Raw genomic sequence first — 108,559 nt, forward strand, 5'->3', positions numbered from 1 at the left:
AGCCACGCGCAGACAGTTCGGCCTTGATCGGCGCTGCTTCGGGCACATCTATCAAAGCGACTGCGCCTGATTTCTTCTCTTGCAGCAAATAGGCATAGTTGTCTGACAAGCACGCAATCGTCACTAGAATATGGCTGTCGGTCTCAATTGTTTCAGAAGGCATGGGCAAGTTTCCTGTGCTGCGTTAGAGTGATCAAGAATGGCGCTTTAGGAGGCCCTGTCAATGCATCTTGATGTGCAGGATTTGCGTAACTTCTATTATCGCAGTGCGCTTGGGCGTGCCGCGCAGAAATCCCTGCGGGGGCGGATGCTGGAGATGTGGCCAGAGGCCAAGGGGCAGACTGTGGTCGGCTTTGGCTTTGCCGCGCCCTTACTGCGGCCTTATCTGGCGGATGCGCGGCGGGTGATTAACCTGATGCCGGGGCCACAGGGCGTGATGCCTTGGCCTGCGGGTATGGCCAATACGTCTGTCTTAACCGAAGAAACACTGTGGCCAATTGAGACAGGTCATGTGGATAAACTGGTTTTGATGCACGGGCTGGAAACATCTGACCGCCCGTCAGATTTGCTTGAGGAATGTTGGCGGGTGTTGGGGCCGGGGGGCAAGGCGCTGTTTATTGTGCCGAACCGTGCAGGGCTCTGGGTGCGGCGCGATCGCACGCCTTTTGGCTATGGCCGCCCTTACTCATCCGGGCAATTGGATGCGCAATTGCGCAAGCACCAGTTTTTGCCTGAACGCCATGCAGGGGCGCTCTATCAGTTTCCTTCGGGCCAGCGGATGTGGATGAAAGCAGGCGGATTGTTTGAAAAAGTTGGCCGCAACCTACCGAGCATCGTGGCGGGTGGTGCGTTTATGGTGGAGGCGACCAAGCTGGTCTATCCTCCCAAAGGCCGCGTGGAACGTAAACGGTCTCGCAGCCCCATCGGCGTGATGGAGCCGCACGCCGAGCCGGTTTAAATCCCTGCGGGGATGACGCTGCGGCTGAACAACGGAATAGCCTTTTCAAGCTGGCCAAAGGCGATATCATCTTCCGTAATATCGGTGACACCCTCTCCGGTGATGAAGGAATCCAAACCGCTGCAGGAGCCAAGCAAGTTGACATCGCTGCGCAGCACGTCGTCTCCCTAATTGCCGCGGATTGTATCGGGTGGGTCAAATCTTCCCGTCGAAGATAGTGTGTCATTGCCCTCCGAACCTTCGGTGGTAACGCTGTCTGCATCGAATTTGAGGTCGTCCAGCGTGAGACCCGTTGTGCCCATCAGACGTACGGTGCCTGTCAGGGGGCTGGCGTCCTGATCGGGGGAGGTGGTGAAGATAACATCCGTAAAGCTCCCGTCTGGCGCCTCGGAGAGCGATACGTTGCCCAGCGTTATGGGGGGGCTGTCTGTGCCAAGATCAGACTGATTTACGATAGACAGCACATCAACGCCTGGGGTGAAGTCAGTGATGGTTGTTACGATACCTGCATCCGTGGACCCGTCTGTCAGGCTGGACCCCACGAAAGACAATTCGAAACTATCATCACCTGCTCCACCAGTAAGCGTGTCGTAGGTTGTGCCACTGTTAAGGATTGTTTCAGAGGCAATCGTGTCGTCACCTGCGCCACCGTCCACGGCAGAGCCAATCTGGATGCCGGGGGAATTAGTGAGGGTGATCAGATCATCGCCCGCACCGCCGTCCAAAGGTGTGCCGCCGCCATAATCTGCACTGTCGCTGTTGATGGTATCGTTACCCTCGCCACCTTCAACGCCATTCAGGGTGCCCTGAACGTTGATCACGTCATCACCCAGCCCGCCCGAAACGCTACCGCCTATGCCAAAGGTGTCTATGGTATCGTCACCCGCTCCACCCGTGACGCTTCCTGTATCTGCGGCGTCTGTCGGCTCATAGGTGATTTGGTCATCTCCAAGCCCGCCATCAGCCACAATGTTTGGTGCGCCGAAAATCTCCATCGTGTCGTCGCCCGCAAAACCGTACATGTTTGTGGTTTTGTCCGTTGCAGCAAGGACGTCGTCTCCGGCCGTACCGTTCAGCGTAGGACCTTCTAGAGTTGGAGGAGTTACGGGAGGGGCAGGGGTGACCGGACTTACAGGATCCATAAGATCCACTGGGTCTACAGTGGTGACATTGTCGTCGTCATCCTCATCATCGTTCAGGAACAGTGGCAATACCAATGCAAAGCCGAGGATTGAAAGTAACGCGAGACCAGACATGAGAGGCACTCCGAGAAATTGTTAAACTTCCGTCAGTAATTTCGAAAATGATGAAGGTGTCAAAGAAATAAGTCCCCAAAGCGTTGTGGAAGGGGTATGCTGCAGACAGTGGAAACAATGACGCCAAAAACTGGGTATTGTTTTGAAAATGCTTGGCGGGCATGGTTTGTTTAGAATGAGCTAAGAATCGCCTGTATTCGCAAAAATGGGGCATTTGCCTGAAATTTGTGCAGGGTCAAAAAGCCGCAGTTTGGCCAAACCCTTGAAAATTAGGGGGGTGAACAATAAGCGGCAGGACGATAGTATGTTGCGGCAGTAGGGGCGGTCTGCTACATCGCCCATGATTTAACCGCTTGGGGACCTATCCCCGTCAGCGCAACTGACCGGTGCCGGGCAATTACGCCCCATCGGCATGACGTATGAGAGGATGGACGTGTCCGAACCAGCTTCGATCTCCACTGGCATCGCGCAACGCTATGCGACTGCTGTATTTGAATTGGCCAAAGAGGCCAAAAAGGTTAAAGCCGTTGAGGCGGATTTGACCGTGTTGCAGGATGCGCTCAGCTCCAGTGACGATTTTCGTGCTTTGATCCACTCACCGATCTATAGCCGTGAACAGCAAGCAACTGCGATCACCGCACTTGCCGAAAAAATGAAGCTGTCGCCCATGATGGCGAACACGCTGACATTGATGGCGCAAAAGCGCCGTCTGTTCGTATTGCCGCAGCTGGTGCAAACCCTGCGTGACATTATTGCGGAAGACAAAGGCGAAGTGACCGCCGATGTGACATCCGCCAAAGCATTGACCAAGACACAAGCCGAGCAATTGGCCGCGTCTCTCAATAAAACAACCGGCAAGACCGTGACACTGCACCAGACCGTTGATGAAAGCCTCATTGGCGGTTTGATTGTTAAAGTAGGCTCGAAGATGATCGATACGTCGATCCGCTCCAAGCTAAATTCCCTCCAGAATGTAATGAAAGAGGTCGGATAAATGGGTATCCAAGCGGCAGAAATTTCTGCAATCCTGAAAGACCAGATCAAGAATTTTGGTCAAGAAGCTGAAGTGGCCGAAGTTGGCCGTGTTCTCAGCGTTGGCGATGGTATCGCCCGCGTATACGGTTTGGACAATGTCCAAGCCGGTGAGATGGTCGAATTCCCCGGCGGCATTCAGGGTATGGCCCTGAACCTGGAGTCGGACAACGTTGGTGTTGTTATCTTCGGTTCCGACCGTGACATCAAAGAAGGCGACACCGTCAAGCGCACAAACTCCATCGTGGACGTGCCAATCGGTGACGAGCTGCTGGGCCGTGTTGTTGACGGTTTGGGTAACCCAATCGACGGCAAAGGTCCTCTTGGTACAACCAAGCGCGGTCTGGCCGAAGTCAAAGCGCCGGGCATCATCCCGCGTAAGTCCGTACACGAACCAATGGCAACTGGCCTGAAGTCCGTAGACGCGATGATCCCTGTTGGCCGTGGCCAGCGCGAATTGATCATTGGTGACCGTCAGACTGGTAAAACAGCCGTCGCACTTGACGCGATGTTGAACCAAGCACAGGTCAACAAAGCTGCTGGCGATGACGAGAGCAAGAAAATGTACTGCGTGTACGTTGCGATCGGTCAAAAGCGTTCCACTGTTGCCCAGCTGGTTAAAAAGCTGGAAGAAACAGGCGCGATTGATTATTCCATTGTTGTTGCTGCCACCGCGTCCGAGCCTGCACCTATGCAGTTCCTCGCGCCTTACTCTGCAACAGCTATGGCTGAGCATTTCCGCGACAACGGCCGTCACGCCCTGATCGTGTATGATGATCTGTCCAAACAGGCTGTATCTTACCGCCAGATGTCGCTTTTGCTGCGTCGTCCACCCGGCCGTGAAGCTTACCCAGGTGACGTTTTCTATCTGCACTCTCGTTTGCTTGAGCGTTCTGCGAAGCTGGGCGATGCGGCTGGCAACGGCTCTTTGACAGCTCTGCCGATCATTGAAACCCAAGGTGGCGACGTTTCCGCGTTTATTCCGACAAACGTGATTTCGATCACCGACGGTCAGATCTTCCTTGAGACCGAATTGTTCTACCAAGGCATCCGCCCCGCTGTGAACACGGGTCTGTCGGTTTCACGTGTTGGTTCCTCTGCTCAAACAAAAGCAATGTCTTCTGTTGCTGGTCCTGTGAAACTGTCACTGGCTCAGTACCGCGAAATGGCAGCCTTTGCTCAGTTCGGTTCCGATCTGGATGCCTCCACCCAGCAGTTGCTGGCCCGTGGTGCGCGCCTGACAGAGCTGATGAAGCAAGCCCAGTACAACCCACTGACCAACGCCGAAATCGTCTGCGTAATCTACGCAGGCACAAACGGCTATTTGGACAAAGTAGATGTGAAACAGGTTGGCCGCTTTGAAGCTGCTCTTCTGAAGCACCTGCGCGGCAAAAATGCCGATCTTCTGGAAGACATCACCAACAATGACCGCAAGGTTAAAGGTGAACTGGAAGACAAAATCAAAGCGGCTCTCGACGCGTTCGCTGCTGACTTCGCTTAAGGAGAGATAGGCAATGCCCAATCTCAAGGACCTTAAAAACCGGATCGCGAGTGTGAAGAACACCCGTAAGATCACTAAGGCCATGCAAATGGTTGCCGCGGCGAAACTTCGCCGCGCGCAGGAAGCTGCCGAAGCGTCCCGTCCTTATACGGAGCGTTTCAACGCGGTCATGTCGTCTTTGGCGGCCTCTGTCGGTGGCTCTGATACTGCGCCCAAACTGCTCAGCGGTACGGGTAAAGATGACGTGCATCTGTTGCTCGTCCTGACAGCTGAAAAAGGTCTTTGCGGTGGCTTCAACGCCAACATCGCCAAGAAGGCCCGCGCACATGCGCAAAAGCTGATTGCCGAAGGTAAGGAAGTTAAAATCCTGACCGTTGGCAAAAAAGGTCGTGACCAGCTCAAGCGTGATTTGGGCAAGCACATGGTTGGCCACGTTGACCTCACCGAGGTTAAACGTATCGGCTATGTGAATGCACAGGACATCGCTGTGGATGTGCTGAACCGTTTTGACGAAGGCGAATTCGATGTCGCCACGATGTTCTATTCAGAATTCGTCAATGTGGTCACGCAGATCCCAACGGCATTGCAGATCATTCCGGCGAAATTCGAACAGTCGGAAGGCACTGCGCCTGACGTGCTGTTTGATTATGAGCCTTCTGAGGAAGCGATCCTCGCTGATCTTCTGCCGCGTGGTGTGGCAACATCTATCTTCTCGGCACTGTTGGAAAACGGTGCGTCTGAGCAGGGTGCACGCATGTCCGCAATGGACAACGCAACGCGCAATGCGGGTGAGATGATCGATGATCTGACAATCGAATATAACCGTTCACGTCAGGCCGTCATCACCAACGAGCTGATCGAAATCATTTCCGGCGCTGAAGCGCTGTAAGATATTGGAGTAATACGACATGGCACAAGCAGTCGGCAAAATCACCCAAGTCATCGGCGCTGTCGTTGACGTACAGTTTGAGGATAACCTGCCAGCTATTCTCAACGCTTTGACAACAGAGAACCAAGGCAAGAAGCTGATCCTCGAAGTGGCTCAGCACCTTGGCGAAAATACGGTTCGCACCATTGCTATGGATGCGACTGAAGGTCTGGTTCGTGGTCAAAAAGTAACAGACAACGGCGAACCGATCACCGTTCCTGTTGGCAACGCTACACTGGGCCGCATCATGAACGTTGTGGGCGAGCCCATCGACGAACAGGGTCCTGTCAACTCAGACGAGCGCCGCTCGATCCACGCAGACGCACCTGAGTTTGCCGCACAGGCGACCACATCCGAAGTTCTGGAAACAGGCATCAAAGTGATCGACCTTTTGGCGCCTTACGCCAAAGGTGGTAAAATTGGTCTGTTCGGTGGTGCTGGTGTTGGCAAAACCGTTTTGATCATGGAATTGATCAACAACATCGCCAAAGTGCACTCTGGCTTCTCCGTTTTTGCGGGTGTGGGCGAGCGTACACGTGAAGGTAATGACCTTTACCACGAGATGATCGAATCCAACGTTATCGTTCCTGACGACCTGACACAGTCCAAAGTGGCACTGGTTTACGGTCAGATGAACGAACCTCCAGGTGCGCGTATGCGTGTTGCCCTGACAGGTCTGACATTGGCCGAACAGTTCCGCGACCAATCCGGTACAGACGTTCTGTTCTTCGTGGACAACATCTTCCGCTTCACACAGGCTGGTTCCGAAGTGTCGGCTCTGCTGGGTCGTATTCCTTCTGCGGTTGGCTACCAGCCAACACTCGCAACCGACATGGGTGCGATGCAGGAACGTATTACCTCCACAAAGTCCGGCTCGATTACATCGGTTCAGGCCGTATACGTACCTGCGGATGACCTTACAGACCCTGCACCGGCCACATCCTTTGCGCACCTCGACGCGACAACAGTTCTGGATCGCTCGATCTCGGAAAAAGGTATCTACCCTGCGGTTGATCCACTGGGTTCCACCTCGCGTTTGCTCGATCCACTTGTGATCGGCGAAGAGCACTACAAGGTTGCAACTGACGTTCAGCAAATCTTGCAGCGTTACAAATCCTTGCAGGATATCATTGCCATTCTCGGCATGGATGAACTGTCCGAGGATGACAAACTGGCAGTGGCACGTGCGCGTAAAATCGAGCGCTTCTTGTCCCAGCCGTTTGACGTTGCGAAGGTCTTTACTGGCGCGGACGGCAAACAGGTTCCTTTGGCCGAGACTGTTCAGTCTTTCAAAGAAGTTGTTGCCGGTGAGTACGACCACCTGCCAGAGGGTGCATTCTACATGGTAGGCGGCATCGAAGAAGTGAAGGCGAAAGCCGAGAAAATGGCAGCGGACGCTGCTGCTTAAGGAGGCGCTGTAATGGCAGACACGATGCAATTCGATCTGGTGTCGCCTGAGCGGCGCCTGGCCTCGGCCCAAGTGGTCTCGGTGCAGATTCCGGGGACGGATGGCGAGTTGACGGCAATGCCCGGACACTCGGCAACCATCACCACTCTGCGCCCGGGTATCCTGACAGTGGACGGTCCTGACGGGCAGTCCCAGTATGTGGTGACCGGCGGTTTCGCCGAGATCACAACAACAGGTGTCTCGGTTTTGGCTGAACGTGCTTTGGCGCGTGAAGACATGACACAAGAGATCATGGACGAGATCATGGAAGAGGCAAAGAACACCTATTCCAAGCAGAAAGAGGCATTTGATAATCAGCCTGGTCCCGTGGATGACGCAGCGAAATTGCTGTCTGATATGGTCGCCATGGGTGAAAACATGGGTCTTTCCGCTAAGAAGTAATCCGCTTTAAGTAAAGTTTTAGAGGCCTCGCAGTAATGCGGGGCCTTTTTTCCTTCTTTGCGTCCTGATTTTGCCTTAAATGTGGCGTAAGCAAGTCTATGAAAATGCTACAGGAAATACGGAATGAAGAAGTTGCGCAGCTCGACCATTGGCCTAGACCAAGGAGATGAAGTCTTGTTTCAAGACTTTGAGGACGGTGGAGAGATGTGGACAGGGCGGGGCCAGCGTGAACGCCGCCGCCGGATAAAATTCTCTGATAGATTTCTAGAAGCACCTACTGTGCAACTGTCCATTTCACTTTGGGACATCGATGCAGGGTCGGTTGTGCGTGCCGATGTCACATCAGAATCGGTCACAACTTCGGGGTTTGATATGGTATTTCGCACCTGGGGGGATACCAAAGTCGCCCGCGTGCGTATCGCTTGGACAGCAATTGGCGCGCTGAGTGACGATGATTCTTGGGATGTGGTCTGACGCTTAGGCGCGACCTCCCCCTGTGTTGGGGAAGGTCAGATAAGGTTTATTGCAGCATTAAAGCCGCTGGAAGGTCTCTGACCTTATTCCGCAGTATACATGCCATCATAGATCGGGCCGAGCGTGTCTTGCTCAAACAACGACGATACAGAGGTGCCGTTCCAGATGTTCAGGATCGCCTGTGCAAAGATAGGGGCAGTGGGGACAATCCGTATATTTGGAGCGCTCTTCACAGCCTCTGTTGGCTGGATCGTATCTGTGATCACCAATGATTTCATAACCGAATTTGTCACACGCTCTACCGCTGGGCCAGACATGACACCGTGGCTGATATAAGCGTGTACTTCTTTTGCGCCGTTTTCCAGCAGGACCTCTGCGGCTTTGCATAGGGTGCCAGCCGTGTCGCACATGTCATCTACGATGATACAGGTTTTGCCACTGACATCCCCGATCACGATCATCTCGGACACTTCGCCTGCCTTTTCGCGGCGTTTGTCTACGATGGCCAAAGGCGCGTTCAGGCGTTTGGCCAGTTCACGGGCACGCGCAACCCCGCCCACGTCAGGGGAGATGATCAGCAAGTCATCCATTTGGTCTTTGAACGCGTCTTTGATGTCCAAAGCGAATACGGGGGATGCATAGAGGTTATCAACAGGAATGTCGAAAAAGCCCTGAATTTGGGCTGCGTGCAGATCCATTGTCAGGATGCGTTCAATGCCTGACCCGACAAGCATATTCGCCACCAGTTTGGCGCTGATGGGCGTGCGGGCCTTGGTGCGGCGATCTTGGCGGGCATAGCCAAAATAGGGCAGTACAGCTGTGATGCGGCGCGCGGATGACCGGCGCAGCGCATCAGCCATTATCAGCAATTCCATAAGATTGTCGTTGGCAGGGTTTGAGGTGGGCTGGATGATAAACATATCCTCTCCGCGCACGTTCTCATAGACTTCGACAAAAATCTCACCGTCGTTGAAGCGTTCGACACGTGCTTCAACCAGCCCTACGTTTGCTCCCCGATGTAGTGACATCCGCCGCGCGATGCCTTTCGCGAGTGGCATATTTGCATTACCGGAAATCAGCTTGGGTTCAGGGGTGCTTCGCATGTGGGGGGCTCCGTGGCAGCGGTTGACAGAATCGTCACTGGCCCAGCGATTAGCATGTGCCTACTGTGAGGCAAAGTGCGCTTACCCTGAAGGAGTATTAAATGGCCCATATCGACTATTATTTTGCCACGCTGTCACCCTATTGTTACCTTGCAGGCACGCGGTTGGAGAGAATCGCGGCCAAACACGGGGTGAACATTCAGTACAAACCCTTTGACGTCATGCAAGCGTTCGGGCGGACAGGCGGTGTCCCAGCCAAAGACCGCCACATCAGCCGTATAGAATACCGCGCTCAAGAGTTGCCACGACAGGCCAAAAAGCTGGGCATGGAGTTCAACTTGAACCCCGCACATTGGCCGACAAACGGAACGCCGTCAGCATACGCCTTTCTGGCAGCGCAGAAGACTGGTGGGGGCGATTTAGGGGGGCTGGCCCATGGATTGATGCGGGCGTGTTGGGCTGAGGAAAAGGACATCGCGCGGGAGGATGTCATCCGTGTTTGTTTATCAGCCGCTGGTTTTGATCCGTCGCTGGCAAGCGCTGATCCAACGGACTTGGCGGAAACCTATGCGCGCAATCTTGAAGATGCGATCGAGGCTGGCGTATTTGGTGCACCGTTCTATGTTATGAATACGCAACGGTTCTGGGGACAGGACCGTCTCGATGACCTGGAACAGTATTTGTAAGGAAAACCGTGACACTTCATACGCATACACATCTATTTGAGGGGGCAGAGCGGCGTGCATTGGCGATCCACTGCACCTTGGGGCAATCCAGCGCATGGCGCGGGCTGGCAACGGCATTACACGATGATTTGAGCATGCTTGCCTTTGATTTACCAAGCCACGGGAAATCTGGGGAATGGGACCGCACAGGCAATATCCATGATATATCGACGGATATCGCACGCGGGTTGATGGACGGCCCGATGGACCTGATTGGCCATTCGTTCGGCGCAACTGTTGCGATGCGGATCGCGGTGGAAACGCCTGAATTGGTACGCAGTTTGACGATGATCGAACCTGTCTATTTTGCGGCGGCGATCGCGGATGAGCCAGAGTTGTTGGTGAACTATAAGCGGAACAGCGCAGCTTTGGATGCGGCCTTTGCCTCAGGGGATGAGCGTGAAGCAGCACGGGTTTTTAACCGCGATTGGGGCGATGGCACGCCTTGGGATACACTGCCGACCCGTATGCAGGACCATATGGCGCGTCTGATCCATTATGTCCCGGCGAGTTCGGCGTTCTTGCACTATGACAGTGCGAAGTTACTGGACCGCATGGGCCAAGCATCTATGCCTACGCTGCTCATCGAGGGCGACCAATCCCCTCCCATGAGCGGCAATGTCGCCGATTCACTTGAGCGGCGTCTGCCGGATGTGCAGCGAGTGGTGATCAAAGGCGCAGGGCACATGCTAGCCATTACCCACCCTGATGATGTCGCACCCCATGTGCGTGCCTTGTTGGCGCGCAGCTAGGGTTAAAAGTGGCTTAGGAATTGATCGACCAATTCATCGGTCATCGACCAGTCACAGACCAGCCGCGCGGCGAGCAGTTCATCTGCGTCGCCCGTGGCAACATCACCGTCTAGCACATAATATTTGGCGCCAGCGGCTTGCAGTTTTTGGTGCACAGCACGCGGGAAGCGGGCAAAGATCATATTGGCATCAGGGTTGTGCAACATCTGCGCTCCATTGGCACGCAGTCCTGCTGCCAGACGAGCTGAGGCGGCGTTGGCGCTTTGCGCCATTTCAAGCCATAGATCATCCGTAAGATATGCCGCCATTTGAGCCGACAAATAGCGATGTTTAGAAAACAGATGCGCACCACGTTTGCGGCGCAGCTCGAATTCCCATGCTTTGGTCGGGTCAAAGAAAATAACAGCTTCCACGCCCATACAGCCATTTTTAGTGCCGCCAAAGCTGACGACGTCGACGCCTGATTTCCACGTCATCTCTGCGGGTGTGCAGCCGAGGGCAGCAATGGCATTGGCAAAACGGGCCCCGTCCAGATGCACAGGCAAGTCGGATGCTTTGGCTACGGCGGTTAATGCGCGCAGTTCCTCAAGCGTATGTACCCCGCCAAATTCGGTGATCTGAGTGATTGAGACCGGACCGGGCTGCGCCACATGTACGCTGCCGCCCGTGCGGTGTGCAATCGCTGCGCTTAGGCCCTCAGGGGACATTTTATCGCCTGTGGGGATCAGGGTTAGCTTGGCCCCGCCTGCGTAGAACTCTGGCGCGTTACATTCGTCTTCTTCGATGTGGCTATGCTGGGCGCAGAAAATCGTTTGCCAAGGTTGTGTATAACACGCAAGGGCCAGCGAATTGGCAGCTGTTCCAGTGGCGACCAGATAAACGGCGGCCTCGGGCGCTTCGAACAAGGCGCGGATGTTGGTGCGAACGTCTTCCATGATGTCATCATTGCCGTAAGGCATGGCATAGCCGCTGTTGGCCTCTATCACGCGTTGCATGATTTTAGGATGGACGGGGCCGGAGTTGTCAGATGCAAAAAACATTACAGGGGTTCCTCTATGATGTGATCTTCCCAGTCTTCAAATGCGGTTTCCCATTCGCTGACCGTTCGGCCCCGCATGGAAACGCCTGCCTTGTGAACGCTTTCTTGTGTGCCTGTGATCAGCGGATGCCATTCGGGCAAAGGTTCACCCTTCCATAGCAGACGGTAAGCGCAGGTTTGCGGCATCCAATAGGCGTGATCGTCAATGTTTTCAGGCGTCATGACGATGCAATCGGGCACAAATTGGTGGCGGATTTCATATTGCGAGCAATGGCAGGTACCATCGTCCAACAGGCGGCAGGCAACATCGGTCAGGACAACTTCGCCTGTCTCTTCGTCTTCGAGCTTGTTCAGGCAGCATTTCCCGCAACCATCACACAGCGCTTCCCATTCCTTTTTGTTCATGGATTTGAGCGATTTCCGCTCCCAGAACAGTTTGCTTAACCCGTTGCGGTTGATGGTGTCTTCGTCGGTCGGGGCGCTGGAATTATCGCTCATAGGGCTGCCAGAATGTTACGTGCCTCAAGGCTGTCTGCATCCATCTGGGTGATCAAAGCCTCAAGGCCGTCAAACTTCTCTTCTCCGCGCAGATGCTCAACCAAAGCGACGGACAGCGGGGTGCCGTAAAGGTCGCCTTTGAAATCAAAAATGAAGGTTTCAAGGTTTGGTTTGTTTTCACCGAACATCGGACGCACCCCCATAGAGGCGACACCGTGATAACTGCCCACATGCGCGCCTTCCAGCACGTCGACCAGCACGGCATAGACGCCAAAGGCAGGCGGGTGCAGCCCGTCGATAGACATATTTGCTGTGGGATAACCCAACTCACGGCCACGCTGTTCGCCATGGATGACAGGACCTTCTATGCGGTGCCAGTGACCCAACATCGCGGCGGCATCGCGCGGGCGTGCATCACTCAGCGCGCGGCGAATGGCGGTGGAGGAGACAGTTTCATCAGAGGTCGCCATCAAAGGCGCGATTGTGACACCAAAGCCAAGCTGTGCGCCAAATTCTTCAAGATCGGCAGCAGTGCCAGCACGGCCTTTACCAAAGCAAAAATCCGCCCCGACAACCACATGCCGCAGGCCAAGGCCACGGTGCAGCACTTTATCCGCGAATTCAAAGGGGCTGAGTGATGCAAGCGGTGTGTTAAAAGGCAGTTGATACAGTTTTTCCACGCCAACCTTGGCAAGTTGCGATGCGCGTGATGCACTGCCCATCAATCTGAAAGGCGGGGCATCGGGCGCGAAATAGGCGCGGGGATGCGGTTCAAAGGTCACAACGCCCAAAGGGGCATCGGGGGCGGCACTGCGCGCCATTTCGATAACCGAACGATGGCCAAGGTGAACACCATCAAAGTTGCCAATCGCGGCAGTGGCGCCGCGATCCGTGTCTTCGACAAATTGATAATCTGATATAATCCGCATGGTCTTTGACTAGCCGCGTGTGCGGATCAGTGCAAGGTCAGTCGAACTTGCGAGAGGGCGCCAGTACCGTTGCTTCGCCAATGAGTACTTTTTTGCCCTCTACAGAGCAGTGACAATCCATTTTGACGATCCGTTTGGCAGGATCAATTTCGGTCACCTTAACCTCGGCGTAAACGGTATCCCCCGGGCGCACAGGCCGCAGGAATTTCATCGTTTGGCCCAAGTAGACGGTCCCATGGCCGGGCAGTTGCTCTCCGATGACAGCGGAAATCAGGCCAGCTGTTAGCATGCCATGGGCAATGCGCCCCTGAAAAATGGTATCTTGGGCATAATCATCATCGAGGTGGACAGGGTTGCGGTCAGTCGAGACGGTCGCAAACATTTCAATGTCTTCATCTGTCACCTGTTTGCGCAGATAGCGGAACATGCCGATTTCAAGGTCTTCGATGACGATGGTGCCGCGCGGAAGATTGTCCAACATTTTCCCCTCTCAGTAATAATCGTACATATGGTAGCCGCTTGTTGGAACTTAATTACTTTGCAGCTGCAGCAATTGCAAGGGAAATCTAGGTCAGCGCAGGTGCCCTATGGTGAAGGTCGGATCACATTTTTCTTTTTCCAGATAGTTGGCCAGTGCCTGTTCATCGGGCTGTGTGACGGTTTTCGTCTCTGCTGCTGCCAGACCGCCTGTGATAAACAGGGAATCAATCTGTTCGTCCACGGCACCTTTTACATCTGTCAAAATACCGTCGCCGATGGCCAAAATGCTGCTGTCGGGAATGTCATTGCCCAAACTGTGCAGCCTGCGGCGTGCCAGATCATAGATTGGCGCGTGGGGCTTGCCGAAATACAGGCTCTCGCCGCCCATTTCAGTATAGAGTTTCGCCACAGCGCCAGCGCACCATTCGCGTACATCGCCGCGGTCCACTACGATGTCGGGGTTCGCGCAAAGTAATTTCAACCCCCGCGCCAGCGCGATTTCCAGATCGGGGCGCCATGTGTCGGGGTCAGCTTGTGCATCAAACGGGCCGGTGCAAACGATGCCAGTTGCCTCTGCCAGTGGCACGCGGTTGATCTCCACTGGGTTTTCCAAAATATCCAATGGGTCGAAAAAGCGGCTGTCGGTCACAGGGCCATAGTGCCAGACCTGCGTCCCCACCACGCTGCGATACATCGCCGAGCGCGCAGAATCCCCTGACGTGGCAATCGCGTCATATGCATCTTCTGGCACGCCGAAATGCACCAATTGTTTGGTTACCCCTGCGCGGGGACGGGGCGAGTTGGTGACAAGGATCACCGTGCCACCGGCTTTGCGGTAGACTTGCAACGCTGCGACCGCGCTGGGAATGGCTGTCACCCCGTTGTGCACACAGCCCCAGAGATCGACAAACAACGCGTCATAGTTTTGAGATACGTCGGAAAGGGCATTGATGATACGGGTCATGGACGGTTCCTGCGGTGCTGCTGCAATCGGGATGGGGCGCAGCTCTCGGCGCTGATGCGCCAAGAGCTGCAAAGGTATGCCGTCTGATCAGACCTTAAGGTTCGGAATGATCTGTTTCTTGCGGCTCATGATGCCCGGAAGGACAACAGTGTCCCCCGTCACCGTGACGCCAAATGATTTCTCGGCCACTGTTTTTGTCATGTCGTTGGGGATCAACAGTGTTGCTTCCTCATTGAGGATATCGACAACAAACAGCAGCACTTCATCTGCGCCGTCTTCTTTTGCAACAGCAGGCATCGCCGCCATGAGCGCGTCTTTGCGGTCCAGCACGGATGCGGGCGAGGTTGTTTCAAGAACCGAAACGCGGAATTGCTTGCCGTCGATTTCAAACTCCTTGCTGTCCATCCGCAACAATTCTGCTTCGGAGAAGGAAGACACATCAGATTTAGCCGCAAACATTTGCGCGGCATAGGTTGGAATGTCTATGCCAAGGCTTTCGGCAAGGGACCATGCAACGGCTTTGTCTTCTTGCGTTGTGGTCGGCGAGCGGAATTCAAGCGTGTCAGAGAGGATACATGTCAACATCGCGCCTTTAATATCATCAGGCATTTGCGCCATATCTTTGCCGATGATCTTCCACATGATAGTTGCTGTACAGGCCAGTGGCTCCATCACGATGTGAATGGGGCCTTTTGTCTCTAGGCCGCCGACCAGTTTGTGATGGTCGATGATGGCGCGAATATCGGCATTGTTGATGTTTGCGGGCAGTTCGGCAGGGTTGTTGGTATCTACAATAACAACAGGCTGGTCGTCTGCGACGTCTGAAATGATCTCGGGTTTGTCCAGTTTCCAGTGATCCAGCATGAACAGCGCTTCGGTGTTTGGTTCACCCAGCAAAGCGGGCTTGGCTTCAACGTTCAAAACTGTGTTCAGATACCACGCCCAGACGATTGGGCTGCCAGTGCTGTCTGTGTCGGGGGATTTGTGGCCAAAAACAAGGGTTGTCATATAACAGGACTCCAGAAAAGGATGGATCAATTCGCGCGCCTTATACCATGCCTACATATGGTGTCACTGCCTGATGCGCAGCACTGTGCTGCCGCATCTGCGGTTGTCCTGAAGGTCGCGGTTTTAAGCAAACCCCAGTTGTACGCGCAGCTTTTTGCTCAGCCCTGCTGCAACCATGTCATAAGACGCACGAATATGATCGCGCAGGCTGTCATCTGACAGGCCGGGTTCCTCAAATTGCTGAATCCACTTGAGCCCCCTTGACGCCATGTAAGGCGCGGGGCGCAATCCGGGGCTGTCGGATAAGACTTCAAAGGCGAGATGTGAGGTTTTGAACGTCACGGTATTATCTGTCTCGCCCATGCCGACGATGGCGAAAACTTTGCCTCCGATTTTATAGACATCTGCATTGCCCCATTGCACCACATGACTGGCGTGAGGTTGGGCTGCACAAAAGCGGGTCATCTCGTCTCGGGTCATGATCTTAGGATAGGGGGTCGCACGTGGTTTGGGAATAGTGATACCGTACAGCGCATGAGTTTGCGTGAAACCGATCTTTATGGCCCCGTCAAAACCTTCTTGGAGGATCAGGGATATGTGGTGAAAGCCGAAGTGGGCGCGGCGGATGTTGTCGCTATGCGTGGCAGTGAGCCCCCTGTGGTGGTGGAGTTGAAGCTGGGGTTCTCACTGGCGTTGTTTCATCAATGCGTTGAGCGGCTGAAGGTGAGCGATGATGTCTATCTTGCTGTGGCCCATAAAGCGGGCAAGCCCTTCTACAAAGCGGTGAAGGCCAATACGACGCTGGCGCGGAGGTTGGGCTTGGGGCTGATGACTGTGCGGGTCGCGGATGGGCTGGTGACGGTGCATTGTGATCCCGGCCCTTATGTGCCGCGCAAAAACACCAAACGACAAGCGACGCTTTTACGCGAATTCGCGCGCCGCCAAGGTGATCCCAATGATGGCGGGCAAACACGGGCAGGGCTGGTGACGGCATATCGACAAGATGCGATTAAAATTGCGATCTATTTGTTCGAGGCAGGTGCATCCAAAGGGGCGGATGTGGCCCGCGAAACCGGTGTTTCCAAGGCCACTGCGATGATGCGTTCCAACCACTATGGCTGGTTCGAGAAGATCGAAAAAGGCGTCTATGGGATTACCCCTGCGGGCGCAGATGCTGTTGCGGTTTCGGCGCGTGTCTTGGGCGCGGGTTGAGCTAATTCACGCCCACGTAAGACCCGCAAATATTTTTTATCAGCTTCTTGTTGACTCAGCACGTCAGCGTCCATACCTATCTCTCGTTATCACTCGACTAGGGTGAGTGATAACGGCGGGTCGCTTCATGAGAAGGGCCGGTCATCAGATATAACTTTGAGCATCAAGGAGCTACAAAGATGGCATTGACACCGCTTCACGACCGCGTGCTGGTTAAGCGCACAGAGGGCGAAGAGAAAACTGCTGGCGGGTTGTATATCCCCGAGAGCGCGAAAGAAAAGCCCTCTGAGGGTGAAGTCGTTTCCGTGGGCGAAGGCGCACGTAAAGATAACGGCGAACTGATCGCACCCGCAGTAAAAGCAGGCGACAAAATTCTGTTCGGCAAATGGTCCGGCACAGAAGTAACTGTCGACGGCGAAGAAATGCTGATGATGAAAGAAAGCGACATCATGGGGATCCTGTCCTGAACATAGGGCAGGTGGGTTTTACCCATCCTACGACAAGCTTCACATCAAACCAATTTTAGGAGACTTTGAATATGTCTGCAAAAGACGTCAAATTCGGTACCGACGCGCGTAACAAGATGCTCAAGGGTGTGAACATCCTGGCGGACGCGGTTAAGGTAACACTGGGCCCCAAAGGCCGTAACGTGGTTCTGGATAAATCATTCGGCGCCCCACGCATCACCAAAGACGGTGTATCCGTGGCCAAAGAAATCGAACTGGAAGACAAGTTCGAAAACATGGGCGCACAAATGGTTAAGGAAGTTGCTTCCCGTACCAATGACGAAGCAGGCGACGGTACAACAACCGCAACTGTTCTGGCCCAAGCCATCGTCAAAGAAGGCATGAAATCAGTTGCAGCGGGCATGAACCCGATGGATCTGAAACGCGGTATCGACTTGGCAACAGCCAAAGTTGTTGAAGCGATCAAAGCAGCAGCACGCCCTGTCAACGACAGCGACGAAGTTGCACAAGTTGGTACAATCTCCGCCAACGGCGAAGCAGAAATCGGTCGTCAGATCGCAGACGCGATGCAAAAAGTCGGTAACGAAGGCGTTATCACTGTTGAAGAGAACAAAGGTCTGGAAACAGAAACCGATGTTGTTGAAGGCATGCAGTTCGACCGCGGTTACCTGTCCCCTTACTTCGTGACAAACTCCGACAAAATGACAGTTGAGCTGGAAGACGCGATCATCCTGCTTCACGAGAAAAAACTGTCCTCACTTCAGCCAATGGTTCCACTGCTCGAGCAGGTGATCCAGTCGCAGAAACCGCTTCTGATCATCTCGGAAGATGTTGAAGGCGAAGCGCTTGCAACTCTGGTTGTGAACAAACTGCGTGGCGGCCTGAAAATTGCTGCGGTCAAAGCACCTGGTTTCGGCGATCGCCGCAAAGCCATGCTGCAAGACCTTGCAGTTCTGACAGGCGGTCAAGTGATCTCCGAAGATCTGGGCATGAAGCTTGAGTCCGTTACAATGGACATGCTGGGTTCCGCCAAGAAAGTGTCGATCACGAAAGACACCACAACAATCGTTGATGGCGCGGGCGAGAAGGCCGAGATCGAAGCACGTGTTGCTCAGATCCGTAACCAGATCGAAGAAACAACATCCGACTACGACAAAGAGAAACTGCAAGAGCGCGTAGCCAAACTGGCTGGTGGTGTTGCTGTTATCCGCGTTGGCGGCATGTCCGAAGTGGAAGTCAAAGAGCGTAAAGACCGCGTTGACGATGCACTGAACGCGACACGCGCTGCTGTTCAAGAAGGTGTTGTTGTTGGCGGTGGTGTTGCACTGATCCAAGGTGGCAAAGCGCTTGACGGTCTTAAGGGTGCAAACTCTGACCAAGACGTTGGTATCGCAATCATCCGTCGTGCGCTCGAAGCGCCACTGCGTCAGATTGCTGAAAACTCCGGCGTTGACGGTTCCGTTGTTGCGGGCAAAATCCGCGAAAGCACCGACGTTACTTTTGGCTTTAACGCACAAACAGAAGAATATGGCGACATGTTCAAGTTTGGTGTCATCGACCCTGCTAAAGTAGTCCGCACAGCCCTGCAAGACGCAGCATCCGTTGCTGGCCTGCTGATCACAACCGAAGCAATGGTTGCTGATCGTCCATCCAAAGATGGCGGCGCCGGTGGCGGCATGCCTGACATGGGCGGCATGGGCGGCATGGGCGGCATGATGTAAGTAGGTTTTGCAATCGCAAAATCTGCCGATCAGCTGATCAGGCTATAGCGCAAAGGGCTCCTTAGGGGGCCCTTTGTCACGTTTACAGGCGTGAGTTGCGTGTTGGTTAACGAAAAATTTACTCCATCTGCTGGCCAAGTCATTGTTTGTACTTGGAGGCTGTCGCACGACGCGTTAGGCGGGATTATGCGTTTGATTTTCCTAACTGCCCTGACCATGTGCGCCTTTGCCGCCAACTCTCTATTGACCCGTGCGGCAGTAGAGGGCGGACACCTGAGCCCTGCCGCCTTTGCGATAGTGCGCGTGGCGTCTGGGGCATTGATACTTGCGATTTTGGTTGCGGTTCGCGGTGGCACGCTGCCGCTTTTGCATAAATCACGTTTGACGGGGGCCGTGAGCCTGACTGCCTATGTAGCAGGGTTTTCGCTGGCCTATCTCACACTTGATGCAGGGCTGGGCGCGTTGATTTTGTTCGGTGTTACGCAGATAACGATGTTTGCCCATTCGGCCCTGACGGGCCAAACGCCAACCTCGCGCCAGTTGAGCGGAGCGGTAGCCGCTTTTGGCGGTTTGGTCTTGGTGCTCTGGCCAAGTGGTGGCAACGTGACCGACCCTGTCGGGGCGGCATTGATGGTATTGGCAGGCATCGGTTGGGCTGCATATTCGATAGCGGGGCGTACCGCGACGGACCCATTGGCGGCAACGGGCGCAAACTTTCTCCTGTGTTTACCGCTGTTGATTGCTGTTCTATTGCTGGGAGGGATCGGGTTAGACGGGGATACGTGGGGCATTACTTTCGCCGTTATTTCAGGCGGGCTGATGTCTGGGTTGGGATATGCGTTGTGGTATAATGTGCTGCGGCAAATGCAGGGTACGACAGCGGCGGTGGTTCAGCTAAGTGTGCCAATCATCGCCATAGCCGCAGGGGCGCTTATGCTGGGCGAAACGGTGCAGCCTGTTGTGATTGTCGCTGCTGCATTGGTTGTGGGCGGTATCGGATGGGCCGTGACCGCTAAACGATAATCGGCTCCAGTGGATCATAGGTGATGCCATTGGTATCGCCCCACGCCACTGCGACCAAGCTGTCAGGTTTGACACGCAACTGCGCCATCTGTGCACGCGTCACCCAACGCCGCTGGGTTATAATTTCATCCACATCTTCCCAGTTTTCGTCTAGCGTCGCAGCGCTGACCAAGGTGCAGCGAAAGTAGATATCGACCTGATGGAAACTGCCGTTTGGGTCGTGGAACTCGTTTACCAGACACGGTGCACCGACGGTGATATCCAAACCCGTTTCTTCATAGACCTCACGGATCAGGTTGTCGGGCAATGCACTGCCACGTTCCACCCCGCCGCCAGGCGCGCACATGAGATCGCTTTTATCTTCTGGCCATGCGTTGACCAGTAACAGATGGTTATCGTGCAAAATGAGGGCACGTGCGGCAAGGCGCGGCGATGATATGGGCGTCATTTTGCGATCCGATCTGTGTGATGCTGCGTAGGGGGCTTACAACTGTGCGGATTGGGACTACATAGCGTGCCATGAGATTGATTTTGATTATATGTGCCCTCGGGCTGACGGCAAGCGGAGCACAAGCCCGCTGTGTTGTTTTGTTGCATGGGTTGGCCCGCACGGAGACCTCCTTTGCCCTGATGGAAGCAGCACTGGAGGCGGAGGGCTGGCGCGTTGTGCGGCCCGGGTATCCGTCGACAGAGGCGCCGATTGAAGAGCTGACGGAGCGCACATTACCTGATGCGCTGGCAGCTTGCGGGACGCCCAAAGTCGATTTTGTCACCCACTCAATGGGTGGGATTTTGCTGCGTCAATGGGTCGCCGAAGTTGGCCCCGACCGGATCGGGCGTGTGGTGATGTTGGGGCCGCCCAATAAAGGCAGTGAAGTTGTAGATCAACTGCGCGATGTCGTCGCCTTTGACTGGATCAATGGCCCTGCGGGAATGCAGATGGGGACGGGCCCGGACTCTCTTCCGCTGCGCTTGCCCCCTGCGAATTTTGAACTGGGTGTGATAGCTGGCACACAATCGCTGAACCCCTACTTCTCGTCGCTGCTAGAGGGGCCAGACGATGGTAAAGTCTCGGTGGCGTCCACGCGCCTTCAAGGCATGCGAGCGCATCTGACCTTGCCTGTGACCCATACTTTTATGATGAATAACCCTCGTGTGATTGCGCAGACGGTGAATTTTCTGCGAGATGGAAAATTTGAAAAAAACATGACGCTGTTGGGGGCTGTGCTGGAACAGTTGGGGTGCCCAGAAGGCGGTTGCTTGCCGGGAATTGAGGAACCAGATGCTCAACCTTGATGTGACAGGTGCCGAAATTCTTGGCCCTCAAGGCATACACCGTGATGGTTTGTCTTTTGCGGATGGCGTGATTGTAGACGGGCCTGCGGGGCGGTCTGTTGATCTGAGCGGCTATCTGGTGTTGCCCGGCATTGTTGACGTGCATGGGGACGGATTTGAGCGTCATCTGGCACCGCGCCGTGGTGCAATGAAGCAAATGTCGGAGGGGCTGGTTGCTGTTGAGGCAGAGCTGGCGGCGAACGGGATCACCACAGCGACACTCGCACAATTTGTGAGTTGGGAAGGCGGCGTGCGTAGTCTGGAATTTGCCGAACAAGTGTTTTCGCATTTGCGCGATGTGGCCCCCTCAATGGTCACTGATCTGCGTGGGCAATTACGGTTTGAGACCTATCAACTAGACCTTTTTGAAGATTTGCCAGATCGAATGGCGGAGTGGGGCCTGCGGTATATCGTGTTTAACGATCACCTCCCGCACGAACGTCTGCAAAAAGGTGTGCAGCCACGGCGTCTGGTGTCGCAAGCCCTAAAGGCACGGCGCAGTCCTGAAAAGCATTTGGCGATGATGCACGCCATGGAGGCGCGCAGTGAAGAGGTGCCAGCAGCCTTGGACCATCTGTGCAAGCAACTGGCCGCGCAGGGTATTTCCATGGGCAGTCATGACGATACTACAGCCGAAGGCCGCGCCATTTGGGCCGCACGCGGTGTGACTGTGGCAGAGTTCCCCGAGACGCTGGAAGCCGCTGAGGCGGCGGCCTCACAGGGTGGGATTGTTGTGATGGGATCGCCGAATGTGGTGCGGGGCGGATCACATAATCTTAATGTTTCGGCGGTTGATTTGATTGCGATGGGCTATTGTGATGCGCTGGCATCCGATTACCACTATCCCAGTGCACGCCGCGCAGCCTTGATGCTGTGGCAAAACGGTATGCGTGATTTGGCTGGTGCTTGGGGGTTGGTCTCGGCGGGGCCGGCAGCGGTGTTGGGCCTGACAGATCGTGGTGTGCTTGAGGCAGGAAAACGCGCCGATATGGTTATACTAGAGCGCGACAGCCTGCGCGTGGCAGCCACATTGGTGCAGGGTCGTGTAAGCTATATGTGCGGTGATATTGCCGCGCGCTTTTTAGCCTGAAGGCGCACGGCAAAGCGGATTTTTAGGTTTTGATACGGTTGACGTGACCCATCTTGCGGCCCGCTTTGGTTTCAACTTTGCCATAGAGGTGGATCGCACAATTTTGCTCACGCGCAAGCGTTGGCACCTTGTCCATATCATCCCCGATCAGGTTTTCCATCACCACATCCGAGTGGCGGCTGCCATCGCCCAGCGGCCAACCGGCAATGGCGCGGATGTGTTGCTCAAACTGGTCAACGGCACAGCCATTCTGTGTCCAATGTCCAGAGTTATGCACACGCGGAGCGATTTCGTTCACGATCAGACCTTTAGGGGTCACAAACAGCTCAACCCCCATCACGCCCACGTAATCGAGCATGTTAAGGATTTTACCCGCCAGCAGCACCGCATCCATCCGCAGGCTGGCGGGAATGTTAGCAGGCACCGTTGTGGTGTGCAAAATGCCATCGCGGTGGATGTTTTCACCGGGGTCATAGCAGGCCACTTCGCCTTGCGGGTTGCGCGCTGCGATGATGGAAATCTCTGACGTGAAAGTCACAAAACCCTCCAACACAGCAGGCGCACCTGCCATATCGGCAAGGGCGGTGGCGGCGTCTTGGGGGGACTTCAGGCGCGCTTGACCTTTGCCATCATAGCCAAAGCGACGGGTTTTCAGGATTGCGGGTGTGCCGATGGTGGTAAGGGCGGCATCAAGGCTGGCGGCGTCCGTGATATCGGCAAAAGGTGCGACGGTCAGGCCGATGTCTTGCAGGAATGCCTTTTCCACAAGCCTGTCTTGGGAGGTGCCAAGGGCACGGCGGTTGGGATGGATCGGGGTAATGGCCTCGATGATGTCCAACGCTTCGGTTGGGATGTTCTCGAACTCATAGGTAACAAGATCAACGGACCTCGCAAATGCGGTGAGGGCGGCCACATCGTCGTAAGGCGCTGTTGTGACGGCATGGGCCACGTCAGCCGCAGGCGGGTTGCTTGCGGGTTCATAAACATGGGTGTGCAACCCAAGCCGTGCAGCGGCGACCGACAGCATGCGGCCTAATTGACCGCCGCCAAGGATGCCAATGGTTGCGCCAGTGGGGAGGGGATTAGTCATCAGTGGGGGCTTCCGGAATTGAGGCAGAAAGGGCGGTGCGCCATGCGTCAAGGCGGGCGGCGAGCGCTGGTTCTTGCAGCGCGAGGATGCCAGCAGCCATCAGCGCGGCATTTGCGGCACCGGGGGCACCGATGGCCATTGTGGCTACGGGGTAGCCACGCGGCATTTGCAGGATGGAGTAGAGGCTGTCGACGCCAGAAAGTGCTTTGGTCAATATTGGCACGCCGATCACCGGCACGCGGGTCTTGGATGCCATCATGCCGGGCAGATGCGCCGCACCTCCAGCGCCAGCGATGATCACTTGCAATCCACGTTCGGCAGCAGTTTTGCCGTAGTCCCACAGGCGGTCAGGGGTCCGGTGGGCGGACACAATCCGCGTCTCATAGGCGATGCCCAATTCGTCCAATAGCGTTGCGGCTTCGCGCATGGTGGGCCAGTCGGACTGCGAGCCCATGATGATGCCAACGGGGGGGGTGCTCATTGCGGTGCGGCCTTCTTCGTCAGGAAAAGTAAGCGGTCACTATAGCCATTCAAGGTGGCGGGGCAATGTGGTGTTCATTCAAAAATACGCAGGTAGCCAGATATGTTTGCTTGAGAATATCTCTCTGGGCAGGGCCTAGGCAAGAATATCGGGCGTCAGGCGGTCTTCGATCCGCGCAATGCGGTCTTTCAGCTGCAATTTGCGCCGTTTTAGCCGTTGGAGGGTCAGTTGATCAGAGGTGCCGCGTTCTGTGAGTGCCGTGATGGCTTCGTCAAGATCGCGATGCTCACTGCGGAATACTTCCAGTTCGACGCGCAGAACTTCATCGTTTTCCATGGATAAGTCTCTGGGCGGGTTCATAGGGTCTCTGATTCTGGCTAATATTTGGTGTTTTGACCATATGCCGTATCTGCCGTGTCGCCTAGCCCTTGCACGGCGCGTAAATGCTTCCCATATTAAACAGGTGACGCAGCCAATTGCGGGGCGTCGCAGACTGTCGCTTGAGAATATAAGGACGTGTCGCAGATGACGAAACTTACGCTTGCATCATATCCCCATATGTTGGGATTTGAACAGCTGGAGCGGGTGCTGGAACGCAGCGCTAAATCCGGCAACGAAGGCTATCCGCCTTTTAACATTGAACAAACTTCGGAGCGGAGCTACCGCATCACGCTGGCTGTGGCTGGTTTTTCCGAAAATGATCTGTCTATCACCGTCGAAGACCGCCAGCTGGTCATTCGCGGCAGACATCAAGACGACAGCGATGGGCGTGTGTTTTTGCACCGCGGCATTGCAGGGCGCCAGTTCCAACGCAGCTTTGTGTTGGCGGACGGTGTCGAAGTGGGCGAGGCCCTGATGGAAAACGGTCTGCTGCATGTGGACCTGACCCAAGCCAAACCTGAAATGGTCGTGCAGACGATCAATATCCGAAAGGGGTAAAAGATGGGAAATACTGAAACAACGGGACCAATGGACCGGACTGTTTACGTCAAGACAATTGCCGTAACCGATCTCCCCCGCGAAGTGCGTGATCAGGCCGAAGGGCTGGAGCAGTTGTACGCGGTGCATGACGCCGAGGGCCAACAACTGGCGCTGGTCGGCGACCGCAAACTGGCGTTTGATTTGGCGCGTGAGCACAACTACGCGCCTGTATTGGTACATTAAATCCATTGACCTCATGGGTCAGTGAGAGATGGTAAAGGGGTCGCATTTTCTGCGACCCCTTTTGTATGTGGAGACGGTGATGGCGTTTGAATTTGACTGGGTGGATGCGTTCACGGATGAGGTGTTCGGCGGCAACGGCTGTGCGGTGGTGCATGGCGGCGCGGTGCTGTCTGATGAAACCTGCATTGCCTATGTGCGTGAAACGTCACTTGTTGAATGTACGTTCACAGGGCCATCTGACATCGCCGACATCCGTGTGCGTTACTTTCTGGCCAGTCGTGAAATTCCGTTTGCGGGCCACCCGACTGTGGCCACTGTTGTGGCGATGCGCAAAAGGGGCATGATCACAGACGGGCCTTTGGTTCTGGAAACAGCGGCTGGGCCGGTACCTGTTGAGGTGCGAGGCGACCGCGTGACCATGACTCAGATTGCGCCTCAGTTCGGACCGCGTGTTGATGCAGGTTTGGTTGCTGCCGTGGGTGGGATTGATGCCGCTGACATTATCCAGCCGCCGCAGATTGTTTCAACGGGTTTGCCGTTTTGCATCACTGTCTTGCGGGACCGCGCAACGTTGGATCGTGTTACGCTTAATCTGGATGCGCTTGACGCCTATGCGGCTGCGCTGGGTCTTGATGGGAACAACATGATGGAGCCGTTTTGGGTGATATTAGAAGGCGCGAGCGAAAGCGGCGATACTTTCAGCCGCCTTCTTATGGCACCGCCCAGCCCAACCGAAGACCCTTTCACTGGTTCAGCCACAGGGTGCATGGCAGCGTATCTTTGGGCGCAAGGGTTGATTGAGGCGCCGCATTTTGTAGCAGAGCAGGGTCACAGCATGGGCCGCGCAGGGCAAGCGCAGGTAAGCGTGCTGGGCCCACGGGATGGGATTGCGGGCGTACAGGTCAGTGGGCGGGGGGCACTGGTGATGTCAGGAAAGGTTCACTTAGAGTGACAAACGTGAGAGTGCTACACCTCTGAACCTGAGCCACTGTTTCTCACGGTCAGGTTGGTTGTTCACGACGTAGCTTGTAGATTAAAGGCCAACCTCGAGAGGCTGGCCTTTAATTTAATTCATGCCCTAAAGCGATCAGCCTTTGATCAGGCCCATGCTCTCCAGCTTGAGCAGGACTTGATGCGCGCAGTTGTCTACATCAACGTTCTCAGTCTCAACCGACAGTTCAGGGCTTGCAGGTACATCGTAGGGGTCTGAAATTCCTGTGAATTCCTTGATTTTGCCTTCACGCGCCAGCTTGTATAGGCCTTTGCGGTCGCGGCGTTCGCATTCTTCTATTGATGTCGCTACGTGCACTTCAACAAAGGCACCAAAGTTCTCTACATCTTCACGCACAGCGCGGCGGGTGGTTGCATAGGGCGCGATCGGCGCACAGATGGCGATACCGCCGTTTTTGGTGATCTCACTTGCGACATAACCGATGCGGCGGATGTTCAGGTCGCGATGCTCTTTGCTAAAGCCCAGTTCGGAAGACAGGTTTTTGCGAACAATGTCACCGTCCAGCAATGTCACAGGGCGGCCGCCTTGCTCCATCAACTTAACCATCAAAGCGTTGGCGATGGTGGATTTACCCGAGCCGGAGAAGCCTGTGAAGAAAACAGTAAAGCCTTGATTGGCGCGTGGCGGTTTTGTGCGGCGCAGTTCTTTTACAACTTCAGGGAAGGAGAACCATTCGGGGATTTCCAAGCCTTCTTGTAGGCGGCGACGCAGTTCTGTGCCCGAAATGTTCAGGATGGTCACATCGTCTTTGTCTTTGATTTCATCCATGGCCTCATATTGAGCGCGCTCTTGCACCCAAACCATGTGTTTGAAATCGACCATTTCGATGCCCATTTCTTCTTGATGCGCGCGGAACAGATCTTGCGCGTCATAGGGGCCATAGAAATCGTCACCGGCAGAGTTTTTGCCAGGGCCTGCGTGATCTCGGCCGACGATGAAGTGTGTGCAGCCGTGGTTTTTACGGATCAGGCCATGCCAAACAGCCTCGCGCGGTCCTGCCATACGCATGGCGAGGTTCAGCAAGGACATGGATGTTGTCGATTGTGGGTATTGATCCAGAACCGCCTCATAGCAGCGCACGCGGGTAAAGTGATCTACATCGCCAGGCTTGGTCAGGCCGACAACGGGGTGGATCAGCAAGTTGGCTTGGGCTTCGCGTGCGGCGCGGAACGTCAGCTCTTGGTGGGCACGGTGCAGTGGGTTACGTGTTTGGAAGGCAACCACTTTGCGCCAGCCCATTTTGCGGAAATAGGCACGCAATTCGTTTGGTGTGTCGCGGCGGGCTTTGAAATCATAATGAACAGGCTGTTGAAGGCCTGTGATCGGGCCGCCAAGATATACTTTGCCAGCTTGGTTGTGCAGGTAGTTCACAGCAGGGTGGGCGCTATCGTCGGCACCGAATACTTTTTCAGCTTCCAGCGATTTGTTCGGCACCCAATTGTCGGTGATTGTCATGGTGGCAAGGATCACGCCTTCTTGGTCCCGCAAGGCGATGTCTTGGCCAACTTCCAATTTGCCTGCGAACTCTTCGGACACGTCCAAAGTGATCGGCATAGGCCACAGGCTGCCGTCTGCCAAACGCATTTTTTCAACAACGCCGTCATAGTCTTCTTGGGACAAGAAGCCTTTGAGCGGGTTGAACCCGCCATTCAACAGGAGCTCTAGGTCGCATATCTGGCGGGGTGTCAGATCATGGCTAACCAGGTCCGAAGCTTCAAATTTCAGCTTTTCGGCACTGTCATAAGAGACATAGAGTTCCGGGATTGGGGCGAGATTGTTTTGCATGAGTTTGGTCCTTACTTTTAAGGGAGACAGGCCTGAATTTGTGCCGGTTAATTCCGCATGAAGTGCGTCGTATTCTGCAAATTTTCGGGCTAAAAATTGATCCGTGAGGCGGTTTTTCTCGGCCGCGCCACGGGTTGTGATTGTATAGGTGAATCGGGCCCGTTTGTCTGGGCCATGGTGATCATTGATATTCACAAGGCCGGCATCAGCGGCGTGGCGTAGTAGCGCATTAAAGCGCCCCAATGAAACGCCAATCGCAGTCGCTGTCGCCCTTTGGGACGCCGACGGTGCGATATCCAGCTGCCTGAGCAGGCGGAACATTTGATCCTCCTGTTCGGAGGAGGCTTTTTCGGGCGACATTGCCATTTTTAAGTCTCGATCACTTTGTACTAAGGGGGGCATAGATGAAAAGTATGTTCATGCAAGAACATACTTGTGTCGAGATTAAGATGTGGCACTGAAAGCACGCTCCAATTACGCAAAAAGCCATGTGCACCTCCGTGCGCATGGCTTTCAAGTTTCTCAAAAAGGTTGTGGTGGTGTTTAGGTTGGATCAGTTTCAGCAAGGAACCGTTCGGCTTCCAGTGCCGCCATGCAGCCCATGCCCGCGCTTGTGACGGCTTGGCGGTATTTGTGGTCCGTCAGATCGCCTGCTGCGAAAACACCGGGGATAGAGGTTTCTGTGCTATCGGGTTTCGTGACAACATAGCCGCCCATATGCGTTTCCAGCGTGTCTTTTACCAACTCATTTGCAGGTGCGTGGCCGATGGCGACAAAGACGCCTTTGCAAGGAATGTCGGTGATCTCGCCTGTTTTGACGTTCTTAACTTTAATGCCTTCTACGCCCAGCGGGCTGTCGGTGCCGTATACTTCTTCAAGCTGGTTAAACCAAAGGGGTGCAATTTTAGGGTTCTTTTCCAAACGGTCAATCAGAATTTTTTCGGCGCGCAATTCATCGCGGCGGTGAACCAGTGTAACCTTGGAGGCGAAATTGGTGAGGAAGAGTGCTTCTTCTACAGCGGTGTTGCCGCCGCCGATAACCACAATTTCCTGACCACGGTAAAAGAAGCCGTCACAGGTGGCGCAAGCGGATACGCCAAAGCCTTTGAATTTCTCCTCGGTGTCGAGGCCCAGCCATTTGGCACGTGCGCCCGTCGCAAGAATCACAGCATCCGCCACATATTTTGTGCCGCTGTCGCCCGTGGCGGTGAAGGGGCGTTTGCTCAGGTCGAGGTCGGTGATGATGTCGCCGATGATCTCTGTTCCCATCGCCTTGGCGTGCGCTTCCATGCGCAGCATCAGATCGGGGCCTTGTACCTCGGAATCACCAGGCCAGTTTTCAACCTCGGTGGTGGTGGTCAATTGGCCGCCCGGTTCGATGCCCTGCACAAGGATTGGATCCAGCATGGCGCGGCTTGCGTATACGCCAGCGGTATAGCCAGCGGGGCCGGAGCCGATGATCAAAAGCTTGGTTTTGCGTGTCTCGGCCATGGGGTGTCCTTTATGAGCGGGATTGGGGCTGTGAGGGAATCTGTGTCCGGAGGATATATACACGTGACGCCGATTTTAAACCCCTTGTAGGCTTGCACCAGCTGCTTGATTGCGCCAAAGCAGTGTCTCCGAGCGCAAACTCCATAGTTAAATCGACTGGATCATGCGTATTGGTGAAAGATTATTGCGCATACTGTGGCGCTCTGTATAACAAATGCAAATCCAGAGGGGGATGTATGGCAGGTACACGGCTTGATCCGATTGACCGGAAAATTTTGGCTGAATTGCAGGCTGACGGGCGCATGACCAATGTGGAATTGGCCAAGCGTGTTGGCATTTCCGCGCCTCCCTGCCTGCGCCGCGTGCGCACTTTGGAAGAGCAGGGGTATATCTGCGGCTATCATGCGGACGTTGATGCGCGCGAATTGGGTTTCGAGGTGCAGGTGTTTGCAATGGTGGGGCTGAATTCACAGGCTGAATCTGACCTCTCGGCATTTGAGGGTCGCTGTCGCGAGTGGCCGCTTGTGCGCGAATGTCACATGCTGAATGGCGAGGTGGATTTCATGCTGAAATGTGTGGCGCCTGACTTGTCGAGCTTTCAAAGCTTCTTGACAGGGCAGCTTTTGACGGCCGCCAATGTTGCAAGCGTCAAAACATCATTGGTCATACGGAACGCCAAGGATGACCCCGGTGTTCCGTTTGATGTCTTGGAAGATCGCTTGCGCGTGCAGGCCTGACCCAAAAAGGCCAACACGGCTTACGCAATTTAGTGAGTGTCGATCTCGGGAGTACGAGGGTGTGCCAGCGGGCCGAAGTCAGACATATGGCTGATCCGTGGAAACATCGAGATAAAGCGATCACGCAATGTATGGCTTACATCGCGCATTGCATGGGCGCCCGGGTGGAAAGTTTCCATTTGGATGCCGTCGACATTGATTACGGCATGGCGTGACAGGCAGATATGAAACAGACGCACGGGTGTTGGTGGGTTGATTTCAATGACATTGATACCGTCTACCAGCTTGGATGCTTGGGTTAGTAATTGGCGGCCATCTGCCACTCCGCGCAGAGCGGTAGGCGTGTGCAAAATGCGTGCGCCTGCGCCAACAGTAAGCGAACGTTCGGGGCGTGATTGGCCGAATGCATCTGGCATAATCCGAACGAGTTGGGTGCGCTGACCTGTTTCCGCTGGCGAGAAGGTCGTTGTGCCAACCCATGTCAACTCTGCTGCTTCACCTGTGGCGGTGTTCACCATGTCGCCGGGTTGCAGGTCTTCTACAGCTACATAGCCATTTGGTGTCTGGATCAGGCTGCCGTGGGTGAGTGCCGAAAAGGCATTTTCAAACAGGGCTGTTGCAGGTGCAGTGCTTTGGCCGATGAACAAAGAACCATCTTCGCGCAGCGCCGCGACTTCGTAGTTGCGCTTTGCCGTCTCTTGGACGGGGGTTGCCATGGATGATGTCATCATTCCGAAACCTGATTTACGTGCAGCTGTGCGAGCAGCGATTGAAGTAGCAGTCATAGTCATGTGCTTAACCTATCTTTGGTTGGTCACATCCTTCGTCGGCCCCCACCGACAACGACGGAAATAACGTTTGGGTCATTTCGTGTCTTTCGTTGGACCCAATTCGCCATATTTGGGCCTCATTGTCAAAGTTTGAACAACATTTGCGTAAAATTGAGAGGTAATCTTGGGCTTTTGGGAGGTTTGTTTCAAAGTTCTTGAAAAATGCTGCCACATTTAGGTTTCGAATCAAAAACTCTCCCAGAGAATCAACGCTGGAAGAGTTTGAAGTTTTGAGTGTTAGGTCACTTGAGGGGCTATCACGCTGCCTAGCCCCATGTGGTCAATTGATTAGGCGCTTTTGCGCAGGGGCGCCTTCTGAGTGGCGCGTTTGAGGATAAACGCCGTACGGCGGGCGCCGCGGGCCCAAGGCATGACGGTGTCATTCTCGGCGGCTGCTTTTGTGATCGACTTGATAAAGCGTGTATTGGTTTTCATCATTCTTGTCCTCAGTCTCGTCTCTGGATGGGGCTGTAACCCTTGTTTGAGACTGAGTATGTCGCCCCAATTGGGCCGCATTAGGGCGCAGGACATAATATTCTGGGAAAGATTATAGGCGAATGGGTTTGAAATGTGGCTGCGGACGACATCCTGACAATGGTAGGAAAAACGCCTAATTACTGTTAATTGTGCCGAAATCGGAAACAGTGTTTGAGGTTTTTGCGGTCGCAGGCCTCGGGTAATATGGCCGGCCTATGACGTCACCTGCCTTATTTCTGACTTGATCAAAGCGTGATGGCAGCAATCAGGCGGCCATAGTCTGCTTCTTTCGCGTGGGTCGTGCGGCGATAGGAGTAGAATCGATCAGGGTCGGAGAAAGTACAGTGCCGCGTCCACTCGGCATGACCCACCCCCGCATCGCGCAGGCGGTTCAGGCCAAAGCCCGGCAGGTCGAATAACATCCTGTCACCTTTGCCGTGGATGAAGTGCCGCCCATATGCTGGGTCTTCCGCCAAAAAGCTGTCCATAAATTCTGGCCCAACTTCGTAGGCGCGCTGGCTGATGGCGGGGCCGATAACGGCGGTGATGTTCTCGCGGCGCGCACCTAGGTTTTCCATCGCGTCGATGGTGGCGTGCAAAATGCCATCCAGTGCGCCACGCCATCCCGCATGTGCGGCACCGATCACACCTGCAGTGCTATCGGCAAATAACACGGGCTGGCAATCGGCTGTCAGCACAGACAGTGCGACACCAGAGGTGCATGTGACAAGCGCATCGGCGCGAGGTTTGTCGGCCATAGGGCCGTCTACAGTAACCGCCACGCTTGAGTGGACTTGATGCACACCCAATAGGTGGTCGCGTTCAACGCCCATGGCGTTTGCAACACGGGCACGGTTGATCGCAACGATCTCGGATTGGTCACTTGATCCTTGGCCGCAGTTAAGCCCCGCGAACACACCAGATGACGCCCCCCCCTTACGGGTGAAGAAGCCGTGCTTGACGGACAAAGCGTCTGATCTGAGAATTTCTAACGTCATATTTCCAATCCGGGCAACATTGTCGCGCCCTTGGGGACGATTCCAAAAGTTTTGAACAGGTTTCCCATTTCCTGCGGGTGGGTCAAGCGGCGATGTGCTGCGATATGCGATTCCAGCGCTGCACCGCTTAGAGTTTTTGCAAGAGCCTGTGCGCGTTGCGTAATCCCAAGGCGTTCCAGAAACAGGCCTTGGGGTGTGATGCGGCTGGCAGTGCAAACCGTTACAGCACCAAGCAGGGCTTCGAAATCAACATGCGCGGTTAGGTCGGCATGGCCGGGTGCGTCAAGCGGATCAGCGGGGGCGTGATCTTGTAAGGCTTGTAGCGTATCGCCGAGCGTGCGCCAGTCGCCATAATCAAAGATCAGCGACGCGCCACCGTGGGCTGCGATCCGGTCACATATGGTTGCGAGGGCAGGTGCCGCCGCCGCGCAATCCTCGATCAGGTCACCGTCTTTTGTGTCTTCCAATCGATGCGCTAGGGCGGGTTGGGGCTGTGCAGGGCCAAGGCCAAAGACAAGCGCATCCTCTGCCACACCCACCTGACGTTCGCGCCAGCGGCTGCCATCGCGGACAAACTGTCGGATGGGCAGGGCATCAAAGAACTCATTGGCAATGAGGTACGTCGGCTGTTCGGGCAGCGCGGTGATTGTGTCGATCCAGTGCGGTTCATGGTTTGCTAATGTGTCTGCCTGAACAGCACGTAGCGCAGGCGAGGCCTCTAGTAATGTGATTTCTGCGGCCTCCACAAATCCATCCACACGCTTTGCTGCACGTAAAACATCGGCCATCAATGTGCCGCGCCCAGGTCCGAGTTCGGCCAAAGTGAATGGTTTCGGCGCACCTTGCTCCAGCCAAGTTTGGGCCAAAGCAAGCCCAATGAGTTCGCCGAACATTTGGCTTATCTCCGGCGCTGTGATGAAATCACCCGCCGCGCCAAAGGGCGTGCGGGTGGTGTAGTAGCCATGCTCAGGGTGCAGCAGGCAGGTGGACATGTAGTCATCCAGCCGCATCGGCCCTTGTGCGCGGATCTGGGATATCAGGATATCACGCAGACTCATGCGTTACGCCGCGCCCGTATGACAAAGAATAGGCCGATGGCGATCATGGGCAGGCACAAGATTTGCCCCATGGTGAGGCCATAGTCCCCCATCCGCCATGCGAGGCCCAGCGGATTTCCCTCGGTGATAAATTGCGCATCGGGCTGACGGAAGAATTCCACCACAAACCGCGCCACGCCGTATCCTGCAAGGAAAGTCCCCATTACCATACCCGGCATCTTGAGCGCGCCACGCCGCCACGCCAGCCAGATCAGCAAAGCGCCCAGCACAAGTCCCTCAAGGGCCGCTTCGTAGAGCTGTGAAGGGTGGCGTGCGCAAATGCCTGCTACGTCCGGGCAATATTGCGCGGCCTGTGTCGGAAAGGCGACGCCCCATGGTAGATCAGTCTGTCGGCCCCAAAGTTCACCGTTGATGAAATTGGCAATACGGCCCAGCAGCAGGCCGGGCGCGATGCCGAGGGCAATCAGGTCACCGGCGCTGATTCTCGCGATTTTGTGACGTCCCGTGTAGAGAAATGCCGCGATAATGACGCCAAGTGCACCCCCATGGAAGGACATCCCGCCCTCCCAAACCTTCAAAATCTGTGCAGGATTCGAGAGGTAAAAGCCGGGTTGATAGAACAACACATAGCCCATTCTACCGCCAAGGATCACACCGAGGATCACCCAAGTTAGCAGGTCTTCGATCTGCTCTGCGGTCATCACAGGCGTATCGTTACGCCACAAACGCGGGGTTTTTGCCGCGCGCAGGACCAAACGCCAGCCCAGCAGGATGCCGACAATATAGGCCATCGCATACCAACGTAGGGCAAATGTCATACCGAAAAGAGAGATCGTAAAGATCTCGGGTGAAATGTCGGGGAAGGGGATAAGTGCTTGCATGCGGTGATTGAGCGCGCTCAGGCGGGGAAGTCAACCTTGCATGGCGACGTTTCGCACCCCATATAAGCTGTGTAGCCAGTGGAGAAACCCGATGCAGACCAACAACAAGATTTTTGACGACCTCAGCAAGATCATGACCAATGCGATGGGCGTGGCGCAGGGTGCCAAGGACGAAGCGGAAAATGCAGTAAAAGGCGTTGTTGACCGTTGGTTGGCAGACCGCGATTTTGTCACCCGTGAGGAATTCGATGCGGTGCGCGCCATGGCGCAAAAAGCCCGCGAAGAGAATGAAGCGCTGAAGGCGCGTTTGGACGCGCTTGAGGCCAAGTGACCCCGTAAATTCGACCTAGATATTGTGTCTTAGTCTCGCGCCTCCAGCATCTGCTGGGGGCGTTTTGCGTTAATGTGCATTAACAGGAACTTAATATTGCGCTGTCGCGCAGCAGATATCCCCCAAAAAACGAACTTATCCACCGCTGATTCGGGTTATCCCCAGAAAAATGCTTGCCAGACCCTATCTGTGCCGCCACCATATATTGTAGGACGCACAGGCAAACCCGCGTTCTATAGCGTAAGCACCCAAGGTTAGCGGGCGGCAATAGCCCCCAGCGCTTTGGCCCAAAATGAGGTGGCGAAATGGCCCTGTCCGAGCATTATCTGGAAGACGACATTCACCCGATCGACATTGTCGAAACATTGGCGGCCCATCACGATTGGGAGTTCGACCGTATTTCGGACGAACAGATCGCGATGGAGGTCGAGGGGCAGTGGCGGACCTATTCGGTCACGTTGGCGTGGTCGGCTTTTGACGAAACCCTGCGCCTGATCTGTACTTTTGAGATGGAACCGCCAGCAGATAAACTGCCTGTGCTCTATGGCCTTCTGAACGAAGTGAATGACCAAATCTGGGCGGGCGCATTCACCTATTGGGCGGAACATCAGATGATGGTGTACCGCTATGGTCTGGTGCTGGCTGGCGGGCAGGATGCAACACCTGAACAGATCGACACGATGATCGGCGCGGCCGTGACCAGCGCCGAGCGGTATTATCCTGCGGTGCAAATGGTGGTTTGGGGGGATAAATCTCCCAAAGATGCGATGCAAGTCGCCATTGCAGAGGCTTACGGGCGGGCGTAACTCTGTCTCCGTCAACAATTGGGGGACGGCATGGAGAATTCACGAATAGCGCAGGACGGTCTGGTTCTGCTGGGCTGCGGCAAAATGGGGTCAGCGATGCTGGCGGGCTGGCTGGCGCGCGGTTTACCAAAGACGTCGGTCTGGGTGCTGGATCCACACCCGTCCGATTGGCTGCGCAGCACAGGCGTTCATATCAATGCTGATTTGCCTGCGGCGCCTGCAATTGTACTGGTTGCAGTTAAACCACAAATGATGGCCGAAGCCCTGCCGACCCTGCGCGCAATGGGCAATGGCAAAACGCTGTTTGTCAGTATGGCTGCGGGCACGCCCATTGGATTCTTTGAACAGACGTTGGGGGCTGATACGCCGATTGTGCGTGCGATGCCCAATACACCTGCTGCGATCTCGCAAGGGATCACCGCGATTGTCGCAAATGACCGTGCGGGTGCCCAAGGGCTGGACGAGGCCGAGTTGCTGCTGACTGCTGTGGGCGAGGTTGTACGGCTGACGGAAGAAAGCCAGATCGACGCTGTCACGGGGGTGAGCGGCTCTGGCCCTGCCTATGTTTTTCACATGATCGAAACGCTGGCCGCTGCGGGTGTTGATCAAGGTTTACCTGCCGAAATGGCGATGCAACTGGCCCGCGCAACTGTTGCGGGGGCAGGGGCGCTGTCGATGGCTGCTGCTGAAGACCCGACGCAACTGCGCATCAATGTGACCAGCCCTAATGGAACCACCCAAGCCGCTCTAGAAGTGTTGATGGACCCACAGGACGGTTTCCCTGCCTTGATGCGCCGTGCGGTTGCAGCGGCGGCTGACCGATCAAGGGAGTTGGCGCGTGGATAACATCTCATTTGACGACTTCATGAAGGTCGATATTCGTACAGGCCGCGTGGTCAAAGCTGAGCCATTTCCCGAAGCCCGCAATCCGGCAATCAAAATGTGGGTCGATTTTGGTGACGAAATTGGTGTGCGCAAGACGTCTGCGCAAGTGACGGTGCATTACACACCCGAAGACTTGATCGGGCGGCAGGTGATGGCGGTGGTGAATTTTCCACCCCGTCAGATTGGCAAATTTATGTCCGAAGTTTTAGTGCTGGGTGTTCCGGATGACGCGGGCGCGATTGTGCTGGTGCGCCCTGATAAAGACACCCCAAGCGGAGGGCGGATGCATTGAAAAAAGTACTAATCGCACGCGTATTGCCAGAGGGTGTTTATCCTGCGCTAGACGGGCTGGAGGTTGTTCGGCGTGACCGCACAACGCCGCTGGATGACGATGAGATGCGCGCCGCCCTGCGCGATTTTGACGGGGTGCTGTGTACCTTGGGGGATCAATTCTCGGCTGAGGTGTTTGCCGATGTCCCACAGCCACGGTGCAAGGTTCTGGCGAATTTCGGTGTGGGTTTTAACCACATTGACGTCAGGGCGGCGCAGGCGGTGGGGGTCATGGTGACAAACACGCCGGGGGCCGTGACAGACGCCACAGCGGATACTGCGATGACCCTGATGTTGATGAGTGCGCGACGCGCCGGCGAGGCAGAGCGCTTGGTCCGCTCGGGCGCGTGGGAAGGGTGGCATCCGACACAAATGCTGGGCATGCACCTGACAGGCAAGACCGTCGGGATCGCAGGGATGGGACGCATCGGCCAAGCCATCGCAAGGCGTTGTCATTTCGGATTTGAGATGCCAGTTCGCTATTTTGGCCGTGCGCCAAAAGAGCTGGATTTCGAGGCGGTATATCACAGCGACCTGCAAGAGATGGCTGCATGTGTGGATGTTCTGGTCACTGCTGTGCCCAGCAATCCGCAGACCCATCACTTGATCAATGCAGATGTGCTTGCAGCCATGCAGCCGCACGCACGTCTGATCAATATCGCACGCGGTGATGTGGTGGAGGAAGCGGCGCTGATAGACGCGCTTCAACGGGGTGTGATCGGGGGGGCAGGCTTGGACGTCTATGAGTTTGAACCGCTGGTGCCGCAAGCGCTGCGCGATCTGGATAACGTTGTGCTATTGCCGCATTTAGGTACGTCCACGATGGAAGTCCGTGTGGATATGGGGCTGATGGCGGTTGCTAATCTGCAAGCGTTTTTGCGGGGGGATACGCCGCCAAATCCGGTTTAGCTTTCGCCCATCGCAGCGCGCCAATGGCGGCGGCATAGTGAAACGTAGCTTTCATTGCCGCCGATTTGCACTTGTGCGCCTTCGCGGGCGACTGTGCCGCTTGCGTCTTGGCGCACTACCATTGTTGCTTTTTTGCCGCAGTGACAAATTGTCCTGATCTCTCGCATCTCGTCTGATAGCGCAAGCAGAGCAGCCGACCCAGGGAATAGCTGCCCACGGAAATCAACGCGTAAACCATAGCACATGACGGGCACGCCAAGGTCATCAACCGCCTGTGCCAGATCCCAGACCTGCGCATCGCTGAGAAAATGGGCCTCGTCGATAAAAATACAGGCGCATGGACCGCTTTCAAGGCGTTTCGTTATCTTTTCATAGAGGTTTTCGTCACTATGGTAGGTGTCAGCGTCTTGTCCGATGCCAATTCTCGACGCAATCCGGCCTTCGCCAGCGCGATTGTCCAGTTGCGCTGTCATCAGATAGGGCACCATGCCGCGTTCGCGGTAATTATGCGCTGCTTGGAGAAGCACCGTGGATTTACCGGCGTTCATTGTGGAGTAATTGAAGTAAAGCTTGGCCATATCGGTCTTTACCTGTCTCTCATGCCTTTGCGCAAGACGGTCCGCCTTTAATTGACAAAGTCGAGGGGAGATTGCACTAGGTCGTAAAGGGAAATCGCGTTAGTTTGCCCCGAATAATTTACGAATAAAGGTGATCAAAAAATGGATGCAGCTGGCAGCTATTTGAAGAAACACACAGAAGCCTTGGTGAAAGCCGTTGGCGTGGAAGCGGCCTGTGAAGTCACAGGTAAGTCCAAGGCGACGCTGGGTCGGTATTATTCAGATCATGACGAACATGCGGACCGGTTTATGCCAATTGACGCAGTTGCGGCGCTTGAGGCGGCGGCGGGTTATCCGCATGTAACCCAAGCATTGGCAGAACTATCTGGCGCGCACATCGATTATGACGAGCGGCGCCCGAATGATCTTTCCAAAGGGGGGGTCAATTCTGACGTCATCGCTTTGAGCCAGCGTTTCGCGATGTTGATGGGCGAATACCAGCAATCCATCGCAGATGGTGTGATCACGGTGAACGAAGCCAAGCGGCTTCTTAAAGAGACATCCATGTTGCAGCAGGTGTTAGTAGACATGAAATTACATCTCGAGGATGAAAGTGTCTGATACACTTCCTGCGTTGATCGCCGAGGCACTGCCGCAGATCGACACGGATCTGTTGAAATCTCCGTCCGATGCGGGCCACAAGCCACGTATCCTCCTGCTATATGGGTCGCTTCGCGAGCAGAGCTACTCCCGCCGTGCCGCCGAAGAATCTGCCCGTATTTTGCGTTATCTTGGCTGCGAGACAAAACTGTTTGATCCGCGTGGCTTGCCCCAACCCGATGATGCCGAGGCCGATCACCCCAAGGTTGCAGAACTGCGTGAACTGGCCGTCTGGGCCGAAGGCATGGTATGGTCCAGCCCCGAGCGGCACGGTGCCATGACGGGCATTATGAAATCACAAATTGACTGGCTTCCGTTGTCTTTACAGGGCGGTATCCGCCCGACGCAGGGAAAGACGCTTGCGATCATGCAGGTGTCTGGCGGGTCGCAGTCGTTTAACGCGGTGAACCAGATGCGGATATTGGGGCGTTGGATGCGGATGATCACCATCCCGAACCAATCCAGTATTCCAAAGGCGTGGCTGGAATTTGATGATGAGGGTCGCCTGCCAGCCGGATCGTTCTATGCGCGTGTCGTTGATGTTATGGAAGAACTGGTAAAGTTCACATGGCTGACACGGGGCCGTTCGGATTACCTTGTTGATCGGTATTCCGAACGGGTGGAAAGCGCTGAGGAAGTCCACAAACGCGTATCCCTTAAAGACATTTAACCGTGTTTTTCTACAATCACCGAGCCAACTGAATAGCCCGCCCCAAACGAACAGATCAGGCCAGTTTCCCCATCTTTGAAGTCGTCAGAGTATTGCGAGAAGGCGATGATTGATCCGGCAGAAGACGTATTGGCGTAGTCTTGCAGGATGTTTGGCTGCTCGCCTTGCTCCGGTGTGCGGCCTAGGACTTTCTTGCCAATGAAATCATTCATGGATTTATTCGCCTGATGTAGCCAGATGCGCTTGAGATCAGAGGCTTGGGTGCCCTGCGCGGCCATGTGGTTGGCGATGTGCTCGGACACCATTGGCAGGACTTCTTTGAACACTTTGCGGCCGTTTTGCATGAACTGCATGTCGCGGCGGTCGGCCACGCCGTCTGGGCGCGAGCGGCGCAGAAAGCCGTTGTTGTTGCGGATATTGTTTGAAAAATCGGTCGCGCAACGTGTTGATTTAATTTCGAAATAGGGTCCAGCAGCATCTTCGCTGCGTTCGATCAGGGTGGCGGTTGCGACATCGCCAAAGATAAAGTGGCAATCGCGATCACGCCATTCTAAATGCGCAGAACATATTTCAGGGTTCACAACCAAAGCACTGCGGATGGAGCCAGAGCGGATCATATCAGCGGCAGCTTGAATCCCGAAGGTAGCGGAGGAGCAGGCGACGTTCATATCGAAGGCGAAGCCGTTGATTTCTAACAGGTTCTGTATCTCAATCGCAACGGCAGGGTAGGCGCGTTCGAGGTTGGAGGCGGCGCAGATCACGGCGTCTACGTCAGCGGCGGTTTTGCCTGCTTGTGCCAAGGCCTTATTGGCCGCATCGAGGGCCATTTCGGCCATGATGGACGGTTCTTCATCGCTGCGCTGGCGCAGTAACGGGTGCATCACTTGCGGGTCAAGAATGCCTTCTTTGTCCATGACATAGCGTTGGTTTATGCCTGACGCCTTGAAGATGAATTCTTCGGAGGAATAGTCTTTGGCGGGCAAGTCGCCAGCGGCGATCTGGGCTGCGTTTTCTGCATTATAGATGTCAACGTAAGCGTTGAACGACGCGACAAGTTCGGCATTGGTGATGACCTGAGAGGGCGTGAAAACGCCTGTGCCTGTTATCGCGGGTGTGTACATCTGGTTTTCCTCTTTAATCGCAGTCATTTAGCGGCTTTTATGCCTGTGGGTAACGCGGTGTCAGGGAAAATGTCACATTCTGTGCACCGCGCGTACACCAGCGGTGCATACGCATTGTTCGGATATTGTTAAAGAAATTTGTCGACGCTGCCCATGGTAAATCTGAAAGGACACCCATGAGACCCGCAGGCAAGATACAGCGTGAACACCAAAACTATTTTGTTGATCTGATGAAACAGATCGAATGGGACCTACATCAAGAGATGTTGAACGAGGGCCGCGTGCCAGACGCGTGGCACGAGATTGCCCGCAGCAAGATGCGGCAGGGCAAGACGCGGATCACCCTGCGGCTGGAAGACGATGTGGTGAAGTTCTTCCGTAAGATGGGGCCAAGGTATCAGCAGCGGATGAACGATGTGTTGTCGGCGTGGATGCACGGGCGGCTGGCGGGGCTGATCAAGGGGCCAGATGCCAGCGATGTTGATCTGGAGCTGATGCGCGTGGAATGGCGCACACGGTTGGGCGATGGGGAACTGAGCGCGCGAAATTTGGTGCGCGGCAAGGCTGGGCGCATATTTGATGTGGAGGGGATGCGGTATTTGGAGGAGGGGGAGGGGTGATGGGGGCGTCTGCTATGCGGGACGAAGCCGACCTTCACTGCAGAAGCCCGAATGTCGGCTTTCAGGAGACCGCTCCATAAAGGGTGGTTTTTGGAGACCCGCGCCGGTGCTGATAACGGTAGCCCAAAGCTGTCTTAGCGTTCGGTTGACATTGGCGATTTGACGTATTAGTTATCATGATAACTAAAGGAGACCGCCTGATGTCAAACGCACTAATCATTTTTGCCGAAATCACACCGAAGCCAGAACATTTCAAGGATGCCCAACAAGCGATCATCGGGATTCTGGCCCAAACCCGCGCTGAAAGCGGCTGCTATTCGTTCAAGCTGTTCGAGGCACCGGATCAGGATAAGCTGTATCTTTTCGAGGAGTGGCAGGATCAGGATGCGCTCGATCAGCATCTTGCCCAGCCCTACACAGTTGCGGTTTTTAAATCTTATGAGGGTTGGCTGGCCGAACCACCCCGTATCCTGCCTTTGCGTGGTCTAACCTAACAGCATGTTCTTTCTTCGGGAATTACCGACGCGGATGATGATCGACGGCTACGTTTCGGCGACTGGTGTAGGTGATGTGGATGCCGTTGCACAAGCACTCTCGATGATGCGGGAGGCGAGCCAGCTGGAGCGCCTATTAGATGCTTACTTTAACAGCCATAGCCTTTCACAGTTGAAATTCCATATCCTCATCGTGATAGACCGCGAGCCGGACACGGACAGTCTTCGTCAAAGCGAAATCAATCAACGCTTGGATATTTCGAAGCCGGTCCTGCACCGGACCGTGGCCTCGCTGTTGAAAGACGGATTGCTCGTGCGCCGTGACGATCCCGAAGATTCTCGCGCTCACCGTCTAGCCCTAACCGACGCAAGCAAGACAGTGCTTGCGTCGATCCTGCCCGGCTATTTTGAAACCATTTCTGATTTTATGGAAAAACAGCCATGAAGCGACTTCTGACGGCCTTCTTCGTGTGGATTGCCGTCTATGTCGCTGTCACTGCCACCTTAGTGGGATTCCAGCGGGCAGGCTTGGATATGCCGCTACCAGTGCAGACATTCCTGCTCACAGCCGTTCTGGTGCCGACGATGATATTTATCCTTGGGCCACTCGCAGCAACACTTGCACAAACTGTAATACGAAAGCTTGGTTAGGCAGTTCGTCAAACCCCTCGCGGATATTCCCAAAACCCTCGTTTTTGGAGGAGGAAGCCGCCAAGCCTTATTTCCAATCTTCGCCCGCAGGAACGTCAGTGGAAAAATGCTCTCCATCAAACTCATCAATGCTTGAAATGGCTTGATATATTTTGTCCTCATTAATGTTGTCGCGGTGAAGCATTTGCGTGAAGTAGCGCTGCATTAGATCTTGCCGACCAGAGTCATCCGTTTCACGCCAGCTCAGGTCGCACGCGCCAACAGACATCGGGTGTGCTTTCAGTTCATCGGCTTCGGGGATCGTTGTAATTGATACAGTGCCGGCAAAGGGCATTTCTTGGAACGGCTCTCGGTTGGGTGTCCACAAAATCAACGCATCCAATGCACGCATAACTATTCTCCTAAAGGCTTTTTAACTGTTCATATCTGAGAGAGCCATGCTAAGCTAGATTCCAAAAACGCTCCTTTTTGGCAGATGCAAAAATCATCCGAAATGACGCTGCCAAAAACCCTGTTCAAAACCTAAGTGGTTGTTGGAGGTTTTTGGAAGGCCTCACAACAACGGACATTCGTGCAGCGTGCAGCATCGGTCAAGTTGGGCCCGAAGCGGAGTTTCGCCGCAGAGGTTTCTTACCCCTGCAGCGGTTTCACCCCGATGTCATCCTCTGCCTGTGCTTTGATCGCCAATGCTGCGGCGTATGTGCCTGCGGCGGTCGTGTAGTAGGGGATTTTGTCATAGAGGGCGATGGAGCGGATGGATTTGCTGTCTTCTACCGCTTGTGCGCCCTCGGTGGTGTTCATCACCAGATGAATTTGTTCGTCTTTCATCATGTCGGTGATGTCAGGACGGCCTTCGTAGACTTTGTTCACGGTTTGGCAAGGAATGTCATGCGATGTTAGCCATGTCGCGGTGCCGCGGGTTGCGACAATGGTAAAGGACTGGGCCACAAGAATACGGGCTGCTTCCAGCACGTCGTTGGTTTTGTCCATGTCTTTAATAGAAAGGAACGCATTACCTGTGCGGGGCAGCATTGTGCCAGCACCCATTTGCGCCTTGAGGAAGGCACGCGGGAAGTCACGGTCCCAGCCCATGACTTCGCCGGTTGAGCGCATTTCAGGCCCGAGGATGGTATCAACACCGGGGAAACGGGCAAAGGGAAGCACGGCTTCTTTGACCGAGAACCACGGCATGTTTGGATCAGCCAGCGTCATTGGGTCACCCAATGGCAGGATGTCTTCATAAGCGGCATCTGCATCATAGGCGGGGCGCAGCGGGAAGTTTGACAGCGGTTCGCCCGCCATGATCCGCGCAGCGATAGAGGCAATTGCGCTATCGGTGGCTTTGGCAACGAAAGGCACGGTGCGCGAGGCGCGTGGGTTAACTTCGATAAGGAAGATTTCCTCAACACCTTCCGCGTTTGGTTTGACCGCGAATTGGATGTTCATCAGGCCAACCACGTTCAACGCCTTTGCCAGCGCTTTGGTTTGGACCTCTACCTGTTCAATGATGTCGCGGCTGAGGGAGTAAGGCGGCAAGGAACAGGCGCTATCGCCCGAGTGTACGCCCGCCTCTTCGATGTGCTGCATGATGCCTGCAACATGCACATCTTTCCCATCGCTCAGTGCGTCGACGTCCAGTTCAACCGCGCCTGACAGGTAGCTGTCGAGCAGAACGGGGCTGTCGCCTGAAACGACAACCGCTTCCGAGATGTAGCGCTCGAGTTGGGATTGGTCGCGCACGATTTCCATGGCGCGGCCGCCCAAGACGTAGGAGGGACGGATCACCAGCGGGAAGCCGATGTCTTTGGCGATTTCAAACGCTTCTTCGTCGGAATGGGCGATACCGTTGTTCGGTTGCTTCAAGCCAAGGTTTTGCACAAGGTCTGCAAAGCGTTCGCGGTCTTCGGCAAGGTCGATCATGTCGGGCGTGGTGCCGAGGATCGGGATGCCTTCGTCCTGCAAGGCTTGGGCGATTTTCAGCGGGGTTTGGCCGCCGAATTGAACGATAACGCCGTGCAGCGTGCCGTTTTCCTGCTCAACGCGCAGGATTTCCATGACGTGTTCAAATGTCAGCGGTTCAAAATACAAACGGTCGGATGTGTCGTAATCGGTGGAAACGGTTTCGGGGTTACAGTTAACCATGATGGTTTCATAACCCGCGTCTGTCAGCGCATAGCAGGCGTGGCAGCAGCAATAGTCGAACTCGATCCCTTGGCCGATACGGTTTGGACCGCCGCCCAAGATGACAACCTTTTTGTGGTCAGACGGGCGTGCTTCGCATTCGACTTCACCCATCATCGGGGATTCGTAGGTGGAATACATGTAGGGGGTTTGCGCCTCGAACTCAGCGGCGCAGGTGTCGATGCGTTTGAACACGGCTTTTACGCCAAGGTTCAGACGGGCACGGCGCACGTTGTCCTCATCACGGCCTGTCAGTTTGCCAAGGCGGGCATCGGTGAAGCCCATCATTTTGATCGCACGAAGGGCGTCTTCGGTCACGGGTAGGCCGTTTTTGCGGATGTCTTCTTCGGCGTCGATGATTTCGCGGATACGCGCAAGGAACCATGGATCAAACATGGTGGTGGCGTGAATGTCTTCGTTGGACATGCCGTGGCGCATGGCCTGCGCGATGGTGCGCATACGGTCAGGTGTGGTTTTTGAGATCGCTTTGGTGATCGCCGCTTTGTCGGGCGCGCCCGGAATTTCGATTTCGTCAAACCCTGTAAGGCCGGATTCCATGGATGCCAGTGCTTTTTGCAGGCTTTCGTGGATTGTGCGGCCGATGGACATCGCTTCGCCCACTGATTTCATCGCAGTTGTCAGGTAGGGCTCGGAGCCGGGGAATTTCTCAAACGCGAATTTCGGGATTTTGGTTACAATGTAATCAATTGTCGGCTCGAATGACGCAGGTGTGACGCCTGTGATGTCATTGTCCAGTTCGTCCAGCGTGAAACCAACAGCCAGTTTCGCAGCGATTTTGGCAATCGGGAAACCTGTGGCCTTGGAGGCCAGCGCCGAGGAGCGCGACACGCGGGGGTTCATTTCAATCACAACCATGCGGCCATCGGCAGGGTTGATGGCCCATTGCACGTTTGAGCCGCCTGTTTCCACGCCAATTTCGCGCAATACCGCGATCGAGTGGTTGCGCATGATTTGGTATTCTTTGTCGGTCAACGTGAGGGCAGGGGCGACGGTGATGGAATCACCCGTATGTACGCCCATCGGATCGACGTTTTCGATGGAACAGACGATGATCGCGTTGTCGGCCGTGTCGCGCACGACTTCCATTTCGAATTCTTTCCAGCCCAGCAGCGATTCGTCGATCAGGATTTGACCCATCGGCGAGGCATCCATGCCCGAGCGGCAGTAGAATTCGTAATCTTCGCGGTTATACGCAATGCCGCCGCCTGTGCCGCCCATGGTGAAGGCGGGGCGGATGATGGCGGGCAGGCCGATTTCTTCGAGCGATTCGAGCGCCAGCGCCACACCTGCGGCGAGGTCTTTTTTGCCGTTCGCGTCTTTGGGGGCGGTGCAGATGGTGGCCTTGGGGTTTTCGATGCCCAGACGGTCCATTGCTTCGCGGAAGAGTTGACGATCTTCGGCCATTTCGATGGCTTCACGTTTCGCGCCGATCATTTCTACGTTGTATTTCGCCAAAATGCCCATTTCCTCAAGCGCAAGCGAGGTGTTCAGGCCGGTTTGGCCGCCCATTGTCGGCAGCAGCGCGTCGGGGCGTTCTTTTTCGATGATTTTTGCAACGATCTCGGGTGTGATCGGCTCGATGTATGTGGCGTCGGCGAGACCCGGATCGGTCATGATCGTCGCGGGGTTGGAGTTGACGAGGATGACACGGTAGCCTTCCTCTTTTAGTGCTTTACAGGCTTGTGCGCCGGAGTAGTCAAACTCGCAGGCTTGTCCGATGACAATAGGCCCTGCACCAATGATCATGATCGACTTGATGTCGGTTCTCTTTGGCATGGCTATAGCCCCCTATAATTTGGCAAATTTGTGCGGTTATAGGCTTTGGGTGGTGGGGCGCAAGGTGGAATCGCGGCGAATTTTATGTCGCTTGATTTTAAGAATGCTGAAGCGCCTCTGGTTGTATGAGAGGCGGCCTGTTGTTGGCTATATTTAGGGTCAGGCGTCCAGATAGGCGCGCACTGCGGCTTCAAACTCGCGTGGTTTGTCGGCGTGCAGCCAGTGGCCCGCGTTTGGTAGTTTCGCAAAGCGCGCTGCCGGAAACAGGGATTTGATCAGGGGGCGGTCTTCGGGGCTGACGTATTTGCTGTCAGCACCGGTGAGGAACAGCGTGGGGTTTTCAAAAACGCCTGTGACCTCTGGAAAACCGATGATTTTATCCATCTCGGCATCCAGAACATCAAGGTTCAGCCGCCACCGTTTTTCAGTCACGTCTAGCGATTGGGTGAAAAAGCTCTGCAAAGCGGGTTCTACCCCTTGTGCGCCCAGTTGCTCAGCCGCTTCTGAGCGACGTGTGACTGTGCTCAGGTCCACAGCGCGCATGGCAGCGATCTGGTGGGACTGTGAATGGTCATACATGACAGGGGCGATGTCTGCGACGATCAAGCGGCGTAGCAATTCGGGGTGTTTCAGCGCCATCACCATGGCGGCTTTGCCTCCCATAGAGTGGCCGCATAAATCAACGGGGCCGCCGATGTGACGGATCAATTCAGCCAGATCATCGGCCATGTCGTCATAGCTTTGAGTCGCTGCACGTGGGCTATTGCCGTGGTTGCGCATGTCGGGCGTAATCACGCGGCGGGTATTTGACAGGCGTTTGGCAATCACACCCCAATTGCGGCCCGAACCATAAAGGCCGTGTGCGATGACAAGCGGGGGCGTGGCGGGGGAAGTATCCCCATATTCGAGAAAGTTAAGCATGTGTTAGGCCTAGCGCCATTGCAGGCACATGGCCAGCACCTTAAAGAGTTTCTATGATCACGGATAAAGATATGGCGGCCAAGTCGCGCAAGCTGCGCGGATTGATGCAGCAAAAGCTGGATGTAAAAGGCCGCGACCTGCGCCAGTCGTTGCGCCGTGCGGGGCGGCGTTTGCCCAAATCCGTGCGCAAACACGGGGCTGAGCTGATGCAGGCCGAAATATTGGCCCATAACCCCAAGACCGCGCGGCAAGTAGACAGTGCAGCGGTTGAAAAATCATATGAGATTGTGCGCAGTCATCTGGCAGGGCTGGACGAGGTCGAGATTCGCAAATCGCGTATTCTGGGCATGACGGGTGCAGTGGTCGCGAACCTGTTGTTGGTTGCGATCATGTTCATCGTCTGGCTGTGGTGGCGCGGTTTCGTCTAACCTGCGTATTGCGCGTCGGAGACGTGTTCCATCCACGTGACGGCACTGCCATCCAGCTCTTCTTGTAGGGCAATATGTGTCATCGCCACGTCAGCGGCGGCGCCGTGCCAGTGTTTTTCATTGGGTTCAAAATAAACGGTGTCCCCTGCGCGGATGGTTTCAATCGCGCCGCCTTCACGTTGTACCAGCCCAATACCCGCCGTCACGATCAAGGTCTGGCCCAGAGGATGCGTATGCCATGCGGTGCGCGCCGATGGTTCAAACGTGACAGTCACGCCGCGCAGGCGGGCAGGGGCAGGTGTGCTGATCAGCGGGTCCATGCGCACGCTGCCGGTGAAATACTCGGCGGGGCCTTTTCCTGAGGGGCGGGAGCCTGCGGGGTGGATGATCATGATGTTCGCCTTTGGATGATGTACGTTGTCGCATGTCAGTTTCGATACAGTGTAGTAGTCTTGGCAGGCTTGGAAGGGGTTTTCGGTTAGAACTGCCGAAAGTCATCTTGGGGCCCAGAGTGACCGATGCTGCGTTATGCATGGATGACCGCTATCTAAGGGCAGCCAAAAACCTTCAACAGCCACTTGGGTTTTGAAGGGGGGTTTTGGAACTGCGTTACTTTGGCCTTGCAGCGGTCATGGGCACGTCAGTGCGGGCCATAGACAATAGCTTGATGTGGATGACTTCTACATCAATCCGAAGCTACAGAAAGTACGGTGTCAAATCTCTTCAATTTAAGGCGGCTGAATTTCCCAAACAATTCATCTGAAATGCAAATTTGTGTTGATAAATACTTGTCCACCCAAATGGCCCTGTTCTCGATTGCGTCTCGACGCCATGTGATATGCGGATGGCCGGGGACTGAATAGTAAGCAAGACGTCCGTCATACACAATCGGTGTGGTGTCAGACTTGTCTGCTATGATCCCATCAATCATGTCTCCCGCCACAAACAAGAAAAATTCGCCGTCTACCTGCCTGCCGTCTTTGAGCGTCAGGTTTAGAGGGATAAAGTGATGGGTGACCGGGTCAAGATCTTCAATCAGCGCCTTTACCCTTGCGCTAATGATCGTATCATTTGCCCAGCGGCCCGCTGTTATATCGGGCAAGACACCGCCACTGAGCAGCCTCCCCTTATACATTCGGTAGGGAATCGGACCACTTAGCGCGGGAACCTGCCCATGCGAAGATCCAAGCTCCACATATTCCGGAGGTCTCTCATCCCTGCGCCAAACATCGTCCCATTGAATCTCGCTATTTGTGAACGTGTTAGAAAGCAACAGATATGGCATCAGCTTCACCTATTAAAAAAACTTGCAGGGATTTGCGAACAGCTGCAGCCGGATCGCAAATATCTCTTTCGATATTCTCCTCCAAAAACTACTGTTTATGGAACGCTCTCGAAGGTTGCCAATGGCATAACCGCAAGGGAAGCTCACTAAGTCTGCATGTCAGGTCTTGGCTTCCCAAGTGACTGGCCCAGACATTACTGTCAGGGCCAGTTGAATTTTTTAAAGTTGCCGATTGCCTTACAGGTTCGGGTAGATCGGGAAGCGGGCGCACATGGCTTCGACTTCTGCTTTTACCTTGGCTTCGACCTCTGCGTTGCCTTCTTCGCCATTGGCAGCCAACCCGTCTACGACCTGAATGATCCAATCCGCGATCTGGCGGAATTCGGCCTCGCCAAAGCCGCGTGTTGTGCCCGCAGGGGAGCCGAGGCGGATGCCGGATGTGACGGTTGGTTTTTCAGGGTCAAACGGAACCCCGTTTTTGTTGCAGGTGATGTGGGCGCGGCCCAGTGCCTTGTCCACGATGTTACCTGTGACGCCTTTGGGGCGCAGATCAACCAGCACGACATGGGTGTCGGTGCCGTGGGTGACTGTATCCAAGCCGCCTTTGATCAACTGATCAGACAGGGCTTGGGCATTGATGATCACCTGTTTGATGTAGGTTTTGAACGAGGGCTGAAGCGCTTCGCCGAAAGCTACGGCTTTGGCCGCGATCACATGCATCAACGGGCCGCCTTGGATACCTGGGAAGATGGCCGAGTTGAATTTTTTCGCCAAGGCTTCGTCGTTGGTGAGGATCATGCCGCCGCGTGGGCCGCGCAGGGTTTTATGTGTGGTGGTGGTGGCAACATGCGCGTGGGGGAAGGGGGAGGGGTGTTCACCCGCCGCAACCAGACCTGCGAAATGCGCCATGTCCACGTGCAGATAAGCGCCAACGCTATCGGCGATTTCGCGCATACGTGCAAAATCAATCTGGCGCGGGATGGCGGAACCGCCTGCGATGATCATCTTTGGTTTATGTTCGGTCGCCAGTTCTTGCACCTGATCATAGTCCAGCAGGTTGTCTTGTTTGCGCACACCGTATTGGATGGCGTTGAACCATTTGCCAGATTGGTTTGGTTTGGCACCGTGGGTCAGGTGGCCGCCTGCATCAAGTGACATGCCAAGGATGGTATCGCCGGGCTGTAGCAGGGCTTGGAACACGCCTTGGTTCGCTTGCGAGCCAGAGTTCGGTTGCACGTTGGCAAAGCCACAGCCGAACAATTCGCGCGCACGCTCAATGGCGAGGTCTTCGGCGATGTCCACAAATTGGCAGCCGCCGTAATAGCGACGGCCAGAGTAACCTTCCGCGTATTTGTTTGTCATCACGCTGCCCTGCGCTTCCATGACGGCGGCAGAGACGATGTTCTCGGAGGCGATCAATTCGATCTCGTTGCGCTGGCGTCCCAGCTCTAGCTTGGTGGCTTCGGCGATGGCGGGATCTGTTTCAGCCAGTGAACGGGTAAAGAAATCAGTTGTGGATGATGACATTGGGTTGGCTCCTTGAGCGTGGTGTTCCGTATAACTGTTTCGTATCGGAAACGCAGGCGGTGGTGAAGGTATGAAAACGACTACCTGCCTCATAGAGCCGCCACTACGCCTGTGCATCCCTATTTTTACCAATAAGCAGCAATTGCTTGTGGTGTGCTGGTGTGTCGAGGAATATTGTGTTTCTCTGGGTAGAAAGCGGCGCGGATCGGAAACAAAATGCCTCAAAAGATTGCCTTCTTGGCCAGCCGAGCACCTTTGGCGCAAACTGCACGTGCGGCGTTGATCGGGCGTTATGGCGAAGTGTCTGCTGAAGATGCCGATGTGATCGTTGCGCTGGGCGGGGATGGTTTCATGTTGCAAACGCTGCATGAAACCCAGCAATTGCCTGCCCCAGTCTATGGGATGAACCGTGGCACCATCGGCTTTTTGATGAATTCTTATGCCGAAAGCGACCTGCGGGCGCGGTTGGATGCAGCGGAGGAAGCGGTGATTAATCCGCTGTCGATGCGGGCGATCCACACGGATGGGCGCGAGTCCCGATCATTGGCGCTGAACGAAGTGGCGTTGCTGCGGCAGGGGCCACAGGCGGCCAAGCTGCAAATTACGGTGGATGGTCGGTTACGGATGCAAGAGTTGATTTGTGACGGGGCACTGGTGGCCACACCTGCGGGATCAACGGCCTATAATTATTCGGCCCACGGCCCGATTTTGCCGATTGACGCAGATGTCTTGGCACTGACGGCGGTGGCTGCGTTTCGGCCACGGCGTTGGCGCGGTGCCTTGCTGCCCAAAAACGCTACTGTGCGCTTTGACGTATCAGAGCCGGATAAACGCCCCGTGATGGCCGATGCGGATGGCACCAGTTACCGCGATGTGGCCAGCGTCGAAATACGCTCGGAACCGAGCATATCGCATAAAATTTTGTTCGATCCCGGCCACGGGTTGGAAGAGCGGCTGATTTCCGAACAATTCACCTGAATAAATAATTTGCGATTTATCGGGAACGATTTGCCGCCTTGGCCCGTTGTATTGTCAAGCAGATGCGAGGGAGCAACCCTTTAAATGGATGTATCTGCAACGACATGAACAAAGGAGATCAGCGATGAACTGGGATACAGTAAAAGGCAACTGGAAGCAGATGACCGGCAAAGTGAAAGAGGAATGGGGTGACCTGACCGATAACGAGATCACGGAAGCCGAAGGGGACCGCGATCAACTGGTTGGTAAAATTCAAGCGAAATACGGGATTGCCAAAGAAGAGGCCGAAAAGCAGGTCGACAACTTTGCAGCCAAAGTCGGCTAATTCCTGAACAGGGTTAGAGTGTTCCTGAAAATGGAATGACACAGATTATATTCGAAAAACGGCTCCCTTTCGGGGGCCGTCTTGCGTTTTTGGGCCATGTTAACCCGTGGCGACGCCGACAGTTTGCATGGCTGCTTTTATCTCGTCCAGAATGGCGGGGTCATCGATGGTTGCCGGCATTTTGAAAGGTTCATTGTCGGCAATCTTGACCATTGTTGCGCGCAGGATTTTGCCCGAACGGGTTTTGGGCAAGCGGTCGACGACCGTGGCGAGCTTGAATGCGGCCACGGGGCCGATTTGATCGCGCACCAGCTTCACGCATTCAGACGCAATTTCGCTGTGGGGGCGATCTACGCCTTTGGTCAGGCAGAGAAACCCCATGGGCGCTTGGCCTTTGAGAGGGTCGGAAATGCCGATTACGGCACATTCGGCAACATCGGGGTGGTTTGCCAGTACTTCTTCCATTGCACCTGTGGACAGGCGGTGGCCCGCGACGTTGATCACATCATCCGTGCGCGCCATGATGTACAGATACCCATCCTCGTCGATCATACCGGCATCACCGGTTTCATAATAACCGGGGAAATGGGTCAGATAGCTTGTGATAAAGCGCTCTTGGGCGTTCCACAGGGTGGGTAATGTACCGGGGGGCAGGGGCAACTTAATGGCAATTGACCCCAATTCACCTGTTGGCATCGGGTGGCCTGCTTCGTCCAGAATTTCTATGTTATATCCGGGCATTGGCACGGTCGGAGACCCGATTTTGACTGGCAGTGTCTCAAGCCCCGCGGGGTTGCCCGCGATGGTTGATCCGGTTTCCGTCTGCCACCAATGGTCGTAAACGGGTTTGCCCATCACATCTTGCGCCCACACGATCGTATCAGGATCGGCACGTTCGCCTGCCAGATAGAGGGCGCTTAGGCATGAGATATCGTATTTCTTTAGTTCCAGCGCTTTGGGGTCTTCGCGTTTGATGGCGCGTATGGCGGTGGGCGCGGTGAAGAAGCTGCGCACATTATGTTCCGAGATCACACGCCAGAACGTTCCCGCATCGGGGGTGCCAACCGGTTTGCCCTCAAACACAACGGTGGTGTTGCCATGGATCAGCGGGCCATAGGCGATATAGCTATGCCCCACGACCCAGCCGACATCGGAGGCGGCCCAGAACACATCACCCGGATCGACGTTATAGATGTTTTTCATGGTCCAGTTCAGCGCAACAAGGTGGCCTGCGGTGTGACGCACCACGCCTTTGGGAGCACCCGTGGTGCCTGACGTATACAGAATATAGGCAGGGTGGTTCCCCGCGACGGGCACGCAAGCGGCAGGGGTGCCAAGGGCAATTGCGGCGTTCCATTCCAGATCACGGCCTTCAACCAGCGTGCAAATCTCTTGCTCGCGTTGCAGGATGATACAGCACCCGGGCTTGTGGTTTGATTGCGCGATGGCCTCATCCAGCAGGGGTTTATAATGCACAACGCGGTTCGGCTCTAACCCGCAGGAGGCGGCGATGATCGCTTTGGGGGTGCAATCATCGATCCGCACGGCCAGTTCGTGGGCTGCGAAGCCACCAAACACCACTGAATGTACCGCGCCGATTCGGGCGCAGGCCAGCATCGCCTCAATGGCTTGGGGAACCATGGGCATATAGATAATAACGCGGTCGCCTTTGGTCACGCCTTGGGCCACAAGGGCCCCTGCGAGGGCGGCAACGCGGGTTTGCAACTGGGCAAAGGTGATTGTTTCTTTGGTGTCGGTGACGGGGCTGTCATAGATGATGGCGGCCTGATCGGCGCGGCCGTTTTCCACATGGCGGTCAACAGCGTTGTAGCAGCCGTTTACCGATGCGTCGGCGTACCATTCATACAGGTTGTTGCCTTTGTCAAAGAGCGCTTGCTGCGGCGCGGTAACCCAATCAATGGCCTGCGCTTGATCCAGCCAATAGGCCTCTGGATCGTCCTTGGCGGATTTGTAAACCTCTGCGTATCCCATGTATGCTCCTCCCGAGTATTGAAGAAAGCCTAAGCTTTGCAACGGGGTGGGGGCAAGTAGAATGCAGGGGGGCTCGGTGATTGGTGTAAAGGCGTTTACACAGAGATTTCTGGGAGCGGGCTGAAATCAGGTTGAAGCCAAGGGTTAATGCTGTCAGATTTCACGGGTTGGGCCAGAAATGGCCATTTATTTAATTAGTTCCTTTGGGGGGAATGTTATGAAGAAAACACTTGGATTTTTAGTTGCTGCTGGATTGTTGGTGTCGGCTTGTACGCAGGCGGTTTATCCTGAAGATGTATTGGCGGGTGATGCGTTGAAAAAGCGTTTGACCAATACACAATTGGTGCTGCGCCCTGTCAGCGACACCAAGCCGCGCAAAGGCGCGCCTACGAAATTCATCGTCAATATGTTGTTGGCTGGTGAATCCACTTGGGAAGTAAATGGCAGCTATCCTCGCAAGTCGCTGAGTGAGTGGACAGTCCGCGGAAACCAAGTTTGTCTGGATGACCCGAATCGCCGATTCTATGAAGAACGCCGCCGCAAGGCCGGTCAGAAAGTTACCAAGCGCGCGAAAAATGCCAATTGCGGTGTGATTGCGATCAAGGGTGATCGGGTTACCCTGTATCCGCCCCAGCGTGCCTACGGGTCCAAGATTGTTTACACTGGAACGATCAGCAAGCTGTAAGTCTGATTGCGCATGATTAAAGGGCCGCACCCGTTTGGGGATGCGGCCCTTTTTACGTTTAGCCGTATTCGGCCACAGGTGTCCCTGCGATGGCTGCCATGTTCAACAGGCCGCGTGCGGTGATCGAGGGCGATACCACATGTGCGCGGTTGCCCATACCCATCAGGATCGGGCCAACCTCTAGACCGCCGCCTTTCATTTTCAAGATGTTACGCACGCCAGATGCCGCATCAGCATGGGCAAATACCAACACGTTTGCAGGGCCAGTCATCCGATTGTCAGGGAACAAGCGCGCCCGCAGCGCAGGGTCTAGGGCGGTGTCGATGTTCATTTCGCCTTCATAGCAGAAATCATGATCACCCGCGTCCAGAATTTGGATCGCTTTGCGCAGACGGCTGCCTGATCCTTCGCCTTGGTTGCCGAACTGGCTCTGTGAGCACATTGCGACATTGGGGGTCAGGCCAAAACGGCGCACGTGGCGGGCAGCGCCAATGGCGATTTCAGCCAGTTGTTCGGGTGTGGGGTGTTGATGCACTTGGGTATCAGCGATGAACAAGGGGCCATCTTCTAGGATCATAAGCGAAAGTGACCCATGCGCACGGGCGCCATCACGGCCTAACACTTGCTCGATATAGTTCAGGTGCCAGCGGGTTTCACCGAAGGTGCCACAAATCAGGCTGTCTGCCTCGTTGCGGTGGACCATGACGGCGCCAATTGCCGTGGTGTTGGTGCGCATGATGGCGCGGGCAATCGCGGGGGAAACGCCGCGCCGCGCCAGCAGGTGGTGATAGGTTTCCCAGTAATCGCGGTAACGCGGATCGTTTTCAGGGTTCACGATGTCCACATCCCTACCCAGCTTGAGCGACAGGCCTGCTTTCTCCATTCGCCGTTCAATTACTTCGGGACGACCGATTAGAATGGGGCGTTCTGTGGTTTCTTCCAGCATGGCTTGTGCGCAGCGCAACACGCGTTCATCTTCACCCTCGGCAAAGACGATGCGGCGCGGTGATGTCCGCGCTGCTTGGAACACAGGGCGCATCAACAGCGCTGATTTGAACACTGATCCGTCAAGGGCCGCTTTGTAAGCTTCCATATCCTCAATCGGGCGGGTGGCGACGCCTGTTTCCATCGCAGCACGGGCCACAGCAGAAGAAACGATGCCAACAAGGCGGGGATCAAAGGGTTTGGGGATAAGGTAATCGGCGCCAAACGTCATTTGCTCGCCTTGATAGGCGGCGGCAGCTTCGGCTGAAGTTGTCTCGCGTGCCAGTGCGGCGATGCCTTCAATACAGGCGATCTTCATCTCGTCGTTGATGGTGGTCGCACCCACATCCAACGCGCCACGGAAGATAAACGGGAAACACAGCACGTTATTCACTTGGTTCGGAAAGTCGGAGCGTCCTGTCGCGATGATTGCATCGGGGGCCACCGCACGCGCCGCGTCTGGCATGATTTCGGGCGTTGGGTTGGCCAGCGCAAAAATAATCGGGCGTGACGCCATTTTGGCGACCATTTCAGGGGTCAACACATTCGGGCCGGACAGACCCAGAAACAGGTCAGCGTCGGGGATCACATCATCCAGCGTGCGCAGATCGGTTTTTTGGGCATATTCGGATTTGATCGGGTTCATATCCTCAACACGGCCTTCATAGACCACACCATGAATGTCACACAGCCAGACGTTTTCGCGTTTCACACCCAGCTTGAGCAGCATGTTCAGGCAGGCAATCCCCGCCGCGCCGCCGCCGGTTGAGACGATTTTGATATCTTCGAATTTCTTCCCCGCAACCAGCAGCGCATTTGTAGCGGCAGCACCAACAACAATCGCTGTGCCGTGTTGATCATCGTGAAAAACGGGGATGTTCATCCGCTCGTTGCAGATGCGCTCAACCGTAAAGCAATCTGGCGCTTTGATGTCTTCGAGGTTGATCGCGCCAAATGACGGTTCCAATGCGCAAACGATTTCCGCGAGCTTTTCTGGATCGGTCTGGTCTACTTCGATGTCAAAGCAGTCAATGTTCGCGAATTTTTTGAACAGAACGGCCTTACCCTCCATTACGGGTTTGGAGGCCAGTGCGCCGATGTTCCCCAAGCCTAAAACCGCCGTGCCGTTGGTGACAACCGCCACCAGATTGGCGCGTGATGTGTAGAGGGCCGCGGTGGAAGGGTCTTTTTTGATCTCTAAACAAGCCTCGGCCACGCCGGGGCTATAAGCAAGAGACAGATCGCGGCCGTTTGCCAAAGGCTTGGTGGCTCGAACCTCAAGTTTGCCGGGCTTTGGGTAGGCGTGATAATCAAGTGCGGCTTGACGGGAATTAGGGTGTTCAGTCATCGCAAACCTCGTGTTTTGGAATTTAGTTTAGCATTAAACTATTGTGCGTAGAGTGCCAGTAAAGATTTTGGCCAAGTGAAAAGCCGCCAGTTATATTGTTGTTTAGGGGCTGTATTGTAAGAATAAGATTAATGTTCATACGGGGAAGCCTACAGCGTGAAAACCCGTCGCATCTTGGGATTTGCGGGGCTAGGGTGATGGGTAGGACCAGTAGGAGAATAAGATGACGGATTTGCGACAAGCGGCGATAGACGTGCGTGAAAATGCCTATGCGCCCTATTCGGGTTTCAAAGTTGGGGCTGCAATACGGGGCGAATCCGGGGTGGTGTATCGTGGCTGTAACGTTGAAAATGTGGCCTACCCTGAGGGCACCTGTGCAGAGGCAGGCGCGATTGCGGCAATGATTGCTGCGGGCGAGACATCATTTACCGAAGCCTATGTTGTGGCAGGGTCACCTTTGCCCGTTACGCCCTGTGGCGGGTGCCGTCAAAAACTGGCTGAATTTGGCAAAGGCGATGTGGCCGTGACCATGGCAACCGTAGCCGGTGCCGAGCAGGTCATGAGCATCGCTGATTTGTTGCCCGGTGCGTTCGACCCTTCGTTTCTGGGGGGCTAAATGGAAGCGCGGAGTATTCTTGCCAAGCTGCGCCATGATGAACGGCTCAGCGCAGATGAGCTGACTTGGGTTGCTGGCGCATTGGCTGACCAAACCTTGAGCGCGGCACAAGCGGGTGCTTTTGCCATGGGGGTGTGCCGCAACGGGCTGGATGAAGCTGGCCGCGTGGCGCTGACGCGTGCCATGTGTGCATCAGGCCATGTGCTGACGTGGAATTTGGACAAGCCTGTGTTGGATAAACATTCCACAGGCGGTGTTGGCGATTGTGTGAGCCTTGTTCTGGCCCCTGCGCTGGCGGCGTGCGGTGCCTATGTGCCGATGATTTCGGGGCGTGGTTTGGGCCACACAGGCGGCACATTGGACAAGCTAGAGGCGATTCCCGGTGTTGGCGTGATGCTGGACGAAGCGCGCTTGCGGCAGGTTGTAGGCCAAGTGGGCTGTGCAATTGTTGGCGCGACAGGTGATATCGCCCCTGCGGATCGTCGTCTTTATGCGGTGCGCGATGTGACAGCGACGGTGGACAGTCTGGACTTGATCACCGCGTCGATCCTGTCCAAGAAGCTGGCGGCGGGGCTGGAAGGCTTGGTGCTGGACGTTAAGGTCGGCTCTGGTGCGTTTATGAAAGACATCGGCGCGGCGCGTGATTTGGCGCAGGCCTTGGTGAGTACTGCCAACGCTGCGGGATGCCCGACGCGGGCAATCATCAGCGATATGAGCCAACCTTTGGTTCCCAGCTTGGGCAATGCGTTGGAAGTGACCGAAGTCATGCGGGTGCTGGGCGGCGAACAAACCGGCGCAATGGTAGAGCTTTGCGGTGCGCTGGGCGGTGTCTTGCTGGCGGGGGCAGGGCTTGCCAAAAACGCAGATGCAGGCGCGGCGTTGATCAAAACCGCCATAGCGGATGGTCGCGCTGCCGAAAAATTCGGCGCGATGATTGCGGCGCTGGGCGGCCCTGTGCATTTTGTTGAGCAATGGCGGCGGTTCTTGCCAGAGGCGACTGTGGTGCGTGAGGTGATCGCGCATGAGGCAGGTATTGTGCAGGCTATTGATGGCGAGGCATTGGGCCTTGCTGTGGTGGCATTGGGCGGGGGACGCATGGTTGAAACCGATCCTGTTGATCCGGCTGTTGGCTTGTCCGACGTGGTGCGCTTGGGGATGCGTGTGGAAAAAGGTCAGCCGCTGGCGGTTGTGCACGCCTCTCGTCTTACGCAAGCGGACAAGGCTGTGGCCGCTGTGCGTGCGGCGATAACGCTGGGCGGCGGTGCACTCACACCCCCTGACCTGATTGTGGAGACTGTAGGCTGATGGCACGTGCGTTTCTGGTGGTGATGGATTCTGTAGGCATCGGCGGTGCGCCTGATGCTGATACGTTCTTTAACGGCGATGTGCCTGATACGGGCGCAAACACGCTGGGCCACATCGCGCAGGCCTGCGCCGATGGGCAGGCCGAGGAGGGCCGCAGCGGCCCCTTGTACGTGCCCGTTTTGGCGTCTTTGGGGCTGGGCGCCGCGGTAAAAGCGGCGAGTGGCTTGGACCTGCCATCATTGGATGCGCCCCTTGCGGGTATGTGGGGCACTGCAACAGAAGTGTCACGCGGCAAAGACACGCCTTCGGGGCATTGGGAATTGGCGGGCCTGCCCGTGCCGCGGGAGTGGCATTATTTTGAGCGGACTGAAGGGTCGTTTGATGCGGATTTGATTGCGCAGGTCTGCGCGGCGGCGGGAACCGCTGGAATCCTTGGCAATTGTCACGCGCCCGGCACCGCGATTATTGAGGCACAAGGCACTGAGCATATGCGTAGCGATTGGCCCATTTGTTATACGTCTGCGGATAGCGTGTTCCAGATCGCCGCACATGAAGAGACATTCGGGTTGCAGCGGTTGCTGAAGCTCTGTGAGGACTTGGCTCCTATTCTGCACAAGATGCGCGTGGGGCGGGTGATTGCACGGCCCTTCGTCGGCAACGCTGAGGCGGGATTTGTCCGAACGCCAAACAGGCGGGATTACGCGATTATGCCGCCTAAACCCGTTCTCAGCAATTGGGTGCAGGACGCAGGCTGGGCCAGTTTTGCGGTAGGTAAAATCGGCGATATCTTCTCCATGCAAGGTTTTGACGAGGTGCGCAAAGGTCCCGACGCGCAGTTGATGGGGCATCTGGGGGATTTGGTGCGGGATGCACCTGATGGTGCCTTTACCTTTGCCAATTTCGTGGAATTCGACAGCCTCTATGGCCACCGCCGCGATGTGTCGGGGTATGCCCGCGCGTTAGAGTGGTTTGACGCTACAATTGGCAAGCTGATCACGCAAATGCGTGAAGGGGATATCATGGTGTTGACTGCTGACCATGGCAACGATCCTACATGGATCGGCACCGATCACACCCGTGAACGTGTGCCTGTTTTGGTGGCTGGTAAGGGTGTAGGATCGCTGGGGCAGGTCGGATTTGTGGATGTGGCGGCTTTTGTTGCGGCGCATCTGGGGGTAAAGGTTCCTTAATCAAACAAGGAGCCGGACATGAGCGATCAACATTTGACCGTAGTGGATCACCCGCTAGTACAGCACAAACTGACCATTATGCGCGACAAAGACACGCCGACAGCCGTATTTCGCCAGTTGCTGCGCGAAATCAGCCAGTTGTTGGCCTATGAAGTCACGCGCAATCTGGCGATGACAACCAAACAGGTTGAAACGCCGATGGAGGTTATGGATGCCCCCACGCTGGACGGTAAGAAACTGGCATTGATCAGCATTCTGCGCGCTGGCAATGGTCTGCTAGACGGTGTGTTAGAGTTGATCCCCTCTGCCCGTGTTGGTTTTGTTGGCCTGTACCGCGACGAAGAGACGCTACAGCCGGTTCAGTATTACTTTAAGGTGCCTGAGGGGTTGGATGACCGTCTGGTTATTGCTGTGGACCCGATGTTGGCGACAGGCAATTCATCGGTTGCAGCAATCGACCTGCTTAAAGACGCGGGCGCGACCAATATTATTTTCCTGTGCTTGCTGGCCTCACCCGAAGGGGTGGCGCGTATGAAAGAAGCGCATCCAGACGTGCCAATTGTGACGGCGTCGTTGGATGCAGGGTTGAATGAACTTGGCTATATTATGCCTGGTTTGGGTGACGCGGGTGACCGAATGTTTGGCACCAAGTAAGCGATCCGCAGGCCAAAACAAGATTGTGGTGCGCCTTGGCGTGCACCACAATAGAGCGCTAGTGTCCTCAGGGGCATAATTTCCATAACATTAAGGGATTTTGCGCGCTTTTTTCGACTTATTTTCGACGCTAGCGCTTTACTCTGCGTCCTGTTCTTGACATTCTAACACAATATTGTGTGGGGGCATGGATGAAACTTACTAAACTTATAGCACTTGCGTTTATCTTGGGGTCTGTGAGCGCTGGTGCGCTTTCGGCGCAAAGTTCGTTGGATCGTACGCCGGCTGAATTTCCGCCAAGCTCTTATAAAGGCAAGCAATACGTTGATAGCAAAGGCTGTGTATTCATTCGCGCAGGTATTGATGGCAATGTGTCGTGGATCGCGCGTGTTACGCGCAAACGCACTGGCGTGTGCGGTTTTCGCCCGACATTCGCGGGCAAAGTGACACCTGCGCCAGAACCTGTGCAGACTGCTGCTGTCGAACAGATCACCATTCCTGCCGCTGTGGCACCCAAGCCTAAACCGCGCCGTGTTGCTGCCGCAGCGCCACGGTCCAAACCCAAAGTTGTTCGGCAAGTTGCGCGGCGTTCCGCGCCGATTGTGGAAAAGACGGTTCAATATGCACCCCGTGAGATGCGCACGCTTCCGGTTGCACCTCGTTCCAATTCTGCCTGCCCCAACGCATCGGCTGTAGGCAGCCAGTATCTGCGTCCGGGTAAATTTGCTGTCCGCTGTGGCCCGCAGGACGGTGCGATTGTTGGGTCACGGATTTCCAGTGCGCCTGTGCCGCGTGCGACCACGGCACTTTATGGTCAACAACGGCAGGTTGCCGTTGCGCCTCAGCCCATTCGGGTTTCGCAAAATCGTCGTGTCGTGCCAAAGCATGTCGCTGTGAACCGTGTGAACACCAACAACGTGAAAGTGCCACGTGGATATAAATCGGTTTGGACAGACGGCCGTTTGAACCCCAAACGCGCAGAGCAATCTCTGGCGGGGCACAAGTCGATGTCTATGGTTTGGACATCAACCGTGCCGCGGCGCTTGATCAATCAAGCAAACGGACGTGATGTGACGGCCTCTGTGCCGCTGGTCTATCCTTACACAGATTACGCCCAGCAGGTACGTGAGCTGGGTCAGGTCACAATTGTTCAGCGTAACGGCCAGACGCTCAAGAGAATTGTGCGCAGTGTCACAGGCGTTGTTGCGCCGGAACCGCGTCAGGCGCGTGTGAAAACAGTGCAACGCACAGCGACATACTCCAGCCGTTCGACACCACAAGCGACAACAACGCGCGCCCAACCAAAGGCAGTTGCGGCAGACGGCTATGTGCAAGTGGGACGTTTCAGCACCGCAGAGCAGGCGCAGAACCTTGCAAAGCAAGTTCAGCGTATGGGCATTCCGGTACGTGTCGGAATTTATGACAGCAAAGGGCAGGCCAACCGTCTGGTGATTGCGGGTCCGTTCGGGGGCCAGAACGATATGAACCGCGCCCTCAGCCGTTTGCGCAGTGCAGGGCATAACGCCGTCGCGCGCTAAACCGGATTTATGCGATCTTTATGGCCCGTCGGAGAGAGTCCGGCGGGCCATTCTCTTGCCTTAGGGCGTTGAAACAAGAAGGCCGAGACCGCTTTGTGGGCTATTAGGAAGTGGAGGCAGACGCGGCGGCTGTCCTAGGATTACCCCTCACACAGGCCTTGCAAGCGCAGCCATGTGCTGTCGTCGATCAGCGGCTCTGTTACACGGCCCTGCATCGGGTCACCTTCGATCAGGGCCAGCACGCTTTCGCCAGTGACGTCACGGGCGCGGGCATAAGGGGTTGCGCGGACCTCTGCGGCTTCAAACAGCGCGAGCAGATTTGAGGTGTCAGGTTCAATGCGAGGGGCCGACATCAGGTGCTCGGCATAGGCGTCCAGCGACGCTGCGGATATATTACCCGTGGTGAGCAGCCGGAAGTTTTCCCACGGCCCGATAACATCCAAAAGCGCGGCAAGTGAATCCCGTTCCAGTTGCAGAGCCAGCTGGGTGAGGATGAACCCTGCGGCGACATCGGGTTCTTCCCAATCTTCAAAAACGGAGCGATCCAGCAAAATCACCCCGCCCGGCAGGTGAAGCGCGGGACGCCCCAGCGCGGGCACAACTGCCAGTTTCGGGGTCTCAAGCCGCGACCCGAGCTTGCGCAAGGCGCGCAAGCCAGCGGGGTCTTTGCACAAGAGGCCAGTGACCCGTTGCATACGCTCAATCAAGGCAACGCCAATCGCCTCGCGTTTGACCTGAGGAACGACGCGTAGCGTGTTATCGCGCATTGCACCCGGAAGCCAGAATAGCAGCAGCGCGATGACTGCACCCACCGACAGGCCCATGCCCAGCCACCGGACCCTGCCGGGGTGTGGACGGTGTTTGGAAATAGCCGCGCGCAATGTCTCAATCGCTTCGATCATCTCCATGTGGTTGGAGGCCAGCTCAAGCGTTTCGCCGTCGTCACCATCGGGATAATAGATTGCGGGAATTTCACCGGGATTTGCGCGGGCGATAGCGGCAAGTGACCAATGGGTGATGGGCTGATCGTTTTTGTCAGTGATGACCAATGTTGCATTCCCAACAGACACCAAAACTTCGCGCCGCTGCCCGTCAGGGGTAGGGCGCCACAGGCCTAGCGCCTCTAGGCGATCATATTTTGTAAGTGCGGTCATTGGATCAGTAGCCCAGCGTTATTATCGGGCTACATTAGCATTTGCGTGAGGCAGGGCAATGGCGAGGAGCCATTATGCACAAGCGATTTTCCTGCCCCGATCAGAGCAACTAGAGCATTGCAGCCAGTTTGCGCAGTTCGAACTTCTGGATTTTGCCTGTTGAGGTTTTGGGCAGCTCTTGAAACACGACCTTCTTGGGGGCTTTGAAGCCTGCAAGCGTTTCGCGTGTGAAGGCGATCAGCGTCTCTTCGTCGACGATGGCCCCTTCTTTCAGCTCAACAAAGGCACAAGGCACTTCGCCCCATTTTTCGTCTGGTTTGGCAACCACAGCGGCAAGCATCACTGCATCATGGCCCATCAGGGTGCCTTCGATCTCCACGGATGAAATGTTCTCGCCGCCAGAAATGATGATGTCTTTGGCGCGGTCGGCAATCTGGATGTAGCCATCGGGATGTTGGATCGCCAGATCGCCTGAATGGAAATAGCCGCCTTTAAAGGCTTCGATCGTGGCTTCGGAGTTTTTGAAATAGCCTTTCATAACCGAATTGCCACGGATCATGATTTCGCCCTGAGTGGTCGCGTCGCGCGGTACTTCTTTCATTGCGTCATCCATGACGGTGATATGTTCCATCATGGGCATCGCCACACCCTGACGTGATTTTACAGCGGCCAGAGCCTTTTTATCCAGATCAGCCCAATCCGCTTCGCGCCAGATACATTCGGTGACATGGCCATAGGTTTCGGTCAGCCCATAAACATGGGTGACGTTAAACCCCAATGCCTCGATCTTGCCCAGCGTTGCGGGGGCAGGGGGCGCGCCTGCGGTAAAGACCTCGACCAGATGCGTAAAGTCGCGGCGCTCGTGCTCGGCGGCGTTTACCAACATATTCAGGACAATAGGTGCGCCGCCAAAATGAGTCACTTTCTCGTCTGCAATCGCGTTAAAGATGGTAGGAGCGGTGATGTCACGGGCGCAGACCAGCGTGCCGCCGATCAGCGGCATCATCCATGTATGGTTCCAGCCGTTGCAGTGAAACAGGGGCACAATTTGCATGAACACCGGATGCAGCACCATGCGCCAACTGATCACAGTGCCCATCGTCATCAGATAGGCCCCACGGTGGTGATAGACCACGCCTTTGGGCCGCCCTGTTGTGCCTGACGTATAGTTGAGCGCGAGGCTCTCCCACTCATCTTGTGGCATGTGCCATGTGAAACCTGTGTCGCCGTCTGCAAGCACCTCTTCATAAATGCGGTGGCGGCCAGTGGCGGGGAATCCTGCGGCTGCGTCGGGAACTTCGATGATCTGGGGAGGCGTATCGTTGAGGCGGGCAATGGCGGCCTCAACCACGTCAATGAACTGCGTATCAACCAGTACCACAACAGCACCGCCATGATCGAAAATATAGCTTATGGTGTCTACGTCCAGCCGTGTGTTGATCGTGTTCAACACGGCGCCACAAGCAGGCACACCAAAATGCGCTTCGGCTTGTGCGGGGATGTTCGGCAGTAGGGTTGCCACGACATCGCCAGAATGTACCCCCATTTTTACAAGCGCAGAGGCTAATTGCGTGCAGCGCGCATAATATTGCGCATAGGTGACACGGTGGTTGCCATAGATGACAGCGGGGTGGTTGGCAAAGACATCAGCCGCCCGAACCAGATGTGACAAGGGGCTGAGGGCGACATAATTGGCTGCGCATTTTTCAAGCCCACTCTCATCATTCATCCAGCCCATATGTACGACTCCCTATAAGAACATTGTTTAAACGTCACAGCACGATATGCAGGGGGTAGAAATATGCAATCACGATGTTTGCTAAACAGAAGGGTGCACAGTCATGGGTAATGCTGAGCTACGGTCCGGAGCGGCTGCTTTGTCGATTTTGGGTGGCATGTTTGTCTTGGGGATCACGGACAATTTTGTCCCTTACATCTCGGAAACAGGTTCGCTTTGGCAATTCCATATGGTTCGGGGGATCATGGCGGTTGTGCTGTTGGCGCTGCTGGCTGCGGTCGGCGTGGGGGTGATCCGGCCTGTCAGTTGGCGTGCCGTGCTGGGGCGCAGCATTTTTCCCGCGACAGCCATGCTGATCTATTTTGGTTGTATGTCTGTTTTGCCAATCGGGGTCGTGATTGCAGGGCTTTTTACATCCCCCTTGTTTGTTTTGCTCATCTCGGTTGTGTTTCAGGGCACGCGGGTAGGGGCCGTGCGTGTTGGTGCAGCGCTATTGGGGTTTGTCGGGGCATTGATGGTGATCCAGCCTGACCCGACGGCGCCCGACCTGATTGTGTTCTTACCAATCGTTGCGGGCTTTCTGTACGCGATTGGCGCGGTTGTCACATGGCAATGGTGTGCGAAAGAAGGGGCAATCGCCCTCTCGGCGGGGTTCTTTGGTATGTTGGCGGTGTTTGGGGCAATTGGGTTGATCATTCTTCCCGCTGGCGGACCCGAAGGGTTTGCAGGTTTCGTGCAAAGAGGCTGGGTGCCGATGACAGGGGCAATGTGGTTTTGGATCGCGGTGCAGGCGGTAGGGTCCATCATCGGGATCGGCCTGATCTTTCGCGGATATCTGCTGGGCGAAGCAGGTTATGTGGCCGTGTTTGAATATTCGCTTTTGGTCTTTGCCAGTTTTTGGGCTTGGGTCTTATGGGACCAGACGGTTGGCCCGCTGGCGTTGGCAGGGATGGCTTTGATCATTGCTGCGGGGGCCGTGATTGCACTGCGCACAGAAAAGGCGCTGCCTGTGCGTGCGGTCAAAATTCCTGACGATGAAACTGGCGAGGTATGGCGATGATCCTCTCACGCGGGCGTAAATACCTGTTCATCCATGCGCCCAAAACAGGCGGAACATCCATGGCGCTGGCGCTAGAGGCGCGGGCGATGAAGGATGACATCATGCTGGGCGATACGCCCAAGGCGCTCAAGCGGCGCAAGAAGCTGGCCGCTGTGCAGGCCGCGGGGCGGTTGTGGAAACACGCAACATTGGCGGATCTGGACGGGGTGGTGCAGGCGGATGAATTGGCGGATTTGTTCATCTTTACCATGGTGCGCAACCCGTGGGATCGCATGGTTAGCTATTATCACTGGCTGCAAGTCCAGCAGTTTGATCATTTGGCCGTGACGCTGGCCAAGCAGCGTGATTTTGCGTCCTTTGTGGCGGAGCCTGCAATTACAGTGAGTTTTTCCAGAGCGACAGCAGCCTCTTATGTGACGGATCGGCAAGGGCGTTTGCGCGCTGATCTCTTCATTCGTTTAGAGCATTTGGCCCAAGATATCGCGCCTTTGCAGGACCATCTGGGGTTTGAGTTAGACATACCGCATGTAAACACCAGCACGCGGCAGGCGGATTATCGCGGCGCTTATACAGATGAAACCCGCGCGTTGGTTGCACAGATATGCGCGGATGACATTGCCCGTTTCGGGTATAAATTTGACGATAACCAGCGGTGACCACCGAGCTATAAAAAAGGGGCGCATGATGCGCCCCTCTCTCTTTCTATGCGCTTTAACCTAGGCAGCGGCTGCATCCTTGGGGCCAAAGCGGCCATAGAAGGATTGGTTTTTGTCAGCCATTTCCCGCAGCAGATCAGGGCATTTGAAGCGTTCGCCAAATTGTGCTTCGAGCTGGTCACAGCGTTCGGCGGCGTAGGGGGTGCCGATCATATCCAGCCATGACAGCGGCCCACCGGACCAAGGCGCAAAGCCCCAGCCAAGGATCGCACCTACGTCACCTTCGCGGATGTCCATCAACACGCCTTCTTCCAGTGCACGCACGGCTTCCAGCACCTGAACAAACATCAAACGGTCTTGCACGTCTTGCAATTCGGGTTGGACCTCGGCCAGCGGGTATTTATCCTGCATGCCTTTCCAATATCCCAGACGTTTGCCCTTTTCGTCATAGTCGAAATAGCCCGCTTTGGATTTACGGCCCAAACGGCCTTTTTCTTCGAGCCAGACGATCAGCTCATCCGCCTCGGAGGCGGGATAGGCATTGCCCATCGCCGCTTTGGTGGCGCGCATGATTTTGGTGGCCAGATCAACAGAAGTCTCGTCACCCAACTGCACAGGACCCACAGGGAAGCCAAGCATTTGCGCGGCTTGGTCGATGAACCAAGGGGCGACGCCTTCGGTGATCATGCGGTTTGCTTCATTTCCGTAAGGGATGATGCAGCGGTTGGCATAGAAGAACCGCGCATCGTTAACCACAATCGGGGTTTTACGGATTTGACGCACATAATCGAGGGCCTTTGCCACCGCACGGTCGCCTGTTTCCTTGCCTTTGATGATCTCCACCAGCGCCATCCGCTCAACAGGGCTGAAGAAGTGGATGCCGATGAACTGGTCGGCACGGCAAGACGCTTTGGCCAATTCGCTGATCGGCAAGGTGGAGGTGTTGGAGGCATAAATGCAATCCTCGGGGATCACGGCCTCGACCTTTTTGGTCATCTCGGCTTTCACCGCAGGGTCTTCAAACACAGCTTCGATGATCAGGTCACAGCCTTTGAGGGCGTCCAGATCAGCCGTGGCAGTGATCAGCGACAGCAGTGCCTCTTTCTTTTCTACCGTGGCCTTTTTACGCGCAATACCCTTGTCCATGTAGCTTTCGGAATAGGCTTTGCCCTTGTCGGCGGCGGCTTGGTCGCGGTCGATCAGGACCACTTCGATACCTGCCTGCGCCGAGACCAATGCGATACCCGCACCCATCATGCCAGCACCCAAAACGCCCAGTTTTTTGACGCGCTGATCGGCGATGCCTTCGGGGCGCACAGCGCCTTTTTCCAAGGCTTCTTTGTTCAGGAACAAAGAGCGGATCATGGCAGAGGATGTGGGGTTTAGCAGAACTGAGGTAAACCAGCGTGCTTCGATCTTTAGGGCCGTGTCGAAAGGCACAAGCGCGCCTTCATATACGGCTGACAGCAGGGCTTTGGCGGCGGGATAGACGCCTTTGGTCTTACCGTTCACCATGGCGGATGCGCCCACAAAGGTCATGAAACCCGCAGGGTGGTACGGCGCGCCGCCGGGCATTTTATAGCCTTTGGCATCCCAAGGTTTCAGGATATCGGCATCTGTTGCCGACAAAACCCAAGCACGCGCATCGGCCATTGGATCGTCGCTGACTTCATTGATGATGCCCGCTTTTTTGGCGGCGTCAGGTGACAACATTTTGCCTTCCAACAGCAGCGGCGAAGCGGCCATTGCGCCCAGCATCCGCACAAGGCGTGTGGTGCCGCCAGCACCCGGGAAAATACCCACCTGAATTTCAGGCAAGCCGATCCGCGCCTTGGGGTTGTTGGCAACAAAAACACGGTGGGTGGCCAGCGGCAATTCCAGCCCGATGCCCGCCGCAGTGCCCGGCAAAACCGAGGCGATAGGTTTGCCGCCTTTGTTGGTTTTCTTATCCATGCCTGCGCGTTCGATCTTGCGCAGCAGATGGTGCATTTTCATGGTGCCTTCAAACAGGCCCTTGGCCGGATCATCGCCTGCGTCTTCGCGCATTTTTGCCAACAGGTTCAGGTCCATCCCGCCTGCAAAAGACCCTGCTTTGCCAGAGGTGATCACGATACCTTTGACGGCGTCATCGGCAAGGGCAGCGTCAATGCAGGCATCCAGTTCGGACAGCCCGTCGATGGACATCACGTTCATGGATTTGTCTGCGACGTCCCAAGTGATTGTTGCAACGCCTTCGGCGTCAGTGTTCATTGTAAAATCGGTCATTTTGTATTCCTGATTTCTGTTTGTTCTTCTGATGGCTTTAGAGGCTTTGATGTAAGCGCGTAGCCAACAGTTGTATTGGCATCGACCGCATACTGACTGTTTATAACTTGCCAGTGCCCGTCGATGAATTCGAGGATTGAGTAACACGGAAAACTGTCGCCTAAGCGCTGATTGCCAGACATCACATGGGTGATGTGCGTGGCCTCGATGCGCGTAGGGGTCCGATATTCGGAGACTTCGATAATACGGACCAGTTCGGTAACACGGTTGAGGGTGTAATACTCGACCAGCTTACCAAACATGGCACGCATTTCTTCGCGTGTATTTATCGTTGCCTTATCTTCCGAGGAAGAGATGAAATGGGGGATGCGAAAACAAGGCTCAAAGGAATCGAAATCATTAGAGAGCAAGGCTTTGCCCGTGATCTCCAAAATCTCCTCCGAGATTTCCTTTGCTGTTTTTACGTGATCCCCCATCGTCTCAGACTCTTTCAATGATCGTGGCGGCACCCATGCCTGAGGCGATGCAAAGCGTGGCAAGGCCGACTTCTTTGTCGGTGCGCTCCAATTCATCCAGCAGTGTGCCGATGATCATTGCACCTGTAGCGCCTAGCGGGTGACCCATGGCGATAGAGCCGCCGTTCACGTTGACTTTTTCCTCATCCACGTCAAAGGCTTGCATAAAGCGCATGACAACGGCGGCAAAGGCTTCGTTGACTTCGAACAGGTCGATGTCACTGATGTTCATCCCGTTATCTGCAAGGATTTTTTCAGTGACTGGAACAGGGCCAGTGAGCATGATTGTAGGGTCCGTGCCGATCTTGGCAGTCGCACGGATGCGCGCACGTGGCTTGAGGCCGTATTTTTCGCCAAATTCCTTATTGCCGATCAGCACAGCCGCGGCACCGTCAACGATGCCCGAAGAGTTACCTGCGTGGTGGATGTGGTTGATTTTTTCCAGATGCGGGTATTTCAGCAGGGCGACTTTATCAAAGCCGGGCATCACTTCGCCCATGGCCTGAAACGCGGGGTTCAGGGAGCCAAGGCTCTGCATGTCGGTTTGGGGGCGCATGTATTCGTCTTCGCTCAGGATTTCGAGACCGTTCTGGTCACGGATCGTGATGACGGATTTGGCAAAGCGTTTTTCATCCCACGCTTTTTTGGCGCGTTGTTGGGACAGCACCGCCAGTCGGTCTGCCTGTTCGCGGGTAAATCCGTATTCTGTGGCGATGATGTCTGCCGAGATACCTTGCGGGACAAAATACTGGTTCATGGCAATGCTGGGATCAGCCGCAATTGCTGCGCCATCGCTGCCCATGGGCACGCGGCCCATCATCTCGACACCACCAGCGATATAGGCCATGCCAGCGCCGCCTTTGACTTGGTTTGCCGCAAGGTTCACGGCCTCCATGCCAGACGCGCAGAAGCGGTTGATCGCAAGGCCGGGAATCCGCTCATCCAGATCGGAGGCCAGCACAGCAGAGCGGGCAAGGCAGCCGCCTTGCTCCATCACTTGGGTGACGTTACCCCAGATCACATCCTCAACGGCATGGCCTTCAAGGTTGTTACGCTCTTTCACAGCGTTCAAGGTGAGCGCAGAAAGACGCAGTGAAGTGAGTTCGTGCAGCGCCCCGTCAGCGCGGCCTTTGCCGCGTGGGGTGCGCAATGCGTCATAAATATATGCTTCGGTCATGGTGTCGGTCCTTTCTTGAGGAAATCGTCAAGCAGCGCGGCAAGTTATGCCGTTTCACTGCGTGTGAGGCTGTATTGTGCTTTTCCTTCTTCGGCATAAAACCGGAAGGTAACGGGCCTTGTGGCATGATCAGTTTCATACATCATCAACCCTTCGGCGATCCATCTGCGATCCTGAATGGAGGCGCGGAAAGGGCTGAACATGGAAAACCAGCGTGAGGCGGCTAGAGACATCAGGCGCGATCCGCGGGTGAGCCGGGCATCAGATCATAGGGCGCTTTCCAGCCTTGTGTCTGTGACAAGCGGGTGAGCCATGCATCGATGTTCGGATAAGCGCTTCGGTCAAAGCCGAAGGGTTCGGGGTAATAGAGATAGCCACAGCAGCTCAGGTCTGCATTGGTAATGCCATCACTGACAATCCAGTTGCGCCCCGCGAGGTGGTTGTTGAGCAACTCGTAATTCACCGCAAGGCGTGCCTGATTAAAGGCAATCACCTCTTTAGGTTGTTTTTCAACGGGCATAAAGTTGATCAGAAAGCGCGTCATCCCCGCCATAGAGCTGAGCTTGTGATTGTCCCACAGCACCCAGCGCAAAATCTCGCGGCGCTCGGTCGCGTCTTTGCCGCCGAACTTGCCTGATTTTTCGGACACATAGTCTTGGATGACGCCAGATTGAGTGAGCCTCACATCGCCATCAATCATCACGGGCGCTTCGCCCATATCGTTGATGGTTGTACGGTATTCTGGTTTGAGGGTTTCGCCGCCAAAGAAATCGACTTTGACGGGCTCCCAAGCCAGACCAGAAAGTTCAAGTGCAAGTGCGGCTTTATAGGCGTTCCCGCTTTCGCCGAAACAGTAGAGTTTGATGGTCATAGTCTGGTTCCTGTTGTCTGTGTGCCTAGCGGTGAACTTTCGGACGCGCATTGATCGCAAATGCTGAAGGGCCCGTTTTTATTTAATCACTTTTGACGTGCCTTTGGGAAAGGTGACGTCTTTGAAGTCGGGATAGACTTTGCGCATCAACTCGACTTGGCGCGCGTCGTCGATGCGAATGAGATACCATTTGTCGCCGTCTTCCAAGGTGAGTGTTTGGTTGTTGGATTGCAGCTTCTGGCCTTCGGCTGTGCGGATCACAGTTTGCGTCGGGATCAATCCATAGGGACGGCCAGTGGGCGTGGTTCGGAATGTGGCGTTCTCTAGCGACATACCAAAAGACAGGATTTTTACATCGCGTGTGGTTTCGCGGGTCAATTTAGCCAACTCACGGCGCAACATCGGTTCTGGTACGCCTGCATCCTTGGCGATGGTCGCAATCATACGTGGGGGAATGATATTGACGATTTCAGTGGTATTGCCGCGCACAAAAGCTTGCTCAAAATTGGCGATACGCGTCGAAATGGCTGCGCGATCCTCTGGGGGCAGTGTGTAGGATGATGTTTGCGGTGTCGTGCACGCGGCAACGAATAAGACGGAAGCCATGAGTATTTTGCGGATCATCGTGTCATTTCCTATCGTATAGTTGGCGCTGGGCCGTCGTGCCGTAGGGTTTGGCAGTTTCCTATTTCTTACGGGCGTCCAGTTCAGAGTTAAACAGCCGCATCCGCGCAATCAGGTTTTCTTCGTTTATGACCGATGAGAAGTTTTCAAAGATGAAGGACAGTGCTTCGCCTTCATCCAATCCAGAATCGGTGCTGAATTTCTTAAGCCTGCGATACCCGTCTTCGGTCATTGCAACGGGGAAGCGCCGTGTCAGGCGGAAGCGTTTTGGCACATGTCTCTCCTTGTAGGGTGGCGGGGGACGGCCCCCCGCCAGACAAGCTTAGAAGTTTGCCGCGTCGAGCGCCATAACCGTGTCCGCACCAGATTGGATACGTGTAAGGTGCAGGGCTGTCGCGGGCAGCTGGCGTGCCATATAGTAACGGCCTGTTGTCAGCTTTGTCTCGTAGAACGTGACGTCTGAGGCACCATTTGCCAATGCGATTTTGGCGGCTTTGCCCATCCGCGCCCACATCAGGCCAAGGCAAACGTGACCGAACAAGTGCATAAAGTCAGTAGAGCCAGCCAGCGCATTGTTGGGGTTCTTCATGCCGTTTTGCATAAAGTACATGCTGGCGGCTTGCAGGTCTTTGCTGGCGGCCTTGAGGGGCTCAATGAAGTCTGTGTCAAAGGCGTCATCCTGACCTGCATTCTCTTTGCAGAAGGATTTGACCAGATCAAAGAAGGCCATGAGGTGTTTGCCGCCATCTTGGGCCAGTTTACGACCCACAAGGTCAAGCGCTTGCACGCCGTTTGCGCCCTCATACAGCATGGCAATACGTGCATCACGGGTGAATTGGGACATGCCCCATTCTTCGATATAGCCGTGACCGCCGTAAACCTGCTGGGCTTTGACGGTCATGTCATAGCCGACGTCGGTCAAGAAACCTTTGATGACTGGGGTGAGCAGGGACACCAGCCCATCTGCGTCTTTGTCGTTTGAACGGTGTGCCGTGTCGATCAGGGTTGCGCCCCAAAGGATGAAGGCACGCGCGCCTTCAACGAAGGACTTTTGATCCATCAAAGAACGGCGGATGTCTGGATGCACGATTAGTGGATCGGCGGGTTTGTCAGGGAATTGCGCCCCTGTAACAGCGCGCCCTTGCAGGCGGTCATTCGCATAAATCACGGCGTTTTGGTAGGCTGCGTCAGCCGCGGATAGACCCTGCATGCCAGTGCCCAAACGTGCCTCGTTCATCATGGTGAACATGGCGCGCATGCCTTTATGCTCTTCGCCCAGCAAGAAACCCGTCGCACCATCATAGTTCATCACGCAGGTCGCATTGCCGTGGATACCCATTTTCTCTTCAAGGGAGCCAACGGAAACGGCGTTGCGTTCGCCCAGCGCACCGTCTTCATTTACCATGAATTTAGGGACGATGAACAAAGAGACACCTTTGACGCCTTTAGGGCCGCCTTCGATCTTGGCCAGAACCAGATGGATGATGTTATCCGCCATGTCATGGTCGCCCGAAGAGATGAAAATCTTCTGGCCAGTGATTTTAAAAGACCCGTCTGCTTGTGGTTCGGCTTTGGTCCGCATCATGCCCAGATCTGTCCCGCAGTGGGATTCTGTCAGGTTCATCGTACCTGTCCAGTCGCAGGCGACCATTTTCGGCAGGTACATGTTTTTTTGTGCGTCTGTGCCATGGGCCAGAATTGCTGTTGCTGCGCCATGGGTCAGGCCTTGGTACATAACAAAGGCGTGGTTGGATGCCGAGAACATTTCACCAACAGCAGAGCCGATGACAGCAGGCATATTCTGGCCGCCATATTGCTCTGGCATGTCCAGACCTGTCCAACCGCCTTCTTTGACCTTTGCAAAAGCTTCTTTGAAACCCGTAGGTGTGGATACTTTACCATCTTCCAAACGACAGCCTTCTTTGTCGCCGACGGCGTTCAGCGGGGCGAGAACTTCGGAGCTGAGTTTGCCCGCTTCTTCAAGGATGGCAGAGGTGAAATCCGGCTCCAGATCGGCATAGCCGGGGGTGGCGGATTCAGAGATTTTATGCACTTCGTGCAAGACAAATTGCAGGTCTTTTGTGGGGGCTGTGTATGTAGGCATTGGGTCTCTCCCTAGAGCAGATATGTCTGGTTAACTTGTTTTGCGCAGGGACGAGATCATCTTCTCCCCCCACTTAAGCTGGTCGCGTAAATCAGAGATGGCATCGTCAAGATCGTTGCGCTGTCTTTCCAAATCTTCAAGGCGTTTGCAGGCCAATGCATAGCTTTGTTCCATCTGGCTCTGCTGGCCGTCGCCTTTGTAGTACAGGTCCAGCAACAGGCGGATTTCTTCGAGTGAAAACCCAAAGCGTTTGCCGCGCAAGATGAGTTTGAGCCGTGCGCGATCCTTTTTGGTAAACAGGCGTTTCTGGCCAATGCGCTGGGGGAACAGCAGCTCTTTGGCTTCATAGAAACGCAAGGTGCGCGGGGTGACATCAAAGGTGTCACACATCTCGCGTATGGTCAGCGTGTCGGTGTTCATATGTCTCTCACGGTTAAGGTGACTCGCGGCAGGCATGTCGATTTCCGCAGGTGTATCGCCCTTGTGCCGCTTTACCTAGTGCGTCGTTACGTCAATTTCTACATTTACGTTGTGTCACGTTGCGTCAACTTGAGGGAAATGAAATGGGTTTGGGGAATTACAGGTGTAAGGCTGGCAAGCGGCTGAATGCTGCACAGCTGAACTGGTTTTCTTTAATAATGTGGCAGCAGATCACTACCGTGCGACTGGGGCGCACGACAAACCTTGCCTGAGATAGATGCAGTGGGCCAAGGCCCGCGCTGACCTAGGCTTTTTCGCTCAACGCGTCCAATGTCACATCGCGTAAACGCGTCAGCTCTACCAGTGCGTTATCAATCTGGGTCTTCTTGATCGCGAGTTCTTCCAACTGCCCGTTGGCTAAATCAATCCAAGCCCGCATTTGCGCTTCGGTGCCTTCGTTTTCATAGATCAGTAGCCATTGGCGAATATGTTCCAAGGAAATCCCAAAGCTGCGGCCGCGCAGAATCAATTCCATCCGCGCGCGTTCGCGTGGTCCGTAGAAACGGGTGCGGCCTTCGCGGTCGGGGGATAGCAACTCAATATATTCGTAATAACGCAATGTGCGTGGTGTCACGTCAAACTGCGCACACATTTCCTTAAAGGTCAGGCGTATTACTTCGCTCATGGTGTGATCGTCCTCCCACGAGCAAAGTAAAACCACTGGGCCGGAAGTGCAACGGTCCCTATTGCCCTTTATGCGTGTGACTGCTGTAAAGAGCCAAAGTGCAAGCCTGTGTGCTTGCCGCGAAGGAGAGCCGATGGTTGATATAGTTGCGATGGCGAAACAGTTCATTCACGCCTTACCCCATTCCGTTATGCTGGGGATGGAGCCGCGCGAGATGGGCGCAGGCGAAGCCTCAATCAGCATGCCGTATAAAGAAGAACTGATCGGCGATCCTGTCACAGGGGTTATTCATGGGGGCGCGGTGTCTGCCTTGATGGACACTTGTTGCGGGGCAGCTGTGATGTGCCATCCTGATAATCGCGGTGGCACGGCGACAATTGATTTGCGCATTGATTATATGCGCGCCGCCACCCCCGGCCAGACGATTGTGGCCCGTGCGACGTGTTACCATTTCACCCGCTCTGTCGCCTTTGTTCGTGCAGTGGCGACCGATGATGACACGGGTAATCCTGTCGCCACTGCCACAGGCGCCTTCACCGTGGAGGCCAAGAAATGAGCCCGCGCAGCAAGCCAGAATCCGTACAAGTTATCAAGCAACGCCGCGATACTGCCTTACGGGTGTTGACCGAAGCCGTGCCCTATATTCGTTTTTTGGGGATCGAGTTTGAGCGTCGTGGGGATGAATTGACGGGGATCTTGCCCTTTAAACAAGGGCTGATCGGCAATCCGTTATTGCCCGCGCTGCACGGCGGGGCCACGGCGGCATTTTTAGAAGTCACTGCCGTGATGACGCTAAACTGGTTCCATCTTTGGGATGATCTGGAGGCGGGTAAGATCAACCTAGAAACACTCACCCCGGCCAGTCTGCCGCGCCTGCCCAAGACAGTGGATTTCACCGTTGATTATTTGCGGACTGGTCTGCCGCGCGATGCCTATGCGCGTGCACGGATCACCCGTGCAGGGCGGCGTTATGCCAGCGTTCAGGTTGAAGCGTGGCAAGACAACCGCGAACGGCTTTATGCGCAGGCCATGGGGCATTTTGTGATGCCCGCCCCTCGAGAAACTGAAGGTGAGTGATCTGGCCAACCAACGCCTGAGCCACAAACGCGTTCTGCATATTGCGATCCCCGTCGTCCTTTCTAACGCGACCGTGCCGATTTTGGGCGCAGTTGATACGGGGGTGATTGGCCAGATGGGGCTGGCCGCGCCGATTGGGGCGGTGGGCATTGGGGCGGTGGTTTTGTCTGCCTTCTATTGGGTGTTCGGATTTTTGCGCATGGGCACAGTGGGCCTGACGGCACAGGCCGAGGGGCAGGGTGATCACGGTGAGGTTGCCGCCCTTTTGACGCGTGCCTTGATGATCGGTCTGGGCGCAGGTGTGGCCATCATTGCGCTGCAAGCGGCGTTATTCTGGGCTGCCTTTCGGGTCTCACCCGCCAGTGCCGAAGTGGAGACACTGGCGCGGCAGTATATGGCGATGCGAGTCTGGTCGGCACCTGCGGCGATTGCGCTTTACGGCGTCACAGGCTGGCTGATTGCACAAGAACGCACACGGGCGGTGCTGGTGCTACAACTATGGATGAATGGGCTGAACATCGCGCTGGATTTCTGGTTTGTGCTTGGGCTTGGCTGGGGCGTGCAGGGGGTGGCTTTTGCGACGTTTTTGGCCGAATGGAGTGGCCTTGTGCTGGGCCTATGGTTTTGCCGTGCCGTATTTGCAGGGGCGGCATGGCGGGCGTGGGGCACTGTGTTTGACGCGGTACGCTGGCGGCGGATGATGGGGGTGAACACCGACATCATGATCCGCTCCATGCTGCTGGAGGCGATTTTCGTGAGCTTTATGTTTATCGGCGCGGGGCAGGGTGATGTGACGCTGGCTGCTAATCAGGTGTTGCTGCAATTCCTCATGATCACCAGCTATGCATTGGACGGTTTCGCCTTCTCTGCCGAAGCTTTGGTTGGCAAAGCTGTGGGCCGTCGTGATCCGGTGCATCTGCGCCGAGCGGCACTGCTGTCCACTGGCTGGGGGTTGGGCTCTGCTGCCCTGATGGCGCTGGGCTTTGCCCTGTTTGGTGGCATGATCGTCGATGCGATGACCACCGCACCAGAGGTCCGGGTACAAGCGCGGATTTATCTGCCCTATCTGGTTGGGTTGCCTGTGATTGCCTGCGCGGCCTTTATGCTGGACGGGATATTTGTGGGGGCCACTCGAAGCCGTGACATGCGCAATATGATGGCGCTGTCTTTTGGCGTCTATGTTGGAGCGGTGCTGCTGCTAGAGCCACAATTTGGCAACCACGGATTATGGCTGGCAATGCTGATTTCCTTCATCGCACGCGGGATCACGCTGGGCCTGCGCTATCCCGCGTTGGAACGCGCAGCGGCTTAGGTTTTCACGGCACGGAGCAGATAACTCATCGGGATTTGCGCGTCGCGGTCTTTGTAGATGTCGTAATCAACCTCGCGGATCGAATGCGGGTACTCATGCAGGGCGGTCAGTGCCAGCCCTGCATCCAGCGCCGATTGCACGATCACACCCAGCGTATGGGCGAACCAATGCGCCTCTGGCCCGCCTTCGCTGCCCGTGCCGTCATATGTGATTGTCTCGGTCTCGATATGCGGTTGGGTGCGGAAATAGCTGAAGGCGGGTGTCTGTGGGGTGTCAGAGGCAGGGTCAAACATTTCTAACATGGGGTGGGTTTCATAGATCACCAATTGGCCGCCAATCCGCAGTAAGCTGGCGATAACCTTAAAGAACTGCGGTAGATCGGGCATCCAGTTCAGGACGCCGATGGTGATGAAAGCGATGTCGAAGTCTCGCGGCGCCTCTGCGGGCAGCGCATAGATGTCCCCTTGCACGAAATTCACATTATGGGGGCTTAACGTGTTCAACGTAGCAGCTTGCGCCAGAAAAGCGTCGGATTGATCGATGCCCCAACCTTCCGCCGCGCCAAGTGCCATGGCTGAAAACGTCTCGCGGCCATTGTTGCAGCCCACTTGAACCACCCGCGCCCCTGCCACGCCTGCGTCCTGCAGTGCGGCGGTCAGGACCTCATCAAGAACCGATCCGCCCTGATGGATGGTTTTGCACAATGCCTCCCACTCTGTGCCAGCGCCATGCAGCGGGGCAGAGGCATTCCAAGCAGCACGGTTCAGCGCGGTGACGTGGGTGGTGTCGCTCATAACAATGCCTCTACAGCTTCGGGTGGGCGTCCGATCACAGCGCGGTTGCCAGAAAAGACGATGGGGCGTTCGATCAGGATCGGGTTTTGTGCGGCGGCAGAGAGCAAACTTGCGCCACTATCTGTGCGGGTCAGCCCCAATTCTTTGAACAATTTCTCTGACGGGCGCAGCATGTCAATTACTGCAACGCCAAGGGCTACTTGGGCTTTCTCCAGCTCTGCCAAATTGGGGGCATCCTCCAGATATTTGCGCACCATATGAGGCAGGCCCGCCGCCTCGATCAACGCCAGTGTTTGGCGCGATTTTGAGCAGCGCGGATTGTGCCAGATCGTGATCACAACCAATCCTCGCGGCGGCTGCCCACCGCATCTGCCACGGTGGCAAACCCGTCGCGGGCCAAGCGTTCGTCAATGCCTTTGGCAATCGCAGGCACCATCGCCAGCCCACCAAACACCAGAGCGGTGTAAAGTTGAACAGCGCAAGCGCCGGCGCAAATCTTGGCATAGGCCTGATCCGCATCGCTGATACCACCGACCCCAATGAGGGGCACATCCGTCAACGTAGACAAGCGTGCCAATACACGGGTGGATTTTTCAAATAACGGCGCACCAGATAATCCACCTGCCTCGCCTTTGTGGGGCGATTGCAAACCGTCGCGCGACAGCGTGGTATTGGTTGCGATGATCGCGGCAACGCCCGCATCTTGAGCCACTTGCGCCACGTCGGCAATCTCGGCTTCGGTCAAATCAGGGGCGATTTTCAAAAAGACTGGCGTGTCGCCGCGAACGTCCATCACACCTTGCAGCAGGCCTGCCAATGCGGCTTTGCCCTGAAGATCACGCAGCTTTTCGGTGTTGGGCGAAGAGACATTGACCGTGGCAAAATCCACGTGATCGCGAGCGGCTTCCATCACCTGCGCAAAATCGGCGGCGCGGTCAGTGCTGGTTTTATTTGCGCCTAGGTTCAGACCCACGGGAATAGTGCGTTTGGCGGCGGCGATACGCGCACAGATCGCTTCCATGCCTTCGTTGTTGAACCCGAAACGGTTGATCGCAGCGCGGTCTTCGGTCAGGCGAAACAGGCGGGGTTTGTCGTTGCCCGGTTGGGGCAGGGGCGTGGCGGCACCGACTTCGATGAATCCGAAGCCCGCATCGCTGAGCGGTTCAATCGCGGTGGCGTTTTTGTCAAATCCGGCGGCAAGACCGACAGGGTTGGCCAGACGCATTCCCGCCAGATCAACGCCAAGTCGCGGCGAGGTGATAGGCCCGGGACGTGCGGTAAGGCCCATGCGCAAAGCGCGAATGGCCAGCCCATGTGCCGCCTCTGGGTCAACGCGGTGCAGCAGTGTGAGGCCCAGTTTTTCGATCAGTGCGTTCATGCAAATATTCCTGATGCGGGGAGGGGTTTGCTGCGGATCAGGCGCGAATTCATCACGGCTGCTTGACGGTGAACCACGGCCTTTTGATATTCAGGGTCAGTGACCATTGCCAAAAACGCGCCTGCATTTTTGTATTGGGCGATGAACATGGCATCCCATGGCTCGTCCGTGGGGCCGATCAGCGCCACTTCAAAGCCGCCGCGCCAGATGATTTTGCCGCCGACACGCTTGAGGACGGGACCGCTGGCTTCTCCGTAATTGGCATAGGCTTGCGCCCCTGTCAGGTTTTGGCCTGCCAATGCGTGCTCTGCTGGATATTGTGCCAACGGATGAAACTGCACAAGGTTGAGCATGTTAATAGGTGTGTCGCGGGGCAGCGATTTGAATATCTCGAACTGTGCGCGTTCGGTATCGGCGTAATGGGTCATACTGCGGCTTCCTCTAATCCAGCGGGAAATTGGTGAACACCCTCAACCAATGGCAAAGGCTGCGCCCAAACAACATCTGTCAGCGCCAATTCACGGTAGAGATGGGGGAACAGCGCATCGCCGCGCGAGACTTCCCATTCCAGTTCAGGTTCCAGTGCTTCCGTCTCGGCGGCGATCAGGAATAGCCCGTCTTGCCCTGCGAAATGTTTCGCGGCGGTTTCGGCGGCCTGTGTGGCGGTGGAAAAATGGATATAGCCATCGGCGACATCAATCGGCGCGCCTGTTGTGCGGCCCTCTTTGCGCAGGGTTTGCCATTCATCGGTGCGGAAAATTTTAAATATAAGCATGTTTATGTGATGCCTCTGCGGGGCAGGTGGGTCAAGGGCGAACGATGGGCAATGCGGCTGGGCGTGTTGCTTGGTTTTCTAGGGTAGGTGGTATCTGGCTTTGACAGGCGCAGTAACGCAGGCCACGATATAGGCAGTGATTCCAATGGGGGACCCCACCATGAAACGATTCCTTTTAAGCGCCGCAACCATAAGCCTGACAGCAGGTATGGCCAGCGCCGATTATAACCTGACGATTTTGCATACCAATGATTTCCATGCGCGGTTTGAGCCGATCAGCAAATATGACGGCCCTTGCGCGTCTGAGGATAACACCGCTGGCGATTGTTTTGGCGGCACGGCACGTCTGGTGACGGCGATCAAAGATGCCCGCGCCCGTACCAATAACGCGATCCTTGTGGATGGTGGGGATCAACTCCAAGGCACGCTATTTTACTCGTATTACAAGGGGAAAATGGCCGCCGAGATGATGAACAAACTGGGCTATGACGGTATGACCGTGGGCAACCACGAATTCGACGATGGTCCCGAAGTGCTGGCGTCCTTCATGTCGGCGGTGCAGTTCCCTATCTTGATGTCTAACGCGGATGTCAGCGCAGAACCTTTGCTGGCGGATAAGCTGGCTAAATCCACTGTGATTGAACGCGGCGGTGAAAAGATCGGCCTGATCGGCCTGACGCCAGAGGATACCCATGAACTGGCCAGCCCCGGTGACAAGGTCACGTTCTCTGATCCGATTGCCGCTGTGCAAGGCGAAGTCGACAAACTGACCGCGCAGGGTGTGAACAAGATCATCGTGCTGAGCCATTCAGGCTACGGCGTGGACCAAGCAGTCGCAGCCGCGACGACAGGCGTTGATGTGATCGTGGGCGGCCATACAAACACGCTGCTCAGCAACACAAACGAGCGTGCCGAGGGCCCATACCCTACGATGGTAGGGAATACGGCGATCGTGCAGGCCTATGCCTATAGCAAATATCTGGGCGAATTGAACGTCACCTTTGATGACGCAGGTAACATTACCGCCGCAACGGGTGAGCCCATTTTGATAGATGCCTCCATTACCGAGGATGCGGAGACAGTCGCGCGGATTGCCGAACTGGCGGCCCCATTGGAAGAAATTCGTAGCAAGGTTGTGGCCCAAACCGCCGAGCCGATTGTCGGCGACCGCGACGTCTGCCGTGCGCGCGAATGCACCATGGGCAACCTGATTGCGGATGCAATGCTGGCACGTGTGGCAGATCAAGGTATCCAGATTGCCTATCAAAACAGCGGCGGCATCCGCGCCTCGATTGATGCGGGTGCGGTGACGATGGGGGATGTTCTGACGGTTCTGCCGTTCCAAAACACGCTGTCCACCTTCCAGATCACTGGCGCAGTGCTGGTTGAGGCGCTGGAAAACGGCGTCAGCCAGATTGAAGAGGGCGCGGGCCGTTTCCCCCAAGTTGCGGGCATGACTTACGCTTTTGATGCAAAGGCGCCTGTGGGCAACCGGATCAGTGACGTGATGATTGGTGGCGCTGCTGTAGACTTGGAAAAAACTTACGGCGTTGTGTCCAACAACTATGTGCGCAACGGTGGCGATGGCTATGCGATGTTCAAAGACGCGGCCAACGCCTATGACTTTGGCCCCGATGTGGCAGAGGTTCTGGCCGAGTTTCTGATCCAGAACGCGCCTTATACGCCTTACACAGATGGCCGTATCGTCGCAAAATAATCTCTGCAAAAGCAGTGACCAAAAGGCGCGTCCAGTCTGGGCGCGCCTTTTTTGTGCGCTGTCTGCTAATTGTTTGCTGTGATCCGTGTCAAAAAGCAATTGTTGCTGGCGGATCTGACGTCCACAAATGCGATTTCGGGGCGGCTTAGCAGTTCTGCCGCATACTCTGGCAACGCATCAGGGGGCACAATCTTGCCTGTGCCGTAGCAAATCCGCTCATCTGCCGTATAGCCTTTGAGAAGATAGGCGGCACTGGTGGTTAGGATTAGTGGTATGCCATTTCCCATAAACGGGGCGCAATCACCTGCACATAAAAATATAGGCCCCGTTTCTGCGTAGGGCTGCATTTTGCCAAAAGGCCTATGTGCGATGATGAGCATTCCTGCTCCCTTTGGCACAAAGGAAAGACAGTGCCGGCAGGGGTTGCCTGCTCCGTTCGAAATCGTTTTCTCTGCTGGCTGATCATACGCGTCCGTGCCGCCTGCGCGCAAATGTGCAACTGTGTCTGTAGGCATCGGGGAATAGGTAAGTTGTGTCATATCGGGCTCCTTTGCGTTGAGTATGGCAAAGAGCCTTCCCCCTGAGCGATCCGTTTCTTGCGTATTTTCTGGCAAGGTAGGGGATCATAATTTCTTGGGGGTAGGTATGGTATGAAAACTGCCGCGCCGCAGGCGTGCGGGCGGCAGTTTGTGTTCAGCTCGGTGCTACATGCACCCCATCACCCGAGTAGGGCGCGAGATCGTCAAGGTTAGCTTAGTTTCCGAATACAAGGCCCGTGTCGCCTGGGTACAGCGATGGCGGGTCGTTGAAGTCAAGAGTGCTAATAACCCAATTTCGGTTGTATTTGTCTCGGCTTTGGTTGGGGCTAATTGAGCCATAACCACGGTGGATGCCCACAAATTCAGTTGGCGTGTCTGCCGCAATTGTCAGAGATTTTGTGCCATTTATCGAAATATTTGATATAAGCGTAACACCGTCTCTTGAGCGAATGTCGCGTCTTTCCCCAGATTTGTTGGTGATTTCCAACACATCGCCAGCCTTCACAAAGCTCAGTTCCGGAAAAAAACCATTTTCGTACATTACGACAGGGTATTGTTCAGCCGAGGCAAAGCCTGCGGACGTAGTAAGCGCTACGGCAGTTGCGGCCGCACGGAAAAAATTGTTACCAAGCATGGCTATGCTCCTAAGTGACGGCCCCCACCTTCACATTGGGTTTTACTAAAAGTTTAATGTGGCCGAATTGAGGCAAATGGGGCGGAATTACACTGAATTTCGCAGTTTCCTCTCAATTGGGGCGATCATTAGGAGTTTGTTAGTTTTTTAAGCCAGTCGCAAAAGGCTACCAGCGGCGGCGGGGCGGGGCGGTCTTCGGGCCAAACCAGATAGTAGCTGCCGATGCTTTCCGTTGTCTTGTTTGATGCCAGAGCCAATTGGCCATCCTTCAGATACGGCTCGGCTACAAATGTAGGTAATAATGCAATGCCAAGCCCATGCAGCGCAGCCTGCGCCATCGTTGCGAATTGATCAAACATCATGCCATGCGGCGGATCGCAGGGATGGCCAACTGCCTCAAACCACCTTGCCCACGCACGCGGGCGCGTTTCAAGGTGCAGCAGCGGATGCGCCAATAAATGCGCGGGGGTTTCAAAGGGTGCACCCGTCAGATTAGGCGCACAAACGGGCACAACAACTTCTGGCATCAAGGGAAGGTAATGTACCCCCGGCCAGTCTTCGTGGCCGAAATGGATCGCCGCATCAAAGGGGCTGGGGCCTAGGGCAAAAGGCTGTAGACGGGTGGACAGGTTTACCGTCACTTCGCGGTGCTCGGCGGCAAAGTCGGACAGGCGCGGTGCAAGCCAGTGCATGCCAAACGCAGGCAGAATCGCCAGTGACAGCACACCCGATTGCAGTTCTGTCGCGGCATTAACCGAGGCCTGTGCCAGCCTGCCCAGCACGTCACGGATTTCGCGCAAATATTCTGTACCTGCCTGCGTCAACACCAATCGCCGCCCTTGGCGCGCCATCAATTGCACGCCCAATTGCCCCTCCAGCGCTTTGATTTGGCGACTGATCGCCGATTGCGTCAGCGACAGTTCTGTAGCGGCCTGCGTGGCGCTGCCCAGTCTTGCGCAGGCCTCAAACGCCAGTAGCGCAGAGATAGAAGGCAGGTAGCGGCGGGGGGCGATCATGTATGATTAAAACTCATAGATTGAGGAGTAAGCATCGTTAGAACTTTGCGCGAGGATATGCAATGCTGGGCGCAAATACCTCGCATTCCTCAGAAAGGAACACCTATGACAGCCGAGACTCCCAAGTTGAGAGCCAAAGATAAACCAGATCTGGGCACGTTTGAATGGTCCGATCCGCTGCGTTTGCACGATCAACTGACCGAAGACGAGCGGATGATCATGGAAAGCACGCGTTCCTACGCGCAAGAAAAGCTGCAACCCCGCATCATCGAAGCCTATGCTGAGGAAAAAACCGACGCAGGCATCTTCCGTGAAATGGGTGACATGGGCCTGCTGGGTGTCACAATCCCCGAGGAATACGGCGGCCTTGGCGGTTCCTATGTTTCTTACGGTCTGGTTGCCCGTGAAGTAGAGCGTGTGGATAGTGGTTACCGCTCTATGATGTCCGTGCAGGCGTCCTTGGTGATGTACCCGATCTACGCCTATGGTTCGGAAGAACAGCGTAAGAAATTCCTGCCCAAACTGTGCAGCGGTGAATTCATCGGTTGTTTCGGCCTGACCGAGCCTGACGCGGGTTCCGACCCTGCTGGTATGAAAACCCGTGCTGTGAAAACCGCCACTGGTTACAAGCTGACGGGTTCCAAGATGTGGATCTCAAACGCACCGATTGCGGATGTGTTTGTGGTCTGGGCCAAATCCGAAGAGCATGGCGGTAAAATCCGTGGCTTCATCCTTGAAAAAGGCATGAAAGGTTTGACAGCGCCAAAAGTGGGCAACAAGCTGTCCTTGCGGGCGTCAATCACAGGTGAAATCGTGATGGACAACGTGGAAGTAGGCGAAGACGCGCTGCTGCCGCATGTTCAAGGTCTGAAAGGCCCGTTCGGCTGTTTGAACCGTGCGCGTTATGGCATCAGCTGGGGCGCGATGGGCGCTGCCGAATTCTGCTGGCATGCTGCACGTCAATACGGTCTGGACCGTCACCAGTTCAACAAACCACTGGCGCAAACCCAGTTGTTCCAAAAGAAACTGGCAGACATGATGACCGAGATTTCGCTGGGCCTTCAGGCGTCGCTACAAGTTGGCCGTTTGATGGATGTAGCCAACGCTGCTCCCGAGATGATCAGCATCGTTAAACGCAACAACTGCGGCAAGGCGCTGGAAATTGCACGTCATGCCCGTGACATGCACGGCGGCAACGGTATCTCTGGTGAATTCCAAGTGATCCGCCACATGATGAACCTTGAGACGGTGAATACCTATGAAGGTACACATGATGTGCACGCCCTGATCTTGGGCCGCGCACAGACTGGCTTGCAGGCGTTCTTTTAATACTCGCTTGTTGGAATGAAATCTAAAAAAGGCCCGCGCAGTTGTATGGCGCGGGCCTTTTTTGTGGGGCACTAAGGCTGGGAGAACCAAGTCGTAGTGGTGCTATCCTACGCCTTCTTATGTGCCTTATTGCGCCCGTGCTCTGACGACAAATCTCCGTGCGTCCCCTGCGGCCAGCCCTAAGGATTGTGCCGAGGCAAACAGGTCTGCGGGCAGATCGGGATAGGCTGCACGGGCCAGAACGTCTAGCGGGGTGTTTGTTTCTTGCGCTTGACGGCACAGTGCTTTGGTTTCGGCTTGTGCTTGCGGGCGTTGCATATGCGCGGCTAAGGCAAAGCTCAGTGCTTCGGCGTGGATTATCCCTCCGCTGCTTTTCAAGGTTTGTGCCATGCGCAGGCTGTCTGGTTGCATGTTTTGTGCCAGCCCTTTTGCGTGTTGCAACGCACAGGCGGTTCCAAGGGCGATCTGGGGCAGGATCATCCATTCTGTAAACCATGCGGCACCGTCGCGTTGGTGCAGATGTTGGGTGGCAGGGGCCATGGCTGCGCGCAGGCCTGCGCATTGGTGACCCAAAGCTTGCAAGACAGAAGGCGACACCGGGTTTTGCTTTTGCGGCATGGTTGAGGAGGCACCAGCGGTGCCCAATCTGACCTCCGCCACTTCGCTGCCCGTCAGAGCAATCAGCGTACCGCCCATACGCGACAGTACGGAAGTGACCTGTGCCAGCCAATCGGTGATCCTGAGTAGCGGGCCACGATCCACATGCCAACTGCGCATAGGGTCTTCCAGGCCCAAGCCTTTGGCTAGGGTGGCGCGCGTGTCTGCCGCATCTGGCCCCAAAGCTGAGGCTGTACCAGCGGCGCCCGACAAAGACACCAGCAGCGAGGATTTGCGCAAGGCGGGCAAGGCCTCAAGCAGATCGCACAGGGCGTGACCCCAATCCGCCAGCACCGCGCCCCAACTGGTGGGGGTGGCATGCTGGCCATAGGTGCGGCCCGCCATCGGGGTTGCGGCATGCTGCTCTGCCTGATCGGCAAGGGCGGTGACTACATCACGCAAGTCAGTTTCGGCCAGCAGCAGCAATTGCCGCAAACGTAGCATTAGGCCCGTGTCGAGGATGTCTTGCGATGTTGCCCCCCAATGCACGTATTGGGCATGCTCGGGGGCGTTCATCTCGGCGCGAAAGGCGTCCACCAAGCCCGGCACGCTCACGCCGTTAGCGCCTGTTGCGCGGGCGATCGCACCCGGGTCAATCTGGATCTCCATCGTTGCGCGTTGAATGGCTTTGGCGCTCAATTCGGGGATGATGCCCTGCGCCGCTTGCGCCTTTGCAAGCGCTCCCTCCACCAAAAGCATGGCGCGAATGGCGGCTGTGTCCGAGAACAATCTGCCGGCGTCGCCAGTCGGAAACAGGTGGGTATAAAGGGGGCTGTCAAATACAGAGGCGGTCATGCTGGGTATCCTGTAGGGGGTATTCGGATCGCGGCGGACCCGAAAACCTATTCGTTTTAGTGGCTTTTGTGGGGTCAGATATGACCGATGTTTTTTAGAAACTCACTCAACACACTGGCATATTCCTGCGGTTGCTCGACGCAAGGCAGGTGGCCTGCGCGGCGGATCAAGTGGAATTTGGAACCGGGAATCAGATCGGTAGTTTCGCGCACCAAATCGGGCGGAGTTGAACCATCCTCAGACCCCGCAATACCCAGACAGGGCAGGCGCAGGCCAGAAGTTGGGGTGTAGAAATCTGTACCCGAAATCGCAGCCGAGCAGCCCGCGTATCCATCGGCGGCTTGTTGTACCAACATGTTGCGCCACAGCTCCAGTTCGGGTTTGGCGCGGAATTCGGCGGCAAACCAGCGCTCCATCACGGCATCGGCAAAGCTTTCGATCCCGTCCGCATGCACGGCGGCGATGCGTTTCTCCCATAGGGGGGGATTGCCGATTTTCGCGGCGGTATTGCTGAGCACAAGGGCGCGGACCATATCCAGCCGTTTGATAGCCAAACCTTGGGCGATCATGCCGCCAATGCTAAGGCCAACAAAGGCACAATCGCGCACGTTCAAATGATCCAGCAAGCGTTCGCAATCGCGGATCAGCGCGCCCATTTTATAGGGGCCGCTCGGCACGCTTGATAATCCGTGGCCGCGCTTGTCCCAACGGATGATCCGCAGACCTTCGGGCAGCAGCGGCAAAATCGGGTCCCACAGGCGCATATCCGTGCCAAGCGAGTTGGCAAAGACAACAGGAGCGCCATCCGCTGGACCATCTACACGGTAGTGAATTCGCGCATCTCCTGCGTCAAATATTTGCATTACGCCTCTTCCTTGAGTTTGACATGTGCCATGATTTGCCCGTGATCCGAGGCGAGTTTATTATAGGGCGCTTCGGGGTGGCTGCCATCGGTCAGGTGATCGTTCAGCACGCTGAAATAGTCCATTTCACCGATGCTGCCTGCAAATTCAGGCAGGAAGTGACGCGACATGTAAATCTGGTCAATGCTCTCATAGACGCCACCAAAAGCGGATGTGAAGACCATATCGCGCAGGGATTTACGCACAAACAGCTTTTCGGCAGGATGAAGGCGCACGGCTTCGATGTCTTCGGTGATTTGATGTGCTTCCGCTTCCGAGTACCGATCACCGCGATGTTCCGCGTCGTGGCGTAGCATCCATTGATAATTCTTGAACGGGTGTTCGCCGCTGATGATTTCGGAACTGACCGCATTCTCAGCATCATTGAAATCACCCAAGACCATGACGGGATTCCCCTTCTGCAATTCTTGCACAATCGCACCGCGCAGCACCCAAGCCTCGGCCATGCGGCGCATGGCGGCACGGGCAGAGCCCAAGGCGCGGCCCACAGGATCGTACCGCGTTAAATCCGCTTCGGGGGCAGGGCCGCCATCGGCGGGGCGCAGATATTCACCCAGTTTGGATTTCAGGTGACAGTTAAAGACAGTGATCACATGACCGCCCACACGAATACGCGCCTTGAGGATTGGGCGGCTCAGGCGGCTGATGCGGAAGAAACCATCGGCTTCAAAGCCATCTGAAAACGGGATGTCCAGCGGTTGCCCCAAATCCTGAATGATCTCGGGCTCTTCCTCAAAACCAAACCGCGAAATGATCGCAAGACCGGGGCGACGATGACCGGCATCGCCGTCATTCATGTTTGGCGCAAAAGCGACCTTGGCATCACGGTAACTGCCATAGGCAAGTTTCTCGAAAATGGCGCGTTTGCGGTAGCGTTTGGTGGCGTCGGGAAGCGAGAAGTCATTTTGCTGATCGCCATAGGTGTCAGCCAGCTTGATGACGTCTTTCAACGCCTCTTCGTCAAATACCTCTTGAAAGCCGATGATATCGGCATCCAGCGTGACCATCTGATCGGCCAGCCAATCGCGCTTCCACGCATATTCTTCTGGGGTGTAGGATTGAAACTGGTAGTATTCATGATCCGCACCGATCAGATTTTTAACATTAAAACTAGCTATAGTGAAGTTGGTCATAGGGTATCCAGAGCACGGGTAAACATGGCAGGATCAACGTTGCCACCTGAGATGGTGACAATCACATCCGAGCCTTCAATTTGGTCTTTACGGAAAAGAGCAGCGGCAAGTGCCACAGCGCCGCCCGGTTCGGCCACGATTTTGAGGCGCAAGAACGCCAGCCCCATCGCACGCAGGGCCTCGTCTTCGGAGACTGTCAAACCTGCACCACACAGGCGCTGCATGATCGGCCACGTCAGATCACCTGCTTGGGGTGTAATGATTGCGTCACAGATATTGCCCGACAACGCCGCATTGCGTTTAAGTTCACCACTGTGCAGGGACCGTGCGACATCGTCAAAGCCTTCAGGCTCTGCGGGGCGCACGCGCAGGGTGGGGGCCTCGGCCTCTAGGGCAAGGGCGATCCCCGATGTCAGGCCACCACCGCCGCAGCAGGTGATGACATCCGCATCTTTGATGCCGTGAGCCTTGGCGTCTTGGGCAATTTCCAACCCGATTGTACCTTGGCCTGCGATGACTTGGGGTTCATCAAATGGCTTGATCAGGGTCAAGCCACGTTCAGCGCTTAGGCGGTCACCGATTTCGTCGCGGTCTTCGGTGGCGCGGTCGTATAGCACCACCTCAGCGCCCAAGCTGCGGGTGTTATCGATTTTAAGCTGTGGCGCGTCGGCAGGCATGATGATCACAGCGGATGTGCCGTGCATTTTGGCTGCCAGCGCGACGCCTTGCGCATGATTTCCCGACGAAAAGGCAATGACGCCTTTGGCACGTTGTTCAGCGGGCAGGGCGCTGAGCGCACTATACCCGCCGCGAAATTTGAAGCTGCCTGTGTGCTGCAAGCATTCGGCCTTCACCCAAACACGGCGGCCAGCGATTTCGTCCAAAAACGGCGAAGTCAGTAAAGGTGTGCGCCGCGCATGACCTTCAATGCGTTGCGCTGCCGCACGGATCATTTCGATGTTCATTTCATGGCTCCGATCCACTGGTGCAAGGCGGCTACGGACTCGGCCTCATCAAGGAAGGGGATATGCCCACGATCAGGCACTTCGGCAAGGATCATATCAGGGCGACGTTTCTGCATGGCCTCAACAGTATCCGCCTTGAGTAGGGTTGAGTTCAACCCCCAGATGAGTGCCAAAGGCAGGCCTTCCATCGCATCAAAGAAGGGCCAGAGGTCTGGCATCATCTGATCACCCGCTGCCAAGATCGCGTCACGCAGATGTTTGTCATAGGTGATTTGGAGCCCGTCAGCATCGTCGGTGAAATGCCGATGCGCTTCCTCCAGCCAGCGCCCTTCTGGCACATTGCTGAATTCGGGAAAGGCCCGTTCGATCGCAGCGGCGGCGTCTTCATAGGTTTTTGCGGCCGGGTCACGGCCAATGACGTTTGAGATCATCTCCATCCCTTTGGGATCAATGACCGGACCAACATCATTGAGGGCGACACCCAGCAGACGGTGTTTTGCGCCCCGCGCCAGCCCCATCGCATTCAGGCCGCCCCGTGAGGTGCCGATAATGGCGACTTTCTCAAGCTCCAGATGATCCAGAAGCTCAATGATATCGCGGCATTCTACGGGCAGAATGTAGTGTTTCCAGTTCGGGTCAAAATCCGATTTCCCGCGCCCGCGGTAATCCAATTTGATTACACGGTTTCCTGTCAAGTGTGGGGTGACATAGTCAAAATCAGCCGTGGTGCGGGTTAGCCCCGCAAGGCAGAGGATCGGCAGGCCTTCGCCTTCGTCGGTATAATACAGGGAGAGCCCGTCGGATGTGGTGAAATATGCCATTAGTTATTTGCTCCTTTTGCGATACCTGCAAGTTCGGGAATGCCCGTCAGATCACGCAGCATATGGGCGGGGCGCCATGGCAGGCGGTCTACCGGATCACCTGCGCGGTTCACCCATGCGGTGGTAAACCCGTATCCCGTGGCAGCCCCTGCATCCCAACCATTGGAGGACACAAATAGCACCTCGTCTTTGGCACAGCCGAATTCGGCGCCGACCAGATCATAAACCCGCGCATCTGGTTTGAAGATGCCCACGCTCTCGACTGAAAGAAGCGCATCAAGCACCCCGTCGATGCCCGCACTATCCACAGCACCGCGCAACATGGCGGGTGATCCGTTGGACAAGATACCCGTGTTCAGCCCTGCATCCTTGAGTGCTTGCAGCATGGCGGGCACTTCGGGGTATGCCCCCAACTCCCAATAGAGTTGCAATAGGCGGTCACGCAGCGCGACATCACCGTCATGGCCGGTTTTTTCCAGCGCCCAATCAAGCCCTTCTTGGGTGACCTGCCAGAAATCACAATGCGCGTTCGCGACGGCACGCAGCCAGCTGTATTGCAACTGCTTGAGGCGCCAATGCTCGGCCAACTGTTGCCAGTCGTTTGAAATGGCCGTGAATTCAGGTTCGGATGCGGCCTGCCGTGCGGCAGCGGCGACATCAAATAATGTGCCGTAAGCATCGAAGATACAGGTGGTGATGGACATATGGCCTCCTCGCCATGTGGGGTGTTGGCAACACTTTGGCATGAGGGGGGCATGTGGAAAAGGGCGAAAAGGGGGTTGTGGTTTGGTGCAGGGCTTGAAAGAAGATGCCCATCTTTTGGAGCACCTGCGCAGATACGCGGCCTCCACCCCCATTCCCCCTAGACATACTGGAGACAACACATGGCCGAAGTTAAGGCAGGCGATACCGTACATATTCACTACACAGGCACTTTGCTGGATGGCAGCACTTTTGACAGCTCCGAGGGTCGTGATCCTTTGCAGTTCGAAGTAGGCTCTGGCCAGATCATCCCCGGTTTGGATGTTGCCATCCCCGGTATGACCGTGGGTGAGAAAAAGATCGTGAAAATCGGCGCAGATGATGCGTATGGTCAGGCCAACCCTGAAATGCGTCAGGCTGTGCCACGCGAAGGCATCCCTGCGGATATCCCGCTGGAGGTTGGTATCCAGCTGCAAATGCAAACGCCAGATGGTCAGGCCATGCCTGTGACTGTGGTTGAAGTAGACGAAGCGACCGTTACTCTGGACGCAAACCACCCGCTGGCAGGCAAAGACCTGCAATTCGATATAGAATTGGTAAAAATCGACGCTGCATAAATATCCAGCCAGAGCGTTTTTGCCTGTGGTTTAGGCGCTCTGAGCTGTTTTTAGGCAAAAGAAAAGGCGCGGCCCGTTTGTTTGGGCCGCGCCTTTTTAATTAACCGCGTGTGTATAGCGTTGGAAACCAGTCTTCGCGCAGGCGCTGGCCTTGTTGCATCTCATGGCCCGGATAAGGGGGCGATGTCGGGCCGGGGCGTTGGGTGTAACGCGCATCATCCCCCAGCAACCGCAAAGAAAACGCGCGTCGGCGTGCATTGGCGGTGTTGCCACGTGCCCCGTGGAGCGTGCCATAGTTAAAGGCCACCGCATCACCTGGTTGCATTTCCCACTCGCGAATATCCATGCCCTCGGCATCAGGATCAGGCACGGCCATATAGGGCGCGGGATCAAAGAATGCGTCGCCTTTCACCCATCGGGTGGGCAGCACAGGTTTTTCCCATCTATGTGACCCCGCCACACAACGCAGGCTGGCGTCTGTCACAGGGTCAAGCGGCGACCAGAAGCTGACGGTTTGCTGCCCCTCAACAAAGTAATAGGGCCCGTCTTGGTGCCACGGCGTTGGCATGGATGTTCCCGGCTCTTTTACCAGCACGTGATCGTGGAACAATTGCACCGTGTTAGAGCCCATCAAATCGGCGGCGACCTCGGCGGCGGGTGAGGCTTTGATCACCTCGGCGAATTCGGGAATGCGTTCCCAATTGCAGTAATCATCGAAAAAGCGGCCTGTTTCGCCTGCTTTGTCATTGTTTGAGGCATATGGCCCGGGCTCTGCCATGTTGCGTTCAATGCCTTTGCGTAGGGCTTCAACATGATCGGCGAACAGGCCGCGCACAATAACCACACCGTCGCGCTGGTAGGTGTCGATGTCGGCTTGGCTCAGCAGAGCGTGGGGCATCAGGACTTCTTGCGCAGGCGGATCACCACATCCACGCTGGCAATCTCGGCGCCTTCAGGGGCATCGGGCAGTTGTGCGATCACCAATTGGTCCGAGGGCGCATCAGAAAGCCGCGCCTCATCCTCCCAATAGAAATGGGGGTGGTCGTGGGTGTTGGTGTCAAAATAGCTGCGTGATCCGTCAACGGTAACTTCTTGCAGTAAACCCGCATCGCAAAAGGCGCGCAGAGTATTGTAAACAGTCGCAAGCGAAACCGAGTCAGGGCCGTCTTTGGCTGCGTCAAACAGGCTTTCGGCTGTGACATGGCGGTGATTGCCGTCACCGACAAGCAGTGTGGCAAGCGTCACACGCTGGCGCGTCGGGCGCAGCCCTGCAGTTGCGAGCCATTTCGTTCCGTTTTCCAACTGGGTATCAGACATGATCAGCCTCTTTGCGAATTATCCTCAATATAGGGGGGGATAGGGGCAGTTTTCAATTAGAAATCCTGCGACATATAGCGGCAGCAACGATAAGATGCGGAAATACCCCTGTTTTTATGCGATAAAGGACATCTTGCGCCCCTTGCGGTCTGCTCTTGTGGGCCTTAGCTTGTGAGGGAATTCAAAGACGCGCAGGAGTGTAATTATGACAACTTATCCCACCAGTTTCGACAAAGAAGCTTTGCTGAAATGTGCGCGTGGCGAATTGTTTGGCGAGGGCAATGCCCAACTGCCCGCACCGCCGATGCTGATGATGGACCGCATCACCGAAGTGTCCGCAGATGGCGGGGCGCACGGCAAAGGCCATATTTTGGCCGAGTTCGATATCACGCCTGACCTGTGGTTCTTTGATTGTCACTTCCCCGGTAACCCGATCATGCCCGGATGTCTTGGCCTAGATGGCCTGTGGCAGTTGACAGGGTTCAACCTTGGCTGGCGCGGCTGGCAGGGGCGCGGCTATGCGCTGGGCGTTGGGGAAGTGAAGCTGAAAGGCATGGTGCGACCTGATCGTAAGCTGCTGACCTATAAGATTGATTTTACCAAAGCGATCCAAACCCGCCGCCTGACCATGGGTGTGGCGGACGGTATCGTCGAGGCGGATGGCGAAGTGATCTATGAAGTTAAAGACATGAAGGTTGCTCTGAGCGAGAGCTAAGCAGCATTTAATTCAGGAAGTTGGGGCGGTATGTTGATACCGCCCTTTTTGTTTTTCCGTCTTCATCCGACCTGATCGTTTGTCGATTGCACCGTGTTTGAACTCTAATGTCCCAGCGGCAAAGAGTGGATGCGCCCTTAACAGGTTGCGCGACAGTGGGTAGACGTCCTAAATAGAGATAAATCGTTAAGGGAGTGCTAGAATATGCGCCGCGTCGTCGTCACAGGGTTGGGCATCGTCTCATCCATCGGAAACAATGCTTCCGAGGTCAAAGCCTCGCTTAAGGCGGGCACCAGCGGTATTGTTGCCTCGGAAGAAATGACTGAGCACGGCTTTCGCAGCCGTATTGCAGGGACGCTTAAAATCGATCCGTCCGAGCATATCGACAAACGCACATTCCGCTTTATGGGGCAGGGCGCGGCCTATGCCTATCTGGCGATGGGCCAAGCGATTGAGGATGCGGGGCTATCCGAAGATATGATCTCCAACCCGCGCACGGGTCTGGTGGCTGGCTCTGGCGGTCCGTCGACATCGGCGATGTTGACCGCGCATGATATTGTGAAAAACACAGGCGCGACCAAGCGGATCGGCCCATTTGCCGTGCCAAAATGCATGTCCTCCACCGTGAGCGCGAACCTCTCGACTGCCTATAAGATTAAAGGCATCAACTATTCCATCACCTCGGCGTGCTCGACTTCGTTGCATTGTATCGGCAACGCGGCAGAGCAGATCATGCTGGGCAAACAGGATGTTATGTTTGCAGGCGGTGGCGAGGAATTGGATTGGACGCTGTCCTGTCTGTTCGACGCCATGGGCGCGATGAGCAGCAAATATAACGACACGCCAGAGTTGGCGAGCCGCGCGTTTGACCAAGACCGAGACGGTTTTGTGATTTCTGGCGGCGGCGGTATGGTTGTGCTGGAAGACCTTGAACACGCCTTGGCGCGTGGTGCAAAAATTTATGCCGAAGTCACAGGGTACGCCGCCACATCGGATGGTCACGACATGGTCGCCCCCAGCGGTGAAGGCGGCGAGCGTGCAATGCGTCTGGCCCTGTCCACGCTGCCAGAGGGCCGCAAGGTCAGCTATATCAATGCGCATGGCACCTCTACGCCTGTGGGCGATGTTGGCGAGATTGAAGCGGTGCGCCGTGTCTTTGGCCAAGGCAGCACCCCACCGGTCAGCTCAACCAAATCTATGACGGGCCACGCACAAGGGGCCGCAGGCGCATTGGAAGCGATCTTCTGTCTGCTGATGTTGCAAGATGATTTTATCACCCCGTCGATCAATGTGCAGACATTGGACGAACGGCTGGACCCTGCTGAAATCGCCACCACACGTGTGGATAATGCAGGGCTCGATTCCGTCATGACCAACTCTTTCGGGTTTGGCGGCACCAACGGATCTATGATCCTCTCAAAGTACCAAGGTTAGGATCAAGAGTATGACTGGCATGTTAAGTGGTAAACGCGGTCTCATTATGGGGGTCGCGAACGAACGCTCCATCGCATGGGGTATCGCCAAAGCGATGGCAGGGGCGGGGGCTGAATTGGCCTTCACCTATCAGGGTGACGCCTTTGGCACGCGCCTGAAGCCGCTGGCCGAAAGCGTCGGATCGGATTTCATGGTTGATGTGGATGTCACCGACGATGCATCGTTGGACACAGCCTTTGAACAACTGGGCGCCCGCTGGCCGACGATTGATTTCGTGGTTCACGCCATTGCGTTTTCGGATAAATCCGAGCTGACAGGCCGTTTCTTGAACACCTCCCGTGCGAACTTCAAACACTCCATGGATATCTCGGCCTATAGCTTTATCGAGGTCGCCCGCCGTGCGCATCCGATGATGGTTGAAAACGGCGGCACGCTGCTGACCCTGACATATCAAGGCTCCAACAAAGTTGTGCCTAACTATAACGTCATGGGCGTTGCCAAGGCCGCGCTTGAAAGCGCCACGCGTTATTTGGCAAACGATCTGGGGCCAGAAGGCATCCGCGTTAATGCCATCTCACCGGGTCCGATGAAAACACTGGCAGGGGCTGCGATTGGCGGGGCGCGCAAGACGTATAAGCACACTGACATGAACGCTCCCCTTCGTGCGAACGCAACCTTGGAAGCTGTAGGTGGCACGGCTGTCTATCTGGCGTCAGACGCAGGCGCATGTACCACGGGTGAAATCATCCATGTGGACGGCGGATATCACGTGCTGGGAATGCCACAGGCCGAAAACCTCTGAGGCGCTTGCCCTTTTAATATATTGAACAGGCGCTGTTGAAAAACGGCGCCTGTTTGCTTTTGGGGGAGGGACCGTTGAGGTCAAACATCCCTGATGTTCATGCGAGGACCACAAGGCTGAACCTTCGCCCCGCATGTCAGATTTTATCCTAGTTTTGCCTTAGCAGCCTGCCGCTTTGTTTCCGGCCATACCGCCGGCAACTGCGCCTGCTGTGGTTAAGATTTCCTTGCCGTGCCCACCGCCCAGCTGTTTACCCAAAACCGCGCCAGCCACCGAGCCTGCTACGGTTGCGCCAACACATCCAACTTGCTTTTGTTGCTGTGGAGAGGAGCATGCCTGTAAAAGGACCATGCTGGTGAACAAAACTACAACGCTAACTGTTTTCATCGTTAATTACCTAGTTTGACGGGGCCAGATACACACTGGCCAAGGTTAGATATTTAGATAGAGTTGAAAGGAATACAAGAGGTTCGCTTTTGCGATAGTTTGGGTGAGAGTCGTATTGCATTGGAAACCAGAGTTTCTTGTCTGATCGTCCAAGCGGCCCTTATGTGTCGGTTGTGATATGGGAAGCCTGATGTATCGGCTGTTAGCTTGAAAATGTGCTAACAGCCGTTTTATGTGACATCACTCAGGTTGCCGCGCCCAAAGCCGTTTCAGGCGATATCGAGCGGCGGCAGAGATTTCACCACGTCATCGACGGCTTTCATCTGGATCAAAAACGGCTCCAGCTTGTCCAGCGGCAGGGCGCTTGGGCCGTCGCATAATGCTTCGTCAGGGTTTGGGTGCGCCTCAAGGAACAGGCCCGCAAGGCCGACACCCAGACCTGCGCGGCCCAGTTCGGCCACTTGGGCGCGGCGGCCCCCAGAAGCGGCACCGCCGGGGTCACGCATTTGCAGGGCATGGGTCACGTCAAAGATGATCGGTGCGTCGTTTGAGATATCGCGCATGGTGCGGATGCCCAGCATATCAACGACCAGATTATCATAGCCAAAACACGCACCGCGTTCGCACAGCATGATCTGGTCATTGCCACATTCGCGCAGTTTCTCAACGATGTTTTGCATCTGCGGGGGGCTGATGAATTGGGGTTTTTTGACGTTGATCACCGCGCCTGTCGCGGCGACCGCTGCAATCAGATCCGTCTGGCGTGCAAGGAAGGCAGGCACCTGAAGGATGTCACAGACTTCGGCCACAGGCGCACATTGTGCTTCGGTGTGGATGTCGGTGATCACCGGGACGTTGAATGTCTCTTTGATCTCTTGAAAAATCTTCAGCCCTTCTTCCATGCCGGGGCCACGGTAGCTGTGGATCGAAGAGCGGTTGGCTTTGTCAAACGAGGCTTTGAACACATAGGGGATGCCCAGTTTGGCGGTCACTTCCACATAGGTTTCGGCCACTTGCATCGCCAAATCACGGCTTTCCAGCACATTCATGCCGCCGATTAGGGTGAAGGGCAGGTCATTGCCAAGGGTCAGGTTTGCGACGTTAATATGGGTCATGGTGCGGTTCCTTCGTTTGGTGAAAGGGGCGTTATCTAAGGGGGGGCGTCTGCCAGAGCCAGACTTTCATGCCGCCGTGAGCAATGGCGGGGCCTTGGGGTTTCCACGGTAGGCCAGTTGCTTTGGCCAATGCGGGTTCTGAGGTCACAAGGGCCACGCGCCAGCCTTTAAAGCGGGTCAGCAGCGTTTTGCCCAATGTGCCATAGAGCGGGTAGAGAAGTTGTTTGTTGCCAATACGTGCGCCGTAGGGTGGGTTGACGATGACAAGGCCCGCAGGCCCGTCAGGGGGTGTCAGCTCGCCTGCTGCGTGGTTGGCAAAATGGGTGAATGCGTCCACGCCTGCGCGTTCGGCGTTGGCTTGCGCCATGCGCACGGCACCTGCGTCGCGGTCTGATCCGTAGAACTGCGCTGGGGGCTGCTTGGTGGGCACAGATTTCATCGCGTCAAAGGCGGCGGCGTCATAATTGGCCAGATGTTGGAACGCAAAGCTGCGCGTGCGACCGGGCAATAGGCCTGCGGCCACTTCGGCAGCTTCAATCGGGAATGTGCCTGAGCCGGACATCGGGTCAACAACAGGCTCCGTGCCTGTATACCCCGCCTGTCGCAACATCAGATAGGCCAGCGTTTCGCGCATGGGCGCTTTGCCCACGGCTTCTTTATGGCCACGCTTGTGCAGGCTTTCGCCAGAGGTATCGAGGCTGAACAACACATTGTTGTCGTCGATCCGCACTTTGAGGATCAGTTCCGCCTCGGGATCGAGGGTCATGCCGTGGGTGTCTGTCAGCGCCTTTTCGATCCGCTGTGTGGCGGCACCTGCGTGATAGATTTTGGAGGCTTTGGTGGTGACATGGACGCGCAGCGGCACATCGGTACGCAGCAATTCGCCAAAGGGAAATTTGCGGCTGCGTTTGTCCAGTTGCGCAAGGTGGAACGCCAAGAAGCCGCCGATGCGGGCCAGTACACGCGTGGCCCCGCGCAGCACCAGATTGGCACGCCAGACATCGGGCCAGCCGCCCTGAAACGTCACGCCACCCGGCACAGCCACAGCACCAGCAAAGCCGCGCTCAAGCGCTTCATCGCAGAGCAACTGCTCAAGGCCCGGAACGGTTACTAGAAATATTTCGAAGGTTTGGGGATCATTCATGAGGAGGGGTTTACTGGCTGCGCGTGCAAGCTGCACGTGGTTTTTGTGACAGGTGTCAAAATATGGCCGTTTTTGGCGGTTAGGCGGCTTGTATGACATTTACAGATACATACCGCGAAGAAATGCTGATCAACCGCCGCGCGCGGGCACGCAGGGCGCGTTTTCTGGGGCGGGCCATTGGCTTTGGTCTGACTGCTTGTTTTGTTGTGGCCTTACGTACCGAGCCACAGTTGCGGGCAGCCGTTCAAGATCTGGCTTTGGCCGCCATCGGCGGGACAGCGCAGCAAAGCGCAAACGGCATTGGGAATCCACAAGCCGCCGCAATCGACTCTCTTGGGTATGCGGCAGGTAGCGAGGAATCGTTGATGCTGGATCGGCTGGGCATCACTGGTGAGGCCCCTCGGGCGGCCCCCACATTAAGCAGGATGCCGCAAAGCCGTGTTAAGGTGAACAGGCCGGGGTCTGGTTGATACGATGATCAGGGGTGAGTGCGCTTGTTAAGAAACAAGAACCCCAGTGTGACAACGACTACGACCACTGCGATTGGAAGTTCCTCGCTGGGGCGGTCTGCTCCGGTGCCGCTGATCGCATATAACCAGATGTAATAGACAAGTGCTGAAATGGCTGAGATGGCGAACAGCAGTTTTGCCCGACCGGAGCCGATGAACAAAGCAGCCGCCCCCAACAGCCCGGCACCAGAGGCCACTGCAAAGGTCAGCCAAACCAAAGCAGGCGTGCCAGCGATCGCGGCGGCATGGGCTGTGGTGATGGTGCCTGCGCTTGCCGCTGCAGTTGTGTCCATCGAATAGGCTAGCCAGAATTGCAGCAGGCCAAACGCATACCAGATTATCCCGAGGATTGAGATTGCTTTGAGCCAGATAGGGGTGTTGAGAGGTAAGGTTGTCGAAGACATGTAAATTCCCTTTCATGGGGTGTTGGGGTGAACGAGTTAACCAAGTGGCCAGTTGTTGATGTTCTGGCTTTTCTTCGCAAACAGACCAAAAATTGGGGGCAATACCGCAACCATCCGTCCGGTGAACGCAGGCCGCCCTGTTTCACACAACGCCTTGAGGTTGGACGAGATAAAGCCTTGTGCGGATGCCATTTCCTTGAACAATTTGCCGCCTTCAATGGCGTTTTCGATGGTGAGCGTGAATTCGGTGCCATCGTCTTTTTCAACAAGCGTGTAGGTGACCTTGCAAGGTGGCTCGTCGATGTTGGTCATCTGAAATGTATGGGAATAGATGTGTGGCGGATCAAAGGCGATGACTTCGCCAACCACCATCGCCAACTTCTTGTTTGGATGTACCATGCGGTACTTTGCGCCTGCCTTGAGGCCATCCGTAGTTTGGCAAATGGAGCCAAAGAAAAATGGCAGCGCCTTGTCTGTCGCGACCAGTGTTGACCAAACCAGATCAATTGGCGCTTTGATAAACGTGCGGTTGATATTGGTCTTGGCGAAAACAGGCTCACTCATTGTCGTTATCCCTTGTTAACTTGCGCGCAGCCGTTTCGGCTGCGTGTTTGATAATATTTACGCGGTCGGCCCAATGGGCCGAATATGTGTCTGTCCATCGCTCATGGATGTCCTGAATGGGCATCGCGTTGAGGTAGAGCTTGCGCGACCGCCCATCCTTTTCGCTGATGATCAGGTTTGCTTTTTCCAGCACGGCCAGATGGTTCATCACGGCGATTCTGCTGACGTCAAAATTGCTGGCCAGCTTGCCAACGGTCAGCCCCGGTGTGGCGCGTACGTGATCCAGCATTGCCCGTCTGGTTGTGTGGGCAAGCGCGTGAAAGATCGAATCCATGTCATCATTAGTATTCATGTAATTACATTATTACATATAAGGATTTTGTCAATGGCCTGTGTTTGTCCTGTTGCCATGCCATCCGCATCGCCTACTCTGATCTGGTACAGGATTTGGGGTAAGGAGGAGCTAACGTGAAGGTCAGACAGGCGGTATTGGGCGACGCAGGTGAAATCTCTGAATTCTTGCAACAACTTGAAAAACAGGGTTTGAGAACGTTGCCAAGCGATGCTGCTTATGTGCGTAGTCATTACATTGATCATGCCGACAAAATTCAATGCGCTGTAGCGCTGGCTGAAGACGGCACAATTCTGGGCCTTCAAATTTTGAAGGTCGCGTCTGAGGGAAATGTATATGGTGTGACGGCGGGCTGGGGGATTATCGGAACCCATGTGCGGCCAAATGCGGCGCGGCGCGGGGTTGGGAAGGCGCTGTTTGTCGCCACCCATGCTGCGGCAGTGAAAGCGGAACTAGAGAATATAGATGCCTCGATCGGGGCGGCCAATGCAGGCGCGCTGTCCTTCTATGAAAGCATCGGGTTCCGGACCTACCGCACGCCAGAGGGCAAGGTCTGTAAATGCTTTGAGGTCACAGCCTGATCAGATCAAAACCACTGGCCGGGTTCCATCAACCCCAGATCAAGCAGTTGGCGTGAATGCCACTCGAACGCGGTTGAGTTGTGCCATTTGAACGTGTCGATTTCAAAACGGCTGCCTGGATTGGACCTGAGCGCTTTGGCGGTCCGGAATGAGCACACGGTGGCGGTGATGTTGTGGTGCCAAGGGCAGGCGTAAGTGTTGTACTCTTCATCCGAAAAGGTGTGGTCCTCGCGCAAGCGTAGGCCGGGGGCGGCGCGGAAAATCGCGATGCGGTCAATCTTGCGGCGCGCAGCGGGAACATGTTCTTCATAGCGCCAGCGCAATCCGCCATAGAAATCCAGTTGCCGGTCTTTGGGGTTACCGTCGTCGTCGGCATCTGGCCGTGCAAGCGCGTAATAGCCCGTCCGATCAAGATGGGCGTCCTCTAGCGAAACAGCGTGGGGGTGTGTGTGCAGATCATCGGCATAAAGGTCGATGATATAGGTGAGCATGGAATCGCGCCGCTCTTCTGTATGAAAGGCCAACATCTCGGTGATCGCACGGGTTTCGCAGAAGGGGTAGAAAAGGTATTCTGCATTATAGCAGTAAAACATCCACTGATTGGGGGCGGCCGCTATGATCGTGTTAATGGCCGTTTGCGTCGCCCCGTCGATGGTGGCGTCATAATCAATGCGGTGAACCGTTTCTTGCAAGTCACGCGGCAGGCTGAACATTGTGGGCATGAGCGCAAGCACATGTGTGAAACCCATTTGCAAATGATGCCGCAGGGTTGTGTCTACTTCCACATCATCTTCGACCAGCACAATTGCAATGGGTCCTTTTGTAAGGGCCGTGCGCTGGGATTTGATGAATTGGTCAAGTGAGGTGTACTGCATGTGATTGTTGAATATCCGGTCGAGCATCATTGGGTTCTGCAATAGAATCGGTTAAATTGGCGTGCATTGCAAGATGCTGCACACACTGATAGGCCGCGTTGCATCTCAATTCACACGTTCATCCGCAGGCGAACCTCATGTCCGATACAAAAACAGACACTCCGAAAAAGCTCTTTATCAAGACCTACGGCTGTCAGATGAACGTTTATGACAGTGAGCGTATGGCCGAAAGTCTTGAGGGCTATGTGCAGACTGACACTGCCGAAGATGCGGATATGATCTTGCTCAATACCTGCCACATCCGTGAAAAAGCTGCAGAAAAAGTGTATTCCGAATTGGGCCGCTTGAAGCCTCTGAAGGATTTAAAGCCAGATTTAAAAATCGGCGTGGCGGGATGTGTCGCGCAGGCAGAAGGTGCGGAAATCATGCGTCGCCAGCCTGCTGTTGATCTGGTTGTGGGGCCGCAATCTTATCACCGTTTGCCCCAGATGGAGGCGCGTTTGCGTGAGGGAAAGACCGCACTGGATACGGATTTCCCTGAAGAAGACAAATTTGCCCACCTTAAAGGCCGCACAGGGGCACGCCGTGCGCCGGCTGCGTTTTTGACGGTGCAAGAGGGCTGCGACAAGTTTTGTGCTTTTTGTGTGGTGCCTTATACACGCGGTGCCGAGGTTTCACGCCCTGCCGAACGGGTGCTGCGCGAAGCGCAAGAATTGGTGGAGCGCGGTGTGCGCGAAGTCACCTTGCTGGGGCAGAACGTTAATGCTTATCACGGTGATATGACGCTGGCGCAGTTGATCCGTGCCTTGGGCAAGATCGACGGGCTAGAGCGTATCCGCTATACGACCAGTCACCCCAATGACATGGATGATGATCTGATCGCCGCCCATGCGGACACCCCCAAGTTGATGCCTTATCTGCATTTACCCGTACAGTCCGGCTCTGACCGCATTCTCAAGCGGATGAACCGCAGTCACACGGCCGAAAGCTATCTGCGCCTGATCGAGCGTATCCGTGAAGTGCGTCCCGACATTATGATGTCTGGGGATTTTATTGTCGGGTTCCCAGAAGAAACCGAAGCCGATTTTCAGGCCACAATGGATTTGGTCGAGCAGGTGAATTACGGCTACGCCTATAGCTTCAAATATTCGACCCGTCCTGGAACGCCTGCTGCCTCACGGGCACAAGTTGACCCTGCCGAAGCTGACGAGCGTTTGCAGCGTTTGCAGGCTTTGATCACCCGCCAGCAGCGCGCGATCCAAGAAAGCATGGTAGGCCGCGACCTGTCTGTGCTGGTGGAGAAGGCGGGGCGCAACGCGGGGCAGATGTTGGGCAAGTCGGAATACCTGCATTCTGTACATATCGACAATTCAACCGCACAGATTGGCGATGTGGTGCCTGTTCGCATCACCCGTGCGATGACCAACTCTTTGACTGCCCGCGAGCTATAGGGCGTAGTGACCAGTCGCGATGAGCGTTGTTTCGGGCTGATTCAGGCGATGGGTCTAGAAAAGATGCGCTGGGGCCACATCAAATAGACATTTTGATCACTTAGGCCACCACATATGCCATATAGTCCTTTCCTCGGCGGATAGTTTTGCCTAACCTGTGAGGATGTGAAGGATATTTTGGGTGCGCTGCCGCATATTGAATTTCCTTCGGGGGAACAACATAAGGAGAGAAGCTGTGGCAAACACACTTTTCAAAACACTGCGCGTAGCCGCAGGCGCGGCGTTGGTTGCTGCTCTGGCGCTTCAGGGCGCTGCAGTACAAGCACAATCATCGAGCCAAGGAGGCCGCGATCGCGGTCAATATATTCCAACGATCTGGGTCGATCCCGATGGGTGCGAACACTGGGTGATGGATGACGGTGCCGAGGGTTACATGACCCCGCACACAAACCGTCAAGGTATCCCTGTTTGCCGTCGTGGTAACGTCTGCGGCGTTCTGCAAAGCGATCAGTTCTTTGCGACGGACAGTGCGCGGATTTCTCAGGGCGGCAAGGCGCGTCTTCGTGACTTCTTCTCCAAAACTGGCGCAGTAAGCTATATCATCACGGGACACACAGACAGTCGTGCCTCCGATGAGTACAACATGCGCCTGTCGCAAAATCGCGCAAATTCAGTTGCAAAGATCGCCCAATCAACGGGTGTCCGCATTGCTGATGTTCGTGGCTATGGCGAACGTATGCCCGCAGCATCCAATGCCACATCCGCAGGCATGGCAAAGAACCGCCGTGTCGAAATCATCTGTATTCGTTAAGGAAGCAAGCACATGAAAATTCTTAAAATCTCTACGCTTGTCGCCCTCCCGCTGGTTCTGGCTGCTTGTTCGGGCGGCTATAACCCTGACAAAAGCGTTGACCGTGGTTTTGACCGCAAACACCTGAGCCAGCTTCAGGCGGGTATCTGGGTTGACCCCAACGGCTGTGACCACTGGATCATTGATGATGGTCTTGAGGGATATCTCTCGGCGCGTCTGGATAAATTCGGCAAGCCGGTTTGTTCTGGTGTCGCAGAGCCAACCAGAACCGTTGGTGACTTTAAGCGCGGTAGCGTATTCAAGGATCCAAACTAATTTTGGGTAAACCAAAAAACTGTCTAAAGGGGCCGTGGTGTTTTGCATCGCGGCCCTTTTTACGTCTTGCCTATGGCAATCCGGCTCGCTGCTCCCTATCTCGGAATCTCTATCGCCTGAAAGGATTTAACTTTGCCCTCATCAGATCTGCCAACGCCTGAAACCGGTCCGCCGGGACCTGTGCTTGAGTTCTCCGATAATCGGCTGTTAATCGACCTATGTGGCCCGTTTGATCAACATCTGGCGGCAATTGAAAAAGCGTTGGAAGTGCAAATTGTGCGCCGTGGCAATTTTCTAACATTGCTGGGCGAGCCGCAGAGCACTGAAACTGCGGCACAAGTTTTGCAATCGCTTTACGCGCGTTTGGAAGGCGGGCGCGGGGTTGAGCCCGCGGATGTAGATATGGTTCTGCGCATGGGATCATCTGCTGAGGGCACAGGTGTGCGTGCAGGTGATCAGATTGAGATGCCGATCAGCGGCGGCATAGAAATCCAGACCCGCAAAAAGCGGGTAGAGCCGCGCACCGAAGCGCAAAAAGCCTATGTGCAATCGTTGTTTGAAAATGAACTGGCTTTTGGCATCGGGCCTGCGGGGACGGGCAAGACCTATCTGGCTGTGGCTGTTGGCGTGTCGATGTTTCTCTCTGGCAAAGTTGATAAAATCATCCTCAGCCGCCCCGCCGTTGAGGCGGGCGAGCGGTTGGGTTTTTTACCCGGTACGCAGGACGAAAAAATCGATCCCTACATGCAGCCGCTTTATGATGCGCTGAATGATTTTTTGCCGGGGAAACAGTTGGCTAAGCTGCGCGAAGAAAAAACGATCGAGATCGCGCCACTGGCCTTTATGCGGGGGCGCACATTGTCTAACGCTTTTGTGGTGTTGGATGAGGCGCAAAATGCGACCACCATGCAAATGAAGATGTTCCTGACCCGTCTGGGCAAAGGATCACGCATGGTGATCACAGGTGACCGTACCCAGATCGATTTGCCACGCGGGCAGGCATCGGGACTTGCCGATGCGGAGCGGTTGTTAAAAACGATCCCCAAGATTGGCTTTAACTACTTTACCTCAAAAGACGTGGTGCGTCACCCGCTGGTGGCCGCGATCATCGAAGCCTACGAAGCCGAAGCCGAGCGTGCGCTCAACCGAGATGTATAGGCAGCATGGACGCGCTTGATATCGTTTTTGAGGCCGGTGCTTGGAGCACGGACGAGTTTACTCCGCTGGCGCAAGGGGCAGTGATTGCTACCTTGCGCCATATGGCGCTTGAGGCTGACGCCTGCGAGATCACGCTTCTTGCCTGCGATGATGCACGTATTGCTGAGTTAAACGCAGAATTCCGCGGCAAACCAACGGCCACAAATGTGCTCAGTTGGCCAGCGCAGCCCGTTGCGCCCCCGTCTGAGGGGCAAGCACCACCAGCAGTTGAACGCGGGTTTGATGACATGTTTGAATTGGGCGACATCGCCCTCAGCTATGAGACGTGTGCACGTGAGGCTGCCGAATCAGGCAAACCCTTCAGTGACCATCTGACGCATCTGATTGTGCACGGAGTGTTACATTTACTCGGCTATGATCATGAAACTGACGGCGATGCAGCGCTTATGGAGGGGTTGGAGGTTGAAATTCTTGGTAATCTCGGGCTGGATGACCCATATAGCGTTGATATTATACCAACAGGCGTCCATTAGGCCGCCGCTTCTAGAGACAGGACCCAATGGGCGACACTGACGGACCATCTAACGCTGCGCAGAGCGCGCAGGATTTTTTCGCTTCCGAAGACGATAACACGCAAGAAACCGGCAAGAGTGGCTTTTTCAGCCGCGTCATCGGTGCGCTTAGCCCTTCTGAAAATGTTGATGACACTTCGATCGCCACAAGTAATGGCGAACACGGAACCACAGGCATGGGTAACTTGCGCCGCATGCGCGTGGATGATGTGATGATCCCCAAGGCGGATATTGTAGCGGTTTCTGTGACCTCCACGATGGACGAACTGGTGGATGTCTTCAAAGACAGCGGCATGACGCGGTTGCCAGTCTATGATGGCACATTGGATACACCTGTCGGGTTGGCGCACCTTAAAGATTTGGCGCTGAAATTCGGCTTTAACGGAACCGCAAAGGATTTTGACCTTTCGGCAGTGATACGCCCGCTGGTTTTTGTGCCGCCCTCCATGACAATCGGTGTTTTGCTGACCAAAATGCAAGCGGAGCGGCGACATATGGCGCTGGTCATTGACGAATACGGTGGCGTGGATGGGCTTGTGACCATCGAAGATTTGATCGAACAGGTGATCGGTCAGATCGAGGATGAACATGACGTTGAAGAAGGCGACTATTTCTCCGAGGAAAAGCCGGGCCAATATCTGGCACTGGCTAAAACACCCCTTGCGGATTTCGAAAACGAGGTGGGTTTTTCACTTACGGATCATGACGATGTGGATGAAGAAGAAATTGACACGCTCGGCGGTTTGGTGGTGATGCTTTCTGGTCGCGTGCCCGCGCGCGGCGAGGTGGTGGTGCATCCCAATGGCCCCGAATTCGAAGTGATGGATGCCGATCCGCGTCGGATCAAACGTTTGCGCGTGCGAATGAACGCAACGCCAGCGCAATGATGTCGGCTCGCAAACGATGGTTGATACTCCTCGTGTTGGGGGCATTGGCTGCGATGGGGCAAGCGCCCTTTGATTTGCCGTTGGTGATGATCGTTGCGATGGCGGCAGCGGTGGTTGTTTTCAATGCGACCGCCTCAACCTCGCGTACCGCAGCGGCTTGCGGCTTTGCCTTCGGGTTTGGCTATTTTGCTGTGGCCCTCCACTGGATTGTTTCGCCTTTTTTAGTAGATGCCGCGACCTATGGTTGGATGGCCCCTTTTGCTGTGATGTTTATGGCGGCAGGGGGCGCGGTATTCTGGAGCATTGGCTTTTGGGCGGCGCGCCGCCTGTCTTCGGGGGGCTGGGCGCTTGTGCCGTGTTGGGCTGGCGTGGAAGTATTGCGCGCCTACATCCTTACGGGGTTTCCATGGGCCAGTCCTGCGCAAGCGATGGTTAATGTCTTGCCCGGCCAGTCTCTTGCGTTGATCGGTCCGCATGGCCTCAACCTGCTGATTTTTGCTGTGGTGGTTGGGCTTGCTGGCCTCAGTGGGCGCGGGTGGGGGATGCGGATTGCGGCGCTAGTGCCTGTTGTCCTGCT

At 55.5% G+C, this 108,559-nt stretch carries 126 protein-coding genes (2 of these 126 only partly in view); 59 read left to right on the top strand and 67 right to left on the bottom strand.

Translation table 11 applies throughout. The features are described 5' to 3' along the window. Positions 1–163, bottom strand: partial view of a hydroxyacylglutathione hydrolase gene (gene gloB / locus GGR95_RS04255; protein ID WP_184563141.1) — the 5' end (the start) only. The gene continues 629 nt to the left of window position 1, outside the view; only the first 163 of its 792 coding nucleotides appear in the window; the start codon lies at positions 161–163; its stop codon lies off the left edge, out of view. Between the two features lie 60 nt (positions 164–223). Here gloB and GGR95_RS04260 point away from each other — a divergent pair, with 60 nt between their 5' ends. Further along, positions 224–958, top strand: a complete 735-nt coding sequence (locus GGR95_RS04260; protein ID WP_184563143.1) for a methyltransferase domain-containing protein — start codon at positions 224–226, stop codon at positions 956–958. Here the strand turns inward: GGR95_RS04260 and GGR95_RS04265 are convergent. Then, positions 955–1,116: a hypothetical protein gene (locus GGR95_RS04265; protein ID WP_184563145.1), complete on the bottom strand. Its 162-nt coding sequence runs from the start codon at positions 1,114–1,116 to the stop codon at positions 955–957. The genes GGR95_RS04260 and GGR95_RS04265 overlap by 4 nt on opposite strands. Positions 1,117–1,125: 9 nt before the next feature. Beyond that, positions 1,126–2,214: a calcium-binding protein gene (locus GGR95_RS04270; RefSeq protein WP_184563147.1), complete on the bottom strand. Its 1,089-nt coding sequence runs from the start codon at positions 2,212–2,214 to the stop codon at positions 1,126–1,128. A gap of 433 nt (positions 2,215–2,647) precedes the next feature. Between GGR95_RS04270 and GGR95_RS04275 the strand changes: the two genes are divergently transcribed. The 6 genes from GGR95_RS04275 (at position 2,648) to GGR95_RS04300 (ending at position 7,998) form a co-directional block, all read left to right on the top strand. Next, positions 2,648–3,208: a F0F1 ATP synthase subunit delta gene (locus GGR95_RS04275; RefSeq protein ID WP_184563701.1), complete on the top strand. Its 561-nt coding sequence runs from the start codon at positions 2,648–2,650 to the stop codon at positions 3,206–3,208. Further along, positions 3,209–4,747 (top strand): F0F1 ATP synthase subunit alpha, encoded by a 1,539-nt coding sequence (gene atpA, locus GGR95_RS04280; RefSeq protein WP_184563149.1) that lies wholly within the window; start codon positions 3,209–3,211, stop codon positions 4,745–4,747. Positions 4,748–4,760: 13 nt separating this feature from the next. Further along, complete coding sequence (locus GGR95_RS04285) at positions 4,761–5,636, top strand: F0F1 ATP synthase subunit gamma (RefSeq protein WP_184563151.1); 876 nt, start codon at positions 4,761–4,763, stop codon at positions 5,634–5,636. 19 nt (positions 5,637–5,655) lie between these two features. After that, positions 5,656–7,083, top strand: coding sequence for a F0F1 ATP synthase subunit beta (gene atpD / locus GGR95_RS04290; protein ID WP_184563153.1), 1,428 nt, complete (start codon positions 5,656–5,658; stop codon positions 7,081–7,083). A 12-nt stretch (positions 7,084–7,095) separates the two neighbouring features. Further along, positions 7,096–7,524 (top strand): F0F1 ATP synthase subunit epsilon, encoded by a 429-nt coding sequence (locus GGR95_RS04295; protein ID WP_184563155.1) that lies wholly within the window; start codon positions 7,096–7,098, stop codon positions 7,522–7,524. A 123-nt stretch (positions 7,525–7,647) separates the two neighbouring features. Continuing rightward, the gene (locus GGR95_RS04300; protein ID WP_184563157.1) at positions 7,648–7,998 is read left to right on the top strand and encodes an H-type lectin domain-containing protein; all 351 of its coding nucleotides are present in this window, start codon (positions 7,648–7,650) and stop codon (positions 7,996–7,998) included. A gap of 83 nt (positions 7,999–8,081) precedes the next feature. Here the strand turns inward: GGR95_RS04300 and GGR95_RS04305 are convergent, their stop codons facing one another. Continuing rightward, positions 8,082–9,101 (bottom strand): ribose-phosphate pyrophosphokinase, encoded by a 1,020-nt coding sequence (locus tag GGR95_RS04305; protein WP_184563159.1) that lies wholly within the window; start codon positions 9,099–9,101, stop codon positions 8,082–8,084. A gap of 101 nt (positions 9,102–9,202) precedes the next feature. Between GGR95_RS04305 and GGR95_RS04310 the strand changes: the two genes are divergently transcribed. Beyond that, positions 9,203–9,787: a 2-hydroxychromene-2-carboxylate isomerase gene (locus tag GGR95_RS04310; protein ID WP_184563161.1), complete on the top strand. Its 585-nt coding sequence runs from the start codon at positions 9,203–9,205 to the stop codon at positions 9,785–9,787. 8 nt (positions 9,788–9,795) lie between these two features. After that, entirely contained in the window at positions 9,796–10,578 is a 783-nt protein-coding gene (locus GGR95_RS04315) for an alpha/beta fold hydrolase (protein ID WP_184563163.1), read from the top strand. A 2-nt stretch (positions 10,579–10,580) separates the two neighbouring features. On the opposite strand, the gene GGR95_RS04320 is transcribed toward GGR95_RS04315, so the two are convergent. The 7 genes from GGR95_RS04320 to GGR95_RS04350 all read right to left on the bottom strand — a co-directional run bounded on the left by GGR95_RS04320 (position 10,581) and on the right by GGR95_RS04350 (position 15,976). Beyond that, the gene (locus GGR95_RS04320; protein WP_184563166.1) at positions 10,581–11,618 is read right to left on the bottom strand and encodes a threonine aldolase family protein; all 1,038 of its coding nucleotides are present in this window, start codon (positions 11,616–11,618) and stop codon (positions 10,581–10,583) included. Next, positions 11,618–12,115, bottom strand: coding sequence for a YcgN family cysteine cluster protein (locus GGR95_RS04325; RefSeq protein ID WP_221384699.1), 498 nt, complete (start codon positions 12,113–12,115; stop codon positions 11,618–11,620). Before GGR95_RS04325 ends, GGR95_RS04320 begins: the two co-directional genes overlap by 1 nt. Next, positions 12,112–13,044 (bottom strand): bifunctional riboflavin kinase/FAD synthetase, encoded by a 933-nt coding sequence (locus GGR95_RS04330; RefSeq protein ID WP_184563168.1) that lies wholly within the window; start codon positions 13,042–13,044, stop codon positions 12,112–12,114. Before GGR95_RS04330 ends, GGR95_RS04325 begins: the two co-directional genes overlap by 4 nt. Positions 13,045–13,081: 37 nt before the next feature. Beyond that, positions 13,082–13,525 (bottom strand): MaoC family dehydratase, encoded by a 444-nt coding sequence (locus GGR95_RS04335; protein ID WP_184563170.1) that lies wholly within the window; start codon positions 13,523–13,525, stop codon positions 13,082–13,084. A 90-nt stretch (positions 13,526–13,615) separates the two neighbouring features. Then, positions 13,616–14,488 (bottom strand): TIGR01459 family HAD-type hydrolase, encoded by an 873-nt coding sequence (locus GGR95_RS04340; RefSeq protein ID WP_184563172.1) that lies wholly within the window; start codon positions 14,486–14,488, stop codon positions 13,616–13,618. Between the two features lie 87 nt (positions 14,489–14,575). Next, positions 14,576–15,496: a manganese-dependent inorganic pyrophosphatase gene (locus GGR95_RS04345; protein WP_184563174.1), complete on the bottom strand. Its 921-nt coding sequence runs from the start codon at positions 15,494–15,496 to the stop codon at positions 14,576–14,578. Between the two features lie 123 nt (positions 15,497–15,619). After that, entirely contained in the window at positions 15,620–15,976 is a 357-nt protein-coding gene (locus GGR95_RS04350) for an MmcQ/YjbR family DNA-binding protein (RefSeq protein WP_184563176.1), read from the bottom strand. A 54-nt stretch (positions 15,977–16,030) separates the two neighbouring features. Here GGR95_RS04350 and GGR95_RS04355 point away from each other — a divergent pair, with 54 nt between their 5' ends. The 4 genes from GGR95_RS04355 to GGR95_RS04370 all read left to right on the top strand — a co-directional run bounded on the left by GGR95_RS04355 (position 16,031) and on the right by GGR95_RS04370 (position 19,919). Further along, positions 16,031–16,708 carry a DUF2161 domain-containing phosphodiesterase gene (locus tag GGR95_RS04355; protein ID WP_184563178.1) on the top strand — a complete coding sequence of 226 codons (678 nt, stop codon included), beginning with the start codon at positions 16,031–16,033 and terminating at the stop codon, positions 16,706–16,708. A 179-nt stretch (positions 16,709–16,887) separates the two neighbouring features. Then, a complete protein-coding gene (locus tag GGR95_RS04360; RefSeq protein WP_184563180.1) occupies positions 16,888–17,175 on the top strand; it encodes a co-chaperone GroES in 288 nt (95 codons plus the stop codon). 71 nt (positions 17,176–17,246) lie between these two features. Next, entirely contained in the window at positions 17,247–18,896 is a 1,650-nt protein-coding gene (groL, locus tag GGR95_RS04365) for a chaperonin GroEL (protein ID WP_184563182.1), read from the top strand. Positions 18,897–19,082: 186 nt separating this feature from the next. Next, complete coding sequence (locus GGR95_RS04370; protein ID WP_184563184.1) at positions 19,083–19,919, top strand: DMT family transporter; 837 nt, start codon at positions 19,083–19,085, stop codon at positions 19,917–19,919. On the opposite strand, the gene GGR95_RS04375 is transcribed toward GGR95_RS04370, so the two are convergent. Continuing rightward, positions 19,909–20,367 (bottom strand): NUDIX domain-containing protein, encoded by a 459-nt coding sequence (locus tag GGR95_RS04375; RefSeq protein ID WP_184563186.1) that lies wholly within the window; start codon positions 20,365–20,367, stop codon positions 19,909–19,911. The genes GGR95_RS04370 and GGR95_RS04375 overlap by 11 nt on opposite strands. Positions 20,368–20,438: 71 nt before the next feature. On the opposite strand from GGR95_RS04375, the gene GGR95_RS04380 reads away from it, so the two are divergent. Both GGR95_RS04380 and GGR95_RS04385 read left to right on the top strand, forming a co-directional pair. After that, positions 20,439–21,215: an alpha/beta hydrolase gene (locus GGR95_RS04380; RefSeq protein WP_184563188.1), complete on the top strand. Its 777-nt coding sequence runs from the start codon at positions 20,439–20,441 to the stop codon at positions 21,213–21,215. Continuing rightward, the gene (locus GGR95_RS04385) at positions 21,202–22,344 is read left to right on the top strand and encodes an alpha-D-ribose 1-methylphosphonate 5-triphosphate diphosphatase (RefSeq protein WP_184563190.1); all 1,143 of its coding nucleotides are present in this window, start codon (positions 21,202–21,204) and stop codon (positions 22,342–22,344) included. Before GGR95_RS04380 ends, GGR95_RS04385 begins: the two co-directional genes overlap by 14 nt. A gap of 22 nt (positions 22,345–22,366) precedes the next feature. Here the strand turns inward: GGR95_RS04385 and GGR95_RS04390 are convergent, their stop codons facing one another. The 3 genes from GGR95_RS04390 to GGR95_RS04400 form a co-directional block, all read right to left on the bottom strand. After that, on the bottom strand, positions 22,367–23,434 hold the full coding sequence (locus tag GGR95_RS04390) for a 5-(carboxyamino)imidazole ribonucleotide synthase (RefSeq protein WP_184563192.1): 1,068 nt from the start codon (positions 23,432–23,434) through the stop codon (positions 22,367–22,369). Next, on the bottom strand, positions 23,427–23,915 hold the full coding sequence (gene purE / locus GGR95_RS04395) for a 5-(carboxyamino)imidazole ribonucleotide mutase (protein ID WP_184563194.1): 489 nt from the start codon (positions 23,913–23,915) through the stop codon (positions 23,427–23,429). Before purE ends, GGR95_RS04390 begins: the two co-directional genes overlap by 8 nt. A gap of 135 nt (positions 23,916–24,050) precedes the next feature. Further along, the gene (locus GGR95_RS04400) at positions 24,051–24,275 is read right to left on the bottom strand and encodes a YdcH family protein (RefSeq protein WP_184563196.1); all 225 of its coding nucleotides are present in this window, start codon (positions 24,273–24,275) and stop codon (positions 24,051–24,053) included. Between the two features lie 165 nt (positions 24,276–24,440). Here GGR95_RS04400 and GGR95_RS04405 point away from each other — a divergent pair, with 165 nt between their 5' ends. The 3 genes from GGR95_RS04405 (at position 24,441) to GGR95_RS04415 (ending at position 26,031) form a co-directional block, all read left to right on the top strand. After that, entirely contained in the window at positions 24,441–24,854 is a 414-nt protein-coding gene (locus GGR95_RS04405) for an Hsp20 family protein (RefSeq protein ID WP_184563198.1), read from the top strand. Positions 24,855–24,857: 3 nt separating this feature from the next. Continuing rightward, the gene (locus GGR95_RS04410) at positions 24,858–25,079 is read left to right on the top strand and encodes a DUF1150 family protein (RefSeq protein WP_184563200.1); all 222 of its coding nucleotides are present in this window, start codon (positions 24,858–24,860) and stop codon (positions 25,077–25,079) included. Positions 25,080–25,158: 79 nt separating this feature from the next. Then, positions 25,159–26,031 carry a PhzF family phenazine biosynthesis protein gene (locus tag GGR95_RS04415; RefSeq protein ID WP_184563202.1) on the top strand — a complete coding sequence of 291 codons (873 nt, stop codon included), beginning with the start codon at positions 25,159–25,161 and terminating at the stop codon, positions 26,029–26,031. A 135-nt stretch (positions 26,032–26,166) separates the two neighbouring features. On the opposite strand, the gene GGR95_RS04420 is transcribed toward GGR95_RS04415, so the two are convergent. Next, positions 26,167–28,242: a bifunctional sulfate adenylyltransferase/adenylylsulfate kinase gene (locus GGR95_RS04420; RefSeq protein ID WP_184563203.1), complete on the bottom strand. Its 2,076-nt coding sequence runs from the start codon at positions 28,240–28,242 to the stop codon at positions 26,167–26,169. Positions 28,243–28,419: 177 nt separating this feature from the next. After that, on the bottom strand, positions 28,420–29,367 hold the full coding sequence (gene trxB / locus GGR95_RS04425; RefSeq protein WP_184563205.1) for a thioredoxin-disulfide reductase: 948 nt from the start codon (positions 29,365–29,367) through the stop codon (positions 28,420–28,422). Positions 29,368–29,603: 236 nt separating this feature from the next. Here trxB and GGR95_RS04430 point away from each other — a divergent pair, with 236 nt between their 5' ends. Beyond that, entirely contained in the window at positions 29,604–30,104 is a 501-nt protein-coding gene (locus tag GGR95_RS04430) for an Lrp/AsnC family transcriptional regulator (RefSeq protein WP_184563207.1), read from the top strand. A 29-nt stretch (positions 30,105–30,133) separates the two neighbouring features. Here the strand turns inward: GGR95_RS04430 and GGR95_RS04435 are convergent, their stop codons facing one another. The 5 genes from GGR95_RS04435 to lgt all read right to left on the bottom strand — a co-directional run bounded on the left by GGR95_RS04435 (position 30,134) and on the right by lgt (position 34,348). Continuing rightward, positions 30,134–30,895: a Hint domain-containing protein gene (locus GGR95_RS04435; RefSeq protein WP_246423282.1), complete on the bottom strand. Its 762-nt coding sequence runs from the start codon at positions 30,893–30,895 to the stop codon at positions 30,134–30,136. 327 nt (positions 30,896–31,222) lie between these two features. Continuing rightward, positions 31,223–31,369, bottom strand: coding sequence for a hypothetical protein (locus tag GGR95_RS04440; protein WP_184563208.1), 147 nt, complete (start codon positions 31,367–31,369; stop codon positions 31,223–31,225). 287 nt (positions 31,370–31,656) lie between these two features. Continuing rightward, complete coding sequence (gene pgeF, locus GGR95_RS04445) at positions 31,657–32,409, bottom strand: peptidoglycan editing factor PgeF (protein WP_184563210.1); 753 nt, start codon at positions 32,407–32,409, stop codon at positions 31,657–31,659. Beyond that, complete coding sequence (locus GGR95_RS04450) at positions 32,406–33,467, bottom strand: class I SAM-dependent methyltransferase (RefSeq protein ID WP_184563212.1); 1,062 nt, start codon at positions 33,465–33,467, stop codon at positions 32,406–32,408. The genes pgeF and GGR95_RS04450 overlap by 4 nt, the downstream gene beginning before the upstream one ends. Beyond that, positions 33,464–34,348 carry a prolipoprotein diacylglyceryl transferase gene (gene lgt, locus GGR95_RS04455; protein ID WP_184563215.1) on the bottom strand — a complete coding sequence of 295 codons (885 nt, stop codon included), beginning with the start codon at positions 34,346–34,348 and terminating at the stop codon, positions 33,464–33,466. The genes GGR95_RS04450 and lgt overlap by 4 nt, the downstream gene beginning before the upstream one ends. Positions 34,349–34,439: 91 nt before the next feature. Between lgt and GGR95_RS04460 the strand changes: the two genes are divergently transcribed. From GGR95_RS04460 to GGR95_RS04480, 5 genes are all read left to right on the top strand, one after another. Further along, positions 34,440–34,679 carry an accessory factor UbiK family protein gene (locus tag GGR95_RS04460; protein ID WP_184563217.1) on the top strand — a complete coding sequence of 80 codons (240 nt, stop codon included), beginning with the start codon at positions 34,440–34,442 and terminating at the stop codon, positions 34,677–34,679. A 305-nt stretch (positions 34,680–34,984) separates the two neighbouring features. Continuing rightward, positions 34,985–35,485, top strand: coding sequence for a type III secretion system chaperone family protein (locus GGR95_RS04465; RefSeq protein WP_184563219.1), 501 nt, complete (start codon positions 34,985–34,987; stop codon positions 35,483–35,485). Positions 35,486–35,515: 30 nt separating this feature from the next. Then, positions 35,516–36,331 (top strand): pyrroline-5-carboxylate reductase, encoded by an 816-nt coding sequence (gene proC, locus GGR95_RS04470; RefSeq protein WP_184563221.1) that lies wholly within the window; start codon positions 35,516–35,518, stop codon positions 36,329–36,331. Next, positions 36,324–36,662, top strand: a complete 339-nt coding sequence (locus tag GGR95_RS04475; RefSeq protein WP_184563223.1) for a tRNA-binding protein — start codon at positions 36,324–36,326, stop codon at positions 36,660–36,662. The genes proC and GGR95_RS04475 overlap by 8 nt, the downstream gene beginning before the upstream one ends. Next, the gene (locus GGR95_RS04480; RefSeq protein ID WP_184563225.1) at positions 36,659–37,609 is read left to right on the top strand and encodes a 2-hydroxyacid dehydrogenase; all 951 of its coding nucleotides are present in this window, start codon (positions 36,659–36,661) and stop codon (positions 37,607–37,609) included. Before GGR95_RS04475 ends, GGR95_RS04480 begins: the two co-directional genes overlap by 4 nt. Here GGR95_RS04480 and GGR95_RS04485 read toward each other — a convergent pair. Then, positions 37,606–38,187, bottom strand: coding sequence for a thymidine kinase (locus tag GGR95_RS04485; protein ID WP_184563226.1), 582 nt, complete (start codon positions 38,185–38,187; stop codon positions 37,606–37,608). The two genes, GGR95_RS04480 and GGR95_RS04485, sit on opposite strands and share 4 nt — an antisense overlap. Positions 38,188–38,328: 141 nt before the next feature. Between GGR95_RS04485 and GGR95_RS04490 the strand changes: the two genes are divergently transcribed. Continuing rightward, entirely contained in the window at positions 38,329–38,787 is a 459-nt protein-coding gene (locus tag GGR95_RS04490; protein ID WP_184563228.1) for a hypothetical protein, read from the top strand. Next, positions 38,774–39,496 (top strand): arsenical resistance protein ArsH, encoded by a 723-nt coding sequence (arsH, locus tag GGR95_RS04495; RefSeq protein ID WP_184563230.1) that lies wholly within the window; start codon positions 38,774–38,776, stop codon positions 39,494–39,496. The genes GGR95_RS04490 and arsH overlap by 14 nt, the downstream gene beginning before the upstream one ends. Here arsH and GGR95_RS04500 read toward each other — a convergent pair. Then, positions 39,493–40,617 (bottom strand): beta-ketoacyl-ACP synthase III, encoded by a 1,125-nt coding sequence (locus tag GGR95_RS04500; protein WP_184563707.1) that lies wholly within the window; start codon positions 40,615–40,617, stop codon positions 39,493–39,495. The genes arsH and GGR95_RS04500 overlap by 4 nt on opposite strands. Before the next feature lie 176 nt (positions 40,618–40,793). Between GGR95_RS04500 and GGR95_RS04505 the strand changes: the two genes are divergently transcribed. The 4 genes from GGR95_RS04505 (at position 40,794) to GGR95_RS04520 (ending at position 42,382) form a co-directional block, all read left to right on the top strand. Beyond that, complete coding sequence (locus tag GGR95_RS04505; RefSeq protein ID WP_184563232.1) at positions 40,794–41,237, top strand: BrnA antitoxin family protein; 444 nt, start codon at positions 40,794–40,796, stop codon at positions 41,235–41,237. Between the two features lie 200 nt (positions 41,238–41,437). Then, positions 41,438–41,731 carry a putative quinol monooxygenase gene (locus tag GGR95_RS04510; protein WP_184563234.1) on the top strand — a complete coding sequence of 98 codons (294 nt, stop codon included), beginning with the start codon at positions 41,438–41,440 and terminating at the stop codon, positions 41,729–41,731. Positions 41,732–41,765: 34 nt separating this feature from the next. Further along, complete coding sequence (locus GGR95_RS04515; RefSeq protein ID WP_221384701.1) at positions 41,766–42,176, top strand: MarR family winged helix-turn-helix transcriptional regulator; 411 nt, start codon at positions 41,766–41,768, stop codon at positions 42,174–42,176. Then, on the top strand, positions 42,173–42,382 hold the full coding sequence (locus GGR95_RS04520; RefSeq protein ID WP_184563238.1) for a hypothetical protein: 210 nt from the start codon (positions 42,173–42,175) through the stop codon (positions 42,380–42,382). Before GGR95_RS04515 ends, GGR95_RS04520 begins: the two co-directional genes overlap by 4 nt. 67 nt (positions 42,383–42,449) lie before the next feature. Here GGR95_RS04520 and GGR95_RS04525 read toward each other — a convergent pair whose 3' ends face one another. From GGR95_RS04525 to GGR95_RS04535, 3 genes are all read right to left on the bottom strand, one after another. Next, positions 42,450–42,773: a hypothetical protein gene (locus tag GGR95_RS04525; protein ID WP_184563240.1), complete on the bottom strand. Its 324-nt coding sequence runs from the start codon at positions 42,771–42,773 to the stop codon at positions 42,450–42,452. 239 nt (positions 42,774–43,012) lie between these two features. Next, positions 43,013–46,360 carry a carbamoyl-phosphate synthase large subunit gene (gene carB, locus GGR95_RS04530; RefSeq protein ID WP_184563242.1) on the bottom strand — a complete coding sequence of 1,116 codons (3,348 nt, stop codon included), beginning with the start codon at positions 46,358–46,360 and terminating at the stop codon, positions 43,013–43,015. 159 nt (positions 46,361–46,519) lie between these two features. Then, a complete protein-coding gene (locus tag GGR95_RS04535) occupies positions 46,520–47,281 on the bottom strand; it encodes an alpha/beta fold hydrolase (protein WP_184563244.1) in 762 nt (253 codons plus the stop codon). A 53-nt stretch (positions 47,282–47,334) separates the two neighbouring features. Between GGR95_RS04535 and GGR95_RS04540 the strand changes: the two genes are divergently transcribed. Beyond that, a complete protein-coding gene (locus tag GGR95_RS04540; protein WP_184563246.1) occupies positions 47,335–47,709 on the top strand; it encodes a hypothetical protein in 375 nt (124 codons plus the stop codon). Here GGR95_RS04540 and GGR95_RS04545 read toward each other — a convergent pair. The 3 genes from GGR95_RS04545 to glyA all read right to left on the bottom strand — a co-directional run bounded on the left by GGR95_RS04545 (position 47,706) and on the right by glyA (position 50,521). Then, positions 47,706–48,101 carry a (R)-mandelonitrile lyase gene (locus GGR95_RS04545; protein ID WP_184563248.1) on the bottom strand — a complete coding sequence of 132 codons (396 nt, stop codon included), beginning with the start codon at positions 48,099–48,101 and terminating at the stop codon, positions 47,706–47,708. The genes GGR95_RS04540 and GGR95_RS04545 overlap by 4 nt on opposite strands. A gap of 293 nt (positions 48,102–48,394) precedes the next feature. Beyond that, positions 48,395–48,994 (bottom strand): imm11 family protein, encoded by a 600-nt coding sequence (locus GGR95_RS04550; protein ID WP_184563250.1) that lies wholly within the window; start codon positions 48,992–48,994, stop codon positions 48,395–48,397. Positions 48,995–49,231: 237 nt separating this feature from the next. Further along, the gene (gene glyA / locus GGR95_RS04555) at positions 49,232–50,521 is read right to left on the bottom strand and encodes a serine hydroxymethyltransferase (protein WP_184563252.1); all 1,290 of its coding nucleotides are present in this window, start codon (positions 50,519–50,521) and stop codon (positions 49,232–49,234) included. Between the two features lie 216 nt (positions 50,522–50,737). Between glyA and GGR95_RS04560 the strand changes: the two genes are divergently transcribed. Continuing rightward, positions 50,738–51,499, top strand: a complete 762-nt coding sequence (locus tag GGR95_RS04560) for an NAD kinase (protein WP_184563254.1) — start codon at positions 50,738–50,740, stop codon at positions 51,497–51,499. A gap of 124 nt (positions 51,500–51,623) precedes the next feature. Continuing rightward, positions 51,624–51,824: a CsbD family protein gene (locus GGR95_RS04565; protein ID WP_184563256.1), complete on the top strand. Its 201-nt coding sequence runs from the start codon at positions 51,624–51,626 to the stop codon at positions 51,822–51,824. A gap of 99 nt (positions 51,825–51,923) precedes the next feature. Here the strand turns inward: GGR95_RS04565 and GGR95_RS04570 are convergent, their stop codons facing one another. Further along, positions 51,924–53,816 (bottom strand): propionyl-CoA synthetase, encoded by a 1,893-nt coding sequence (locus GGR95_RS04570; protein ID WP_184563257.1) that lies wholly within the window; start codon positions 53,814–53,816, stop codon positions 51,924–51,926. Positions 53,817–54,033: 217 nt separating this feature from the next. Between GGR95_RS04570 and GGR95_RS04575 the strand changes: the two genes are divergently transcribed. Next, on the top strand, positions 54,034–54,501 hold the full coding sequence (locus GGR95_RS04575; protein ID WP_184563260.1) for a hypothetical protein: 468 nt from the start codon (positions 54,034–54,036) through the stop codon (positions 54,499–54,501). Positions 54,502–54,559: 58 nt separating this feature from the next. Here GGR95_RS04575 and GGR95_RS04580 read toward each other — a convergent pair whose 3' ends face one another. After that, positions 54,560–56,833, bottom strand: a complete 2,274-nt coding sequence (locus GGR95_RS04580) for an NADP-dependent malic enzyme (protein WP_184563262.1) — start codon at positions 56,831–56,833, stop codon at positions 54,560–54,562. 223 nt (positions 56,834–57,056) lie between these two features. On the opposite strand from GGR95_RS04580, the gene GGR95_RS04585 reads away from it, so the two are divergent. From GGR95_RS04585 to GGR95_RS04605, 5 genes are all read left to right on the top strand, one after another. After that, on the top strand, positions 57,057–57,449 hold the full coding sequence (locus tag GGR95_RS04585; RefSeq protein WP_184563264.1) for a cytidine deaminase: 393 nt from the start codon (positions 57,057–57,059) through the stop codon (positions 57,447–57,449). Beyond that, positions 57,450–58,754, top strand: a complete 1,305-nt coding sequence (locus tag GGR95_RS04590) for a thymidine phosphorylase (RefSeq protein WP_184563266.1) — start codon at positions 57,450–57,452, stop codon at positions 58,752–58,754. It begins immediately after the preceding gene. Next, positions 58,754–59,944: a phosphopentomutase gene (locus tag GGR95_RS04595; protein ID WP_184563268.1), complete on the top strand. Its 1,191-nt coding sequence runs from the start codon at positions 58,754–58,756 to the stop codon at positions 59,942–59,944. The genes GGR95_RS04590 and GGR95_RS04595 overlap by 1 nt, the downstream gene beginning before the upstream one ends. Positions 59,945–59,962: 18 nt before the next feature. Further along, entirely contained in the window at positions 59,963–60,598 is a 636-nt protein-coding gene (gene upp, locus GGR95_RS04600; protein ID WP_184563270.1) for a uracil phosphoribosyltransferase, read from the top strand. Between the two features lie 191 nt (positions 60,599–60,789). After that, positions 60,790–62,136, top strand: coding sequence for an SPOR domain-containing protein (locus GGR95_RS04605; RefSeq protein ID WP_184563272.1), 1,347 nt, complete (start codon positions 60,790–60,792; stop codon positions 62,134–62,136). A gap of 140 nt (positions 62,137–62,276) precedes the next feature. Here the strand turns inward: GGR95_RS04605 and GGR95_RS04610 are convergent, their stop codons facing one another. Both GGR95_RS04610 and GGR95_RS04615 read right to left on the bottom strand, forming a co-directional pair. After that, positions 62,277–63,290, bottom strand: a complete 1,014-nt coding sequence (locus GGR95_RS04610; protein WP_184563274.1) for a hypothetical protein — start codon at positions 63,288–63,290, stop codon at positions 62,277–62,279. 109 nt (positions 63,291–63,399) lie between these two features. After that, a complete protein-coding gene (locus GGR95_RS04615; RefSeq protein ID WP_184563276.1) occupies positions 63,400–65,028 on the bottom strand; it encodes an AMP-binding protein in 1,629 nt (542 codons plus the stop codon). A gap of 103 nt (positions 65,029–65,131) precedes the next feature. On the opposite strand from GGR95_RS04615, the gene GGR95_RS04620 reads away from it, so the two are divergent. Together GGR95_RS04620 and GGR95_RS04625 are read left to right on the top strand one after the other, a co-directional pair. Beyond that, positions 65,132–66,088, top strand: coding sequence for a DMT family transporter (locus tag GGR95_RS04620; RefSeq protein WP_184563277.1), 957 nt, complete (start codon positions 65,132–65,134; stop codon positions 66,086–66,088). Next, complete coding sequence (locus tag GGR95_RS04625) at positions 66,085–66,744, top strand: sulfotransferase family 2 domain-containing protein (RefSeq protein ID WP_184563708.1); 660 nt, start codon at positions 66,085–66,087, stop codon at positions 66,742–66,744. Before GGR95_RS04620 ends, GGR95_RS04625 begins: the two co-directional genes overlap by 4 nt. A gap of 60 nt (positions 66,745–66,804) precedes the next feature. Here the strand turns inward: GGR95_RS04625 and GGR95_RS04630 are convergent, their stop codons facing one another. The 10 genes from GGR95_RS04630 to GGR95_RS04675 all read right to left on the bottom strand — a co-directional run bounded on the left by GGR95_RS04630 (position 66,805) and on the right by GGR95_RS04675 (position 75,405). Then, entirely contained in the window at positions 66,805–69,009 is a 2,205-nt protein-coding gene (locus GGR95_RS04630) for a 3-hydroxyacyl-CoA dehydrogenase NAD-binding domain-containing protein (RefSeq protein ID WP_184563278.1), read from the bottom strand. Further along, positions 69,006–69,485, bottom strand: coding sequence for a hypothetical protein (locus GGR95_RS04635; RefSeq protein ID WP_184563279.1), 480 nt, complete (start codon positions 69,483–69,485; stop codon positions 69,006–69,008). Before GGR95_RS04635 ends, GGR95_RS04630 begins: the two co-directional genes overlap by 4 nt. A 4-nt stretch (positions 69,486–69,489) precedes the next feature. Continuing rightward, on the bottom strand, positions 69,490–70,701 hold the full coding sequence (locus GGR95_RS04640; RefSeq protein WP_184563280.1) for an acetyl-CoA C-acetyltransferase: 1,212 nt from the start codon (positions 70,699–70,701) through the stop codon (positions 69,490–69,492). 44 nt (positions 70,702–70,745) lie between these two features. Then, positions 70,746–70,934: a hypothetical protein gene (locus GGR95_RS04645; protein ID WP_184563281.1), complete on the bottom strand. Its 189-nt coding sequence runs from the start codon at positions 70,932–70,934 to the stop codon at positions 70,746–70,748. Then, entirely contained in the window at positions 70,934–71,572 is a 639-nt protein-coding gene (locus tag GGR95_RS04650) for a glutathione S-transferase family protein (RefSeq protein ID WP_184563282.1), read from the bottom strand. The genes GGR95_RS04645 and GGR95_RS04650 overlap by 1 nt, the downstream gene beginning before the upstream one ends. 78 nt (positions 71,573–71,650) lie before the next feature. Continuing rightward, complete coding sequence (locus GGR95_RS04655) at positions 71,651–72,196, bottom strand: hypothetical protein (protein WP_184563284.1); 546 nt, start codon at positions 72,194–72,196, stop codon at positions 71,651–71,653. A gap of 61 nt (positions 72,197–72,257) precedes the next feature. Continuing rightward, positions 72,258–72,470, bottom strand: coding sequence for a hypothetical protein (locus tag GGR95_RS04660; protein ID WP_184563286.1), 213 nt, complete (start codon positions 72,468–72,470; stop codon positions 72,258–72,260). Between the two features lie 48 nt (positions 72,471–72,518). Further along, entirely contained in the window at positions 72,519–74,300 is a 1,782-nt protein-coding gene (locus GGR95_RS04665; protein ID WP_184563288.1) for an acyl-CoA dehydrogenase C-terminal domain-containing protein, read from the bottom strand. 30 nt (positions 74,301–74,330) lie between these two features. Next, positions 74,331–74,720, bottom strand: a complete 390-nt coding sequence (locus GGR95_RS04670; RefSeq protein ID WP_184563290.1) for a MerR family transcriptional regulator — start codon at positions 74,718–74,720, stop codon at positions 74,331–74,333. A 304-nt stretch (positions 74,721–75,024) separates the two neighbouring features. Further along, the gene (locus GGR95_RS04675; RefSeq protein WP_184563292.1) at positions 75,025–75,405 is read right to left on the bottom strand and encodes a MerR family transcriptional regulator; all 381 of its coding nucleotides are present in this window, start codon (positions 75,403–75,405) and stop codon (positions 75,025–75,027) included. 133 nt (positions 75,406–75,538) lie between these two features. Here GGR95_RS04675 and GGR95_RS04680 point away from each other — a divergent pair, with 133 nt between their 5' ends. Genes GGR95_RS04680 through GGR95_RS04690 form a run of 3 tightly spaced genes read left to right on the top strand, consistent with a single transcriptional unit; the run spans position 75,539 to position 77,794 of the window. Beyond that, entirely contained in the window at positions 75,539–75,961 is a 423-nt protein-coding gene (locus GGR95_RS04680; RefSeq protein WP_184563294.1) for a PaaI family thioesterase, read from the top strand. After that, positions 75,958–76,482, top strand: a complete 525-nt coding sequence (locus tag GGR95_RS04685) for a PaaI family thioesterase (protein WP_184563296.1) — start codon at positions 75,958–75,960, stop codon at positions 76,480–76,482. Before GGR95_RS04680 ends, GGR95_RS04685 begins: the two co-directional genes overlap by 4 nt. After that, positions 76,475–77,794, top strand: a complete 1,320-nt coding sequence (locus GGR95_RS04690) for an MATE family efflux transporter (protein WP_184563298.1) — start codon at positions 76,475–76,477, stop codon at positions 77,792–77,794. The genes GGR95_RS04685 and GGR95_RS04690 overlap by 8 nt, the downstream gene beginning before the upstream one ends. On the opposite strand, the gene GGR95_RS04695 is transcribed toward GGR95_RS04690, so the two are convergent. The 5 genes from GGR95_RS04695 to GGR95_RS04715 are packed head-to-tail and all read right to left on the bottom strand — an operon-like array spanning position 77,791 to position 80,741. After that, positions 77,791–78,588: a class I SAM-dependent methyltransferase gene (locus GGR95_RS04695; RefSeq protein WP_184563300.1), complete on the bottom strand. Its 798-nt coding sequence runs from the start codon at positions 78,586–78,588 to the stop codon at positions 77,791–77,793. The two genes, GGR95_RS04690 and GGR95_RS04695, sit on opposite strands and share 4 nt — an antisense overlap. Further along, positions 78,585–78,926 carry an arsenate reductase (glutaredoxin) gene (arsC, locus tag GGR95_RS04700; RefSeq protein ID WP_184563302.1) on the bottom strand — a complete coding sequence of 114 codons (342 nt, stop codon included), beginning with the start codon at positions 78,924–78,926 and terminating at the stop codon, positions 78,585–78,587. Before arsC ends, GGR95_RS04695 begins: the two co-directional genes overlap by 4 nt. Next, positions 78,923–79,966 (bottom strand): quinone-dependent dihydroorotate dehydrogenase, encoded by a 1,044-nt coding sequence (locus GGR95_RS04705; RefSeq protein ID WP_184563304.1) that lies wholly within the window; start codon positions 79,964–79,966, stop codon positions 78,923–78,925. The genes arsC and GGR95_RS04705 overlap by 4 nt, the downstream gene beginning before the upstream one ends. Then, positions 79,963–80,394 (bottom strand): DUF1330 domain-containing protein, encoded by a 432-nt coding sequence (locus GGR95_RS04710; RefSeq protein ID WP_184563306.1) that lies wholly within the window; start codon positions 80,392–80,394, stop codon positions 79,963–79,965. Before GGR95_RS04710 ends, GGR95_RS04705 begins: the two co-directional genes overlap by 4 nt. Then, positions 80,391–80,741, bottom strand: coding sequence for a DUF952 domain-containing protein (locus GGR95_RS04715; RefSeq protein WP_184563308.1), 351 nt, complete (start codon positions 80,739–80,741; stop codon positions 80,391–80,393). The genes GGR95_RS04710 and GGR95_RS04715 overlap by 4 nt, the downstream gene beginning before the upstream one ends. A 160-nt stretch (positions 80,742–80,901) precedes the next feature. Here GGR95_RS04715 and GGR95_RS04720 point away from each other — a divergent pair, with 160 nt between their 5' ends. Then, positions 80,902–82,458 carry a bifunctional metallophosphatase/5'-nucleotidase gene (locus tag GGR95_RS04720; RefSeq protein WP_184563310.1) on the top strand — a complete coding sequence of 519 codons (1,557 nt, stop codon included), beginning with the start codon at positions 80,902–80,904 and terminating at the stop codon, positions 82,456–82,458. 65 nt (positions 82,459–82,523) lie between these two features. On the opposite strand, the gene GGR95_RS04725 is transcribed toward GGR95_RS04720, so the two are convergent. From GGR95_RS04725 to GGR95_RS04735, 3 genes are all read right to left on the bottom strand, one after another. After that, complete coding sequence (locus GGR95_RS04725) at positions 82,524–82,997, bottom strand: DUF1203 domain-containing protein (protein WP_184563312.1); 474 nt, start codon at positions 82,995–82,997, stop codon at positions 82,524–82,526. A gap of 214 nt (positions 82,998–83,211) precedes the next feature. After that, entirely contained in the window at positions 83,212–83,631 is a 420-nt protein-coding gene (locus GGR95_RS04730) for a hypothetical protein (protein WP_184563314.1), read from the bottom strand. A gap of 128 nt (positions 83,632–83,759) precedes the next feature. Beyond that, a complete protein-coding gene (locus GGR95_RS04735; protein WP_184563316.1) occupies positions 83,760–84,647 on the bottom strand; it encodes a LysR substrate-binding domain-containing protein in 888 nt (295 codons plus the stop codon). Between the two features lie 105 nt (positions 84,648–84,752). Here GGR95_RS04735 and GGR95_RS04740 point away from each other — a divergent pair, with 105 nt between their 5' ends. Continuing rightward, a complete protein-coding gene (locus GGR95_RS04740) occupies positions 84,753–85,976 on the top strand; it encodes an acyl-CoA dehydrogenase (RefSeq protein ID WP_184563318.1) in 1,224 nt (407 codons plus the stop codon). A 126-nt stretch (positions 85,977–86,102) separates the two neighbouring features. Here the strand turns inward: GGR95_RS04740 and GGR95_RS04745 are convergent, their stop codons facing one another. The 6 genes from GGR95_RS04745 to GGR95_RS04770 form a co-directional block, all read right to left on the bottom strand. Then, entirely contained in the window at positions 86,103–87,428 is a 1,326-nt protein-coding gene (locus GGR95_RS04745) for a lyase family protein (protein ID WP_184563320.1), read from the bottom strand. Between the two features lie 74 nt (positions 87,429–87,502). Further along, the gene (pcaD, locus tag GGR95_RS04750; protein ID WP_184563322.1) at positions 87,503–88,291 is read right to left on the bottom strand and encodes a 3-oxoadipate enol-lactonase; all 789 of its coding nucleotides are present in this window, start codon (positions 88,289–88,291) and stop codon (positions 87,503–87,505) included. Then, the gene (locus GGR95_RS04755) at positions 88,291–89,484 is read right to left on the bottom strand and encodes an endonuclease/exonuclease/phosphatase family protein (RefSeq protein ID WP_184563324.1); all 1,194 of its coding nucleotides are present in this window, start codon (positions 89,482–89,484) and stop codon (positions 88,291–88,293) included. Before GGR95_RS04755 ends, pcaD begins: the two co-directional genes overlap by 1 nt. Beyond that, entirely contained in the window at positions 89,481–90,449 is a 969-nt protein-coding gene (locus tag GGR95_RS04760) for a threonine ammonia-lyase (RefSeq protein ID WP_184563326.1), read from the bottom strand. The genes GGR95_RS04755 and GGR95_RS04760 overlap by 4 nt, the downstream gene beginning before the upstream one ends. Continuing rightward, on the bottom strand, positions 90,446–91,270 hold the full coding sequence (locus tag GGR95_RS04765; RefSeq protein WP_184563329.1) for an alpha/beta fold hydrolase: 825 nt from the start codon (positions 91,268–91,270) through the stop codon (positions 90,446–90,448). The genes GGR95_RS04760 and GGR95_RS04765 overlap by 4 nt, the downstream gene beginning before the upstream one ends. Then, positions 91,270–91,974 (bottom strand): haloacid dehalogenase type II, encoded by a 705-nt coding sequence (locus GGR95_RS04770; RefSeq protein ID WP_184563331.1) that lies wholly within the window; start codon positions 91,972–91,974, stop codon positions 91,270–91,272. The genes GGR95_RS04765 and GGR95_RS04770 overlap by 1 nt, the downstream gene beginning before the upstream one ends. A gap of 180 nt (positions 91,975–92,154) precedes the next feature. On the opposite strand from GGR95_RS04770, the gene GGR95_RS04775 reads away from it, so the two are divergent. Continuing rightward, positions 92,155–92,589 (top strand): FKBP-type peptidyl-prolyl cis-trans isomerase, encoded by a 435-nt coding sequence (locus GGR95_RS04775; protein ID WP_184563333.1) that lies wholly within the window; start codon positions 92,155–92,157, stop codon positions 92,587–92,589. Between the two features lie 100 nt (positions 92,590–92,689). Here the strand turns inward: GGR95_RS04775 and GGR95_RS04780 are convergent, their stop codons facing one another. Both GGR95_RS04780 and irrA read right to left on the bottom strand, forming a co-directional pair. Continuing rightward, positions 92,690–93,487, bottom strand: a complete 798-nt coding sequence (locus GGR95_RS04780; protein ID WP_184563335.1) for a phytanoyl-CoA dioxygenase family protein — start codon at positions 93,485–93,487, stop codon at positions 92,690–92,692. Beyond that, positions 93,487–93,906, bottom strand: a complete 420-nt coding sequence (irrA, locus tag GGR95_RS04785) for an iron response transcriptional regulator IrrA (RefSeq protein ID WP_184563338.1) — start codon at positions 93,904–93,906, stop codon at positions 93,487–93,489. The genes GGR95_RS04780 and irrA overlap by 1 nt, the downstream gene beginning before the upstream one ends. A gap of 205 nt (positions 93,907–94,111) precedes the next feature. On the opposite strand from irrA, the gene fabA reads away from it, so the two are divergent. From fabA to GGR95_RS04800, 3 genes are all read left to right on the top strand, one after another. After that, positions 94,112–94,621 (top strand): bifunctional 3-hydroxydecanoyl-ACP dehydratase/trans-2-decenoyl-ACP isomerase, encoded by a 510-nt coding sequence (gene fabA / locus GGR95_RS04790; RefSeq protein ID WP_184563340.1) that lies wholly within the window; start codon positions 94,112–94,114, stop codon positions 94,619–94,621. A 204-nt stretch (positions 94,622–94,825) separates the two neighbouring features. Beyond that, positions 94,826–96,055 (top strand): beta-ketoacyl-ACP synthase I, encoded by a 1,230-nt coding sequence (fabB, locus tag GGR95_RS04795; protein WP_184563342.1) that lies wholly within the window; start codon positions 94,826–94,828, stop codon positions 96,053–96,055. 10 nt (positions 96,056–96,065) lie between these two features. After that, entirely contained in the window at positions 96,066–96,857 is a 792-nt protein-coding gene (locus GGR95_RS04800) for an enoyl-ACP reductase FabI (protein ID WP_184563344.1), read from the top strand. Positions 96,858–97,016: 159 nt separating this feature from the next. Here the strand turns inward: GGR95_RS04800 and GGR95_RS04805 are convergent, their stop codons facing one another. The 3 genes from GGR95_RS04805 to GGR95_RS04815 all read right to left on the bottom strand — a co-directional run bounded on the left by GGR95_RS04805 (position 97,017) and on the right by GGR95_RS04815 (position 99,503). Beyond that, complete coding sequence (locus GGR95_RS04805) at positions 97,017–97,244, bottom strand: glycine zipper 2TM domain-containing protein (protein WP_184563346.1); 228 nt, start codon at positions 97,242–97,244, stop codon at positions 97,017–97,019. Between the two features lie 269 nt (positions 97,245–97,513). Further along, positions 97,514–98,359, bottom strand: a complete 846-nt coding sequence (gene kdsA / locus GGR95_RS04810; protein WP_184563348.1) for a 3-deoxy-8-phosphooctulonate synthase — start codon at positions 98,357–98,359, stop codon at positions 97,514–97,516. 31 nt (positions 98,360–98,390) lie between these two features. Further along, complete coding sequence (locus tag GGR95_RS04815) at positions 98,391–99,503, bottom strand: THUMP domain-containing class I SAM-dependent RNA methyltransferase (protein ID WP_184563350.1); 1,113 nt, start codon at positions 99,501–99,503, stop codon at positions 98,391–98,393. Positions 99,504–99,595: 92 nt separating this feature from the next. Here GGR95_RS04815 and GGR95_RS04820 point away from each other — a divergent pair, with 92 nt between their 5' ends. Further along, positions 99,596–99,973, top strand: coding sequence for a hypothetical protein (locus GGR95_RS04820; protein ID WP_184563352.1), 378 nt, complete (start codon positions 99,596–99,598; stop codon positions 99,971–99,973). 8 nt (positions 99,974–99,981) lie between these two features. On the opposite strand, the gene GGR95_RS04825 is transcribed toward GGR95_RS04820, so the two are convergent. The 3 genes from GGR95_RS04825 to GGR95_RS04835 are packed head-to-tail and all read right to left on the bottom strand — an operon-like array spanning position 99,982 to position 101,332. Next, positions 99,982–100,416 (bottom strand): hypothetical protein, encoded by a 435-nt coding sequence (locus GGR95_RS04825; protein WP_184563354.1) that lies wholly within the window; start codon positions 100,414–100,416, stop codon positions 99,982–99,984. Positions 100,417–100,452: 36 nt separating this feature from the next. Next, entirely contained in the window at positions 100,453–100,980 is a 528-nt protein-coding gene (locus tag GGR95_RS04830; protein ID WP_184563356.1) for an SRPBCC domain-containing protein, read from the bottom strand. After that, entirely contained in the window at positions 100,973–101,332 is a 360-nt protein-coding gene (locus GGR95_RS04835) for an ArsR/SmtB family transcription factor (protein ID WP_184563358.1), read from the bottom strand. The genes GGR95_RS04830 and GGR95_RS04835 overlap by 8 nt, the downstream gene beginning before the upstream one ends. Before the next feature lie 116 nt (positions 101,333–101,448). On the opposite strand from GGR95_RS04835, the gene GGR95_RS04840 reads away from it, so the two are divergent. After that, on the top strand, positions 101,449–101,913 hold the full coding sequence (locus GGR95_RS04840; RefSeq protein WP_184563360.1) for a GNAT family N-acetyltransferase: 465 nt from the start codon (positions 101,449–101,451) through the stop codon (positions 101,911–101,913). A gap of 5 nt (positions 101,914–101,918) precedes the next feature. Here GGR95_RS04840 and GGR95_RS04845 read toward each other — a convergent pair whose 3' ends face one another. After that, positions 101,919–102,788, bottom strand: coding sequence for a hypothetical protein (locus tag GGR95_RS04845; protein WP_184563710.1), 870 nt, complete (start codon positions 102,786–102,788; stop codon positions 101,919–101,921). A gap of 137 nt (positions 102,789–102,925) precedes the next feature. On the opposite strand from GGR95_RS04845, the gene miaB reads away from it, so the two are divergent. The 7 genes from miaB to lnt form a co-directional block, all read left to right on the top strand. Beyond that, positions 102,926–104,239 (top strand): tRNA (N6-isopentenyl adenosine(37)-C2)-methylthiotransferase MiaB, encoded by a 1,314-nt coding sequence (gene miaB / locus GGR95_RS04850; protein WP_184563362.1) that lies wholly within the window; start codon positions 102,926–102,928, stop codon positions 104,237–104,239. A 235-nt stretch (positions 104,240–104,474) separates the two neighbouring features. Next, the gene (locus GGR95_RS04855) at positions 104,475–105,050 is read left to right on the top strand and encodes an OmpA family protein (RefSeq protein ID WP_184563364.1); all 576 of its coding nucleotides are present in this window, start codon (positions 104,475–104,477) and stop codon (positions 105,048–105,050) included. A gap of 12 nt (positions 105,051–105,062) precedes the next feature. Further along, positions 105,063–105,365, top strand: a complete 303-nt coding sequence (locus tag GGR95_RS04860) for a hypothetical protein (protein WP_184563366.1) — start codon at positions 105,063–105,065, stop codon at positions 105,363–105,365. 132 nt (positions 105,366–105,497) lie between these two features. Next, positions 105,498–106,523, top strand: coding sequence for a PhoH family protein (locus GGR95_RS04865; RefSeq protein ID WP_184563368.1), 1,026 nt, complete (start codon positions 105,498–105,500; stop codon positions 106,521–106,523). 5 nt (positions 106,524–106,528) lie between these two features. Then, positions 106,529–107,056 carry an rRNA maturation RNase YbeY gene (ybeY, locus tag GGR95_RS04870; protein WP_184563371.1) on the top strand — a complete coding sequence of 176 codons (528 nt, stop codon included), beginning with the start codon at positions 106,529–106,531 and terminating at the stop codon, positions 107,054–107,056. 26 nt (positions 107,057–107,082) lie between these two features. Beyond that, entirely contained in the window at positions 107,083–107,982 is a 900-nt protein-coding gene (locus GGR95_RS04875; RefSeq protein ID WP_184563373.1) for a hemolysin family protein, read from the top strand. Continuing rightward, on the top strand, positions 107,982–108,559 hold the start of the coding sequence (gene lnt, locus GGR95_RS04880; RefSeq protein ID WP_246423283.1) for an apolipoprotein N-acyltransferase. The gene runs 907 nt beyond the window's last position; 578 of the gene's 1,485 nt are visible here — the first part of the coding sequence; it begins with the start codon at positions 107,982–107,984; the stop codon falls past the right edge of the window. The genes GGR95_RS04875 and lnt overlap by 1 nt, the downstream gene beginning before the upstream one ends.

It is taken from the genome of Sulfitobacter undariae, assembly GCF_014196805.1.
Classification (GTDB): Bacteria; Pseudomonadota; Alphaproteobacteria; order Rhodobacterales; family Rhodobacteraceae; genus Sulfitobacter; species Sulfitobacter undariae.

What these genes read in the sequence shown, in the direction of transcription:
- GGR95_RS04260 (WP_184563143.1), top strand. Translation starts at nt 224, where the DNA reads ATGCATCTTGATGTGCAGGATTTGCGTAACTTCTATTATCGCAGTGCG.
- GGR95_RS04270 (WP_184563147.1), bottom strand. Translation starts at nt 2,214, where the DNA reads ATGTCTGGTCTCGCGTTACTTTCAATCCTCGGCTTTGCATTGGTATTG.
- atpA (WP_184563149.1), top strand. Translation starts at nt 3,209, where the DNA reads ATGGGTATCCAAGCGGCAGAAATTTCTGCAATCCTGAAAGACCAGATC.
- GGR95_RS04285 (WP_184563151.1), top strand. Translation starts at nt 4,761, where the DNA reads ATGCCCAATCTCAAGGACCTTAAAAACCGGATCGCGAGTGTGAAGAAC.
- atpD (WP_184563153.1), top strand. Translation starts at nt 5,656, where the DNA reads ATGGCACAAGCAGTCGGCAAAATCACCCAAGTCATCGGCGCTGTCGTT.
- GGR95_RS04295 (WP_184563155.1), top strand. Translation starts at nt 7,096, where the DNA reads ATGGCAGACACGATGCAATTCGATCTGGTGTCGCCTGAGCGGCGCCTG.
- GGR95_RS04300 (WP_184563157.1), top strand. Translation starts at nt 7,648, where the DNA reads ATGAAGAAGTTGCGCAGCTCGACCATTGGCCTAGACCAAGGAGATGAA.
- GGR95_RS04305 (WP_184563159.1), bottom strand. Translation starts at nt 9,101, where the DNA reads ATGCGAAGCACCCCTGAACCCAAGCTGATTTCCGGTAATGCAAATATG.
- GGR95_RS04310 (WP_184563161.1), top strand. Translation starts at nt 9,203, where the DNA reads ATGGCCCATATCGACTATTATTTTGCCACGCTGTCACCCTATTGTTAC.
- GGR95_RS04320 (WP_184563166.1), bottom strand. Translation starts at nt 11,618, where the DNA reads ATGTTTTTTGCATCTGACAACTCCGGCCCCGTCCATCCTAAAATCATG.
- GGR95_RS04325 (WP_221384699.1), bottom strand. Translation starts at nt 12,115, where the DNA reads ATGAGCGATAATTCCAGCGCCCCGACCGACGAAGACACCATCAACCGC.
- GGR95_RS04330 (WP_184563168.1), bottom strand. Translation starts at nt 13,044, where the DNA reads ATGCGGATTATATCAGATTATCAATTTGTCGAAGACACGGATCGCGGC.
- GGR95_RS04335 (WP_184563170.1), bottom strand. Translation starts at nt 13,525, where the DNA reads ATGTTGGACAATCTTCCGCGCGGCACCATCGTCATCGAAGACCTTGAA.
- GGR95_RS04340 (WP_184563172.1), bottom strand. Translation starts at nt 14,488, where the DNA reads ATGACCCGTATCATCAATGCCCTTTCCGACGTATCTCAAAACTATGAC.
- GGR95_RS04345 (WP_184563174.1), bottom strand. Translation starts at nt 15,496, where the DNA reads ATGACAACCCTTGTTTTTGGCCACAAATCCCCCGACACAGACAGCACT.
- GGR95_RS04350 (WP_184563176.1), bottom strand. Translation starts at nt 15,976, where the DNA reads ATGACCCGAGACGAGATGACCCGCTTTTGTGCAGCCCAACCTCACGCC.
- GGR95_RS04355 (WP_184563178.1), top strand. Translation starts at nt 16,031, where the DNA reads ATGAGTTTGCGTGAAACCGATCTTTATGGCCCCGTCAAAACCTTCTTG.
- GGR95_RS04360 (WP_184563180.1), top strand. Translation starts at nt 16,888, where the DNA reads ATGGCATTGACACCGCTTCACGACCGCGTGCTGGTTAAGCGCACAGAG.
- groL (WP_184563182.1), top strand. Translation starts at nt 17,247, where the DNA reads ATGTCTGCAAAAGACGTCAAATTCGGTACCGACGCGCGTAACAAGATG.
- GGR95_RS04370 (WP_184563184.1), top strand. Translation starts at nt 19,083, where the DNA reads ATGCGTTTGATTTTCCTAACTGCCCTGACCATGTGCGCCTTTGCCGCC.
- GGR95_RS04375 (WP_184563186.1), bottom strand. Translation starts at nt 20,367, where the DNA reads ATGACGCCCATATCATCGCCGCGCCTTGCCGCACGTGCCCTCATTTTG.
- GGR95_RS04380 (WP_184563188.1), top strand. Translation starts at nt 20,439, where the DNA reads ATGAGATTGATTTTGATTATATGTGCCCTCGGGCTGACGGCAAGCGGA.
- GGR95_RS04385 (WP_184563190.1), top strand. Translation starts at nt 21,202, where the DNA reads ATGCTCAACCTTGATGTGACAGGTGCCGAAATTCTTGGCCCTCAAGGC.
- GGR95_RS04390 (WP_184563192.1), bottom strand. Translation starts at nt 23,434, where the DNA reads ATGACTAATCCCCTCCCCACTGGCGCAACCATTGGCATCCTTGGCGGC.
- purE (WP_184563194.1), bottom strand. Translation starts at nt 23,915, where the DNA reads ATGAGCACCCCCCCCGTTGGCATCATCATGGGCTCGCAGTCCGACTGG.
- GGR95_RS04400 (WP_184563196.1), bottom strand. Translation starts at nt 24,275, where the DNA reads ATGAACCCGCCCAGAGACTTATCCATGGAAAACGATGAAGTTCTGCGC.
- GGR95_RS04405 (WP_184563198.1), top strand. Translation starts at nt 24,441, where the DNA reads ATGACGAAACTTACGCTTGCATCATATCCCCATATGTTGGGATTTGAA.
- GGR95_RS04410 (WP_184563200.1), top strand. Translation starts at nt 24,858, where the DNA reads ATGGGAAATACTGAAACAACGGGACCAATGGACCGGACTGTTTACGTC.
- GGR95_RS04415 (WP_184563202.1), top strand. Translation starts at nt 25,159, where the DNA reads ATGGCGTTTGAATTTGACTGGGTGGATGCGTTCACGGATGAGGTGTTC.
- GGR95_RS04420 (WP_184563203.1), bottom strand. Translation starts at nt 28,242, where the DNA reads ATGGCAATGTCGCCCGAAAAAGCCTCCTCCGAACAGGAGGATCAAATG.
- trxB (WP_184563205.1), bottom strand. Translation starts at nt 29,367, where the DNA reads ATGGCCGAGACACGCAAAACCAAGCTTTTGATCATCGGCTCCGGCCCC.
- GGR95_RS04430 (WP_184563207.1), top strand. Translation starts at nt 29,604, where the DNA reads ATGGCAGGTACACGGCTTGATCCGATTGACCGGAAAATTTTGGCTGAA.
- GGR95_RS04435 (WP_246423282.1), bottom strand. Translation starts at nt 30,895, where the DNA reads ATGACTATGACTGCTACTTCAATCGCTGCTCGCACAGCTGCACGTAAA.
- GGR95_RS04440 (WP_184563208.1), bottom strand. Translation starts at nt 31,369, where the DNA reads ATGAAAACCAATACACGCTTTATCAAGTCGATCACAAAAGCAGCCGCC.
- pgeF (WP_184563210.1), bottom strand. Translation starts at nt 32,409, where the DNA reads ATGACGTTAGAAATTCTCAGATCAGACGCTTTGTCCGTCAAGCACGGC.
- GGR95_RS04450 (WP_184563212.1), bottom strand. Translation starts at nt 33,467, where the DNA reads ATGAGTCTGCGTGATATCCTGATATCCCAGATCCGCGCACAAGGGCCG.
- lgt (WP_184563215.1), bottom strand. Translation starts at nt 34,348, where the DNA reads ATGCAAGCACTTATCCCCTTCCCCGACATTTCACCCGAGATCTTTACG.
- GGR95_RS04460 (WP_184563217.1), top strand. Translation starts at nt 34,440, where the DNA reads ATGCAGACCAACAACAAGATTTTTGACGACCTCAGCAAGATCATGACC.
- GGR95_RS04465 (WP_184563219.1), top strand. Translation starts at nt 34,985, where the DNA reads ATGGCCCTGTCCGAGCATTATCTGGAAGACGACATTCACCCGATCGAC.
- proC (WP_184563221.1), top strand. Translation starts at nt 35,516, where the DNA reads ATGGAGAATTCACGAATAGCGCAGGACGGTCTGGTTCTGCTGGGCTGC.
- GGR95_RS04485 (WP_184563226.1), bottom strand. Translation starts at nt 38,187, where the DNA reads ATGGCCAAGCTTTACTTCAATTACTCCACAATGAACGCCGGTAAATCC.
- GGR95_RS04490 (WP_184563228.1), top strand. Translation starts at nt 38,329, where the DNA reads ATGGATGCAGCTGGCAGCTATTTGAAGAAACACACAGAAGCCTTGGTG.
- arsH (WP_184563230.1), top strand. Translation starts at nt 38,774, where the DNA reads ATGAAAGTGTCTGATACACTTCCTGCGTTGATCGCCGAGGCACTGCCG.
- GGR95_RS04500 (WP_184563707.1), bottom strand. Translation starts at nt 40,617, where the DNA reads ATGTACACACCCGCGATAACAGGCACAGGCGTTTTCACGCCCTCTCAG.
- GGR95_RS04505 (WP_184563232.1), top strand. Translation starts at nt 40,794, where the DNA reads ATGAGACCCGCAGGCAAGATACAGCGTGAACACCAAAACTATTTTGTT.
- GGR95_RS04510 (WP_184563234.1), top strand. Translation starts at nt 41,438, where the DNA reads ATGTCAAACGCACTAATCATTTTTGCCGAAATCACACCGAAGCCAGAA.
- GGR95_RS04515 (WP_221384701.1), top strand. Translation starts at nt 41,766, where the DNA reads ATGATGATCGACGGCTACGTTTCGGCGACTGGTGTAGGTGATGTGGAT.
- GGR95_RS04520 (WP_184563238.1), top strand. Translation starts at nt 42,173, where the DNA reads ATGAAGCGACTTCTGACGGCCTTCTTCGTGTGGATTGCCGTCTATGTC.
- GGR95_RS04525 (WP_184563240.1), bottom strand. Translation starts at nt 42,773, where the DNA reads ATGCGTGCATTGGATGCGTTGATTTTGTGGACACCCAACCGAGAGCCG.
- carB (WP_184563242.1), bottom strand. Translation starts at nt 46,360, where the DNA reads ATGCCAAAGAGAACCGACATCAAGTCGATCATGATCATTGGTGCAGGG.
- GGR95_RS04535 (WP_184563244.1), bottom strand. Translation starts at nt 47,281, where the DNA reads ATGCTTAACTTTCTCGAATATGGGGATACTTCCCCCGCCACGCCCCCG.
- GGR95_RS04540 (WP_184563246.1), top strand. Translation starts at nt 47,335, where the DNA reads ATGATCACGGATAAAGATATGGCGGCCAAGTCGCGCAAGCTGCGCGGA.
- GGR95_RS04545 (WP_184563248.1), bottom strand. Translation starts at nt 48,101, where the DNA reads ATGATCATCCACCCCGCAGGCTCCCGCCCCTCAGGAAAAGGCCCCGCC.
- GGR95_RS04550 (WP_184563250.1), bottom strand. Translation starts at nt 48,994, where the DNA reads ATGCCATATCTGTTGCTTTCTAACACGTTCACAAATAGCGAGATTCAA.
- glyA (WP_184563252.1), bottom strand. Translation starts at nt 50,521, where the DNA reads ATGTCATCATCCACAACTGATTTCTTTACCCGTTCACTGGCTGAAACA.
- GGR95_RS04560 (WP_184563254.1), top strand. Translation starts at nt 50,738, where the DNA reads ATGCCTCAAAAGATTGCCTTCTTGGCCAGCCGAGCACCTTTGGCGCAA.
- GGR95_RS04565 (WP_184563256.1), top strand. Translation starts at nt 51,624, where the DNA reads ATGAACTGGGATACAGTAAAAGGCAACTGGAAGCAGATGACCGGCAAA.
- GGR95_RS04570 (WP_184563257.1), bottom strand. Translation starts at nt 53,816, where the DNA reads ATGGGATACGCAGAGGTTTACAAATCCGCCAAGGACGATCCAGAGGCC.
- GGR95_RS04575 (WP_184563260.1), top strand. Translation starts at nt 54,034, where the DNA reads ATGAAGAAAACACTTGGATTTTTAGTTGCTGCTGGATTGTTGGTGTCG.
- GGR95_RS04580 (WP_184563262.1), bottom strand. Translation starts at nt 56,833, where the DNA reads ATGACTGAACACCCTAATTCCCGTCAAGCCGCACTTGATTATCACGCC.
- GGR95_RS04585 (WP_184563264.1), top strand. Translation starts at nt 57,057, where the DNA reads ATGACGGATTTGCGACAAGCGGCGATAGACGTGCGTGAAAATGCCTAT.
- GGR95_RS04590 (WP_184563266.1), top strand. Translation starts at nt 57,450, where the DNA reads ATGGAAGCGCGGAGTATTCTTGCCAAGCTGCGCCATGATGAACGGCTC.
- GGR95_RS04595 (WP_184563268.1), top strand. Translation starts at nt 58,754, where the DNA reads ATGGCACGTGCGTTTCTGGTGGTGATGGATTCTGTAGGCATCGGCGGT.
- upp (WP_184563270.1), top strand. Translation starts at nt 59,963, where the DNA reads ATGAGCGATCAACATTTGACCGTAGTGGATCACCCGCTAGTACAGCAC.
- GGR95_RS04605 (WP_184563272.1), top strand. Translation starts at nt 60,790, where the DNA reads ATGAAACTTACTAAACTTATAGCACTTGCGTTTATCTTGGGGTCTGTG.
- GGR95_RS04610 (WP_184563274.1), bottom strand. Translation starts at nt 63,290, where the DNA reads ATGACCGCACTTACAAAATATGATCGCCTAGAGGCGCTAGGCCTGTGG.
- GGR95_RS04615 (WP_184563276.1), bottom strand. Translation starts at nt 65,028, where the DNA reads ATGGGCTGGATGAATGATGAGAGTGGGCTTGAAAAATGCGCAGCCAAT.
- GGR95_RS04620 (WP_184563277.1), top strand. Translation starts at nt 65,132, where the DNA reads ATGGGTAATGCTGAGCTACGGTCCGGAGCGGCTGCTTTGTCGATTTTG.
- GGR95_RS04625 (WP_184563708.1), top strand. Translation starts at nt 66,085, where the DNA reads ATGATCCTCTCACGCGGGCGTAAATACCTGTTCATCCATGCGCCCAAA.
- GGR95_RS04630 (WP_184563278.1), bottom strand. Translation starts at nt 69,009, where the DNA reads ATGACCGATTTTACAATGAACACTGACGCCGAAGGCGTTGCAACAATC.
- GGR95_RS04635 (WP_184563279.1), bottom strand. Translation starts at nt 69,485, where the DNA reads ATGGGGGATCACGTAAAAACAGCAAAGGAAATCTCGGAGGAGATTTTG.
- GGR95_RS04640 (WP_184563280.1), bottom strand. Translation starts at nt 70,701, where the DNA reads ATGACCGAAGCATATATTTATGACGCATTGCGCACCCCACGCGGCAAA.
- GGR95_RS04645 (WP_184563281.1), bottom strand. Translation starts at nt 70,934, where the DNA reads ATGTCTCTAGCCGCCTCACGCTGGTTTTCCATGTTCAGCCCTTTCCGC.
- GGR95_RS04650 (WP_184563282.1), bottom strand. Translation starts at nt 71,572, where the DNA reads ATGACCATCAAACTCTACTGTTTCGGCGAAAGCGGGAACGCCTATAAA.
- GGR95_RS04655 (WP_184563284.1), bottom strand. Translation starts at nt 72,196, where the DNA reads ATGATCCGCAAAATACTCATGGCTTCCGTCTTATTCGTTGCCGCGTGC.
- GGR95_RS04665 (WP_184563288.1), bottom strand. Translation starts at nt 74,300, where the DNA reads ATGCCTACATACACAGCCCCCACAAAAGACCTGCAATTTGTCTTGCAC.
- GGR95_RS04670 (WP_184563290.1), bottom strand. Translation starts at nt 74,720, where the DNA reads ATGAACACCGACACGCTGACCATACGCGAGATGTGTGACACCTTTGAT.
- GGR95_RS04675 (WP_184563292.1), bottom strand. Translation starts at nt 75,405, where the DNA reads ATGAGCGAAGTAATACGCCTGACCTTTAAGGAAATGTGTGCGCAGTTT.
- GGR95_RS04680 (WP_184563294.1), top strand. Translation starts at nt 75,539, where the DNA reads ATGGTTGATATAGTTGCGATGGCGAAACAGTTCATTCACGCCTTACCC.
- GGR95_RS04685 (WP_184563296.1), top strand. Translation starts at nt 75,958, where the DNA reads ATGAGCCCGCGCAGCAAGCCAGAATCCGTACAAGTTATCAAGCAACGC.
- GGR95_RS04695 (WP_184563300.1), bottom strand. Translation starts at nt 78,588, where the DNA reads ATGAGCGACACCACCCACGTCACCGCGCTGAACCGTGCTGCTTGGAAT.
- GGR95_RS04705 (WP_184563304.1), bottom strand. Translation starts at nt 79,966, where the DNA reads ATGAACGCACTGATCGAAAAACTGGGCCTCACACTGCTGCACCGCGTT.
- GGR95_RS04710 (WP_184563306.1), bottom strand. Translation starts at nt 80,394, where the DNA reads ATGACCCATTACGCCGATACCGAACGCGCACAGTTCGAGATATTCAAA.
- GGR95_RS04715 (WP_184563308.1), bottom strand. Translation starts at nt 80,741, where the DNA reads ATGCTTATATTTAAAATTTTCCGCACCGATGAATGGCAAACCCTGCGC.
- GGR95_RS04720 (WP_184563310.1), top strand. Translation starts at nt 80,902, where the DNA reads ATGAAACGATTCCTTTTAAGCGCCGCAACCATAAGCCTGACAGCAGGT.
- GGR95_RS04725 (WP_184563312.1), bottom strand. Translation starts at nt 82,997, where the DNA reads ATGACACAACTTACCTATTCCCCGATGCCTACAGACACAGTTGCACAT.
- GGR95_RS04730 (WP_184563314.1), bottom strand. Translation starts at nt 83,631, where the DNA reads ATGCTTGGTAACAATTTTTTCCGTGCGGCCGCAACTGCCGTAGCGCTT.
- GGR95_RS04735 (WP_184563316.1), bottom strand. Translation starts at nt 84,647, where the DNA reads ATGATCGCCCCCCGCCGCTACCTGCCTTCTATCTCTGCGCTACTGGCG.
- GGR95_RS04740 (WP_184563318.1), top strand. Translation starts at nt 84,753, where the DNA reads ATGACAGCCGAGACTCCCAAGTTGAGAGCCAAAGATAAACCAGATCTG.
- GGR95_RS04745 (WP_184563320.1), bottom strand. Translation starts at nt 87,428, where the DNA reads ATGACCGCCTCTGTATTTGACAGCCCCCTTTATACCCACCTGTTTCCG.
- pcaD (WP_184563322.1), bottom strand. Translation starts at nt 88,291, where the DNA reads ATGCAAATATTTGACGCAGGAGATGCGCGAATTCACTACCGTGTAGAT.
- GGR95_RS04755 (WP_184563324.1), bottom strand. Translation starts at nt 89,484, where the DNA reads ATGACCAACTTCACTATAGCTAGTTTTAATGTTAAAAATCTGATCGGT.
- GGR95_RS04760 (WP_184563326.1), bottom strand. Translation starts at nt 90,449, where the DNA reads ATGAACATCGAAATGATCCGTGCGGCAGCGCAACGCATTGAAGGTCAT.
- GGR95_RS04765 (WP_184563329.1), bottom strand. Translation starts at nt 91,270, where the DNA reads ATGGCATATTTCACCACATCCGACGGGCTCTCCCTGTATTATACCGAC.
- GGR95_RS04770 (WP_184563331.1), bottom strand. Translation starts at nt 91,974, where the DNA reads ATGTCCATCACCACCTGTATCTTCGATGCTTACGGCACATTATTTGAT.
- GGR95_RS04775 (WP_184563333.1), top strand. Translation starts at nt 92,155, where the DNA reads ATGGCCGAAGTTAAGGCAGGCGATACCGTACATATTCACTACACAGGC.
- GGR95_RS04780 (WP_184563335.1), bottom strand. Translation starts at nt 93,487, where the DNA reads ATGCCCCACGCTCTGCTGAGCCAAGCCGACATCGACACCTACCAGCGC.
- irrA (WP_184563338.1), bottom strand. Translation starts at nt 93,906, where the DNA reads ATGTCTGATACCCAGTTGGAAAACGGAACGAAATGGCTCGCAACTGCA.
- fabA (WP_184563340.1), top strand. Translation starts at nt 94,112, where the DNA reads ATGACAACTTATCCCACCAGTTTCGACAAAGAAGCTTTGCTGAAATGT.
- fabB (WP_184563342.1), top strand. Translation starts at nt 94,826, where the DNA reads ATGCGCCGCGTCGTCGTCACAGGGTTGGGCATCGTCTCATCCATCGGA.
- GGR95_RS04800 (WP_184563344.1), top strand. Translation starts at nt 96,066, where the DNA reads ATGACTGGCATGTTAAGTGGTAAACGCGGTCTCATTATGGGGGTCGCG.
- GGR95_RS04805 (WP_184563346.1), bottom strand. Translation starts at nt 97,244, where the DNA reads ATGAAAACAGTTAGCGTTGTAGTTTTGTTCACCAGCATGGTCCTTTTA.
- kdsA (WP_184563348.1), bottom strand. Translation starts at nt 98,359, where the DNA reads ATGACCCATATTAACGTCGCAAACCTGACCCTTGGCAATGACCTGCCC.
- GGR95_RS04815 (WP_184563350.1), bottom strand. Translation starts at nt 99,503, where the DNA reads ATGAATGATCCCCAAACCTTCGAAATATTTCTAGTAACCGTTCCGGGC.
- GGR95_RS04820 (WP_184563352.1), top strand. Translation starts at nt 99,596, where the DNA reads ATGACATTTACAGATACATACCGCGAAGAAATGCTGATCAACCGCCGC.
- GGR95_RS04825 (WP_184563354.1), bottom strand. Translation starts at nt 100,416, where the DNA reads ATGTCTTCGACAACCTTACCTCTCAACACCCCTATCTGGCTCAAAGCA.
- GGR95_RS04830 (WP_184563356.1), bottom strand. Translation starts at nt 100,980, where the DNA reads ATGAGTGAGCCTGTTTTCGCCAAGACCAATATCAACCGCACGTTTATC.
- GGR95_RS04835 (WP_184563358.1), bottom strand. Translation starts at nt 101,332, where the DNA reads ATGAATACTAATGATGACATGGATTCGATCTTTCACGCGCTTGCCCAC.
- GGR95_RS04845 (WP_184563710.1), bottom strand. Translation starts at nt 102,788, where the DNA reads ATGCAGTACACCTCACTTGACCAATTCATCAAATCCCAGCGCACGGCC.
- miaB (WP_184563362.1), top strand. Translation starts at nt 102,926, where the DNA reads ATGTCCGATACAAAAACAGACACTCCGAAAAAGCTCTTTATCAAGACC.
- GGR95_RS04860 (WP_184563366.1), top strand. Translation starts at nt 105,063, where the DNA reads ATGAAAATTCTTAAAATCTCTACGCTTGTCGCCCTCCCGCTGGTTCTG.
- ybeY (WP_184563371.1), top strand. Translation starts at nt 106,529, where the DNA reads ATGGACGCGCTTGATATCGTTTTTGAGGCCGGTGCTTGGAGCACGGAC.
- GGR95_RS04875 (WP_184563373.1), top strand. Translation starts at nt 107,083, where the DNA reads ATGGGCGACACTGACGGACCATCTAACGCTGCGCAGAGCGCGCAGGAT.